At 40.5% G+C, this 115,343-nt stretch carries 113 protein-coding genes, 17 tRNA genes and 3 rRNA genes (2 of these 133 only partly in view); 43 read left to right on the top strand and 90 right to left on the bottom strand.

Annotated features, from left to right (window positions below; genetic code table 11):
* From MKX52_RS04850 to MKX52_RS04840, 3 genes are all read left to right on the top strand, one after another.
* On the top strand, positions 1 to 277 hold the 3' portion of the coding sequence (locus MKX52_RS04850; RefSeq protein ID WP_342491581.1) for an HIT family protein. It extends 152 nt beyond the left edge of the window; only the last 277 of its 429 coding nucleotides appear in the window; its start codon lies off the left edge, out of view; its stop codon occupies positions 275 to 277.
* Between the two features lie 159 nt (positions 278 to 436).
* Entirely contained in the window at positions 437 to 1,516 is a 1,080-nt protein-coding gene (serC, locus tag MKX52_RS04845; RefSeq protein WP_251184160.1) for a 3-phosphoserine/phosphohydroxythreonine transaminase, read from the top strand.
* Between the two features lie 125 nt (positions 1,517 to 1,641).
* A complete protein-coding gene (locus MKX52_RS04840; RefSeq protein ID WP_342491580.1) occupies positions 1,642 to 2,160 on the top strand; it encodes a tryptophan transporter in 519 nt (172 codons plus the stop codon).
* Positions 2,161 to 2,209: 49 nt separating this feature from the next.
* On the opposite strand, the gene MKX52_RS04835 is transcribed toward MKX52_RS04840, so the two are convergent.
* Complete coding sequence (locus MKX52_RS04835) at positions 2,210 to 2,401, bottom strand: hypothetical protein (protein WP_003211362.1); 192 nt, start codon at positions 2,399 to 2,401, stop codon at positions 2,210 to 2,212.
* 128 nt (positions 2,402 to 2,529) lie between these two features.
* Between MKX52_RS04835 and MKX52_RS04830 the strand changes: the two genes are divergently transcribed.
* Positions 2,530 to 2,886: a YtxH domain-containing protein gene (locus MKX52_RS04830; RefSeq protein ID WP_007497160.1), complete on the top strand. Its 357-nt coding sequence runs from the start codon at positions 2,530 to 2,532 to the stop codon at positions 2,884 to 2,886.
* A gap of 187 nt (positions 2,887 to 3,073) precedes the next feature.
* Complete coding sequence (locus tag MKX52_RS04825) at positions 3,074 to 3,694, top strand: HTH-type transcriptional regulator Hpr (protein ID WP_012009452.1); 621 nt, start codon at positions 3,074 to 3,076, stop codon at positions 3,692 to 3,694.
* Here the strand turns inward: MKX52_RS04825 and MKX52_RS04820 are convergent.
* Positions 3,672 to 4,016 (bottom strand): YhaI family protein, encoded by a 345-nt coding sequence (locus tag MKX52_RS04820; protein ID WP_012009451.1) that lies wholly within the window; start codon positions 4,014 to 4,016, stop codon positions 3,672 to 3,674. The two genes, MKX52_RS04825 and MKX52_RS04820, sit on opposite strands and share 23 nt — an antisense overlap.
* A gap of 233 nt (positions 4,017 to 4,249) precedes the next feature.
* Between MKX52_RS04820 and MKX52_RS04815 the strand changes: the two genes are divergently transcribed.
* Positions 4,250 to 4,768 (top strand): DUF3267 domain-containing protein, encoded by a 519-nt coding sequence (locus MKX52_RS04815; RefSeq protein ID WP_003210901.1) that lies wholly within the window; start codon positions 4,250 to 4,252, stop codon positions 4,766 to 4,768.
* Positions 4,769 to 4,850: 82 nt separating this feature from the next.
* Entirely contained in the window at positions 4,851 to 5,036 is a 186-nt protein-coding gene (locus MKX52_RS04810) for a hypothetical protein (protein WP_072368131.1), read from the top strand.
* A 52-nt stretch (positions 5,037 to 5,088) separates the two neighbouring features.
* Here the strand turns inward: MKX52_RS04810 and MKX52_RS04805 are convergent, their stop codons facing one another.
* Positions 5,089 to 5,178, bottom strand: a complete 90-nt coding sequence (locus tag MKX52_RS04805; RefSeq protein ID WP_017360317.1) for a YjcZ family sporulation protein — start codon at positions 5,176 to 5,178, stop codon at positions 5,089 to 5,091.
* A 145-nt stretch (positions 5,179 to 5,323) separates the two neighbouring features.
* Positions 5,324 to 5,410 carry a YjcZ family sporulation protein gene (locus MKX52_RS04800; RefSeq protein WP_008361129.1) on the bottom strand — a complete coding sequence of 29 codons (87 nt, stop codon included), beginning with the start codon at positions 5,408 to 5,410 and terminating at the stop codon, positions 5,324 to 5,326.
* 161 nt (positions 5,411 to 5,571) lie between these two features.
* Here MKX52_RS04800 and MKX52_RS04795 point away from each other — a divergent pair, with 161 nt between their 5' ends.
* Positions 5,572 to 6,453 (top strand): peptidylprolyl isomerase, encoded by an 882-nt coding sequence (locus MKX52_RS04795; RefSeq protein ID WP_342491579.1) that lies wholly within the window; start codon positions 5,572 to 5,574, stop codon positions 6,451 to 6,453.
* Between the two features lie 53 nt (positions 6,454 to 6,506).
* Here MKX52_RS04795 and MKX52_RS04790 read toward each other — a convergent pair whose 3' ends face one another.
* The 4 genes from MKX52_RS04790 to MKX52_RS04775 form a co-directional block, all read right to left on the bottom strand.
* Entirely contained in the window at positions 6,507 to 6,737 is a 231-nt protein-coding gene (locus MKX52_RS04790) for a sporulation YhaL family protein (RefSeq protein WP_012009448.1), read from the bottom strand.
* Positions 6,738 to 6,853: 116 nt separating this feature from the next.
* On the bottom strand, positions 6,854 to 7,798 hold the full coding sequence (gene yhaM / locus MKX52_RS04785; protein WP_003211952.1) for a 3'-5' exoribonuclease YhaM: 945 nt from the start codon (positions 7,796 to 7,798) through the stop codon (positions 6,854 to 6,856).
* Between the two features lie 62 nt (positions 7,799 to 7,860).
* Entirely contained in the window at positions 7,861 to 10,650 is a 2,790-nt protein-coding gene (locus MKX52_RS04780) for an AAA family ATPase (protein WP_342491578.1), read from the bottom strand.
* A 16-nt stretch (positions 10,651 to 10,666) separates the two neighbouring features.
* Positions 10,667 to 11,881, bottom strand: coding sequence for a DNA repair exonuclease (locus tag MKX52_RS04775; RefSeq protein WP_342491577.1), 1,215 nt, complete (start codon positions 11,879 to 11,881; stop codon positions 10,667 to 10,669).
* 172 nt (positions 11,882 to 12,053) lie between these two features.
* Between MKX52_RS04775 and MKX52_RS04770 the strand changes: the two genes are divergently transcribed.
* The gene (locus MKX52_RS04770; protein ID WP_012009445.1) at positions 12,054 to 12,242 is read left to right on the top strand and encodes a YhzD family protein; all 189 of its coding nucleotides are present in this window, start codon (positions 12,054 to 12,056) and stop codon (positions 12,240 to 12,242) included.
* A gap of 226 nt (positions 12,243 to 12,468) precedes the next feature.
* Here the strand turns inward: MKX52_RS04770 and MKX52_RS04765 are convergent, their stop codons facing one another.
* The 6 genes from MKX52_RS04765 to MKX52_RS04740 all read right to left on the bottom strand — a co-directional run bounded on the left by MKX52_RS04765 (position 12,469) and on the right by MKX52_RS04740 (position 19,294).
* The gene (locus MKX52_RS04765; RefSeq protein ID WP_342491576.1) at positions 12,469 to 13,242 is read right to left on the bottom strand and encodes an enoyl-CoA hydratase; all 774 of its coding nucleotides are present in this window, start codon (positions 13,240 to 13,242) and stop codon (positions 12,469 to 12,471) included.
* A gap of 162 nt (positions 13,243 to 13,404) precedes the next feature.
* Positions 13,405 to 14,679 carry a SidA/IucD/PvdA family monooxygenase gene (locus tag MKX52_RS04760; protein ID WP_342491575.1) on the bottom strand — a complete coding sequence of 425 codons (1,275 nt, stop codon included), beginning with the start codon at positions 14,677 to 14,679 and terminating at the stop codon, positions 13,405 to 13,407.
* A gap of 75 nt (positions 14,680 to 14,754) precedes the next feature.
* The gene (locus MKX52_RS04755; protein WP_342491574.1) at positions 14,755 to 16,254 is read right to left on the bottom strand and encodes a coproporphyrinogen III oxidase; all 1,500 of its coding nucleotides are present in this window, start codon (positions 16,252 to 16,254) and stop codon (positions 14,755 to 14,757) included.
* A gap of 113 nt (positions 16,255 to 16,367) precedes the next feature.
* Complete coding sequence (locus MKX52_RS04750) at positions 16,368 to 17,234, bottom strand: Cof-type HAD-IIB family hydrolase (RefSeq protein WP_012009441.1); 867 nt, start codon at positions 17,232 to 17,234, stop codon at positions 16,368 to 16,370.
* Positions 17,235 to 17,682: 448 nt separating this feature from the next.
* Entirely contained in the window at positions 17,683 to 18,039 is a 357-nt protein-coding gene (locus tag MKX52_RS04745) for a YlbF family regulator (RefSeq protein WP_012009440.1), read from the bottom strand.
* Positions 18,040 to 18,160: 121 nt separating this feature from the next.
* On the bottom strand, positions 18,161 to 19,294 hold the full coding sequence (locus MKX52_RS04740; RefSeq protein WP_342491573.1) for a DUF445 family protein: 1,134 nt from the start codon (positions 19,292 to 19,294) through the stop codon (positions 18,161 to 18,163).
* 214 nt (positions 19,295 to 19,508) lie between these two features.
* Between MKX52_RS04740 and MKX52_RS04735 the strand changes: the two genes are divergently transcribed.
* The 7 genes from MKX52_RS04735 (at position 19,509) to MKX52_RS04705 (ending at position 25,773) form a co-directional block, all read left to right on the top strand.
* Positions 19,509 to 20,612, top strand: coding sequence for a YheC/YheD family protein (locus MKX52_RS04735; RefSeq protein ID WP_342491572.1), 1,104 nt, complete (start codon positions 19,509 to 19,511; stop codon positions 20,610 to 20,612).
* The gene (locus tag MKX52_RS04730; RefSeq protein ID WP_088004008.1) at positions 20,569 to 21,927 is read left to right on the top strand and encodes a YheC/YheD family protein; all 1,359 of its coding nucleotides are present in this window, start codon (positions 20,569 to 20,571) and stop codon (positions 21,925 to 21,927) included. Before MKX52_RS04735 ends, MKX52_RS04730 begins: the two co-directional genes overlap by 44 nt.
* Before the next feature lie 153 nt (positions 21,928 to 22,080).
* Positions 22,081 to 22,290, top strand: a complete 210-nt coding sequence (locus tag MKX52_RS04725; RefSeq protein WP_003211787.1) for a YheE family protein — start codon at positions 22,081 to 22,083, stop codon at positions 22,288 to 22,290.
* A 20-nt stretch (positions 22,291 to 22,310) separates the two neighbouring features.
* Positions 22,311 to 23,186 (top strand): helix-turn-helix domain-containing protein, encoded by an 876-nt coding sequence (locus tag MKX52_RS04720; protein ID WP_012009436.1) that lies wholly within the window; start codon positions 22,311 to 22,313, stop codon positions 23,184 to 23,186.
* A 139-nt stretch (positions 23,187 to 23,325) separates the two neighbouring features.
* Entirely contained in the window at positions 23,326 to 24,432 is a 1,107-nt protein-coding gene (gene ugpC / locus MKX52_RS04715; RefSeq protein WP_088004005.1) for a sn-glycerol-3-phosphate ABC transporter ATP-binding protein UgpC, read from the top strand.
* A gap of 233 nt (positions 24,433 to 24,665) precedes the next feature.
* Entirely contained in the window at positions 24,666 to 24,869 is a 204-nt protein-coding gene (locus MKX52_RS04710) for an alpha/beta-type small acid-soluble spore protein (RefSeq protein WP_088004003.1), read from the top strand.
* Positions 24,870 to 25,155: 286 nt separating this feature from the next.
* A complete protein-coding gene (locus MKX52_RS04705; protein WP_144472292.1) occupies positions 25,156 to 25,773 on the top strand; it encodes an NAD(P)H-binding protein in 618 nt (205 codons plus the stop codon).
* Positions 25,774 to 25,878: 105 nt separating this feature from the next.
* On the opposite strand, the gene MKX52_RS04700 is transcribed toward MKX52_RS04705, so the two are convergent.
* Entirely contained in the window at positions 25,879 to 27,891 is a 2,013-nt protein-coding gene (locus MKX52_RS04700) for an ABC transporter ATP-binding protein (protein WP_012009433.1), read from the bottom strand.
* Entirely contained in the window at positions 27,888 to 29,645 is a 1,758-nt protein-coding gene (locus tag MKX52_RS04695; RefSeq protein WP_342491571.1) for an ABC transporter transmembrane domain-containing protein, read from the bottom strand. The genes MKX52_RS04700 and MKX52_RS04695 overlap by 4 nt, the downstream gene beginning before the upstream one ends.
* 560 nt (positions 29,646 to 30,205) lie before the next feature.
* Here MKX52_RS04695 and MKX52_RS04690 point away from each other — a divergent pair.
* On the top strand, positions 30,206 to 30,712 hold the full coding sequence (locus MKX52_RS04690; RefSeq protein ID WP_008348950.1) for a universal stress protein: 507 nt from the start codon (positions 30,206 to 30,208) through the stop codon (positions 30,710 to 30,712).
* Positions 30,713 to 30,758: 46 nt separating this feature from the next.
* Here MKX52_RS04690 and dat read toward each other — a convergent pair whose 3' ends face one another.
* The gene (gene dat / locus MKX52_RS04685) at positions 30,759 to 31,616 is read right to left on the bottom strand and encodes a D-amino-acid transaminase (RefSeq protein WP_144503589.1); all 858 of its coding nucleotides are present in this window, start codon (positions 31,614 to 31,616) and stop codon (positions 30,759 to 30,761) included.
* Between the two features lie 296 nt (positions 31,617 to 31,912).
* On the opposite strand from dat, the gene MKX52_RS04680 reads away from it, so the two are divergent.
* Positions 31,913 to 32,767, top strand: a complete 855-nt coding sequence (locus MKX52_RS04680) for a polysaccharide deacetylase family protein (RefSeq protein WP_144503590.1) — start codon at positions 31,913 to 31,915, stop codon at positions 32,765 to 32,767.
* Between the two features lie 40 nt (positions 32,768 to 32,807).
* On the opposite strand, the gene MKX52_RS04675 is transcribed toward MKX52_RS04680, so the two are convergent.
* The 3 genes from MKX52_RS04675 to MKX52_RS04665 all read right to left on the bottom strand — a co-directional run bounded on the left by MKX52_RS04675 (position 32,808) and on the right by MKX52_RS04665 (position 34,923).
* Positions 32,808 to 33,554, bottom strand: coding sequence for an NAD-dependent protein deacylase (locus tag MKX52_RS04675; RefSeq protein WP_308807814.1), 747 nt, complete (start codon positions 33,552 to 33,554; stop codon positions 32,808 to 32,810).
* A gap of 14 nt (positions 33,555 to 33,568) precedes the next feature.
* The gene (locus MKX52_RS04670; RefSeq protein ID WP_012009427.1) at positions 33,569 to 34,657 is read right to left on the bottom strand and encodes a mechanosensitive ion channel family protein; all 1,089 of its coding nucleotides are present in this window, start codon (positions 34,655 to 34,657) and stop codon (positions 33,569 to 33,571) included.
* A gap of 164 nt (positions 34,658 to 34,821) precedes the next feature.
* Positions 34,822 to 34,923: a YhdX family protein gene (locus MKX52_RS04665; RefSeq protein WP_008359843.1), complete on the bottom strand. Its 102-nt coding sequence runs from the start codon at positions 34,921 to 34,923 to the stop codon at positions 34,822 to 34,824.
* Positions 34,924 to 34,973: 50 nt separating this feature from the next.
* Here MKX52_RS04665 and MKX52_RS04660 point away from each other — a divergent pair, with 50 nt between their 5' ends.
* From MKX52_RS04660 to crcB (MKX52_RS04645), 4 genes are read left to right on the top strand one after another with little or no spacing between them, the layout of a single operon-like run.
* Positions 34,974 to 35,171, top strand: coding sequence for a hypothetical protein (locus tag MKX52_RS04660; protein WP_342491570.1), 198 nt, complete (start codon positions 34,974 to 34,976; stop codon positions 35,169 to 35,171).
* 33 nt (positions 35,172 to 35,204) lie between these two features.
* A complete protein-coding gene (locus tag MKX52_RS04655; RefSeq protein ID WP_342491569.1) occupies positions 35,205 to 35,921 on the top strand; it encodes a glycerophosphodiester phosphodiesterase family protein in 717 nt (238 codons plus the stop codon).
* A gap of 5 nt (positions 35,922 to 35,926) precedes the next feature.
* Positions 35,927 to 36,322 carry a fluoride efflux transporter CrcB gene (gene crcB / locus MKX52_RS04650; protein ID WP_088003985.1) on the top strand — a complete coding sequence of 132 codons (396 nt, stop codon included), beginning with the start codon at positions 35,927 to 35,929 and terminating at the stop codon, positions 36,320 to 36,322.
* Positions 36,323 to 36,688 (top strand): fluoride efflux transporter CrcB, encoded by a 366-nt coding sequence (crcB, locus tag MKX52_RS04645; RefSeq protein WP_216888495.1) that lies wholly within the window; start codon positions 36,323 to 36,325, stop codon positions 36,686 to 36,688. It begins immediately after the preceding gene.
* Here the strand turns inward: crcB (MKX52_RS04645) and MKX52_RS04640 are convergent.
* Positions 36,685 to 37,077: a hypothetical protein gene (locus tag MKX52_RS04640; protein WP_012009422.1), complete on the bottom strand. Its 393-nt coding sequence runs from the start codon at positions 37,075 to 37,077 to the stop codon at positions 36,685 to 36,687. The two genes, crcB (MKX52_RS04645) and MKX52_RS04640, sit on opposite strands and share 4 nt — an antisense overlap.
* An 89-nt stretch (positions 37,078 to 37,166) precedes the next feature.
* A complete protein-coding gene (locus tag MKX52_RS04635; protein WP_342491568.1) occupies positions 37,167 to 38,549 on the bottom strand; it encodes a hemolysin family protein in 1,383 nt (460 codons plus the stop codon).
* 334 nt (positions 38,550 to 38,883) lie between these two features.
* Here MKX52_RS04635 and MKX52_RS04630 point away from each other — a divergent pair, with 334 nt between their 5' ends.
* A complete protein-coding gene (locus MKX52_RS04630) occupies positions 38,884 to 39,324 on the top strand; it encodes a MerR family transcriptional regulator (RefSeq protein ID WP_012009420.1) in 441 nt (146 codons plus the stop codon).
* Positions 39,325 to 39,382: 58 nt separating this feature from the next.
* Positions 39,383 to 40,714, top strand: coding sequence for a hemolysin family protein (locus MKX52_RS04625; protein ID WP_012009419.1), 1,332 nt, complete (start codon positions 39,383 to 39,385; stop codon positions 40,712 to 40,714).
* A gap of 39 nt (positions 40,715 to 40,753) precedes the next feature.
* Here MKX52_RS04625 and MKX52_RS04620 read toward each other — a convergent pair whose 3' ends face one another.
* Complete coding sequence (locus MKX52_RS04620) at positions 40,754 to 41,356, bottom strand: 1-acyl-sn-glycerol-3-phosphate acyltransferase (RefSeq protein ID WP_012009418.1); 603 nt, start codon at positions 41,354 to 41,356, stop codon at positions 40,754 to 40,756.
* 372 nt (positions 41,357 to 41,728) lie between these two features.
* Between MKX52_RS04620 and MKX52_RS04615 the strand changes: the two genes are divergently transcribed.
* Genes MKX52_RS04615 through MKX52_RS04605 form a run of 3 tightly spaced genes read left to right on the top strand, consistent with a single transcriptional unit; the run spans position 41,729 to position 43,549 of the window.
* A complete protein-coding gene (locus MKX52_RS04615) occupies positions 41,729 to 42,220 on the top strand; it encodes a sigma-70 family RNA polymerase sigma factor (protein WP_003211938.1) in 492 nt (163 codons plus the stop codon).
* A complete protein-coding gene (locus MKX52_RS04610; RefSeq protein ID WP_216888499.1) occupies positions 42,213 to 43,271 on the top strand; it encodes an anti-sigma factor in 1,059 nt (352 codons plus the stop codon). Before MKX52_RS04615 ends, MKX52_RS04610 begins: the two co-directional genes overlap by 8 nt.
* Positions 43,259 to 43,549 (top strand): hypothetical protein, encoded by a 291-nt coding sequence (locus MKX52_RS04605; protein WP_003212420.1) that lies wholly within the window; start codon positions 43,259 to 43,261, stop codon positions 43,547 to 43,549. The genes MKX52_RS04610 and MKX52_RS04605 overlap by 13 nt, the downstream gene beginning before the upstream one ends.
* 134 nt (positions 43,550 to 43,683) lie before the next feature.
* Here the strand turns inward: MKX52_RS04605 and MKX52_RS04600 are convergent, their stop codons facing one another.
* Positions 43,684 to 44,508 carry a LysM peptidoglycan-binding domain-containing protein gene (locus tag MKX52_RS04600; RefSeq protein ID WP_342491567.1) on the bottom strand — a complete coding sequence of 275 codons (825 nt, stop codon included), beginning with the start codon at positions 44,506 to 44,508 and terminating at the stop codon, positions 43,684 to 43,686.
* A gap of 353 nt (positions 44,509 to 44,861) precedes the next feature.
* Between MKX52_RS04600 and MKX52_RS04595 the strand changes: the two genes are divergently transcribed.
* Positions 44,862 to 46,226, top strand: coding sequence for an alkaline phosphatase (locus tag MKX52_RS04595; protein WP_342491566.1), 1,365 nt, complete (start codon positions 44,862 to 44,864; stop codon positions 46,224 to 46,226).
* Between the two features lie 42 nt (positions 46,227 to 46,268).
* Here the strand turns inward: MKX52_RS04595 and MKX52_RS04590 are convergent, their stop codons facing one another.
* Both MKX52_RS04590 and MKX52_RS04585 read right to left on the bottom strand, forming a co-directional pair.
* Entirely contained in the window at positions 46,269 to 47,684 is a 1,416-nt protein-coding gene (locus tag MKX52_RS04590) for a SpoVR family protein (RefSeq protein ID WP_041815326.1), read from the bottom strand.
* 75 nt (positions 47,685 to 47,759) lie between these two features.
* Entirely contained in the window at positions 47,760 to 48,959 is a 1,200-nt protein-coding gene (locus MKX52_RS04585) for a globin domain-containing protein (RefSeq protein WP_342491565.1), read from the bottom strand.
* A 183-nt stretch (positions 48,960 to 49,142) separates the two neighbouring features.
* Here MKX52_RS04585 and MKX52_RS04580 point away from each other — a divergent pair, with 183 nt between their 5' ends.
* Together MKX52_RS04580 and MKX52_RS04575 are read left to right on the top strand one after the other, a co-directional pair.
* Positions 49,143 to 49,574: an Rrf2 family transcriptional regulator gene (locus MKX52_RS04580; protein WP_012009410.1), complete on the top strand. Its 432-nt coding sequence runs from the start codon at positions 49,143 to 49,145 to the stop codon at positions 49,572 to 49,574.
* Between the two features lie 160 nt (positions 49,575 to 49,734).
* Entirely contained in the window at positions 49,735 to 51,210 is a 1,476-nt protein-coding gene (locus tag MKX52_RS04575; RefSeq protein ID WP_342491564.1) for a catalase, read from the top strand.
* A gap of 143 nt (positions 51,211 to 51,353) precedes the next feature.
* Here MKX52_RS04575 and MKX52_RS04570 read toward each other — a convergent pair whose 3' ends face one another.
* Positions 51,354 to 51,638, bottom strand: a complete 285-nt coding sequence (locus MKX52_RS04570) for a YqzG/YhdC family protein (protein WP_254112732.1) — start codon at positions 51,636 to 51,638, stop codon at positions 51,354 to 51,356.
* Positions 51,639 to 51,865: 227 nt separating this feature from the next.
* Here MKX52_RS04570 and MKX52_RS04565 point away from each other — a divergent pair, with 227 nt between their 5' ends.
* The gene (locus MKX52_RS04565; protein ID WP_024426598.1) at positions 51,866 to 52,114 is read left to right on the top strand and encodes a YhdB family protein; all 249 of its coding nucleotides are present in this window, start codon (positions 51,866 to 51,868) and stop codon (positions 52,112 to 52,114) included.
* A gap of 35 nt (positions 52,115 to 52,149) precedes the next feature.
* Here MKX52_RS04565 and MKX52_RS04560 read toward each other — a convergent pair whose 3' ends face one another.
* The 15 genes from MKX52_RS04560 to MKX52_RS04490 form a co-directional block, all read right to left on the bottom strand.
* A complete protein-coding gene (locus MKX52_RS04560) occupies positions 52,150 to 53,034 on the bottom strand; it encodes a GNAT family N-acetyltransferase (RefSeq protein WP_342491563.1) in 885 nt (294 codons plus the stop codon).
* A gap of 251 nt (positions 53,035 to 53,285) precedes the next feature.
* Positions 53,286 to 53,936 carry a response regulator transcription factor gene (locus tag MKX52_RS04555; protein WP_003212112.1) on the bottom strand — a complete coding sequence of 217 codons (651 nt, stop codon included), beginning with the start codon at positions 53,934 to 53,936 and terminating at the stop codon, positions 53,286 to 53,288.
* Positions 53,933 to 55,078, bottom strand: a complete 1,146-nt coding sequence (locus tag MKX52_RS04550; RefSeq protein WP_119124628.1) for a GAF domain-containing sensor histidine kinase — start codon at positions 55,076 to 55,078, stop codon at positions 53,933 to 53,935. Before MKX52_RS04550 ends, MKX52_RS04555 begins: the two co-directional genes overlap by 4 nt.
* Positions 55,079 to 55,229: 151 nt before the next feature.
* Entirely contained in the window at positions 55,230 to 56,975 is a 1,746-nt protein-coding gene (locus MKX52_RS04545) for a phospho-sugar mutase (RefSeq protein ID WP_119124627.1), read from the bottom strand.
* A 333-nt stretch (positions 56,976 to 57,308) separates the two neighbouring features.
* Entirely contained in the window at positions 57,309 to 58,970 is a 1,662-nt protein-coding gene (gene glpD, locus MKX52_RS04540; protein ID WP_342491562.1) for a glycerol-3-phosphate dehydrogenase, read from the bottom strand.
* A gap of 139 nt (positions 58,971 to 59,109) precedes the next feature.
* Positions 59,110 to 60,606, bottom strand: a complete 1,497-nt coding sequence (gene glpK, locus MKX52_RS04535; RefSeq protein WP_012009401.1) for a glycerol kinase GlpK — start codon at positions 60,604 to 60,606, stop codon at positions 59,110 to 59,112.
* Positions 60,607 to 60,621: 15 nt separating this feature from the next.
* A complete protein-coding gene (locus tag MKX52_RS04530) occupies positions 60,622 to 61,437 on the bottom strand; it encodes an MIP/aquaporin family protein (RefSeq protein ID WP_012009400.1) in 816 nt (271 codons plus the stop codon).
* Positions 61,438 to 61,650: 213 nt separating this feature from the next.
* The gene (locus tag MKX52_RS04525) at positions 61,651 to 62,208 is read right to left on the bottom strand and encodes a glycerol-3-phosphate responsive antiterminator (RefSeq protein WP_034663739.1); all 558 of its coding nucleotides are present in this window, start codon (positions 62,206 to 62,208) and stop codon (positions 61,651 to 61,653) included.
* Between the two features lie 171 nt (positions 62,209 to 62,379).
* On the bottom strand, positions 62,380 to 63,720 hold the full coding sequence (locus tag MKX52_RS04520; protein ID WP_342491561.1) for an aspartate aminotransferase family protein: 1,341 nt from the start codon (positions 63,718 to 63,720) through the stop codon (positions 62,380 to 62,382).
* 244 nt (positions 63,721 to 63,964) lie between these two features.
* Positions 63,965 to 65,557 (bottom strand): PucR family transcriptional regulator, encoded by a 1,593-nt coding sequence (locus tag MKX52_RS04515; RefSeq protein WP_088004477.1) that lies wholly within the window; start codon positions 65,555 to 65,557, stop codon positions 63,965 to 63,967.
* Between the two features lie 32 nt (positions 65,558 to 65,589).
* The gene (locus MKX52_RS04510) at positions 65,590 to 66,507 is read right to left on the bottom strand and encodes an AEC family transporter (protein WP_012009396.1); all 918 of its coding nucleotides are present in this window, start codon (positions 66,505 to 66,507) and stop codon (positions 65,590 to 65,592) included.
* Between the two features lie 87 nt (positions 66,508 to 66,594).
* Positions 66,595 to 67,011 carry a VOC family protein gene (locus tag MKX52_RS04505; RefSeq protein ID WP_151020760.1) on the bottom strand — a complete coding sequence of 139 codons (417 nt, stop codon included), beginning with the start codon at positions 67,009 to 67,011 and terminating at the stop codon, positions 66,595 to 66,597.
* Between the two features lie 128 nt (positions 67,012 to 67,139).
* Positions 67,140 to 68,678: a bifunctional GNAT family N-acetyltransferase/carbon-nitrogen hydrolase family protein gene (locus MKX52_RS04500; RefSeq protein WP_012009394.1), complete on the bottom strand. Its 1,539-nt coding sequence runs from the start codon at positions 68,676 to 68,678 to the stop codon at positions 67,140 to 67,142.
* A gap of 15 nt (positions 68,679 to 68,693) precedes the next feature.
* Positions 68,694 to 69,359, bottom strand: coding sequence for an HAD family hydrolase (locus MKX52_RS04495; RefSeq protein WP_012009393.1), 666 nt, complete (start codon positions 69,357 to 69,359; stop codon positions 68,694 to 68,696).
* A gap of 309 nt (positions 69,360 to 69,668) precedes the next feature.
* Positions 69,669 to 70,019, bottom strand: a complete 351-nt coding sequence (locus MKX52_RS04490; protein WP_012009391.1) for a DUF5365 family protein — start codon at positions 70,017 to 70,019, stop codon at positions 69,669 to 69,671.
* A 109-nt stretch (positions 70,020 to 70,128) separates the two neighbouring features.
* On the opposite strand from MKX52_RS04490, the gene MKX52_RS04485 reads away from it, so the two are divergent.
* Positions 70,129 to 71,037, top strand: a complete 909-nt coding sequence (locus tag MKX52_RS04485) for an RluA family pseudouridine synthase (protein ID WP_342491560.1) — start codon at positions 70,129 to 70,131, stop codon at positions 71,035 to 71,037.
* Positions 71,038 to 71,073: 36 nt separating this feature from the next.
* On the opposite strand, the gene MKX52_RS04480 is transcribed toward MKX52_RS04485, so the two are convergent.
* The 3 genes from MKX52_RS04480 to MKX52_RS04470 form a co-directional block, all read right to left on the bottom strand.
* Positions 71,074 to 71,640: a class D sortase gene (locus MKX52_RS04480; protein ID WP_012009389.1), complete on the bottom strand. Its 567-nt coding sequence runs from the start codon at positions 71,638 to 71,640 to the stop codon at positions 71,074 to 71,076.
* Positions 71,641 to 71,686: 46 nt separating this feature from the next.
* On the bottom strand, positions 71,687 to 74,578 hold the full coding sequence (locus MKX52_RS04475; protein WP_342491559.1) for a 5'-nucleotidase C-terminal domain-containing protein: 2,892 nt from the start codon (positions 74,576 to 74,578) through the stop codon (positions 71,687 to 71,689).
* 86 nt (positions 74,579 to 74,664) lie between these two features.
* Entirely contained in the window at positions 74,665 to 78,045 is a 3,381-nt protein-coding gene (locus tag MKX52_RS04470) for a CheR family methyltransferase (protein WP_342491558.1), read from the bottom strand.
* A 165-nt stretch (positions 78,046 to 78,210) separates the two neighbouring features.
* Between MKX52_RS04470 and MKX52_RS04465 the strand changes: the two genes are divergently transcribed.
* Complete coding sequence (locus MKX52_RS04465; protein WP_041816195.1) at positions 78,211 to 78,834, top strand: spore coat protein; 624 nt, start codon at positions 78,211 to 78,213, stop codon at positions 78,832 to 78,834.
* A 26-nt stretch (positions 78,835 to 78,860) separates the two neighbouring features.
* Here MKX52_RS04465 and MKX52_RS04460 read toward each other — a convergent pair whose 3' ends face one another.
* Both MKX52_RS04460 and MKX52_RS04455 read right to left on the bottom strand, forming a co-directional pair.
* Positions 78,861 to 79,736, bottom strand: coding sequence for a hypothetical protein (locus tag MKX52_RS04460; protein WP_342491868.1), 876 nt, complete (start codon positions 79,734 to 79,736; stop codon positions 78,861 to 78,863).
* Positions 79,737 to 79,892: 156 nt separating this feature from the next.
* The gene (locus tag MKX52_RS04455) at positions 79,893 to 80,402 is read right to left on the bottom strand and encodes a YhcN/YlaJ family sporulation lipoprotein (protein ID WP_012009384.1); all 510 of its coding nucleotides are present in this window, start codon (positions 80,400 to 80,402) and stop codon (positions 79,893 to 79,895) included.
* A gap of 148 nt (positions 80,403 to 80,550) precedes the next feature.
* Between MKX52_RS04455 and MKX52_RS04450 the strand changes: the two genes are divergently transcribed.
* Entirely contained in the window at positions 80,551 to 80,949 is a 399-nt protein-coding gene (locus MKX52_RS04450; protein WP_342491557.1) for a spore coat protein, read from the top strand.
* Positions 80,950 to 80,983: 34 nt separating this feature from the next.
* Here MKX52_RS04450 and MKX52_RS04445 read toward each other — a convergent pair whose 3' ends face one another.
* On the bottom strand, positions 80,984 to 81,364 hold the full coding sequence (locus MKX52_RS04445) for a hypothetical protein (protein WP_342491556.1): 381 nt from the start codon (positions 81,362 to 81,364) through the stop codon (positions 80,984 to 80,986).
* A gap of 98 nt (positions 81,365 to 81,462) precedes the next feature.
* Between MKX52_RS04445 and MKX52_RS04440 the strand changes: the two genes are divergently transcribed.
* Complete coding sequence (locus MKX52_RS04440; protein ID WP_012009381.1) at positions 81,463 to 82,548, top strand: diguanylate cyclase; 1,086 nt, start codon at positions 81,463 to 81,465, stop codon at positions 82,546 to 82,548.
* A 217-nt stretch (positions 82,549 to 82,765) separates the two neighbouring features.
* Positions 82,766 to 82,966, top strand: coding sequence for a cold shock-like protein CspB (gene cspB, locus MKX52_RS04435; RefSeq protein ID WP_003212277.1), 201 nt, complete (start codon positions 82,766 to 82,768; stop codon positions 82,964 to 82,966).
* Between the two features lie 113 nt (positions 82,967 to 83,079).
* Here the strand turns inward: cspB and MKX52_RS04430 are convergent, their stop codons facing one another.
* From MKX52_RS04430 to queG, 10 genes are all read right to left on the bottom strand, one after another.
* Positions 83,080 to 83,439, bottom strand: coding sequence for a hypothetical protein (locus tag MKX52_RS04430; RefSeq protein WP_342491555.1), 360 nt, complete (start codon positions 83,437 to 83,439; stop codon positions 83,080 to 83,082).
* 13 nt (positions 83,440 to 83,452) lie between these two features.
* Entirely contained in the window at positions 83,453 to 83,977 is a 525-nt protein-coding gene (locus MKX52_RS04425) for a flavodoxin family protein (protein ID WP_012009378.1), read from the bottom strand.
* Between the two features lie 17 nt (positions 83,978 to 83,994).
* A complete protein-coding gene (locus MKX52_RS04420; protein ID WP_012009377.1) occupies positions 83,995 to 85,614 on the bottom strand; it encodes a DHA2 family efflux MFS transporter permease subunit in 1,620 nt (539 codons plus the stop codon).
* 39 nt (positions 85,615 to 85,653) lie between these two features.
* Positions 85,654 to 86,286 carry an HlyD family efflux transporter periplasmic adaptor subunit gene (locus MKX52_RS04415; protein ID WP_012009376.1) on the bottom strand — a complete coding sequence of 211 codons (633 nt, stop codon included), beginning with the start codon at positions 86,284 to 86,286 and terminating at the stop codon, positions 85,654 to 85,656.
* 363 nt (positions 86,287 to 86,649) lie between these two features.
* On the bottom strand, positions 86,650 to 87,813 hold the full coding sequence (gene yhbH / locus MKX52_RS04410) for a sporulation protein YhbH (RefSeq protein ID WP_003211440.1): 1,164 nt from the start codon (positions 87,811 to 87,813) through the stop codon (positions 86,650 to 86,652).
* A 140-nt stretch (positions 87,814 to 87,953) separates the two neighbouring features.
* A complete protein-coding gene (locus MKX52_RS04405) occupies positions 87,954 to 89,849 on the bottom strand; it encodes a PrkA family serine protein kinase (RefSeq protein ID WP_012009374.1) in 1,896 nt (631 codons plus the stop codon).
* 374 nt (positions 89,850 to 90,223) lie between these two features.
* Positions 90,224 to 90,931, bottom strand: a complete 708-nt coding sequence (locus MKX52_RS04400) for a YrpD family protein (RefSeq protein ID WP_041815308.1) — start codon at positions 90,929 to 90,931, stop codon at positions 90,224 to 90,226.
* A gap of 169 nt (positions 90,932 to 91,100) precedes the next feature.
* Entirely contained in the window at positions 91,101 to 91,574 is a 474-nt protein-coding gene (gene trmL / locus MKX52_RS04395; protein WP_003211950.1) for a tRNA (uridine(34)/cytosine(34)/5-carboxymethylaminomethyluridine(34)-2'-O)-methyltransferase TrmL, read from the bottom strand.
* A 43-nt stretch (positions 91,575 to 91,617) separates the two neighbouring features.
* Positions 91,618 to 92,520 carry an amidase domain-containing protein gene (locus tag MKX52_RS04390; RefSeq protein WP_119125680.1) on the bottom strand — a complete coding sequence of 301 codons (903 nt, stop codon included), beginning with the start codon at positions 92,518 to 92,520 and terminating at the stop codon, positions 91,618 to 91,620.
* 61 nt (positions 92,521 to 92,581) lie between these two features.
* The gene (gene queG, locus MKX52_RS04385) at positions 92,582 to 93,730 is read right to left on the bottom strand and encodes a tRNA epoxyqueuosine(34) reductase QueG (protein ID WP_041816180.1); all 1,149 of its coding nucleotides are present in this window, start codon (positions 93,728 to 93,730) and stop codon (positions 92,582 to 92,584) included.
* 83 nt (positions 93,731 to 93,813) lie between these two features.
* On the opposite strand from queG, the gene MKX52_RS04380 reads away from it, so the two are divergent.
* Positions 93,814 to 94,410, top strand: a complete 597-nt coding sequence (locus tag MKX52_RS04380; RefSeq protein WP_260859181.1) for a hypothetical protein — start codon at positions 93,814 to 93,816, stop codon at positions 94,408 to 94,410.
* Positions 94,411 to 94,508: 98 nt separating this feature from the next.
* Here the strand turns inward: MKX52_RS04380 and MKX52_RS04375 are convergent.
* The 7 genes from MKX52_RS04375 to MKX52_RS04345 all read right to left on the bottom strand — a co-directional run bounded on the left by MKX52_RS04375 (position 94,509) and on the right by MKX52_RS04345 (position 99,157).
* Positions 94,509 to 94,582 (bottom strand) — tRNA-Gly (locus tag MKX52_RS04375).
* A gap of 127 nt (positions 94,583 to 94,709) precedes the next feature.
* Positions 94,710 to 95,390, bottom strand: coding sequence for a hypothetical protein (locus tag MKX52_RS04370; RefSeq protein WP_144468264.1), 681 nt, complete (start codon positions 95,388 to 95,390; stop codon positions 94,710 to 94,712).
* An 81-nt stretch (positions 95,391 to 95,471) separates the two neighbouring features.
* A complete protein-coding gene (locus tag MKX52_RS04365) occupies positions 95,472 to 95,753 on the bottom strand; it encodes a hypothetical protein (protein WP_012009367.1) in 282 nt (93 codons plus the stop codon).
* Complete coding sequence (locus MKX52_RS04360; protein ID WP_119124616.1) at positions 95,750 to 96,655, bottom strand: PqqD family protein; 906 nt, start codon at positions 96,653 to 96,655, stop codon at positions 95,750 to 95,752. The genes MKX52_RS04365 and MKX52_RS04360 overlap by 4 nt, the downstream gene beginning before the upstream one ends.
* Complete coding sequence (locus MKX52_RS04355; protein ID WP_144458730.1) at positions 96,639 to 98,105, bottom strand: hypothetical protein; 1,467 nt, start codon at positions 98,103 to 98,105, stop codon at positions 96,639 to 96,641. Before MKX52_RS04355 ends, MKX52_RS04360 begins: the two co-directional genes overlap by 17 nt.
* Positions 98,083 to 98,829, bottom strand: coding sequence for an ABC transporter ATP-binding protein (locus MKX52_RS04350; protein ID WP_041815311.1), 747 nt, complete (start codon positions 98,827 to 98,829; stop codon positions 98,083 to 98,085). Before MKX52_RS04350 ends, MKX52_RS04355 begins: the two co-directional genes overlap by 23 nt.
* A gap of 115 nt (positions 98,830 to 98,944) precedes the next feature.
* Positions 98,945 to 99,157, bottom strand: coding sequence for a hypothetical protein (locus MKX52_RS04345; protein ID WP_012009371.1), 213 nt, complete (start codon positions 99,155 to 99,157; stop codon positions 98,945 to 98,947).
* A 764-nt stretch (positions 99,158 to 99,921) separates the two neighbouring features.
* Between MKX52_RS04345 and MKX52_RS04340 the strand changes: the two genes are divergently transcribed.
* A complete protein-coding gene (locus MKX52_RS04340; protein WP_217017003.1) occupies positions 99,922 to 101,217 on the top strand; it encodes a homocysteine synthase in 1,296 nt (431 codons plus the stop codon).
* Between the two features lie 40 nt (positions 101,218 to 101,257).
* Here the strand turns inward: MKX52_RS04340 and lepB are convergent, their stop codons facing one another.
* Positions 101,258 to 101,824, bottom strand: coding sequence for a signal peptidase I (gene lepB / locus MKX52_RS04335; RefSeq protein WP_342491554.1), 567 nt, complete (start codon positions 101,822 to 101,824; stop codon positions 101,258 to 101,260).
* Between the two features lie 162 nt (positions 101,825 to 101,986).
* Positions 101,987 to 103,927, bottom strand: a complete 1,941-nt coding sequence (locus tag MKX52_RS04330) for an LTA synthase family protein (RefSeq protein WP_012009359.1) — start codon at positions 103,925 to 103,927, stop codon at positions 101,987 to 101,989.
* Between the two features lie 534 nt (positions 103,928 to 104,461).
* On the opposite strand from MKX52_RS04330, the gene MKX52_RS04325 reads away from it, so the two are divergent.
* The 5 genes from MKX52_RS04325 to MKX52_RS04305 all read left to right on the top strand — a co-directional run bounded on the left by MKX52_RS04325 (position 104,462) and on the right by MKX52_RS04305 (position 107,235).
* The gene (locus tag MKX52_RS04325; protein ID WP_144504885.1) at positions 104,462 to 105,265 is read left to right on the top strand and encodes a DUF2262 domain-containing protein; all 804 of its coding nucleotides are present in this window, start codon (positions 104,462 to 104,464) and stop codon (positions 105,263 to 105,265) included.
* Positions 105,266 to 105,283: 18 nt separating this feature from the next.
* Entirely contained in the window at positions 105,284 to 105,973 is a 690-nt protein-coding gene (locus tag MKX52_RS04320; protein WP_088003878.1) for a DUF1963 domain-containing protein, read from the top strand.
* A gap of 65 nt (positions 105,974 to 106,038) precedes the next feature.
* Positions 106,039 to 106,308 carry a hypothetical protein gene (locus tag MKX52_RS04315; RefSeq protein WP_041815304.1) on the top strand — a complete coding sequence of 90 codons (270 nt, stop codon included), beginning with the start codon at positions 106,039 to 106,041 and terminating at the stop codon, positions 106,306 to 106,308.
* Positions 106,309 to 106,430: 122 nt separating this feature from the next.
* The gene (locus tag MKX52_RS04310; protein WP_217015563.1) at positions 106,431 to 106,622 is read left to right on the top strand and encodes a hypothetical protein; all 192 of its coding nucleotides are present in this window, start codon (positions 106,431 to 106,433) and stop codon (positions 106,620 to 106,622) included.
* A 55-nt stretch (positions 106,623 to 106,677) separates the two neighbouring features.
* On the top strand, positions 106,678 to 107,235 hold the full coding sequence (locus MKX52_RS04305; protein ID WP_342491553.1) for a histidine phosphatase family protein: 558 nt from the start codon (positions 106,678 to 106,680) through the stop codon (positions 107,233 to 107,235).
* 18 nt (positions 107,236 to 107,253) lie between these two features.
* Here MKX52_RS04305 and MKX52_RS04300 read toward each other — a convergent pair whose 3' ends face one another.
* The 23 genes from MKX52_RS04300 to MKX52_RS04190 all read right to left on the bottom strand — a co-directional run.
* Positions 107,254 to 107,958: a hypothetical protein gene (locus MKX52_RS04300; RefSeq protein WP_342491552.1), complete on the bottom strand. Its 705-nt coding sequence runs from the start codon at positions 107,956 to 107,958 to the stop codon at positions 107,254 to 107,256.
* Positions 107,959 to 108,022: 64 nt separating this feature from the next.
* A complete protein-coding gene (locus MKX52_RS04295) occupies positions 108,023 to 108,454 on the bottom strand; it encodes a hypothetical protein (protein ID WP_144458841.1) in 432 nt (143 codons plus the stop codon).
* A gap of 146 nt (positions 108,455 to 108,600) precedes the next feature.
* The gene (locus MKX52_RS04290) at positions 108,601 to 109,395 is read right to left on the bottom strand and encodes a phosphotransferase (protein ID WP_342491551.1); all 795 of its coding nucleotides are present in this window, start codon (positions 109,393 to 109,395) and stop codon (positions 108,601 to 108,603) included.
* A gap of 422 nt (positions 109,396 to 109,817) precedes the next feature.
* Positions 109,818 to 110,243, bottom strand: coding sequence for a hypothetical protein (locus tag MKX52_RS04285; RefSeq protein WP_342491550.1), 426 nt, complete (start codon positions 110,241 to 110,243; stop codon positions 109,818 to 109,820).
* A 255-nt stretch (positions 110,244 to 110,498) separates the two neighbouring features.
* Positions 110,499 to 110,580 (bottom strand) — tRNA-Leu (locus MKX52_RS04280).
* 36 nt (positions 110,581 to 110,616) lie between these two features.
* A tRNA-Leu gene (locus MKX52_RS04275) sits at positions 110,617 to 110,705 on the bottom strand.
* 13 nt (positions 110,706 to 110,718) lie between these two features.
* A tRNA-Cys gene (locus MKX52_RS04270) sits at positions 110,719 to 110,789 on the bottom strand.
* 5 nt (positions 110,790 to 110,794) lie between these two features.
* Positions 110,795 to 110,869 (bottom strand) — tRNA-Gly (locus MKX52_RS04265).
* A gap of 7 nt (positions 110,870 to 110,876) precedes the next feature.
* Positions 110,877 to 110,948, bottom strand: a tRNA-Gln gene (locus MKX52_RS04260).
* A 9-nt stretch (positions 110,949 to 110,957) separates the two neighbouring features.
* A tRNA-His gene (locus MKX52_RS04255) sits at positions 110,958 to 111,033 on the bottom strand.
* 30 nt (positions 111,034 to 111,063) lie between these two features.
* Positions 111,064 to 111,137: transfer RNA gene (locus MKX52_RS04250), tRNA-Trp, on the bottom strand.
* A gap of 9 nt (positions 111,138 to 111,146) precedes the next feature.
* Positions 111,147 to 111,231 (bottom strand) — tRNA-Tyr (locus MKX52_RS04245).
* 15 nt (positions 111,232 to 111,246) lie between these two features.
* Positions 111,247 to 111,319 (bottom strand) — tRNA-Thr (locus tag MKX52_RS04240).
* A 6-nt stretch (positions 111,320 to 111,325) separates the two neighbouring features.
* Positions 111,326 to 111,401 (bottom strand) — tRNA-Phe (locus MKX52_RS04235).
* Between the two features lie 18 nt (positions 111,402 to 111,419).
* A tRNA-Asp gene (locus MKX52_RS04230) sits at positions 111,420 to 111,496 on the bottom strand.
* 22 nt (positions 111,497 to 111,518) lie between these two features.
* Positions 111,519 to 111,595, bottom strand: a tRNA-Met gene (locus MKX52_RS04225).
* Positions 111,596 to 111,610: 15 nt separating this feature from the next.
* Positions 111,611 to 111,686: transfer RNA gene (locus MKX52_RS04220), tRNA-Val, on the bottom strand.
* Between the two features lie 31 nt (positions 111,687 to 111,717).
* Positions 111,718 to 111,792 (bottom strand) — tRNA-Glu (locus MKX52_RS04215).
* 17 nt (positions 111,793 to 111,809) lie between these two features.
* Positions 111,810 to 111,900 (bottom strand) — tRNA-Ser (locus MKX52_RS04210).
* 4 nt (positions 111,901 to 111,904) lie between these two features.
* A tRNA-Asn gene (locus tag MKX52_RS04205) sits at positions 111,905 to 111,979 on the bottom strand.
* Positions 111,980 to 111,988: 9 nt separating this feature from the next.
* Positions 111,989 to 112,104: ribosomal RNA gene (gene rrf, locus MKX52_RS04200) — 5S ribosomal RNA — on the bottom strand.
* A gap of 109 nt (positions 112,105 to 112,213) precedes the next feature.
* Positions 112,214 to 115,144, bottom strand: a 23S ribosomal RNA gene (locus tag MKX52_RS04195).
* A 182-nt stretch (positions 115,145 to 115,326) separates the two neighbouring features.
* Positions 115,327 to 115,343 (bottom strand): 16S ribosomal RNA (locus MKX52_RS04190); it runs 1,532 nt beyond the window's last position.
* The 16S, 23S and 5S rRNA genes sit together here with 16 tRNA genes alongside, the layout of an rRNA operon.

Here is a 115,343-nt window from a genome sequence, read left to right as displayed (position 1 = left end):
TGACATGACATCAGAAGTGTCTAATCACTACTTCCAAGCGATTCCGAAAATTGCAAGGGCGATCAAACAGGAATTTGAACCCATTGGATTAAACCTTTTAAACAACAATGGCGAAAAAGCTGGACAATCTGTGTTCCATTACCACATGCATATCATTCCGCGTTACGGCAAAGGCGATGGCTTTGGTGCCGTATGGAAGTCACATCAAGATCAATATACGTCAGAGGATTTAAAAGACATTTCTTCTGCCATTCATACGCGCCTTACCTCATCTTAATAGATGAGGTTTTTCTCATTTCTGCCCCTTTTTCTCCCCTTTGTTTCTTAATAGTAAGATATTTAGAACGATTCAAATTTTTTGTCCAATTGCTTCAAATTTGTGATAGGATGGTTTTATCTTTTGATCCATTAACGCGAGAAATAGGGAGAGATTGTGATGAAGCGAACGACGAATTTTAATGCTGGTCCGGCGGCACTGCCGCTAGAAGTGCTTAAAAAGGCACAGGAAGAACTTGTTGATTTTAAACAAACTGGAATGTCTGTAATGGAGCTGTCGCATCGCAGTGGTGAATATGAAGAAGTCCACAATAAGGCAAAATCATTGTTGGTTGAACTGATGGACATTCCTGAAGATTACGAAGTCCTCTTTTTACAGGGCGGAGCTAGCCTTCAATTTGCGATGATTCCTATGAACTTCTTACATGAAGGCGAAACGGCTCATTTCATTCAAACAGGCGCTTGGTCAGAAAAAGCATTATCAGAAGCAAAAGGGTTTGGTGAAACATCTGTGTTTGCTTCAAGTGAAGACGACAACTACTCGTATATTCCAGAAGTAGATGCCTCCGCTTTAACAGATGGCGCTTATTTACACATCACATCAAACAATACGATCTTCGGCACTCAGTGGAAAACGTTTCCTGGTACATCATTACCGCTCATTGCGGATATGTCCAGTGATATTCTCAGCAAAAAAATCGATGTTTCTCAATTCGATCTCATTTATGCTGGGGCACAAAAAAACTTAGGGCCTTCTGGTATCACGATTGTGATCGCGCGCAAACGTTTATTAGAAAAAGAGAAAAAGAGCACACCGAAAATATTAAAATATACAACACACGCAAAAGCTGGCTCTCTTTATCACACACCACCAACTTTTGCGATTTATATGCTGTCTCTTGTGCTTGAGCATGTCAAACAGGCTGGCGGCGTAGAAGCAGCGGAAAAAAGAAATGAACAAAAAGCAGGCATTCTCTATGACACAATTGATCAAAGCGGCGGTTTTTACAAAGGACACGCACGCACTGACAGCCGGTCGCATATGAATGTCACATTTACCCTTCGTGATGATGCACTCACTGCATCCTTTGTAGAGAAAGCAAAGCAGGAACAAATGGTTGGACTTGCCGGCCACCGTTCTGTCGGTGGATGCAGAGCATCTATTTACAATGCGGTATCGATTGAAGACTGCCAAAAGCTTGCGGACTTTATGAAAAAGTTCCAGCAAGAAAATGAGTGAAAAAGCTTTTCTATAGAGAAATAAATTTGTTATAATAACGAGAAATATAAAGTGATGACTCTTGCAATAAATGATGAGCCATATTATTGGAGAGTTCTAAGAGCTTAGCAGAGGAGAGCATAGAAATGAAAACAAAAGAATTAGTCATTATGTCATTGCTTGCAGCAATGGGAGCTGTTTTGCATACGATTTTCCCGCCCATCTTTTTCGGAATGAAACCTGATATGATGCTGGTCATGATGTTTTTAAGCATCATCCTTTTTCCAAAGGTACAGCATGTCGTGGTGATTGCCCTCGTAACAGGCGCCATCTCTGCATTAACAACAGGTTTTCCAGGCGGACAAATTCCAAATATGATTGATAAACCAGCGACAGCCTTTATCTTCTTAGCCCTTTTCTTATCTTGCATGAAGATAAAGAACAAAGTAGTGCTGACCGCTGTGTTAACTGCGATTGGAACCATCGTATCCGGCGTGATTTTCCTATCTGCCGCATTACTGATCACTGGACTGCCAGCTGCATTACCTGCACTTCTTGTAGGCGTCGTCCTGCCAGCAGCCGTGATTAATACCATTGCTATGGTATTTGTCTTCCCAATTGCTCAGTCCATTCTCAGACGTGCAAGAATGATAGAAGTTGCTTAACAAATAATCGAACCTCTTCATAATAGATGAAGAGGTTTTTTTCATGCTTTTATAAAAGAAAAAGGGTCAAAAGCAAAATGAGGAGCGAAATTCCTGCACCTGCCGCACACACAAGTGCTTTTTGCTTTAATACATGTTTGGGCGGATAAGACCCCGCATACCCCAGCTGTCTTGCATAATGAATAGAGCCACCTGTAAAAACGACACCGATACACGTAAAAACGAACAGAAAGACAGACAACCTTCTCCCCTCCCTTTTCTTCAAAAGTATGCTAAAATAAAGCAAGCTATGTATGGAAGTTCAATGAAGCTGATCGTCAGCTCAGAGAGAACATGCGAATGTGTAAAATTTGACTAGAGGTGATTTGAATGGCTAGTGGACGTTCTTTATTAACAGGATTATTTGTAGGCGGTCTCCTCGGAGGTGCGGCAGTGCTCCTGACGACTCCCTCTTCTGGCAGAGATGTGCGCGGAAAGATGAAAGACGGCTATGACAAATTCGAAGATACGCTGACAAGATTAAAAAGAGATGGACAAGCTTTAAAAGAGCAAATTGTTGAAACAGCAAAAGAAAGCGCAGAGGTTATTAAAGAAGTCGGAACTGAATTACAAACATCGATTCAGCAATGGCGTGAAGAAATCAAGCCTCATCAGCAGGATTTGCAAAAGGAAATTCAGGAAATTGAGGAAAAGCTCAAGCAACTGGAGAAAACCTTACAAAACTAATATACTCAAGAAAAAATATTCGTTTACAAAAGTGTGCGGGGTGCGTATCCCGCACTTTTTTTGTTGAAAAAAGGTTATTTTGACAATGTTTTTCATGAGTTTTAAAAATTCTTGAATTTTCAGCTTTATTAATCTTTATTTTATTGGCATAATAGAATTACAAGAAAAAGAGAAGTAGGTGAAATGGATGAATCATTCGGAACAGCCTTTCGATGTAAAAGAAGCACTTTTATTCAGTCAAAGAATGGCCCAATTGAGCAAAGCTCTTTGGAAATCCATTGAAAAGGACTGGCAGCAGTGGATCAAACCGTATAACCTAAATATCAATGAACATCATATTTTGTGGATTGCGTATCAATTAAAAGGAGCTTCAATATCAGAAATTGCAAAGTTTGGCGTCATGCACGTATCAACAGCGTTTAACTTCTCCAAGAAACTGGAGGAACGAGGATTTTTAAAATTTTCTAAAAAGTTAAACGATAAACGCAATACGTATATTGAGCTAACGCCAAAAGGCGAAGAGACATTCCATAAACTACTCGAAGATTATGACCCGGCAAGAACTGGTATTGTCAAAGGCGCACAGCCGCTTCATGACATTTACGGAAAATTCCCTGAGATTTTAGAAATGATGTGTATTATCCGAAACATCTATGGTGAGGACTTCATGGAGATTTTTGAGAAATCGTTTTCAAACATTGAGAAGGACTTTTTGAACGAGCGAGGAAGAGTCACGAAAAAGTCTGAGGAACTTGAAGACTCAGCTGATGCAGCAGAAAAAGCGGCTAAAGCAAATCAAATTGTTTAATGATCTTTATAAATTCATTCATTAACGGCTGAAACAGCCCTTGATCATGCAATGCAAATATCGTCTCATGCACATCCAGCTTTTCAATTAACTGTCCTGCAAAAAGCGCAAGCATATCGTCAAACATGACGTAGCCTTGTGCTTTTTGCTTGTCCATTTCCTCTGAAAGCTCAGCACAAATACGCTCAATTTCCTGCGCTTCTTCTTTCGATACCTGCTGCCTCATCAATAATGCATAATATGGATAACGGCTCATATCGGTCGCCGTCAGCAAAAGTTCCATATAATATTCGAGCTGGCTCATTCGTTCCTCAATACTCATGTACGTTCCCTCTTTCTCTTAGTCTTTCTATTCTAGCCGAAATTACTCATTGACGAAAGAGACGAACCTCCCTCTTCTGTCTTTTTTTCTTGAAAAATCCAAAGTTTCCTCTCTTTATTCCATATGAACACAACATTTTATTTTTTTTCATAAAAACCATTGATTTTTATCCTCAGGAAGAGTAAATTATCTTGAGATATTCAATTAGTTTTTTAAGATTGGAAGGATGAAAAATGAATTGTTGGAAGACCATTAATCTTGAAAAGGATTATGGTTATACAAGACTGCTGATTTCAGCCATAAGTCTTGCTATACTTTTTTTCATTACGGCTTTTTTATGTTTTCAACTGACTCATCCTGAAACGAGACTAAGCAGTCACAACGCACCGCTTTTTGCTATGCTTTTACTTGTGACGTTGCTTGTCCACCGTGTGGTTCACTTGATCCCAGTGATGAAAAACAAGAAAAAAATGACGTTATTTAAACGAAATTGCTGGCAGCGTGTGCCAAAAAACATCATGCTTTATTCACTTCTTAGTCCATTTTGTGTGATTTCACCGGTTTACTTTGTGTTAGGAGTGGCGTTTCCTATGTATGCACACTATTTTATCATCATCGCAAGTATTCATGCAGGCTATTGTTTGCCGGACTTTTTATTTGCATGGAAACTGCTCAAAGCACCTAAATCCTGCATCATCGATCAAGCCCAAGACGAGTTTGATATTTTAGTTGACCAAACATCCTCATCATGAGGTTTTTAAAGCCAACTTCTATCTTTTTCATAAAAAATTTGGTAATGTAGTATGGGAATAGCATAGAGAGGGGGGATCTCCGATAGTTTTATTTTACTTCATCGTCTTTGCCGCGTTTATTGTGTATTCAATAAACAGGCTTACTAATACATTATGCCTTGTCAGAGAGATTCCTGAAGAACGGCAAGATAAGGTGTTTCGCTTTATCAATGTATCGATACTGATCTTACTGATCTCATCATTTGTTGAAATTACCATATCTATTTAAGATCAAAGCAAAAGCTGCCAGTTTGAGGGCAGCTTTTTGTGTATATTCATTATTAGCAAATCCAAGATGCACCGATAATGATCAATAAGATGAATAACACGACGACTAGTGCAAAACCGCCAGCGAAGACTTCTCCTCCCATGTAAAAACACCTCCTGCCAGTTCTTCCTCTGTTCTAAGCTCAGTGTATGCAATAAAATCGAAAACGTTTAGGCACCTGTCATCGTTTGAAAAAAGAACCGCCCGCACGCATGGCAGGACGGCTCCTTTCTGTCACAGCGATTTAATTAGTAAAGATATGCTGCACCAACGATGATCAGCAAAATGAATAGCACGACCAATAAAGCAAATCCATTAGAATATCCTGCTCCCATATAATTCAGCCTCCTTTTTGTGATCACTATATGTGTATGTCGCGCGCAAATTTTTGACTAGACGAATGCCCTTCCATTTGCATTTCTTTTTACTGCGTGTCACAATATGTTATGATACAAGCAATGATAAATAAATTGGAAAGATTAGGAGTGTTTTTTGAATGAAAAAAATGGCTTTAGCAGCTGTAACAGCAGTTAGTGTTTTAACTCTTGGCGCATGCAGTAGCGGTGATAAAGATGTCATCGCAACAACAAAATCAGGAGATGTCACAAAAGAAGAGCTTTATACAACTCTTAAGAAACAAGCAGGTGGAGATGCTTTAAATCTACTTGTTCAACAAAAGGTTCTTGCTGACAAATACAAAGTATCTGATAAAGAAATTGATAAGAAAATGGAAGAATATAAAAAGACACTTGGTGAAGATCGTTTAAAACAACTTCAAGATGAATTCGGAAAAGATTACATCAAAGATCAAGTGAAATATGAGCTGCTGACTCAAAAGGCTGCCAAAGCTAACATCAAAATCACTGATAAAGAAGTAAAAGCGTATTACGATGACCTAAAAGGGAAAATCCGCGCAAGCCATATTCTAGTAGCTGATAAGAAAACAGCTGACGAAGTGGAAAAGAAATTAGATAAAGGTGAAAAATGGGATGCTGCAGTGTCTGAATATTCAACTGATACTGCTTCAGCTGCACAAGGCGGAGATGTAGGCTGGTTCGCAAAAGAAGGTCAAATGGACGAGAACTTCAGTAAAGCTGCATTCAAACTAAAAGTGAATGAAATCAGCAAACCAGTGAAATCACAATTCGGCTACCATATCATTAAAAAGACCGAAGAACGCGGTAAATATGATGACATGAAAGCAGACTTGAAAAAAGAACTACTTGATCAAAAACAAGCAGACACAAATGAAATCCAAACCATCTTAAACAAATTGGTGAAAGATGCAGATGTGAAAGTAAAAGATAAAGAGCTTGAAAACACGTTTAAAGAAAAATCTCAACAACCTGCACAACAACAACAACAACAAAACCAATAATCACCAAAAACCCCTCTGCCGTGATCAGGCAGAGGGGTTTTTATAACATCTGATTAAGCAATCGAGTGATCTTCATGTGCCGCCGAATCTTGGGATCTTTTCATTTGCTGTCCCTGACGTCTGCGCTCTCTTTCTTGCTCCATTCGCTCGATAAAAATCTCTCCTTCCTTCTCAATAAAGGATTGATCAATCTCTTGCTCCTCTTTGGCCGTTGTCATTAATTTATACGCACAGAAAATAATGCCAATGATACATGCATACACCCACCATGGAAAAAACAACATTTTTTCATCGCCTCCTTTTTTTCAGAACAGCTCTCTTTTCCTTTGTGTTACATGCTTATGCAAAAAGAAGACAAGTTATGAAAAAAACGCCCGCATAAGTGGACGTTCTGACATAATTACTCGTGAAAAGTTGGTTTATAAAATGAACGATTCTCTAACGCAAAAATACGTTCTGTATATTCTCCTGGCTTCACATGCTCAAGCGCACGATCCATCATATTCATCTTCGCATCTAAATTATCAATATAGTGGAGAATTTCGGCTTCCTTCACCATTGGTGGTTTCGGGCTTCCCCACTCACCTTTTCCGTGATGACTTAGTACTAAGTGCTGTAGAATTAAAATTTCTTCTGAATCAATCCCAAGCTCTTCAGCAGCTTTCGCAATTTCTGTCACCATAATTGATATATGACCAATTAAATTCCCTTCCACCGTATAGGTGGTTGAGACTGGGCCTGAAAGCTCTTTGACTTTTCCTAAATCATGAAGAATGATGCCTGAATATAAAAGATCTCGATCTAATGATGGATATAGATCCACAATTGATTTAGCCAAATGCAGCATGGACACTACGTGATAAGCAAGACCAGAAACAAATTCGTGATGGTTTTTTGTCGCTGCTGGATAGTCAGCGAATTCCTGTCCATATTTTTTCAGCAAATGTCTTGTGACACGCTGTATATTAGGGTTTTTCATATCAAAAATATATTGCATAATTGTATCCATCATATCATGCTTTGGAATAGGAGCTGTTTCGAGAAAATCATCAATTCGAATTTGCTCATTTTCAGCAACAGGGCGTATATTCCTAAGTTTCAGCTGATTCCTCCCGCGATAATGATGAATATCGCCAACTACCTTCACAATGGTTTGTGCGGCATAGGTTTGTTCATCATTCTGCTTCGCATCCCATAATTTCGCCTCAATATCTCCACTTTGATCTTGAAGAATTAACGTTAAAAATGGTTTGCCATTACTCGCAATCCCTTTAGTAGATGATTTAATTAATAAATGCAGGTCAACTTGTTCGCCGACATCATAGGTCATGATCCCTTTAGCCATTCAATAAAAGCTCCTTCCATGTTTCTGCTCATATAAGTATAACATAAGTCATTATTTGTCAATCATTCAACTGCTAAACTCGTAACCTGTCCATCTTCTGCTGCTTGCTTCATATGCTCATGACAGGTGAAATAAAACAGCTGTGTTTCAAAACGTGTGAGTTCGTTCATCATCTCCAGCACTCTGCCTAGACGAACGTGATCAAAATGAACAAAGCTGTCATCCATCATAAACGGAAGCTGGCAATCTTGCTGATGAGACAAAGCAAGCGCAAAACGAATCGCCAGATAGATCTGTTCACACGTTGCCTGTGAAAGCTCCTCTGGGCGGAATATTCGTCCATCCATTCTTTTCACCATGAGCAAATCATCTTCAGGTGAAAATAAAATCGCTTCATAACGATCATTTGTTAACGGTTGGATAAAACTAGAGGCTGTGTGAAGCAATGCAGGCAACCTTGTTTCTTTATGCTCATTCAATTTTTCTCGTATGACGGTGCGGACAAGCTGAATGGCAGCCCACTTTTTCGCGAGGTGCTTCGCATGCTCCTGCTCTGCGGTAAGCTGATGAGTCAAATCAGACACTGTTCCAGAAGCTTCTATTTGCCGTATTTCCACCGCTAGTTCTGCTAAACGTTTTTCCGTATTCTCCGCATTCAATTGAACGTCATGAAGGTGCTGCTTTGCTTTGGCACACTCCTCCTCAAGAAGAGGTAGTCCTTTGCGAACAATCCATTCCTCCTCATCAAAACAACCGCTTCTATGAAGCTCTTGATTCAGCTGCTGCAGCTCAGAAAGTCGTTCTCGGTATTCTTTCGATAGATGAGAAAGCACTTGGTAATCTTCTTTGGACTCTGCTTCTACTTGACGAAAAAGCTCATCCGTTTGTTTTTCGTAATATTGAATTTCACCTTCTAGTGTCGTGAGCTGCTGCATCGCATGTTGAATGGATACATGTAATGTCTGGCGTTCTTTTTCTCTTTTCGTCTCATCTTTCAATATCTCTTGAAAGACTGAAATATTCTCCTGAATAGTTCCTTCCTTTTTTTGAAGGATACTGCTTAACGCTGAAACTTTGCGCTCATAAATCGATTGCTGATCGGAGAGCTTTTCTATTTCACGCTGAAACTCGTCATATGCCGCTGTATTCATTTTTAATTGTTTTAGAATATGGAAGGCCTCTACTAGGAAAGAAAGCTCAGACGACAAGCCAAGCTGTCTCTTCTTTTCCTCTACTTGCTGCTGGACAGGCTCGAGCTCTAGCTCCCAGTCTTCATATTGCCGGATGATTCTTTCGTAGAGCAGCTCCTTCTGCCTCATAAGTGTTTCAGCAGAAGCTGCCTGCACTTGAAAGGAATCTAAGGCGTCTTCTCCGTTTCTTTGTTTATTAGAGTTTCTTTGACTGAATGAGTAAATGACAAAGAAGAGAAAAACAGAAAATCCCGCAAATAATAGTGTGATCCACCACTCTGTTAAAAAGAATAGAACAAACAGAAACACCACATCAAATGCGATCAAGCCTTGGAATAGCGACGCCTGTGAATCAATCGGTTTCTTTTTCGATCTTGTATTATTCGCATCATCTTCTGCTCCGTGCAGTTTTACTTGCTGTTCCTTTAACCCTTTTAGAACAGCTTCTGCTTCGTCCAGCTCATGTCTCGCGTGATCAAAACGTTCATCTAACTGCGCCTTTCTGTCCATGAGACGGATGTATTGAGTGACAGTCTCCTTTAATTCCCACTCAAATTCAAGCGAATCGTCGATTTGTTCGAGCTTTATCGGGCGCTCCCACTTTAGCTTTACTTCCGCTTCGTCTATTTTTTGTTTCAATGAATCACGGTTTGCTCGACACTCTGCTATGCGTTTTTTCACAAGCTCAGCATTCGATGCTTCATCTACGACTCTATTCATCTCCATTAAGGTATCCTTGTCATAAAGCGGTTGAACTTGTACGAGTGAGGTTTGCAAATGATCTAACTTCTGTTTCAGTGCAGTTAATTGAGCGTTTTTCGGGTGAAGGTGTGATTCTAGTTTATCAAGCTCATGCTTGGTTTCTGCTCTAAAACGTTTGACTCGGTCTGGAAAGCGGGCTAATTCCTTTTTCAACTCCACTTTTTTCTCAATCATGGGATAGACTTGAATGGATTCAGTCAGTTTCTGAAGGTGTTCTTCCGCTTGTTTCATTTCATTTTGAAGCTTTTCGATCGTCTCCGTTAATTCAGATTGCTCCCGTTTCTTTTCGGTATAGCTACCTTCTACCAATCTCGCTTGTTTCAACTGACCTGTCAGCTCTTTTAAACGATCAAGCTGCTGGTTTAATTCAGGCTTGCGGCCATTTGGTTTAAACAGCTGTTCCTGTTGCTTTAGCAGCCTGCTATCCATCTTGGTGGCTGCATCTGAGCCAAATAAACTTGAGAAAAGTAGAAATTCGCCTATCTGATCCTGGTTTAAGGCTTGGACATTTTGCAGTCCAAACACATCAAACGAATAGATTGATTGATATAATCTGCGATCCGTTCCCTTTAAAAGCGCCTGTAGAAAAGCTTCGTTTTTCACTTCACCATTCGGTAAAAACACCTGTGCATGCCCACCGCGGTCGGATGTTCTCTCAATGTGAATAACGCCAATCTCGTCATCATGACAAGTGAGGGAACCACCATAAAAAGAACCCTGTTTCGACTTGTACATCTTGTTTTTTGGAAATCCAAATAACATCGATTCAATAAACGTTTTCAATGTCGTTTTCCCCGATTCATTTAGGCCGTAAACTAGCTGAAAACCGTCATCAGAAAAGTGAAAGGTGCGATTTGAAAATTTACCGAAATGGGCGATATGGAGTGAACGTATTTTCATTGTGCCTCTCCTTTTCTCATAATTGCTTTAGCTGTTCTGTCAGCAGCCTTTGCGCTTCTTCTTTTATATCCATTTCATCCTCTTTTGTGAGCGCTTTTCCTGACTTTCTATAGATTGGATGACGCTTGATTGGTGATAGAAGCTCTTCATAAGCCTCAAACTGTGACATTTCAGCAGTGAGTTCCTTCAAAAAAGAATCTTCTGGATAGGCGACATTCTTATTTGTTTGGCAGTCAATCGATATGACCCAAACGAATACATCTTCATCTTCTTCCTGTTCATGAAGAACGGTCATCAGCTCCTCAAGCAACTCAAGCTGAGTATGCTCAAAATAAGGAGGAGCCTCACCCGTCAATTCAATTTTCACAAAATGAGGGACACCTTCCTCTTTCAGTTCACTCATTTTGTTATCCACAAGTGTCACAAGATCCGTCATATGAACCGTCTCTGTGATGTCTATTGTAAGTGTCTCAAACATCACATCCGCACAGCTAATAAATTCCGCTGTTTCAGAGTCCTCGGAGAGTTGAACAACGTAACAGCCTTTCTCTCCTGTTTCTTTTATATGTCTGCCCTGCATGTTACCAGGATAAATAATCAATGGGTCTTCATGCAGAAGGGCTCTCTTATGTATATGTCCAAGCGCCCAATAATCGAAATCCCGGGAAAGGAGCTGTTCAAGCTGAAAAGGTGCATACGCATCATGACCTTCTTGTCCAGCTAATGTACCGTGAAGCATCGCAATGTGATAGGTAGCATCTGTCGCTTTGATATATTGAGAGGTCATATTTTCATAGACAGCACGCTCTTTGTAGCTAAATCCATAAATACTTGCGACAAGCTGATTTCCTCTATAATAGGATTGCTCACTTGGGGTACTGGTTGAAAAAACATGCACATTCTCAGGCCACTCGATTGGTGTCCATTCACCACCTAAATGATCATGATTACCATAAATAATAAAGACTTCTATCCCTTGAGTTTGCAGTCTTAGAAACTGATTTCTTAAAAACAGCTGTGCTTTCAGGCTACGGTTTGATTCGTCAAATAAATCTCCGCTAAGCAGCACAAAGTCTACTGCTCGAGCAATGGCGAGATCAAACATATTCTTCGCACTTTGAAATGTACTTTCTTTGAGCCGCTTAAAGGGTAAGCTAGGAATATTCGACATTCCTGCAAATGGACTGTCTAAATGTAAATCTGCGGCATGAATAAAAGTGAGCTTAGTCAAACGTCTATCTCCTTGTCCGATACTGTCATTGTCCATATTTTATCATGCCATTTTTGCGAATGCACGTTCTATCACTCTTATTCTAAAAAACAGATTTTTAAGGGATAAAAAGGAGGTTTTGTCTTATTCTTTGTTTAATTACATAGAAAAGCAGAGGAAAGGAAGTTGAGGAATGGAGAAGACATACTTTTTAACTGTATTTGACCCATCCGGTGAAACTTTATTAAATGAAAAAATCACAACAGATAGTGATGAAAAGGCAAAGGAATTAGGTCGCCATCGCTTATTAGAACAGCAATACACGAAGCATTCTCATCGTCTCGTTGATGATGCAGGCAAGCTGCTTTTATTTGAACGTTAAAAAAGCCGGCATTCGCCCGCCTCACATTATTGGCAAAGGGCTAAAATGATCTTTATTTTAGCCCTTTGTCTTCTTTTCAGCGTAATAGAAAACCTTTGAAGTCTAGGAAGGACGAGCATCGGAGCGGAGCGAATTGAACATTCGTGAGCACCGAAGCAGAGACCTGACACCGAATGCGAGGGTTTGTCTACACGCTGAAGCCGGCATTCTCCGGACTTACATTCGTTTATACATTCTGGAAGACAGGTCGTCTTTTTTCTAAAAATGCCTGAATGCCTTCCTTATGATCATGGCTTTGCCTCAGTCTTGCCTGTGCTGCCCTCTCCTTTTGAAGAACGGCTAGCAGCTGTGACTCTGACTGCTGGAAATAAATTCGTTTTGTCTCGATAAATGCTTGAAGCGGCATGTTCATAAATGGCTTCACGCATTCTTTTTGATACGCATCGACTTCCTCTTGAAACACGCCGTCTGCAAGGCGCAGCTTTAGCGCTTCTTCAGCAGGAAGCTTTTGTCCACTCCAAATCAATTGTTTCGCGGTTTGTTCACTGACTCTTTTTGTGAGGAAAAAGTGCCCTCCGCCATCTGGAATTAAGCCTACTCCATTAAAATTCATGGCGAGCTTTGCATCTTGATGCATAAACAAGTAGTCACAGCTTAAAGCAAAGCTAAAAGCAAGCCCTGCCGCTGACCCGTGGACAAGAGCAATCGTTACTTTTTTCATACCTGCTAGAGAAAGCGTAATCCCCTCGATCAAATCCATCACACGATGGAAATCCTCTTCACTTTCCTGCTTAAGCATCATGCCAATATCTCCGCCTGCTGAAAACCCTTTTCCCGCGCCCTTGATTACAACGACTTTTGCACTACTTTTCTCCGCTGCATCACATGCCTCTTTGAATTCAGCAAACATGTCCACATGAAATGAATTATAAGCATCCGGCCTATTGAAAACGATTTCAAAAATATCCCCATCTAGCTGACAATTGATATATGTCATCATCCATCCCCCTTTTTTTAAACACATGACTTACTTCCATTTCAACCCGAATAATTCCTTTTCCTCAGTTTAAAAAATTTCAGGATTAGTTGATACCAAAACAAGCATAATTGTTGAAATAACAATCTAATGAAAAAGGGCCCTATGCTTGGCCCTTTTTATCTCTTATTCAAATTGCTGAAAGGCTGTTTCCTTCTTGAATGGCGCTTCTTTCGCCCCGCGAATGGTTTGAATCACTTTCTGGTTGCGGTAGATGGATAGTTTTAAATTGGTCGCCGCTGTTCCATGAGAGTGATCTAGGTTCGTAAATGTAAAGAAATGATGCGGACGCTTGTCTTTGAACACAAGCCTGAAGTCTTCTGTCACTTTAAAATGCTCTTCACTTTCCCATTCAATTAAAGGTTCATACGCACTAAACCACGCCGGGATATTCGGTGTGTATCCTGTAGCCAATACAGCACGATCTACTATTATGCTCTTTTCTTTCTTTAGCTGCCATTGCTTTAGGTTCAGTTTGAGGGACTGATTCTCCTCCACCTGAATGGCTTCAAGCTCGGTCATGGGTTGAATGATCACAGATGGCTCCTCACCTGAAACAGACCGATGATACAATTCCTGGTAAATACGTGAGAGCGTCGATGCATCTATCCCATTTCTTAATCCAGTCAGCCTAGGCAATGTGTTCATTCGTTCTTCATAAGGAAGTGAATGGAAATACTCGACGTACTTTGGTGTGAACAGCTCCTGACCAAGCTCAGCCGTCTCTAGCTCTCTAAATTCACTAGATCGTGTAAACCAAGAAAGCTGCTGCCCTTTCTTCTGATGCTGGAGCAGGTCTAAGAAGATTTCGGCTGCACTCTGCCCAGAACCAATTACCGTCACCGCCTCAGCTTCTTGAAGTTCTTTCTGCTGGTCTAAATACCGGCTGCTATGGGTCACATAAGGCAGTGCAGCATCAGGTACATCGACCGGAATCATCGGTTTGCTCCCTGTTCCGAGCACGACATGCTTTGCCCGATACTCAGAAAGCGATCCATCCTTTAAGCACCTGACTTTCACAAGATAACCACCTTGGCAGTCCGTCACTTCTTCTACCTTCATCCCAAAATGACAGCTATCTAATTCATGTGCGACCCATGATAAATATTCATTGAATTCTCTTCGTGGAATGTCAAACTGTTCAAATGTATAGAAACGGTGAAGTCTATTTGATTCATGTAAATAATTTAAAAATGTATATCTGCTCCTTGGATTCGCCATCGTCACAAGATCAGCTAAAAAGGAGACTTGTAAATCCGTTCCTTTGATCAGCATGCCAGGATGCCAGGCAAATTCCGTCTCCTGTTCAAAAAAACAGCATGAAACATCTTCATACTCCTCTAACAAAGCCGCCAACCCTAAATTGGCAGGCCCAACCCCAATTCCAATCACATCAATCATATGTACACCTGCTTTAACTTTTTATCACTTATATACCCTTTTACAGATGAAAAAAACACTGCGTCACCGCAGTGTTTAAACGTGAGGAACAAATAATGACTCAAGAAATTGAATTTTCTCCTCAGTATAGTGTTCATAACGGTCATTATACGATTTTGGATCTTTTGGATTGGCATACTGCGTAATTTTTCCTGAACGCGGATCAATGAACTTACTAGCAGCACCGCATCCAATCCCAATGATTGTCTGCACTTCTTCCATAATAATAATATTATATAAACTTTCCTGTCCATCTAATGAGTATCCGACATTTTCAAGGTTCCCTAAGATGTTTTTTTGTCTATATAAATAATAAGGGTGATAGTCATGTGCTTTCGTCCAAGCAACTGCTTCATCCATCATACGTGTGATTTCTTCTCGGTCTGCTACTTGATATTTGTCTTTATTACGCGTCATCTCAGACGCCCTTTTAAAGGAGAGCGTATGCACAGTTAACGATTCAGGCTTAAGTTCTTCAGTCTTATTCAAGGAATGCTGGAATTCCTTGAGCCCTTCTCCTGGCAAACCAATAATTAAGTCCATATTAATGTTATTCATACCATACTCTCTTGATAAGTGATACTTTTCAATCGTTTCTTCTACACTATGATGCCGGCCAATGGCTTTCAGTGTTTCATTCTCATACGATTGTGGATTGATACTAATTCGATCAATATGATATCGGTTTAACACCTCTAGCTTATCAGGCGAAATCGTATCAGGACGCCCGGCTTCGACAGTCACTTCCCGTATATGTTTCACATCAGGGAACGAGCGATACATTTCTTCATACAGCAAATCCATTTCTTCCGCCGTGATACTCGTCGGCGTACCACCGCCAAAGTAAACGGTTGTCACTTTGATCCGATGTTCTTTTAGCCAGTCACCAATTTTTTGCATTTCATAATGCAGACCAAACAAAAACGTCCCCACTCTTCCGGCTTGTCCTTTAATTGCATAAGCAGGAAACGTGCAATAAGCGCATTTTGTTGGGCAAAAAGGAATACCAATATAAATACTTACTTCCTGCTGAAGATCATACAGATCCGGAATCGCTTGAAGCTGACGGTCCACAATCTCCTGCATCAAATCGATTTTTTCATCATGAATCAAATAATCACGCTTTAATGCGGCATGCGCATCTTCCTTTGTCATACCTTCTCTCAGCATTTTATGAAGTAATTTTGTAGGACGTATCCCTGTGAGAATACCCCACTTTTGCGTCATTCCTGTGTACTCCTGAAGCAGATGTAAATAAACAGACAGCACTGTGTTTTTGATTTGCTTCCAGCGCTCCTTGTCGTTCAAACCCTCTGGGACGTCTCGTGAAAAACGACTAGTGATGTCTGATCCAGCGATATAACCAGATGCTTTCACCGTTCCATTTTCTTCTTCCCAGCTAAACACCATGGTTAAGCCATCTTCCAATTCACCTGAATCAAACAGCACTTCACTATCTTCTTCAAATAAATTGGCTATATTGACAAGCGGGCGATGAAATCGATCATCTGACAGCCCTTTAATTAAAATTCGCATCGTATCACCTTTATCTTCAAACTTGTTTCATTTTACAAAATCTATGTAGGAAAAGCAATGACTGGAACAGTTGAAGGCCCTGCCATTTCTTGATTGACAGAGCCTTCGTCTAATTATCGTTTAATATCGAATTGATGTAAAAACCCTTCTCTTTGCTGCATTCTAAAGTATTCTTTGATCATATAAGCGACTCCCTGTTCATCGTGCGAGCGTGTCACCCAATCGGCTTTACGCTTAACAGTATGAGTTGCATTTCCCATCGCAACGCCTAAGCCAGCCAATTCGAGCATTGGGATATCATCTGTTCCATGCCCAATGACCACCGTATCTTCTAAAGTTAAACCTAAAGCTGAGGTCAAAAGAGAAAGCCCTGCTTCTTTCGATACACCTTTGCATACAATATTCATTTTCTCATCACTGATCTGAATAAGATCGACAGATGGAAAAGCTTGTTGAATGGTTTGGTGAATTTCAGGCTGAAGCTCACTGGTTGAATATACTTCAATCACTGGTGTACTAACCGGTTCATCCATCAGCATATCACTTAACGATTCAACAAATTGCACGGGATAGAAAATCGGATCAGACGGATGAATCAACGTCTTTCCCATCAGCTGTGACTGCGTTTTTTTCCGGTTGCCAATTGAGAATTTCTCATGTAGCAAGCGAACATTACAATCAAAGCTTTCAAGAATTTGTACAAGATTAAATGTTTTTTCTTCCGTTAGTTTCTTCACATGAAGTGGCTCATCGAGTTTATTCGCTATAAATGCACCACTATGCGTCACAAGGGTTGACGTTGGAATCTTCAACGCCTTGGCAATTTTTTGTGCGGAACGAAAATGCCGGTTGGTGACAAGCGTCACGTAAACTCCTTTTTTCTTCACGTATTCCACAGCTTCTTTTGTAGCGGAATGGATTTTTCCATTGGAACGAAGTAACGTTCCATCTATATTGAGTGCAAGTAGTTTTTTTGACACTGAGGCATCCCCCTTCTTGATGACTGTACTTACGATGAGGATATGCCCTAGCTTGGTGCTTTAGAACATGCAGTTGAAAGAGCTCTGTCTGTTATGAATCTTTTGCAAATAAAAAAAGCCTACCCCTAGGCTTTTTTTTATGTATGGTTTGGATGCGTCACAATGAGGTGATGAAGCTCCCCATGATCCCCTTATCTTTCACACACCAAAGCATTGCTTATATCAGATCCCCTTATGCTTTGCGTTTCTCCCAGAAGCGCTTCTCTCGTTTGGCTAATCGCCTTAAATCCCAAGTGAAACGCACCCAATTGCCCCATGAGAGCGCTTGTTGAAAGCACTTTCAATATAAGTATTATCGCAGAATTTATGAGCTTCGACAACCTTTTTTTGAAAAGTTAGACAGGGAACTTGTTAAATAAAAAAAGGGCGAATATCATCGCCCTTTTCATTAATTTTCTTCTGGATTCCCATAAAGCTCTTCAAGAGGCTTCATGATCACTTTATTTAATTCTCCGATGAGAACACTCACACGTTGTTCTGCTTCCATCAACTGAGAGATTTTATCGTGCTGTTGAACAAGTGCCACTGTTTTTTGTGCTTGCTCCACTTCTTCTTGTGTGATCTCTTGACCAGTCATTTGCTTTTGTTGAAGGTTTACTTGAATGTCACGGAAGTTCTCGAACATTCTTTTAGAGGACTCATCCGCGTTAACCTCATCATAAAGATTTTTTAGAGTTGAGTATTCTTCGCTATGACGCAGTGCTTTTTCAAGGTCATATGCAACATCATAAACATTTACAGACATGTTATGTCTCCTTTCTATCCGTTATCACCGATATGATCGGCGGACACCACTCCACTATAACAAACTATGGCTTTCGTTTCACATATATACAACGAATTCATGAAATTTTCTCTAGTCTGTTTTAAAAGAGCGTGACAAAGATTGCTTGGATTGCGCCGATTAATCCTCCTAAAAAACCGCCTAAAAACGTGATCATCTTAAGTTCATTGTTGGAAATGCTAATGACAAGCTCCTCCATTTTTTTAAGCGGAAAAAGTTCAATCTGCTCACGAATGATATCTTCAAACTTGAGCTTTGCGAGCAGTCCCTCTAATGCATTTGATGCTGCTTTAATTCCCTTATCGACAAGCACTGGTGCCAAGTGTATTTTGAGATCAACAGCTACTTCACTGACATAAGATCCAACTGGCTTGTCCAATATCACCTTTGTAGAGAAGTGTGAAAGCAATTGCTTTTTCACACTATAAGCAAGCTCCTTTACATTCCATTTATCATCCAGTTCCTGAAGTGAAAATTGTTTCACCTTTTCCCATTCCTGAACTAGTAAATCTGTTAAGAACTTCTTTGTTTCTGCATTTCTTAAAAACTTAATGATTTCAGGATGTACTCGGTCAATTAAGCTTGAATTTCCTAAAAACATTTGAACCATACCGCCAAGCATGCCTCGTTCCTTTAAGAAATCATCAATCATATTGCCAAGCCTCGCTTTACCTTCTTCACTTTCAAAGTAATGAATGCCTCTCTTTAAAATATAATCTGCTGCATCTGGAATTTTTGACGAAATTTTGTTTTCCACTTCTAATGGGAGTAACTCAGATAACGTTTGCTTGTTATATTTTTTTAGCAGTGAAGCGAGCTTCCGATCAGACCAATGATGAAGCCATTCATCTGCTTTGACGTCAGCATGTGATACACCGAATCTTTCTAACAAAGAGAGCACTGTAATCTCCATGTCAGCGCCTTTGTCAATCAATCGATGGACTGTATGCAAGATCTCCTGCTTTGCCTCAGATGATTCAAATCTCTTTTGAATACCTTCTGGTGTGAGCAAATGCTCCATAACCAAGACTCCAACTTGCTTCGCTACTTCATCTCTTCTTTTAGGAATGAGCCCCGGTGTAAAAGGAAGATGTTTCCCGAATAAGTAATACGGCTTATAAGGGCGAAAAAGCATTTTAATCGCAAGATGGTTTGTCGCTGCTCCTATAACGGCTCCTATAACAATCATAAAGAGAAACGTTGTGAATATATTCAAAGTCGTCATCTACCTTTCAAACAACACCCGATGTTTATTGGTTTAATCTATTCGTATTATAGTTCTTGTCATGTCCTCAAGCAAATGAAGCATGCTGCTAGACATATGATCAATTGATCTATCGTAATGATAAAGGAACGCAATCTTTATGTAAAATCGTGAAAAAGTGTTTTTCTGCTGTTAAAAAAAGAAGTTGAAAAGAAGGTGTTTTTTAATGACATCAACATTAGGTATTGTGACTCTTTCTCCGAAGTATGAAGAGGCATTCACTCGTGGGCTAGCCAAAGCTGCCCCTGCTTATGGTTTAAAGGTTGTTCGTTTTACACCATTTGATTTAAAGCCAGCTTCAAATGTGATACAAGGTCAAACTTTTACGGATGGTCAAGGATTCGCAGCAGCAGAATTTGAGATTCCTGACTTGATTTACGATCGATGCCTTTACAAGCATGACGCACAATCTAAAAAAGCAAAACCAATCATGGAATGGCTGAAAAAGTATCCGAAAACAGATTTTCTAAATACAGGTATTTCAAATAAAATGATGCTATTCGAGCAGCTCCGCCTTCTCCCTGCTTTACAGCCATATTTACCTGTCTGCTCATTATTAAAAGAGCCATCAGACCTTCTCAGCATGTTAAGGAAAGACGGTTATTGTAAAATGCAGCCGCTCTCTCAACAACATGCAGCATCTACTTACTTCATTTTCTTAAAAGACAACACTTTCACTGTTCAGCTAAGTCCCGAACAAGTCATCACATTTTCGCGTCCATCATATATAGAGCGCTGGTGCAGAAAGTATGTAGGCCGATATTTCCTTCAATTTTTTCAGACGAGTGATCAAAAAGACTTTTTATTCAATGAAATAAGGATTTTCCTGATGAAAGATTCACAAAATCAATGGAATCGCATAGGGATTCACACAAAATCATCTGCAGAAAATAGTCATTTAAGCATTACACAAAAAACAGCCTCCATGATAGGCTTTGATCACTATATCAATACCTTGCAACCGCACATTAGAGAGCTTCTTGTAGATGATATAGCATCTATTCAAGCATTTCTGCCAGCATATATTGATAAAACCTTTTCTCCTTGCATTGAATTCGCTGTAGACTTACTCCATACAAGGGAAGGCAGACTTTTTATATCAAATATAAGATCAAAACCAGGGCGATCCGCTTTTTTAAAAGCTTATCCTGACAAGGAAAATGAATTGATTCGTACCATTCTTGCACATGCTCAATCGATGAAGTCAAAACGGAAGGAGGTTTCTCGTGAACAAAAATCGTTGCATCATCGCCACTCATCCCGCAAGTGAAAAAACAATTCATCTTCCCGTCCATTTTAAACAGCAGGAGGTGATCTATTCTCTTGCTTTAGGTTCTCGTCTAGTAGATGACTTCACCGTTTCCTATCATCAACATCCAAATAAAATTTTATTATCAGAAGATCTATATAAAGATTTACTCATTCCTTATCAATCAAGAGCTGATGTGATCGCCATCGATCATACCTTGTTTATAGGGCCGCTGCTTGGTATTTTCACCGCAGGTTTTGAGAAAAGCACGCAGCCACTAGGAACGAGATCAGATTTTTTTATTAACCTGCTGCACTCTTTCAAACAGCATGCCGGTTTTGCCTATCTTTTTGGTACTCATTCGATTGACTGGGATAAAGGAATAGTTGAAGGATTGTTGTATCAACAGAAAACATGGATTAAAAAAAAGATGCCCTTGCCCTCAGTCATTTACGATCGTCTTCCAAATAGAAAGGCAGCTCAGTCAGCATTCGTTCAAGAAACAAAACGCAAACTCACGCAAGACTATGACATTCCTTGGTTCAACCCTTCTTTTTTTAATAAATGGGATATTCATGAACAATTGTTAACAGATGAAAAAACATGTCCTTTTCTTCCCCATTCCATACAATTGGATCCGGTAGACGCTCTTAATAAAATAGAAACACTCCTCCATCTACATGAGGTCATTTACTTAAAACCGTCAAATGGAAGTCATGGCGACGGTATTTATCAATTAAACAAAACGACTTATGGAATCACTGTAAGCTCAAATCAAGGAAGGGCTGTTCCATTTGACTCAGTAGAGCACTTCGTGACCAATCTTCGGAAGGACCATGCAATTCAAGACTTTATGGCTCAACAAGGCATAGCACTACTAAAAATAGACAATCAACCAATGGATTTCAGAGTTCATACCAATAAAAATAAGTACGGTCATTGGACAGTCACGGCAGCAGTAGCAAAAATATCTGGCCATCACACCGTCACGACTCATCATTCATATGGCGGTACGGTGAAAACTCTATATGATGTTTTTCCAGAAAAGAAGAAGCGTTTAAAAATGTTAGAGCAGCTTTCTTATACTGCCATTACACTTAGCCAAGTCATTGATGAAAAAGTGTCCGGTCATATTGGTGAAATCGGTTTTGATTTAGGCATTGACCAGACAGGAGCTATCTGGATGTTTGAAGCCAATTCTCGACCTGGCCGCGATGTTTTCCAGCATGTCTCATTGCGAAACTCAGAAAGACTGATCGGAAAAAATTTGATGGATTACGCAGCTTACCTTTCACAAACAGACTTAACAACTTCAGATTACACTAACGTCTACTGACTGTTTTTGTTTTAAATGATGATGTTATGAAATCTATGCTTTTCCTATGCTCTTTTCATCAGATGAGATACAATAAAATCAAGTTCAAGGTTGTTTCCGTATCGTCGTGTTTATTTATTGGTTCATCAATAAAAGCAAGGAGGCAATAATGATATGATTTCTCATTTTCAATGGAAACCTCTCTTTAAAAAAGCACAATTGCCAGGGTGGAAAATATCCTTTTTTCACAATGGTGCACACTACGAAGGTATCTACCACAAAACAGGTGATATTGAATGGGGCTCTCAGCTTCCGCCCCATGAAGTCGAACCAACCTTAAAAGAAGAAATCCACGAATTAATGCTGTTCCATGTCTATGATTAAACTGTTTAAGGAGCTTCGCCATGTTAGAAAAATTAAAGCATGTTTACGGAGAGCATATCATCAGCTCCCCTACAAATGATCATCAAATTCTTTGGTATCAAACAGACGAAGGCGAATTATTTGGAGTAGACAAATCAAAGCTTACAGCAAGAGAAATAATTCTTCTCAATACTTTCCTTACACCAATTGATCTATCTCATACAAAGCAAACTGAGGATGAACAAAAATGGTACAGCTATCTATTCGATAACACATCACTAACTGTACAGCACCCCGTCCGTGTGTATTATTTTAAAATGTCCCATCAAGCTGAACAAAGGCAGCAAATAAAAGAGGCTGTGGTCCACAGCCTCGAACATACTCATTTCATTTGGACAGGCGCTGATACAGCGATGCTGATTCAAACAAACGCTACATCAGAAAACAGTCAGTTAGAACTGCTATATGATTTGTCTCTAGCCATTACAAGTGACTTTTTAACAGACTCAGTCTTTTTACAAGGACAGCTCCATTTGCCAAATGAACATTTACAGAAGAAATTGTTAAATGAACAGCAGCTTGTGTTGGACCATATGCAGCGAGGCAAGGTTAGGTCAGGGATTAGCACATTTTATCAATGTCTGCCCTCACTGTTGCGTTACGATGAACCCATCCTCTCTCATGCCATTTCAGATGCTTTTAAAGAGGCGATTCTTGATCGGGATGTTTACCGTACCCTCATGACTTATATGCAATGTAACTTAAATGCATCTAAGGCAGCAAAAGCTTTATATGTTCACAGAAACAGCCTTCAATATCGAATCGATAAATTTATTGAGCGCACAGCAATTGATATACGACATTTTCCAGAAGCATCTGCTGTTTATTTTATGATGAATCTTCTCGACGTTTCATAACAATCAGTGACATGAGCACCCTGCCCAAAAATGAAAATGAGATGTTGTGCACGTTGTCCATTTACAGACACTTCCCCATTTTATACACTTTATATACAAGTGAAGCGCTTTCAATAAATGAATGGGGAGGTTATCATCTATGGCTGAAATGATGCTTAATCAAATTTATAAAGTGTACGATAACAAGGTAACAGCAGTAGACAACTTTAATCTACATATAGAAGATAAAGAATTTATTGTGTTTGTTGGTCCATCTGGTTGCGGAAAATCAACAACCCTTCGCATGATTGCAGGGCTTGAAGAGATTTCACAAGGGGATTTTCTTTTAGATGGAAAACGGATGAATGATGTAGCACCAAAAGACCGGGATATCGCAATGGTTTTCCAAAATTACGCATTATATCCTCACATGAATGTATACGATAATATGGCTTTTGGATTAAAGTTGCGAAAATTCCCGAAATCAGAAATTGATGAGCGGGTTCGAAATGCCGCTAAAATATTAGGGCTTGAGCAATATTTAGACAGGAAACCAAAAGCGCTGTCCGGCGGTCAAAGACAACGTGTTGCACTCGGTAGAGCAATTGTGCGTGATGCAAAGGTCTTTCTTTTGGATGAGCCGCTTTCTAATTTAGATGCAAAACTTCGCGTTCAAATGCGTGCTGAAATATCTAAGCTTCATCAACGTCTGCAAACGACATTTATCTATGTCACACATGATCAGACTGAAGCAATGACAATGGCTACTCGTCTTGTCGTAATGAAAGATGGCTTTATTCAGCAGGTTGGAGCGCCGAAGGATGTATATGAAAATCCAGAGAATGTATTTGTAGGTGGATTCATTGGCTCTCCTGCGATGAATTTTTTCACAGGAAAGCTCTCTGACGGTGCCATTGCAGTTGGAAAAACGCATATACGTGTACCAGAAGGTAAGATGAAGGTATTACGCAGCCAAGGTTATATCGGAAAAGATATCATCCTTGGAATCAGACCAGAAGATTTTCATGATGAACCCGTGTTTATAGAAGCATCTGAGGGCACAAAGATCGATGCGAGCGTAGAAGTTGCTGAATTAATGGGAGCAGAAACGATGCTTTACTCTTCTCTCGATGGTCAATCTTTTATTGCACGTGTTGATTCTCGTACCGATGTTCAGGCTGGACAATCTATACCTCTTGCCATCGATATGAACAAAGCCCACTTCTTTGACTCGGATACGGAGCTCCGCATTCGTTCCGCTGAATAAAGAAATATATGCAGTGCCATCACTCATGATTGAGTGATGGCTTTTTTGCATGTTGAACAACATTTACCATGTTCTTTTCTCGTATGTTTTTTTCGAAAATCACCATAATACTTAGTACAAAGAAGTTACTGCATTGGGTTTCGCCAAGTGGCAAATGACTTGATCATTTCGCTGGTGCGATTCCAGCAAACCCAACCATAAAAAAAATCATATACAAAAAGGAGATTCACATCATGGCTAATTCTAATAGTTCAAATCAATTACTAGTTCCTGGAGCAGAGCAAGCAATCGATCAAATGAAATACGAAATCGCTTCTGAATTTGGCGTTAACCTTGGAGCAGAAACTACAGCTCGCGCTAACGGTTCAGTTGGTGGAGAAATCACAAAACGTCTTGTGTCTTACGCTCAACAACACATGGGTGGAACAAGAGCTTAATTTCATATTTGGATCATAGAAGGCACCTCTTAAGGTGTCTTCTTTTTTTGTTATTATCCCTCACCAACCTCCTTTCCATCTCATATCATGTAGTAGAAAGGAGCGGATCTTCATGGACATTATTTCCGGTATGAACTTTGAACTTCTACAATTCGTAGGTATCTCTCTATTATGTGAATATGCTCATAGCATTCGGTCCTTTCACCTTTATAAAAAAAGCATCACATAAAAGTTGTACCATTTTCGGTTCTTTTCACTTATAGTATGTAGTGGAGGGATCGAACAGATGAAAATAGCTCTTTTCGGTGCTCATGGACGTGTAGGACAAGCATTTCTTCGTTTCGTTCAAGTAGATGATCGTTACATAGTTCGTTCATTGATTCGGACAAACCGAGAAGAAATGCTTGCGGGTATGTTTCAAGTCACCGGCAATTCAAGAAATCGAGATGATGTGCTTGAGACAATCAAAGGAGCAGATATTGTTGTGAGCTGTCTATCGACAGATGGTGATGATACATTATCTGTTTCAATGGAGCATATCGTACAAGCCATGAAGCAATCAAATACATCACGAATTATTACAATAGGTACGGCAGGCATTTTAAAAGCAAGGCAGCAGCCGGAGCTTTACCGTTTTGAAACAAATGAATCAAAGCGGACCACTTCCCGAGCAGCTAAGGAGCATGCCAAAGCGTTTGAACTCCTTCAATCGACTGATTTAGATTGGACCATTATTTGTCCAACCTATTTACCAGATGGAGAAGTGACACGGTCATATCGCTATGAGAAAGATTTTCTCCCTATAGATGGAAAGAAAATTTCAGTTGAAGACACCGCACACTTTTTATATCAGCAGTTAAATTCGAAGGAATTTGTACATCAACGCGTCGGTATTGCCTACTAATGATGCATAACGAGTAAAGACCGAGGTCAAAAACGAATCCTCGCCTTTTTTATGCAAATCAAAAGAGCCTCATTCAATGTGAGGCTCTTTTTTGTGATTCATCATCTAGTTTGCCACAGCACCTTTTTGCAGTTCGTACATTTGCGCATATAGCCCTTCTTGCTGCATGAGTTGATCATGACTACCCCGCTCGACAATTTCACCTTTTTCTAAAACCAAAATCATATCGGCTTTCTTAATGGTAGATAATCGGTGAGCAATAACAAACGTTGTTCGTCCTTCTTTAACGACATCCAGCGCTCGCTGAATGATCGCTTCTGTTTCTGTATCAATGTTTGCAGTGGCTTCATCTAAAATTAAGATCGCTGGATCGTACGCTAGTGCACGAGCAAATGAAATTAACTGACGTTCCCCTGAGGAAAGAGTGCTTCCCTTTTCAACGACCGGTTCATCAAATCCTTCTGGTAGGTGCTTCAATAACTCTACTGCGCCTACTTGTTTTAATGATGATTCAATCGTTTCTCGTTTAATGTCTTCATTTCCTAAGCTAACATTGGATGCAATCGTTCCAGAAAATAAATACGGGTCTTGAAGTACGATGCCCATTTGTTTCCGCAACGTTTGCCGGGACTGGCGATAAATGCTTTCCCCATCAATGAGAATGTCTCCTTGCTGAATGTCATAAAAACGAAGCAGCAAGTTCATGATCGAGCTTTTCCCAGATCCAGTATGCCCCACAAGTGCAACTGTCTGGCCTTTTTTGGCCTCGAATGTAATGTTCTTTAATACATTCTTCCCTTCATTATAAGCAAAGGTGACATCTTGGAACTGAACGTGTCCTTCCATTTCCTTATGGACAGGTTCTTCCACTGTTGTTCCTGGTTCATCCAATAATCTGAAAACCCTTTCTGATGAAACCCGTGCTAATTCTAATCTCGAGAATTGGTTCACAATGCCTGTAATCGGCTGAAATAATCGATTTAAATAATCGACAAACGCATAAAGCACACCAATCGACACTATCCCCGTCGCACTTAAAGACGCACCGCCAAAATACCAAATAAGTGCCACGTAGGCTAAATTTCGAAGCAGGTTAACCAAGTTATGTGATAGAAGTGAATTTAAATGAAGCATCTTTCGCTGATATCGAAAGTGATTGTTGTTCAGCTCATCGAATTCCTCTTTTGTCACTTTTTCATGACGAAACGCTTGAATAATGGTCATTCCTTGAATGGCTTCATTTAGCTTGGCATTGATATCACTAATGATTGAACGAATGCGGTGGTTGTACACCGATGCAAACTTTCTGTAGGTCATTGACCATAGGAAAATAATCGGTACCGCCACCAAACAAATAAGTGCCAGCTTTACATTTAATAAAAACATGGCAATATAAATCCCAATCATGTAAATCGCACTCGTCACAAAATTGGCGAGAACTGTCACATATAAATCACGAATGGTTTCAGTGTCATTGGTAATCCTAGCTACGACCTTTCCAGCCGGTAAATTATCAAAATACCGAATAGGTAGTGTTTGAATATGCTCAAATACATCAACCCTCATTTTTTGAATAATTCGGTTGGCTATTCGCTGTAGCAAGTAATGCTGCGCATATTGAAAGAAAATCGCAATAACGAGAAGCCCTAGATAAAATAGAACAAGCTGCACCAAACCACTAATTTCAGGCTCATAAAAAGAGAAAATTTCCTCTTTTGATAAACGCTGTACTTGATAGGTCTCGCGCTCTTTTCCATTTTCAATGGTAAGCTGATCCCCCGATATCTTTCGGTTTCCATCAAAGCGAATCGGCTCATTCACAAAATAGTAACCGAATCCGACCTGCACCACATTGATTTGTTTTCCGGATTCCATATCACTGTCTAATCGATCGGTTCGTATATAGTTATTTCCCTGGTAATAAACGGTTTTGTCTGTTTTTTCATTGACCTCGACATATGGCTTTTCTACACCTAAAATATGATCATCAATCATTTTCTTCCCAATAAATGGTCCTGTCAGTTCAGCACCTACTGCAATGATGAGAAAGATCAAGGCAACAGACAGTACTTTCTTATAAAGGAGTGCGTAGGTAAGGAGTCTTCTTCCTGTTGTCATGCCTCATCCCCTCCTTCCAGCTGGTTTGTCAGCTGCTGACGCAGAAATTGTTCTTTATACCATCCATCTTGCTGAATGAGCTCTTTGTGAGTTCCCTTTTGGACGATGCGTCCTTCTTCCATAACAAGTATGAGATCCGCATGCTCAACAGCTGATAGACGATGAGTCGTAATAAACGTCGTTTTTCCATGACGATTTTGTCTTAGATTTTCTAAAATAGCAGTTTCTGTTTTTGCATCTACCGCAGAAAGGGAATCATCCAGTATTAAAATGTCGGGATCTATTAATAAAGCGCGCGCAATGGAAATTCGCTGCTTTTGTCCACCTGATAGCGCCACACCTTTTTCTCCGACCATCGTTTCGAGTCCCTCTGGCAAAAGGCGTAAATCTTTTTCAAAATAAGCATCTTTGATCGCTTGTGCTAATTCATTTTGTTTTGCGTCTCGATGACCGAAACGCATATTTTCTTCTACACTTTTAGAAAAAAGAATATGATCCTGCGGTACGTATCCGATCCATTGAAATAGCTGATCCAATTCGATCTCTTGGATTGGGACTCCTGATAGCAGGATTTGACCATCACCTGTTGGATACTGGCGCAGAAGCTGTTTTACAATAGTTGTTTTACCGCTTCCTGTTTTGCCTGTAATTCCGATTGTCTGTCCCTTTCGAACCGTAAAGGACACATCAATTAAATTATTTTTAGGGGAAGTTGGATACCTAAATGTCATATGGTCAAACTGAATATCCCCAGGCTCTTGTAACGTTTTTGGCTGAGAAGCGTTTGTAACATCCGGCTTATAGCTGAGTGTATGATTCAACCGGTCTAACGACGCATTTCCTCTTTGCATAATATTAATCAACTCGCCGATCGCAAACATTGGCCAGATCATCATCCCAAGATACACGTTAAAAGCGACAAGCTCACCAATGGTTAAATCGCTTTGGAATACAAGGTAGGCTCCGTATCCAATTCCTATTAAGTAGCTGACACCGACAAGTAATTTCACTGTCGGCTCAAATAATGAATCAATGACCGCCACTCTCATATTTTTTTGAAATACATCATCTGTCATTTCACGAAAGCGTTCGACATCTTGTTTCTCCTGTACAAAAGACCGGATGACCCGGACGCCTGCGACCGATTCAAGCACGCGATCGTTCATATCACCAAATGCATCTTGAGCAACTGTAAAGCGATCATGAATCTTACTGCCATAATACGCAATCAAAAGCGCCATCAGCGGCATAGGGATGATCGCCATTAACGTTAATTTCCAGCTGATCGTCAGTCCCATCGTAAAAAAGATCATTAGCATATAAGCAGTGGAATCCACCAATGTCAGAACGCCAAAACCTGTCGTTAAAGCTACAGCATTCAAATCGTTTGTACCTAATGCCATTAAGTTACCGGTTTTTTTCTTTTCATAAAAGGTGGGTGTCATCTTAAGTAAGTGGCGCATGAGTTTCCCACGCATCACACGCTCCATGACATTTGCGCCGCCAAATAACTGATACATCCAAAAATAGGTCAGCGTATAGACGACAACACCTAGCAAGCAAAAAATGGCTACATAAAAACTCATACTCGAAGTTGTAAATTGACCAGAACGAATGTCATCAACTGCCTGCCCAAGGTATCTTGGGGGTAGCATTTCAAGCACATTCACAATGAGCAGGAGCGTAATGGCGATCGTATAACGTCTCCACTCTTGTTTGAAGAACCAGCCTAATTTTGTAAATACCGAAAACATATTTGTCTCTCCTTTTAAAGCTAGCCGCTTTCTAAATTTTCTTGGCTGTCACCTTGAATTGTTTTTTTGGTTTTTGTCATTTGTCTTGTTTTTGGCATGTTCACATGCTTTCACTCCTCTTCATTTACTTGTTGATCTCCATCCCTTTATTTCGAAATACGAAATGAATACAACAAAAAAGAGGCAACCAGCTATCTGGTACGCCTCTTTTCTTCATGTAAAAAGGCGCATGTTGACAAATACGCAACATACGCCTTGATTCATCCGATCAATTGGAACATACGAGTCCCTTTTCAATGACCAATGAAGGTGTAATTGTCACGTGAATCAACCCATTCATGCAGTTTGATTTCATTCTTCCAATGATGTTGCACATGACATTTCCTCCTTTTGGCTCTTGAATCTTTTTTTATCTTATAGTGGCTGTCACCATTTTGTCAATAAATATTTTTCAATAAATGAAATTTTCTAACAAAAAGATACATATCCTTGATGTGTATCTTTTTCAGATAACGGGTATACCATGAGTGTAAAGACTCCTTTTGAAAGGAATGAGGACATTGTTTCAAGCTGATCGGATGGTCGTTGCGTTTGATGGACATGAAGACAGTAAGAAAGCATTAAAAAAGGCAATCGCTTTAGCCAAAACCCTGCATGCCAAACTGACCATTGCCTATGCACATGATGGCAAATCAAGCAGACAGGTGTTTGATGCACCTCGCCCAATGACTGGCGGAGCTTATATCGGTGGCGGTATGGCAGACCTTCAAACACCCCCTGTGTATGTACCTCATGATGAACAGCAAAGTCCCTTAATTTTTGAAGATCATACAGAAGAGGTCGTTGCAGAAGCAAGAATGCTTTTAAATGAGGAGCAGTTTGAAGCTGCCATTGAAATTGTTGAGGGGGAACCAGCAGAAGCAATTATCGAATATGCTGAAGAGATTTCAGCAGACCTCATCGTCATGGGAGCCCGTGACCAAAGCAGATTGAAAAAAATGCTCTTTGGTAGTGTAAGTGAAAAATTATCATCAAAATCAGATATACCTGTGCTCATTGTAAAATAAAAGAATCACAAAAGGCTGTAAACATTCGTTTACAGCCTCTTTTTATTTACGAAGAAATTGATGCTTCACTTTCCTGTTTAATTTTTTGCTGAAAGCCTTCTTGTATACGTTTTGTTAACTCTCCTGGAACGCCTTCACCTACTGGCTGACCATCAATTTCAACAATCGGAATGACTTCAGCGGTCGTCGAGCTGATGAAGATTTCCTGCGCTCCCAGCAGCTCTTCTTTACTGATACGCGTTTCTTTAACACTGCTTCCCTCTTCTTCACATACTTCAAGAAGCTTTCTACGGGTAATACCATTTAGAATTAAATTGTTTGCGGGATGTGTGCGAATCACGCCATCAATGACGGCATATACATTCGAGGAGGTACCCTCTGTCACAAAACCATCCCTAATGAGAATGGCTTCAAATGCACCAGCTTCAGATGCTTTCTGTTTTTCCATGACGTTATATAAGAGATTTAAGCTTTTAATATCACATCTTAACCAGCGAAGGTCCTCAGATATGATGGCCTTTGCACCAGCTGTCTGCTCATGAACAGGCTTTTTCACTTGGAACGTATATGCTGTGATTTGAGGAGTGAGAGAATTTCCATATTGATGTTTACGAGGTGCGACGCCACGAGTCACTTGAATATACACTCCACCATCTGTTAATTGGTTATGGGCGACGAGCTGTTTTAATTTTTCTTCCATATCTGATACTGCACCTTGAAGATGAATACCGATTTCTTTTGCACTCTTGAACAGACGCTCTGTATGCTCTTTTAATGTAAACAAAGTCCCATTGTATACACGGATGACCTCATAGACACCGTCACCAAATTGATAGCCTCTGTCTTCAATATCAACATGAGCATCCTCTTTTTCAATGAAATCGTCATTATACAATACTTTCATACGGAATCTCCCCTTCGCTTCGCATTAATGGTTGAATCTGATGCTATCTTAGCGGATAAATGGGTATGTTTCAATGATTATTCAGAATTATTTCACATCATGATAAATGGTCAACTTTCCATTGTAACAAACATAGACTCATAACCAAAAAGATTCCAATTTTTTAGCATCTTCTATATTCATAGGCTCTTTTTTCCTGTATACTTACTCCATATGAACACGACAAAAAACATCGAAAAAAGACAGAATCTACTACATGATTCGACACAAATTTTTGATTTATTGGAGCGATTGTAATGCAACGGGTTACGAAAAAACAGACACCTTCAAACACGATGCTGCTCTCAAAGGCGATTGGTTTAGTGATTCTGTCACTGATCCTCTTTTTTATTTGGGATATATCTAAAACCAATATGCAGGCAGCAGATCAGCCAGCTCAAATGGCTGCGAGCAGTGAATTTCGAGACACAAGCACAAGTCTGAAAGCAAAAGATGATTCTACAAAAACATTAGATGCACATTTTAAGATCAACTCAAACAAACATGTAACGGATCAAACGATCTTTTTAACCTTTGATGATGGTCCGTCAGCGACATCAAACCAGCTTTTGGATGTGCTCAAAGCTCATCAAGTAAAGGCCACATTCTTCATGCTCGGGCCGCAGATTAAGGAACATCCGGCAGCTGTGAAAAGACTTCATCAAGAAGGTCATCAGTTAGGGCTTCATGGGATCACACATGATGTGAAACGTTTTTATCAAAAAAGTGATTCTCCGGTCAATGAGATGAAAGAAGATCAGCGCATTTTGGCTTCTGTCACAGGAGAGTATACGCACCTTGTGAGGACACCTTATGGCAGCGCCCCCAATTTAACCGATCAGCAAAAAGCACGTTTAAAACAAAAAGGCTTTATCTACTGGGATTGGACAATTGACAGTCTTGACTGGAAATATAAAAGCTCAAAATATGTACCAGAAGTTTTGAATCAGCTGCAAGTGCTAGAGACAAAACACCCAAAAGAACCAAAAATCATCTTAATGCACGATCAGCCAGCGACAGCAAAATACTTAAACAGTTTGCTCACACAGCTAAAAGCCAAGGGCTATACATTTGAAGTTCTTGATGAAACAATGAAGCCGCTGCAGCAATAAAGAAACACCCGCACCTATCGGATGCGGGTGTTTTAATGTTTTATAAACCTTTCACGAGATCGCCAATTCGTTCATGAAAGACAAGTTCAAACAATGGATCGTATTCTGTTTCACTCAAATTCATCATTACCTTGAAGATGGAAGGATTTTGAGCAGCATCTTCTGGAATATATCTTGCTGGCGCTACTTCTAGGGAGGTTCCCATGACGAGCAGAAGGTCCGCTTGCTGAAGTGATTTCTCTACTTGATCAAAATGTTTGACCCTATCCCCAAAAAGGACAACATCTGTTTTCAACACTTGCCCACATGTCCGTCCGTCTGCGGAAACCTTGAGACATACAGGCACTTCTTCTTGTAATAAATAAGGCAGTTCATATGTCGCATGGCACGATGGGCAAGTAGCGGTTTGAATGGAACCGTGGAGTTCATATACATGCTGGCTTCCTGCTTTTTTATGCAATCCGTCAATATTTTGGGTGAAAATATCCACATGCTTTCCTTGTTTCTCAAGGTTGGCTAAAAAGGTATGCCCGCTATTCGGCTCGTACGCCCCGCTCATTTTCATCTGAAACAATTCCTTGAATTTCGGCCAGAATTGATGAGGATTTGATAAAAAGTAGGACCTGCTCATCGCCTCCATGCGACTGGTGTCTTCAGTCCATAAACCGCCCGTTGACCTAAAATCAGGAATACCTGATTCCGTGCTCATACCCGCACCTGAAAGTACCATAATATGTGAAGCCTGCGTTAATTTTTCTTTTAGCACTGCCACCTTTGTTTGATCCACTCATCCATCCTCCTTTATTCACTCAGCTGTTTTTCACCTTTTTGTTTCATGTAAATGGTCTGTCCAGGGAAGGCAAATTCTACACCTTCTTCATGGAAGATATCCATGATACGGTAGTTAATGTCCTGTTTGATATTCAGGTTTTCAGCCCAGACCGTCGTGTTTGTGTAAAAGTTGAAAAATAAATTCAAATAACTGTCTGCCAGTACATCGAGATTCACCATGATTGTCTCCTTGTGTACCCCATCATGCTCATCAAGCATTTGTTTAAGTCGCTTGATACAATGGTCCAAATTTTCCTTTGGTGTATTGTAGGATACACGTACGGAAAACGTTATTTGGCGTTTATTCATTCTCGTCCAGTTCGTGATTGGTTCCTTTGAAAGCGTAGAATTCGGAACTGTCACGACAGCTTCAGCAGGTGTTCTAAACTTTGTACTTCGAAATGTAATGTCCTCGACAGTCCCAAGAACACTTGGTGTCTCCACAAAGTCGCCCATCGTAAAAGGCTTCTCTGTAATAATGACAATCCCTCCAAAAAAGTTTGCCACCGTATCCTGTGCAGCAAGTGCAAAAGCTAGACCACCCAGACCGAGACCTGCCACAAGTCCATTTACATCATAATTAAATTCCTGTGCAATGACACTAATACTGAGTGCAATGATAATGAAGCGAAACACCTTCGATAAAAACGGTGCTAAAATATCATCCATTTCTAATTCAAATTTCGAATTTACTTTTTGAAATAAGAAAGAAGAAGCTGCAGTTAAATTACAAAGCCCCCACGTCAGCATCAATATAATGGAGGATCTATATAATTTGATGATGACATCCATATGATGCTCAAAGTATGGTGCCTGTCTTAACGCAAAATATAACCCAAGTGCGACAAAAAACAGTCTGGCTGGCTTTTCGAATGCCACAACAATTTGATTAATGACCTCCGTTTTAGACCGATTGGTCAGCCTAAAGAGAAGATGAAATAAGTACTTCGTAAATACTTTCCGAAGCAATAAAAAAAGCAATAAAATACAAAGACTAATACCGATTTGGATCGCAACATCTACTGTAAAATATGTATCCATCCATTTTTGTGTAAACATGTTTGTCTCTCTCCTTTAAAACAATCCTCTCTAGTTTATAATATAACCTTCGTTTATGTCCTCTCATAAATGTCTGACCTCTAAATAAAAAGCCTCGGGACGAATCCCGAGGCATGATGTTCAATTATGAAATTTTGGCTAGAGACATATCGACGGGCAGCAAACTACTTTTTCTTCTGAGCCTGATCAAGGAGAGTCGCTTTAAACATTTCAGCATCCGTTTCGACCTTAATACGTTCTTCCACTCTAATTCTCCCTTTACCCAATCATCTCGCCTCCTTTTCATCATTATAAAACATCAGAATTTTCAGTCAACATGACGAAAGCACTAATATTTTGGCGAACGCTGACGATTTGGACAAAATTGATCGAAGAAAAAATTGATGTACTTCAGATTTACTCAATCATGGCTTGGGATATTCCAGCAACTTTTCACATTGTGATTCACCATTACTTACAGCTCTTCTTTCCTCCATATAGTAAAGAAGGAAAAATGGTAAAGCATTTGATATGATAAAACAAGAACTTAAGTCAGGAGCTGGAGCATGTGTATATTATTGCGCATAGAGGGTCATCAAGCACTGCCCCAGAAAATACAATTGCCGCATTTGATTTAGCTGTTCAGCAAGGTGCAGATTATATTGAATTAGATGTACAGCTCACATTGGACCAGCATGTCGTCGTAATCCATGACGATACTGTAGACCGAACGACGAACGGGAACGGCTTCGTCAAAAGCTATACACTTGATCAGCTAAAAAAACTGGACGCAGGAAGCTGGTTTGACCAACAGTACACGAATGAACGAATCCCAACATTACAAGAAATTCTTGAAAGATACAGCCAGAGGATCGGAATATTGATTGAGATCAAACACCCAAAACGGCAGATAGGAATTGAAAAGGCAGTTGCTCGCATCATCAACCGGTTTGCCCATTCTCGCCATATGATGATTCAATCTTTTGATGATCATGCACTTCAAAGAATCAAAGCTTTCGCCCCTTCTCTTCGAACAGCTTTGATTATAAAGCCTAATACATTTAAACTGACGAAAAGAAAGTTAATGGCATACAGCACGTTTGCCAACTGCCTTAATATGAAGAAGACAATGATCAACAGATGGTGGATAGACCGCATCCACGCATTCGGAATGGATGTGTTTATATGGACTGTGAAAGATCAAAAAACAGCTGATCGGATCAAAAAATATTCCGTTGATGGTGTCGTGACGGATCACCCGCCATTTTTTCTAAAGGAGAAATGATGTAAATGAAAGCTTATCTTGCCGTATTTATTGGCGGACTGATTGGGACACTTTGCAGATATGAACTTAGCCAATCTGTTGTCAGCCAAACATTTCCTTATGCAACACTAATCGAAAATGTGGCAGGCAGTCTGCTTCTTGGTTTTTCAACAGGATATTTTATGTTCCAAAAGAGAAAAAAATATCTTGCCGCTTTGATCGGAACAGGATTTTGCGGAGGCTTTACGACAATGTCCACTTTTTCTAAAGAAACAATTCTTTTATTACAGACTGGGCAATTCACTTTAAGTGTGACCTACATCCTGCTCTCAGTCATTGCCGGAATAGCGGCTGCCTTATGTGGACTAATGCTCGCTCAGCGGCTCTTTCAACGAAATAAGCAGGAGAGAGGAGGCAGATAAATGATCGTTTTATATACAGCTATTGCCGGCGGGATTGGCAGCGCCCTTCGTTTTTTCATTAGCCAATTGATGCAGAAAACTAAGTCTCATGCTCGTTTCCCGTACAGTATTATTCTCATTAATTTATTAGGTGCTGCCGGTTTAGGTATACTGACAGGTGCCGTGACTGCCAATCATCCGCTACTAATGATCATTGGAACAGGTTTTTTCGGAGGCTTTACAACATTCTCTACGTTTAGTGTAGAGTCTGCGACCATGCTACAGCAGCGGCAAATTGGAAAACTAGCTGTCTACTTATTGATCACAATCATCGGGTCTTTCTGTCTCTTTGCCACGTTCTATCAAATAGGACGTCACCTTGTTTAAACATTGGTTATCGCAGCTAAGCTAATGAGCAGTTGATCCATAAGCTGGCGTTTCATTAAAAAAAGAGTTTTTTCACTATAGCCGATTTCCATCGCACACTTGGCCATCCGCCAATCTCGAAAGTATTTGTAATCGATGAGCTGCTTCTCTATCTCATCCAACTCTTTTAGTGCTGTTTCAATACAAGCAACGATGAGTTCATACTGATTTTTTTGCTCTTCTAACTTCTTCCGTGTCATGTGTTCCAAATGATGCGAACTTCTTTTTTCAAGCTGTCTTTCGATATTTAAAATCGCCGCCTGGTAATTTTTGAAATTCTTCAAATGAAACTCAATTCGTTTCATTGAGGTTTTTTTCTCCGTGATACTCGCTGTTTCATACCAAAGCATGTCCATCCCCCTCTATAGAACGTTTGTTCTTATTATAACCCGAACAAACATTCGTAAAAAGAGACTAAATACCTAAAAAAACCTTGAGCTTATTTTTCGCTCAAGGTCATTTCATTTACTAACAGCGGCTCTTTTATATCAAGCCCTGTGCGTGTATTTCCTTTATCTGTTGACGTGACGCCTTTCTTCAAATCGATCTTTTTCACATAGCGTCCATCCATCTCCAAGACCTTCATCCGAATATCGTCAAGATAAATGGATTGTCCTTCTCGGATATCAATGTTCTCATTTAAGATGAGCCCGCCTATTGTATCAATTTCTTCATCATGATATGACATTTCGATCAAATCTTGTACTTCCTCTAATCTGACTTTGCCATCTAAAACATAATGATGATCGGATCTTTTTTGAATAACCGGCTGCTCATCTTCATCGAATTCATCTCGAATATCTCCAACAATCTCTTCTAAAATATCTTCTGTTGTGACAAGTCCAGACGTTCCGCCATATTCGTCGGTTAAAATCGCCATGTGCATTCGATCGCGTTGCATCTTGACGAGAAGCTCCTGAATAGGAATCGTATCAATGACTTCAATCACTGGATATATATAATCTTGGATCTTCAATTGATCCTTTTCTCCTTGATACACAAGATCTGCAAAGAGCTGCTTTTTGTTCAGCATGCCGATGACATGATCTTTATCGCCTGAAAACACGGGAAAGCGTGTATACTTCTCCTGCGTCATGATGGAGAGGATTTCATCTAGCGGCATATCTTCTGGAATGGCACAAATTTCTCTCCGCGGGACCATGATCTCTCTGGCAATTCGATTATCAAAGTCGAAAATTTTATTCATATAATTATATTCTGACGGGTTGATTTCCCCATTTTTTAAGCTCTCAGATAATAAAATCTTTAATTCTTCTTCAGAATGGGAATGTTCTTTTTCAGACCCCATATCGATGCCCATCATTTTGGTTAAAACACGGGCTGACCCGTTTAACACATAAATGAAAGGGAACATTAGGATATAAAATGCATGTAGCGGACCTGACAGCCAAAGCGTCATTTTTTCCGCCTTTTGAATCGCTAGTGTTTTTGGTGCAAGCTCACCGACGACTACATGCAAAAAGGTAATAATAGAGAACGCAAGTGTTGCTGAGATCAGGCTGATTGCTGAATCAGGAATGTTTGTCAAACCAAAACCTCGAACCAAAAGTTCTTTTACAGCTGGCTTACCAATCCACCCTAAACCAAGGGATGTCACTGTAATACCAAGCTGACAGGCTGACAAATATTCATCCAGCCTTGATGTCACCTTTTTCGCCACGATGGCCTTTTTGGACCCTTCGGCAACAAGCTGATCAATTCTTGAGCTTCTCACCTTTACGATGGCAAATTCAGATGCAACAAAGAAAGCTGTTAAAGCAATCAAAACACCGACTATACTCAGATTAACAATATCGTCCATTTAACCTTGCTCTTTCTTAGAAGAACAAGGAGTCACCTCCTGATTGATGATGTTATGTTTTGTAAAACGGTTAACTGATTAAATAAGACTATATTGAGGGCCCCACTTAACCACCTCCGGTTCACGTATAAATCCGTTTCTCTACATATATATGAAACGGTATTCATTTTATCTTACCATAAATAATCTGAAAATTCCTGTATCACTATGTGAAATTTGACAGGACCATTTAGACTGAGAAATCCCTCTCTCCTCTTCATATCGGCAGGAAATCTGAACAATTAACTTGTATTTCAGGCTAGAATTATATTAAACTATTTTCATAAACTATAACGTGACGGTTAGGAGGAGATGTTCAGATGGGGCTGAGAAAAAGTATCGTATTGGTGAACTAGCACAGATTGCACAGGTGACGAAACGTACTGTAGATTATTATACAAATCTAGGGTTGCTTGCGCCTGTTAGATCTTGCTCAAATTATCGTTATTACGATGAACATGCTTTAAAACGATTACAATTAATCGTTCTTTGCAAACAGCAGAGATTGGCTCTTTCTGACATCAAATCCAGATTAGATGAACAATTCCCTTCTCAAAAGGAAGCTTCTGATGAACTTGTCCATTTAACCTCTGATATCGATCGGATGAACGAGCATATGGACCGCATTTTGGTACGTTGTAAGCAGCTTGAACCAGAACAACGTGAAAAATTAAAAGAACAGCTTACACCCGAGAAGATGACGGCTGTCCAATCATTTTTACTGCTGTTGAGTTAAAATTTTTACTAAACAGGAGGTGTTACCTTCGTTCTCAAAGTCAGAACGAAGGCCTTAATTGGACATAGTTAATTTACTTATAGTTGCTTTGCTTATAGCTTTAACCGCATTTTTCGTTGCATCAGAGTTTGCGATCATTCGCTTAAGAAGCTCAAGAATTGATCAGTTAATCGCAGAAGGTAATAAAACAGCAGTTGCTGTCAAGCATGTCACCACTCACCTTGATGAGTATCTGTCGGCCTGTCAGCTCGGTATTACCATTACCGCCCTTGGTATTGGTTGGTTAGGGGAAGAAACCATTGCGCACATGCTTGCTCCACTTTTTGTAGAGCTATCAATCCCTCAATCAGCTAGTTCTATTGTCACTTTTATTATTGCGTTTAGTATTATGACGTTTTTACACGTTGTGGTTGGAGAACTTGCACCAAAAACACTCGCCATTCAAAAGGCAGAGCAAGTATCTCTTCTTTTTGCTAGACCGCTCATGATTTTTTACAAAGTGATGTTCCCGTTTATCTGGGTATTAAATGGATCTGCTCGTTTGTTAACAAAAGCGTTCGGTCTTCAGCAAGTTTCTGAGCATGACATGGCGCACTCTGAAGAAGAATTGCGGATTATTTTATCAGAGAGCTATAAAAGCGGCGAAATTAACCAGTCTGAATTCAAATATGTAAATAAAATTTTTGAATTTGATGACCGTCTGGCGAAAGAAATTATGATTCCTCGTACCGAAGTTGTCAGTTTCCCTCATGATATTACCATTGAGGAAATGCTGAAAGTGACCAAGGTTGAGAAATATACACGTTATCCAATTGAAGATGGCGATAAAGATAATATGATTGGTGTTCTGAACATCAAAGAGGTTCTCACAGCTTGTATTAGCGGTGAGTGTTCTACAAGTGATACGATTGAAAAGTTTGTCAATCCAATTATTCATGTGATCGAAACCGTTCCCGTACATGATTTATTGCTCAAAATGCAGCGCGAACGTGTACACATGGCGATTTTATCAGATGAATATGGCGGTACAGCTGGTCTTGTGACTGTAGAAGACATCCTTGAAGAAATCGTCGGTGAAATTCGTGATGAATTCGATATTGATGAAATCAACGAAGTGCGTAAACTTGGAGAAGACCATTACATCTTTGATGGAAAGGTTCTAGTTGACCAAGTCAACCTGCTCTTAGGTACGCAGCTTGATAATGAAGAAGTCGATACGATTGGCGGCTGGTTCCTTACTCAGAAATATGAAGTTGAGAAAAATGACACCATTCGTGAACAAGGCTATGAATTTATTATTAATGAAGTCGATGGACACCATGTGGTATATATCGAAGTTAAAAAGTTAAATGAACAGTTAGCAGAAGCCGCTGAAGAAGGCGCTTCTTAATAAAAAAACGACCCTTGCCAAAGCAAGCGGTCGTTTTTCTTATGCTTTTTCCATTAATTGAGCTTCAAGTTCCTTGATTCTTGTGTTTAAAACTTCTGTCATGGCACCTAATCGTTCTTTTGGCGGTAGATGCTCAAATTCTGACTGCTCAATCGGTTTACCGATAATTAAGCGCATTTTTCCCTTTTTAAAAAGACTTTTTGCATTGGACGGTCCTTTGTACGCTGCTGGGACGATTGGCGCTTTACCAAGCTGCGCAATGGTAACCGCACCTCTTTTTAAAGGTACATCTTCTGTTGTACGTGTTCCGCTTGGAAAAATCCCAACGATTTTTCCCTCTTTTAATAATTTAATGGGCGTTTTAATACTGCTTGGCCCAGGATTCTCTCGATCAACTGGAAAGGCATGAATCTTCTTTAAAAATCCACCGATCCATTTATTTGCAAACAATTCTTTTTTCGCCATGTAGTGGATCTCAAATGGAAGAATTCCTGCGCCTAATGCAAGAACATCCACAAAACCCTCATGTGTACATGCAATGACAAATCCCCGATCCGTTGGCAGATTCTCTCTTTGATATACTTTGATTCCGCCTCGAAGAGTAAATAATACTTTAATGGTATAACCTGAAAATTTATACATAGTGCACTTCCTTTGTTTGAAGAATGAAGGATTTGTTTCTATTATAACAAATTTTTTATTACCTGGTACTAAAAATTTCTTGAAACAACTAAACCATCACATCATTTTTCGTTCAGAATGATTGTTCTTTCTGTATTCAGGTCCATGGTTTTAGGAGAGAATAGAAGAGGAATTGTGTCCAATTTTGTCGTTTTTTAAGGTTTTTTCCTGCTTTGTTCTATTGAAAATGCTTTATAAATGGTGGAAATTTCGCTATGATAAGGAGAAATGATTTTGATTCGGCGAAAGAGATGAGTATTGTACGGTATCGAGAAGTTTCGTGCAACTTTATGCCTTTCTTATGCGTGTATAACATAGAGGGGAGAAAAATCAGTGACGATCGATGAAATTTATCAAATGTATATGAACGATGTTTACAGGTTTCTGCTCTCCATGACAAAAGACAAACATTTGGCAGAAGACTTATTGCAGGAAACCTTTATGCGTGCTTATATACATATTCATTCCTACGACCATAGCAAAGTGAAACCTTGGTTATTTCAGGTGGCACGAAATGCTTTTATTGATTATGTCAGGAAACATAAAAAAGAAGTGACCATATCGGATGATCTTATTGGCGGCCTTTTACAAACATCTGTACAAAGCCCTGCTGAACAGGTTGAAATAAAAGAAGTCCTCAACATGTATTTGGAACAGCTTCCAGATAACTATAAGGAAGCGTTGACATTGTATTATTTAAAAGAACTGAATTACAAGGAAGCATCCAAGGTCATGAATATTACTGAAGCAAATTTTAAAAGTGTTTTATTTCGTGCAAGGCAGCGCCTAAAAGCACTTTACAACAGAGGTGTTAATGATGAATGAAGAGTTTAACAAGCGATGGGAACAATATAATAATGGTGAGATGAACGAGGAAGAAATGATGGCTTTTGAAGAAGAGCTAGAAGAAAACGAAAAACGCTTAAGTCAGGAACTGAACGACTCGGATTGGACCGATTTTTCTATCAGTCCTGAAAAGCAAAAAGCCATCTTACAATACGGAAAAAGAAAGTCTTATTTACGTATTTCTGTACTTGCTGTCATCTCTACACTTATTATTTTACCGCTTTGTACATTAGGAAGTTATCTATACTACGGTGTTGGCGGAGCAGAGAGTAAAGGAAATCACTTCATGGAAACAGCTGCTGTAACAGTCGCTTTGACGAAACCAAACGTTGCGATTGATATGAAGGATTTAAAAGGCCAAGTCAAGCTTTTTGGAATGAACACCGAATTGAAGCTGCAAAAACAAATTGGCAATAAAACAGAAGCCATTGGCAGTGAACAAATCGAGATGTTTTTCGATAAATTAAAGCAGCCTACGATTTCATATTATGGTGACAGCTCACGTGATACGGAGGATTTCTTTACCCATCCTTCTACTCAGGCAGATGCATCTAAAAAACAAACACTGACTACTTTAGACAAGCTTCCTGAAGGAACAGTCAGTGAAGTGTATGTTTCCTATAACAAAGCATATACACCCAAGGACGTTTATTCCTTTGCTAAAAAATATGATATGAAAGTGCTCTGGAATGCGATTAAAACTGAGGATTCTTTAAGCGGGAATCAGCGGCCAATTGGCTTTCCTGGGAGAGACTCTGAATTCTTAAAAGAGCTTCAGCACACATCAAAAACAGAGGTCGATCAATTTAAAGATGCCCTTACTTACGTCAATCAACACCCAACATGGGCAAAAACGATCTCTGGCAGACCTGAGCTGGATCTGTCAAACCGAATACGCTATATCAACCAAAATGGTGTTACGATTTATGGCTCTGTGATCACAGGTCCTTCAAAAGAAATCGAGAAATTTGTGAAGACAAAACGCATTAAAACGGCAAAAGTGAGCGAGGTGGAATTATGGAATTGGTAAGAATTTTTAAAGAGCATAATGTATTTGGCTGGATTTCTGTCGGTACTGCGATATTATCCCTGCTCATGCTGAACCTCGCCATTATCAGTAATGTGACATTTTATTCTTTTCAGATGCTTCCTTTTGCAATGGCCGCAGTTCCATTCGGTATTATTGAACTGTTCATTAAAAAAGGCCGTACGGGCCCTGGATTCCTCGGTGTCGTACTGAATATCTTTGTCATTTTATGTGTCTATGCCATCGTATCAATCGATGTTGATCTTCAATTAGGTTTTTAAGCCATTCTCAACATGAAAAGCCCGTGTTACTTGACTATGCCAAGTAGCACGGGCTTTTTTGAATATCAATTTATGTTCTTATGTCTATAGCGCAAATAAAAAAGACTGCTTCATCAGCAGTCTTTTAAAATAAATTACTTCACAAATGTTTTTGCTCCAAGGTAAATCGGCTTCCAATAGCTTGAATTCATATCACTGATCGTCACACCATCAGAAGCAGCATGGATAAACTTGTTGTTCCCAATGTAGACACCCATGTGAGATGGACCCGATTTATATGTTGTAAAGAACACAAAATCGCCAACCTTTGGAGAAGATACGCTTTTCATTGATCCCCAGAAACCTTCAGTTGTTTGTCTTGAAATCTTTTTTTGTTTGTTAATGATATACCACATAAACCCGCTGCAATCAAAGCCCTTTGGTGTCGTTCCACCCCATCTATATGGTGTGCCATTGTGCGCTTTAGCATCCGCTACAAGTTTAGACGTGTTCAAAGAAGAAACAGAAACTGTTTTTTCTTTCACAGGTGTTGTCTTCACTTTTTTAGACGTCTTTTTGACCTTTAGCTTTTGCCCAATTTTGATCAGGTTTGTTTTGAGTTTATTTAACGATTTCAGCTCTTTTACGGTCATGCCGTATTTTTTGCCGATTTTAGATAACGTATCACCTTTTACAACTTTATGAGTCGCTGCCGTTGACGCCGCTTTTACTTTAGTCGTTGTTTTCGTTGTTTTTTTTGCGGCAGTACCATTTACTTTTAACGTTTGTCCAACATATATCGTATTAGATTTCAGTTTATTGTCTGATTTAATCTTGCTTACGCTTGTCTTATATTTTTTCGCTAGAACAGAAAGAGAGTCACCTTTTTGAACTTTTACTGATTGTGCTGAGGCAGCTCCGGCAAATAATGTCGTCCCAAGTAGAACTGCACTTGCAGCTGTGATCAATTGTTTTTTCATTTGTTCCTCCTGTATGTATCTATCGTGATCCGAATTTTTATCTACTTACTATTATAAGGATCAAATACCAGAAGAAATAGTCTTGACTTCCTACGACATTATGCTTATTAATTCGGCAAAATTTATTTTTTTTTAGGGTTCTTTATATTTCATTTTCATTACACAATCATGACAAAATAAATGCATCTTGTCATGGATAAATGATACATTCATTTCTCTTTTTAGTCCATTCTATGTAAAGTGGTCCTTTACAATTTTAAAGGGATTTTTACGATCCTGTAAATGGGAATCCACAATTCTGCTCTACCATTGTAAACGTAAGAGCGATACATAACAATGAGGAGGCAAAATGAATGAGTGTGTTGAAAAGCTCGAAAACGAAAATCGCTGCAGTGGCGGCAGCATCTGTGCTATCGATTGGCATTTTTTCAGGAATTGAATTTGGACAGGCTGACAAAGCAGAGGCTATAAAGAAGCCAAAAAATGACGTACAAAATGTGATTGTGCTGATCGGGGATGGCATGGGAACACCGTATCTTTCAACTTACCGTTCATTTAAGCACAACGGAGACCTTTCAAAGCAAACAGCGTTTGATCCTTACCTCACAGGCATGCATAAAACATACCCCAACGACTCAAAAAGCAATATCACGGATTCAGCAGCGGCTGGTACAGCTATGGCAACTGGTAAAAAGACTTACAACAATGCAATCAGTGTAAATAAAAACGGCAAAAAATTAAAAACAGTTCTAGAAGAAGCAAAACGGAAGGGAAAATCTACGGGGCTTGTCGTGACCTCTGAATTAACGAATGCTACCCCTGCTGCGTATGCGACTCATGATGTATCGAGAAAAAACACAGCAGCCATCGCTGATGATTTCTTCGATGAAAAAATCGGAAAACAGCATACAGTCGATGTCATGCTTGGCGGAGGACTCATCGATTTTGTCCGGAAGGATCGTGATTTAACGAAGGAATTTAAGCGAGCAGGATATGATTATGTCACCAATAAAGATGACTTACAAAAAAACAAAAATCAAAAGGTGTTAGGCATTTTTGCAGATGGCGGCCTTGATAAAGCGATTGATCGTGATAAAAAGACCCCTTCCCTGCAAGACATGACGTCCTCAGCCATTAAACAGCTGTCTAAAAACAAAAATGGGTTTTTCCTTATGGTTGAAGGCAGCCAAATTGACTGGGCTGGCCATGATCATGATATTGTGAGTGCCATGAGTGAAATGAAGGATTTTGAAAAAGCATTTGAAGAAGCGATTCGTTTTGCAAAAAAGGATAAAAATACGTTAGTTATCACCACTGCCGATCATTCAACTGGCGGACTCTCCTTTGGGGCAGACGGCTCGGGTAGCTGGGATTACAAACCAGTAAAAGCAGCGAAAAAGACCCCTGATTTTATCGCAAACAAAATCGTCAGTGGCATGACTGTTGAATCAGCACTGAAACAATATATCGATCTTGATTTCACAAAAGAAGAAATGGCCTCCATTCAAAAAGCTGCTGAAACAAAGGATGCGGTTAAAATTGATGATGCAATTGAAGAAGTAATCAACGTGAGATCACATACAGGCTGGACCACATCTGGTCATACGGGTGATGAAGTGCCATTCTTTGCGTATGGTCCAACAAGCCAAAAGCTAAAAGGTCTGATGGAAAACACCGATCAAGCAAAACACATTTTCAAACTGCTGAAAAACCAATAAAATCGGCAAAAAAGATGTCTGCTCAGAGACATCTTTTTGTTTTTATGCGAGATATTTTCTATGAACTCCTTTTCCATCATACGAAAACATGACTTCTTTTCCTTCAAGAATGGATTCGATATGCACACTTCTTCCCCATAGTTGATGCAAATAAGGAAGTACTTTTTCTAAGTATTTCAGATCTAGTTCAATCCCCTCATACCAATGTTTAATATAAAGTTCATTATTTTTTAAATAGTCGCCATCCATCACTGTCAAATAAGGAAAGCCGCCATTGACCCTCATGCTGACTAGCTGATCACGAACAGCCTTCCATTCTTTATCGATGACTTTGTAATCTCTCCCTTGTTTTTGAAACAAGTACAAATCTTCTCTCATCACAAGGTCTTTTGTTAAGTAATTTCGTATGAAGGAAATATCTGATTCAATCTCCCTGACTTCAAACATTTTGCTGCGGCCTGATCCTTTTGTCACCCCTGCTTTTGTTAATTCTTCACATGGATTATCGTAGCGCTCTTCGATATCTTCAAAAATCTTCAGACCTAAATAGTAAGGATTGATGCCTGTTTTTGACGGCTGCACAACGCCAGCATTTAATTTGGCAAACTCAATCGATTCACTTGAATCCAAATCAAGCTCTCGCATAATCCGCTGATGCCAATACGATGCCCAACCTTCATTCATAATCTTTGTTTCTAGCTGTGGCCAAAAATAGAGCATTTCCTCCCTCAGCATCGTGAGAACATCACGCTGCCATGGCTCTAACTCCCGGGAGTGCGCCTCAATAAAGAGTAAAATATCTTTTTCCGGCTTTGGTGGAAATGGCTTGACGATTTTCTTTTTCTCACGTATTTTGGGCTCATCCATCCCCCACAAATCATCATACGGCGTCTGGCGCTTTGGCTGGTCATCTTCATATTCTTCTTCATCGCCGATATTCCAGCTTAGTTTTGAGCGAACAAGAGACGGATCAATATGCTCCTGGAGAGCCAATACGGCGTCTAAAAAAGATTCAACTTCTTTTGTTCCATGAAGATGCTCATATTCTTTGATTCGCTCTGCCGCTGCTGACATGCTTTCTACCATGTCTCGTTTTGTGTTTTGGAAACGGCAATTATTTTTAAAGAAATCACAGTGTGCCAATACATGAGCCACAATTAATTTATTTTGAACAAGCGTGTTGTTATCAAGTAGAAAGGCATAGCAAGGATTTGAATTGATGACCAGCTCATAAATTTTGCTTAATCCTAAATCATAATGAAGCTTCATTTTATGAAATTGTTTCCCGAAGCTCCAGTGGCTGAATCGTGTTGGCATTCCGTATGCACCGAACGTATAAATAATTTCAGCGGGACAGATTTCATATCTCATCGGATAAAAATCTAGACCAAATCCTTCTGCAATTTCTGTAATTTCATCAATGGCTTTTTGTAAAAGACGTTTTTCAGATACGCTCAAGGAAACCATCCCTCCTCATCGGACTTATCCCTACTATATGAGCGCATCTAAAAAAACATGATGTTCAGCATTCGTTTAGACGACTTCCATTTCTTTTGTGGATTGCCCGCCGAATGATTCGAAATGAATATTCTGTTCTGGAATTCCCAGCTCTTTTAGTATATGAATCATCTCTTCGGTAAACACAGGGGAACCGCATAGATAAAATTGACCTTTCCCTTCTCCAACCACTGATTGAAGGAATGAACGGTCAATGCGGGAAGCTTCTTTTTCAACAAGTTCTCCCTTACCAGACTGCGCAAATTGTTCATTACATAAGAGGATGCGGCCATGCGGAGCTGATGATAGAACGCTTTCAAATTCATGTTCAAAGGCGGTCACATCCTCTAATCGATCTGCATGAATCATTGTAAATGGATGACTGTTTTGCGCTGCTGTTTTCAATAAACCGATCATTGGCGTGACGCCAGAACCAGCACTAATGAAATAAACAGGCTCTTTTGTGTCTTCTTGCAAGCAGAACATTCCCTGCGGCATACTCACTTGAAGAACGTCTCCTTCTTCCATTTCATCATGCAAAAATGTAGACACATGACCATCGCGCTTCACTGTGATGCGGTAATAAGATGGATGATGCTGATCTGATAAGCTGTATTGTCTACTGCACATATAAGCCTCACCTGGCATATCTGCCTGAACCGTAATATATTGACCGGCTTCAAACATCGGCAGCTCTGATTCATCTTCTGGTACTAAATAAAAGGAGATCAGCGCTGGAGATTCCTGTACCTTTTTCTTAATCACAAACGGTTTCACATCTGACCATCCGCCTATTTGTTTTACATTCTCCTCCATCATTTCTGCTTCAATCGTAATAAAGATATTCGCAATGATGTCATATGCCGCCTTCCAAGCTAAAAGCGTGTCATCTTTTTCCGTTAAACCAAACACTTCTTTCATTCCTTCAATTAGGTGATATCCGACAATTGGATATTGCTCTTTTTTGACCATCACACTGACATGCTTATGGGCGATCTGTTTAACCGCAGGGAGTAATTCTTCTAATCGATCGATGTGCAGTGCAGCTTGGTATAGTGTTGCAGCAAGCGCCTCTGGCTGACTTCCATTCATGAGGTTTGTTTTATTAAATTGATTGAGTAGCTCTGGATGCTGACGAATCATATTTTGATAAAAAACAGTCACAAGTTTGGTTCCCTCGGCTTTTAATAGAGGGGCTGATTGTTTAATAGCATTCATTTGATCTTTAGATAACATCGTCATTCCTTCTTTCAAAAGGTGTATTTTAAATACATCTTTATCGTAACGGATGACAACTTATAAAAGCAATATTTATAATACATGTTTTAAATGTTGTCACATTTAACACTTTCTCGAACAGTTTTTGTCTAAAATGTGTTACGATGATACAAAACTCTATCAGGTTTAGAGGTCGTCAAAATGAAACTAACGAATTATACCGATTTCTCATTAAGAGTACTCATTTATTTAGCATCAAGAGAGAACAATGAACTGTCAAATATTCAGCAGATCGCCGATGTTTATGACATTTCTAAAAATCATCTGACAAAGGTGATTTATCATCTTGGAAAACGCGGGTATGTAGAAACGATCCGTGGAAGAAATGGCGGGATTAGGCTTGGGAAAAGCCCAGAAAGCATTAACATTGGAGAGGTTGTCCGTTATACAGAGGATGATTTAGTCATGGTTGAATGCTTTGATCCTAGGAAAAACAGCTGTATCATCTCTCCGATTTGTTCATTAAAGCATGTACTTCATGAAGCACTCTCTGCTTACTTGCGCGTTCTTGACCAATACACATTAAAAGATTTAACTCAAAACAAAGATGCTCTTAGAGAGCTCCTCCTTTAGGCGAAAGAATTCTATTCTTTCGTCTTTTTCTTTACCTTCTTGTAATAATAATTAATTTAAAATTATTATAAATAGATATTGACTATCATGTTTGATTCAATATAATTAGGGTATATAGATTGCTAGATACTATTTTTTTGTTTACAGGAGGAGAAAAAGAATGACAAATTCAAATCATAAAAATTTGACAACGAACCAAGGCGTACCTGTTGGCGATAATCAAAACTCAAGAACAGCTGGTCACCGCGGTCCTACATTTCTTGATGATTACCATTTGATTGAAAAACTTGCACACTTCGATCGTGAACGCATTCCAGAGCGTGTTGTTCATGCAAGAGGAGCCGGCGCTTATGGTGTGTTTGAAGTTGAAAATAGCATGGAGAAACATACAAAAGCTGCCTTCTTAAGTGAAGAAGGAAAACAGACAGATGTTTTTGTTCGCTTTTCTACCGTTATTCATCCTAAAGGTTCACCTGAAACATTGCGTGATCCGCGCGGCTTTGCTGTCAAATTTTATACAGAAGAAGGCAACTATGATCTAGTTGGTAATAACTTGCCGATCTTCTTTATACGTGATGCATTGAAATTCCCTGATATGGTTCACTCTCTCAAACCAGATCCTGTAACGAATATCCAAGATCCTGACCGTTATTGGGATTTTATGACCTTAACACCTGAATCCACTCATATGCTCACATGGCTCTTCTCTGATGAAGGAATTCCTGCGAACTACGCTGAAATGCGCGGTTCTGGTGTGCATACATTTAGATGGGTCAACAAATATGGAGAAACAAAATATGTGAAATATCACTGGAGACCTTCAGAAGGTATTCGTAATTTATCAATGGAAGAAGCAGCAGAAATCCAAGCGAATGATTTCCAGCATGCAACAAGAGACTTATATGACCGCATTGAAAATGGCAATTTCCCAGCATGGGACTTATATGTCCAGTTGATGCCGCTTAGCGATTATGATGATCTTGATTATGATCCATGTGATCCAACAAAGACATGGAGTGAAGAAGATTACCCGCTTCAAAAAGTAGGACGCATGACACTGAATCGCAATCCTGAGAACTTTTTTGCTGAAACAGAACAATCTGCTTTCACACCAAGTGCACTTGTTCCAGGAATTGAAGCATCTGAAGATAAACTGCTTCAAGGTCGTCTGTTCTCATATCCAGATACGCAGCGTCATCGTCTTGGTGCCAACTATATGCGCATTCCGGTGAACTGTCCTTATGCACCTGTACACAATAATCAGCAGGATGGCTTTATGACAACGACTCGTCCAAGCGGTCATATTAACTATGAACCAAACCGTTACGATGATCAGCCAAAAGAAAACCCTCACTACAAGGAAAGTGAACAAGTCCTTCACGGTGATCGTATGGTGAGACAAAAAATTGAAAAACCAAACGATTTCAAACAAGCTGGGGAAAAATATCGAAGCTACTCAGAAGAAGAGAAACAAGCATTGATCAAAAACCTAACAGCTGATCTGAAAGACGTAAATGATAAAACAAAATTACTTGCGATCTGCAACTTCTATCGTGCAGATGAAGATTACGGACAACGATTAGCCGATTCACTTGGCGTAGATATCCGCTCATACCTTCAAGGAAACATGAAATAATGGCTTAAGAATATTGACAAAAGGCTAAAATAATCTTGATTTTAGCCTTTTGTCTACTTTTCAGCATGATAGACATTCTTTGAGCACAAGCATGCAAGGGTTTGTCTACACGCTGGAGCACCTCTAATAAAGAGGTGCTTTTTTTATAGCCGGAAAACGTTAATACTAATCAAATGACCGGTGATCGGGTGAAAATAGATTTCTGCATGCGCAGCAAAAAGTGCTGAGCCTTCCTTCACGGTGACGCGAAAGACATCCTTTGTCTGATCTTCATTTACTTGTGTACGCCCGATATATTGATAATCGTTTAAAGAGGCGCCTTCATATTCCTCTTGCAACGCTGTGTACGCAAGTCTTTCCCAATTTTCAGCAGGCTGCGTCGCTGCATTTGTTGCAGGATGGATCATGAAACTGCCAAACAAAACCATTGCCGCTGCAAAAGGCACCCACCATTTCGGCTGCATAATATCATTGATCTCACTTTCATGTATATTTTGTTTATGTTTTGCTGATCGATCCATTTTCATACATGAAGCATTTATTCAGCCTATAATTCCCGGTACACGATTGATGCGGACACCAACTTTTCCCCTGAAAATGTCGATATGTTCCGAGCAAACTAATGAGGACTTCTCAAGGGAAAGGAGAAGGTTTAATGAATGTGGCGGATTATGATAAAGCACTTTATTATACGCATCGCTCGCAGTGGGATAATTTACTTATTCTTATGGTACGTACGCAAGATGACTTGCTCTCGAAACGTATTGAGCATTTCTTACACGCGTATCAATTTAACCGGAACGATGCTGATGTTGAAAAATGTTTATATGGGCTCTTGCAGTACATTGACCATGCTTCAGAGGCTGCTGCTTCTGAAGTTTATTCACAACCGATGTACACATAAAGAAAAAGGCTGATCATCAGCCTTTTTACATACATTTAGCAGTGCGCAGTGATTGGAAGTATAAAGTGGCCTTTGACCCAATCTTTTTTTGTATAAACAAACAGCGCATCCTCGTCATTTGGCGCCATCACCGCATGTAAGCCATCAATTGACGTATCAGGTGTAAAATAGAACATCACTTTTTTCGTCGTTTCACCCACAATATGTGCAACAACTTCCTCTATATTTTGTGGCTCTGAAGAAATGATATCAAAGACATGTATGGTTTCATTTTCTTCATTCATCAGAACAATCGTATCCAACGCTTCAATATAGAAAATGGCATCCGGCCAAACTAATGTAAAGTAGAACATCAATAAGCTGCCATGATCCTTAGCATCTAATTTCATTGAATCGGTTTGGCGTTTTTCTGCGAACTGTTCAAGTAATGGCAGGTCATGATCCAATGTCAGCTGCTTGAGACGCACGTTCTTTTTTATTCGAATGGCACTTTTGCCGATATCGAGACTAAATTCACTTTCGTGGTAACGGGTAAAGCCAAATTTCGGATAAAAATCCAGTACAGTTTCATTGGCAAAAAGAAAAATCAAATCACAATCATGTTCGTACGTATCCATAATGTGCTGCATTAACTTTGATGCTAATCCCTTGTTGCGGTGAGCTTGATCCGTCATCACCGTGCCAATTTGAACAGCTCGATACGTTTTTCCATCAATGATCAGTGACATGAGATAAACGGAAGCGTTTGAGATCACTTTCCCGTGATGGACAAAGGAATAAGGAATATATTTCTCATCCCAGTATCCTCTTTTGTACCAGTCACTAAAATCCACATCAAATGTATCGATCGCTAACTGATTAAAGCTTTCTTTCAATTTGTCATTATGGCGATAATCACTCACTAATTCATATGTCTCCATGCTCATTTCCTCCTTTTATCATTTCACCTTTAGTCAGCCGATTTATCACCTCCTTCAAAATAAAAAAAGACTTGATGAGCATATACTCATCAAGTCTTTTAACGTTTATCTCATAGAAATTAGACTGAATATGCTTCTCTTTTCACGCAAAAGGGCACGTTAAATAAACCAGCTACCGTGCTCTTTTTATTCAATTCATTGAACTGAATGTGCGCTTAAAAGTTTTAGCATAACGACTAAATTCCCTTCTGTTATAGCAGCTCTTTAGGCTGACTTTTTTGATAATCCACTGCATAAAGAGCCGCTTGGGTACGATCTGCCAGCTCTAGCTTTGATAATACATGAGATACGTGCGTTTTGACAGTCTTTTCAGAAATGAACAAGGATGAGGCAATTTCTTTATTGCTTTTCCCTTTTGCAATTTCGAATAAGACATCTCGCTCTCTATTGGTCAGCTCTTTCATTAACTCCCATTTTTGCTCTTTTGGCTCAGTCAAATGCTGCACAAGGAAATTGGTGATATGACCATCTAATTGATAGGTGCCTTTTTGTACGTCAATCATGGTCGTAAGGAGTTTTTCTGGTGCTACATCCTTGAGCTGATAGGCTTTTGCCCCTGCTTGAATGGCGGGAATAACATAATCTTTATCCGCATAGCTTGTCAGGATCACAATGCGGGTATCAGGCATTTCCAGCGTCATTTGTTTCGTTGCCTCAATGCCATTCATTACAGGCATTGATAGGTCCATGAGAACGATGTCAGGCCGCGTTTGTCTAACAATTTCTAATGCTTCTTCTCCATTAGAAGCCTCACCAACGATTTCAACGTCAGGCTGTGTCTGGAGGAAAAACACAAGCCCTTTTCTCACAATATGATGATCATCTGCAATGACAACTCTCATGACGACCCCTTCCTTTCTTGAGAAAATGGCACCTTCACTTGAATCGTGGTTCCTTTACCGAGCTCAGACTCGATACAAAATGTTCCACCCGCTCTTTTGATGCGGTCAGACATCCCTTTCAGACCAAGTGAAGGCAGGTTCATTTGCTCGTCATACTGAAATCCTTTTCCGTGGTCGATAATTTTCATCTCAAACGTGTCTTTTGATTGTTCAAGCTGAACTTTGACTTCCTCTACTTCCGCATGTTTTTGACAATTATTCAGCGCTTCCTGGCATACTCGAAACAACGTTTCATGCTGTGAATGATCCATCTCTATGCAGCCTGATAACGATAATGTACAGCGTAATCCTAAAAGTTTTGCGTACTCTTGGATTCCTGTTGTGAATCCTTTTTCAAGTCCTCTTGGTCTTAGCTGCCAAATGAGTGAGCGCATTTCAACCAAGGCATCTTGTGACAAATGCTGAATAAAATCAATCATTTCCCCTAGATTCTGATCATTAGTCATTTGACGAGCAGCTTTAGCAGTCAGACTAACAGAAAATAGCATTTGGTTGACGGAATCATGTAAGTCCTGTGCAAGCCGGTTTCTTTCTTCCAAAAGAGCATGTTGATGTTCGTTTTGCACAAGCTTCATTCGTTGAATGGCCGTACCAATTTGAAGCGCAATGCTTTCAAGCAAGTTCAATTCTTCTTGCGTAAATGTGACTTTTCCCTTTGCTGCCACATTCAATAATCCGAATGTACGCTTACATGCTTTGAGTGGAACTGTCGCATGATGCGTAATACCTTCAGTATCCCCAAGTTGCTTTTTCATCGCCGTTTCGATGCGTTTACAATTCATAATGTTTGTGGCTGATTGGAGTGAACCTTTTGTGTATCGATTGATGCAATAGCAATCGTTTTGGCACATGAGCTCTTTTTGATGCGTTGCCAGCGCTTCCGGTAAGGAAACCTCTGCCATCAGTTCGTATGAGCCATCTTTTTCTATAAAATAAATCCATGCGGAGTGAAAGCCTGTGACATCCATCAGCATATGGAGCACTTCATGAAGCGTATCTTTCATTTCAGTGCCTTCATTCAGCTTTTCAGCAATTTCTTTTAACGTTTTTAATGTTTCAACCTTCTCTTGATATTCTCCCATTCTGTTTACCCCCGGCATTTTCTGCCTTCTCTTTTCATTACGCTCATTATATCATGAGCATTCTGCCGGTTCTTTCTCTAAAAGGATGATTTTTTCTCATCCTTTTGATGGAGAAAAAGCCATCATGCATTCACACGATGGCCTTGTTTGTTTATTTAGCTGTTTCTTCCACGATCTCATAAACGACTTTCATCACTTCTTCTGACAAATGCTTCAGCTTTTCTTCGCTATCTGTTAAAGATGTACCTTTGACAGCAATATAAAATTTCACTTTAGGCTCAGTGCCGGAAGGCCTTAAGCAGAACCACGAGCCGTCCTCAAGGAAATATTTCAGCACATTTGATGCTGGCAGGTGAATGGTTTCTTCTTTTTTTTCAGCTACGAGATGTCTTTGACTTGATTGATAATCCTCGATGACAGTGATGCGCTGACCCGCGATAGCAGCTGGCGGATTTGTTCTAAAGGTATGAAGGATCGCTGAAATTTGCTCTGCTCCCTCTTTTCCTTTTAAGGTTAACGACTTTAACCCTTCTCGGTAAAATCCAAACTCCTTGAAAATATCAACAAGCGCATCGTACAAGGACTTGCCTTGTTTTTTATAGAAAGCAGCGACTTCGACAGCTAACAGCGCTGCTTGCACCGCATCTTTATCTCGGGCAAAGTCACCGATCAAATAGCCATAGCTTTCTTCGTAACCGAACTGAAACGTGTATTCTCCGCTCTCTTCAAATTGCTTGATTTTTTCTCCAATAAATTTAAAGCCGGTCAGTGTGTCAATCGTATGGGCACCAAATGCGGAAGCAACTGCACGCCCAAGCTCACTTGTAACAATCGTTTTCATCACAACAGGACGAGGCGGCAGCTGACCAAGTTTTTGTTTTTCAGACAATAAATAATGGAGCAATAAGGCTCCTGTTTGGTTGCCTGTTAAGACGGTAAACTCGCCATCATGATCTCTGACCGCAATACCTAATCTATCCGCATCTGGATCTGTTGCGATAAGAATATCAGCGTTTTGCTTTTCGCCAAGCTTGATAGCATATTCAAATGCGGCATGCTCTTCTGGATTTGGCGATGTCACTGTTGAAAATTGTGGGTCTGGCCTTTCCTGTTCAGGCACAACGGTCACATGTTGATAGCCTAAAGCTTGAAGCCCTTTTCGGACAGGCTGATTGGCCGTACCATGAAGTGGGGTGAAAACGACTTTAACATCGACTTCATCTGCCAGCTCAGGGTGAACACTGATGGTTTTTAATTTTTCAATATAAGCAAGATCGATTTCTGCTCCGATCATGTTGATCAGCCCTTGTTGTTTTAACGTTTCTTCTGAATCAACTGAAATCGACAGTTCATTTTCTATTGCATCTACTTCCTGAATGACTTGATCTGCTTGAAATGGCGGCAGCTGTCCGCCGTCTTCTCCATATACTTTATAGCCATTATATTCTGGTGGATTATGACTTGCTGTTACGACAATCCCAGCAAATGCATTCAGCTCACGAACAGCAAAGGAAAGCTCTGGTGTTGGACGCAGTTCGTCAAATACGTATGTTTTAATGCCCTGCGTGGCAAGAGTCTTAGCTGCTTCCATCGCAAATTCAGGCGATTTATGGCGTGAATCGTATGCAATGGCGACGCCTCTTCTTTTTGCATCCTCTCCATGTTTCGCAATATACGCAGCAAGACCTGCTGATGCTTTACGAACCGTGTACACATTCATTCGATTCGTGCCAGCACCAATCTCTCCACGCATTCCTCCAGTGCCGAACTCAAGGTTTTTGTAGAAACAGTCTTCAAGTGCTTGTTGATCATCTTGATGTGCCTCCAGCCATTCCCTTAGCTCAGTATTCAGGTGCTTCTCATTGATCCATCGCTCATAATTCGTCTTCCAATTCATGGTCTTCCTCCTATATATCTCCATCAAATATAAATAATATCTATTTTTATTTTATATCTAATCACCCTTAATGTCATGCTATATCTAAAAATATGATGAACAAATAAAAAAAGCCGATATATGATCGGCTTCAGGTTGTTGACAAAGAGCTAAAATGATCTTTATTTTAGCTCTTTGTCTTCTTTTCAGCGTGATAGAAAACCTTTGCAATCTAGGAAGGACGAGTACTGGCGCGGAGCGAATTTGACATTCGTGAGCACCAGCACGCAGGACTGACAACGAATGCGAGGGTTTGTCTACACGCTGAAGCCGATATATGATCGGCTTTTTCTTTTATTCAGCATCAAGCGGTACAACTGCTTCATGGAATAGTTGATCTAATTCTGTTTGAAGCTTCTGTTTGACTGCTTCATCCCAGCCAAAACGCTCTGCCATATAATCAACGACAGGCTGTGCATATTTTTTTGCCCAGTTGATATTAAATAGTAGGCTTCCTGTTCTTCTTAAGAAGAAATCGACAGGAGTAACAGCTAATTCTTCTTCAATTGCATAGACAAGCTCTGCCAGTACATACGCTGGAATCTTTCGTTTGTCTGCTTCACCTTGAAGCTGATCTACACGCTTGAAGAGACTGCTAACGTTTGAGCCATATTTTTCGGCCAGTTTTTGAGCAATTGGTTCTGTTAGACCAACAGCTGCTCCTTCTGCTGTTTTCGCTTGGACAAAGGCAGCCATATTTTTAGATCCACCTACGTGACCGCCTGAAATTGGCATATGCTTTGTTTTACATGGTCCAAAGTCTTTGCCTGTTTCTTCTTTCAGTCCATCACGTACAAGATTTACAATGTGCTCAGCCATTTTGCGGTAGCCTGTTAATTTACCACCAGCAATGGTGATTAAGCCTGAAGATGATGTCCACACTTCATCTTTACGAGAAATTTCTGAAGGGTCTTTGCCCTCTTCATGAATGAGTGGACGAAGACCAGCCCAGTTAGATTCAACATCGTTTTCTGTAATATTGAGATCAGGAAACATGTATTGAATCGCTTTGATCACATAGTCACGATCTGCTTTTGTCATACGCGGATGTTCCAGCTGTTTTTTGTACACTGTATCGGTTGTACCAACGTACGTTTTACCTTCTCTTGGAATCGCAAAGACCATCCGTTTATCCGGTGTGTCAAAGTAGATCGCTTGTTTTAACGGGAAGACTGATTGGTCGAATACTAAGTGAATCCCTTTTGTATGCTGTAAGTGCTTCCCTTCTTTTGAGTGATCCTTGTCTCTTAGCTGATCGACCCATGGACCTGTCGCATTGACAATTTTCTTCGCATATACATCATAGGTTTTCTGCGTCATGACATCTTCGATGACAACACCGACCACTTTGCCTTTATCATAAATAAATTCTTTTACTTTCGCATAGTTGACCGCTTCTGCTCCGAATTTCACAGCCTCTTTCATCACTTCGATTGTGAGGCGTGCATCGTCCGTACGGTATTCAACATAATAGCCGCCGCCTTTTAAGCCGTCTTTTTTCACAAGCGGTTCTTTTGCAAGTGTTTCCTTTGCACTTAGCATGCTTCTGCGTTCATTATGCTTAACACCAGCTAAAAAGTCATACACTCTCAGCCCGATGGATGTTGAAAATTTACCGAATGTGCCGCCTTTATGCATCGGAAGAAGCATCCATTCTGGTGTGGTCACATGAGGACCGTTTTCATATACAATGGCACGCTCTTTACCGACCTCTGCGACCATTTTTACTTCAAATTGTTTTAAATAACGAAGTCCACCGTGCACTAGTTTCGTTGAGCGGCTAGATGTACCTGCTGCGAAATCCTGCATTTCTGCAAGACCGACGCGCATTCCTCGTGAAGCCGCATCAAGTGCTGTACCCGCGCCTGTAATACCCCCACCAATGATAAACACATCATATGGTTTTTTTGTCATTTCCTGCAGCATTTGTTCTCTTTCTAAGCTAGAAAAAGTCATCTCTTGTTCCTCCCATGTTGTACGGTAAAGAAAAAGAGACCGCAAACACCCAAAGCGTATTTCTACACTTCAGTGCCTGCGGTCTCTCCAGTTCTCCAACCGTTCTATTAACTTACTTAAAGTATATCATACTTTTGGTTTATTTGAAAGCTTGAGCTGCTTTTACAGCCTTTTTCCACCCGCTGTATAACGAGTCACGGCTGCCTTCTTCCATCTTAGGATCAAAGCGCTTGTCAAGGTTCCATTGTTTTGCAATGTCTGAACGGTCGTTCCAGAAGCCAACTGCTATTCCCGCAAGATAGGCCGCACCGAGTGCCGTAGTTTCATTAATTTCTGGACGCTCTACAGGCACATCCAGTAAATCACTTTGGAAGCCCATTAAGAAATCATTCTTTACAGCTCCGCCATCAACACGCAATGTTTTTAATGAAATGTTTGAATCCTTTTCCATCGCATCTAACACATCTTTCGTTTGATAAGCAAGTGATTCTAACGTTGCACGGACAAAGTGCTCTTTAGAAGTACCGCGTGTTAACCCGAATACAGCGCCTCTGACATCACTATCCCAATATGGTGTGCCTAGACCAACGAATGCCGGAACGACGTATACGCCATCTGTTGACTCAACTCGCTCTGCATAAGCTTCGCTGTCTTTCGAGTCTTTAAACATTCTGAGTCCATCACGCAGCCATTGAATCGCTGAGCCAGCAACGAAAATACTTCCTTCTAAAGCATATTCAACTTTGCCGTCAATGCCCCATGCAATCGTCGTTAATAAACCATGATCCGACTTAATGGCTTTTTCCCCTGTATTCATCAACATGAAACATCCTGTACCATATGTGTTCTTCGCCATTCCTTCTTCAAAGCAAGCCTGACCGAATAAAGCAGCCTGCTGATCTCCCGCGGCTCCTGCAATCGGAATATTTCTGCCAAAGAAGTGATAGTCTGTTGTTTCACCATAAATGTGTGAAGATGGTTTCACCTCTGGAAGCATTGAAGCCGGTACGCCAAGGATATCAAGTAATTCTTCATCCCATTTCAGATCGTAAATGTTGAACATTAATGTTCTTGACGCATTAGAGTAATCTGTGACGTGTGATTTACCGCCTGTCATCTTCCAAATCAGCCAAGTATCAATTGTACCAAACAGTAAGTCGCCATTTTCTGCTTTCTCACGGGCACCATCAACATTGTCTAAGATCCATTTTACCTTTGTACCTGAGAAATAAGCATCAATGAGAAGCCCTGTTTTATTTCTAAACGTTTCATTGTGTCCTTGTTCTTTTAACTCTTCACAAATGCCAGACGTTTGTCTTGACTGCCAAACAATGGCATTGTAAATTGGTGCGCCTGTATGTTTATCCCAAACAACCGCTGTCTCACGCTGGTTCGTAATTCCGATACCAGCGATTTGATCTGCTTCAATTCCTGATTCAATTAAAGCAGTTGAAATGACTGATAGAACAGAGCTCCAAATTTCATTTGCATTGTGTTCTACCCAGCCTGGGTTCGGAAAGTATTGATTAAATTCCTTCTGAGCTGTATGTGCAATTTTGCCTTCTTGATCAAATAAGATCGCTCTTGTGCTTGTTGTCCCTTGATCTAATGCAAGAATATATTTTTCTTTTGTCATGATGTTTTCCTCCCCTTACATACTTTCATTTACAGCATTTGTTTGGTTTTTCGTAGAGACATAGAGTCCTAACAATACCACAATCAAAATAACGCTTACAATCCAAAAGGCTGGAGTGACGTTCGCTTTAAAGGCTGCATTGTAGAAAACACCGCCAAATGCGCCGCCTAAAATTGGACCAACGACTGGTACCCAAGCATACTTCCAGTTCGATGGGCCTTTCCCTGGAATCGGCAAGATCGCATGCGCGATTCTCGGACCTAAATCACGAGCAGGGTTAATTGCATAACCAGTTGTTCCACCTAAAGAAAGTCCAATTGCAACAATTAAGAAACCAACAATCAGCGGATTGACTCCGTCTGCAAATTTATTTGCACCAATCGCTAAGATTCCTAGAACCAATACAAATGTACCGATGACTTCACTAAGTACGTTTGCGAAAGTATGCGGAATCGCAGGACCAGTTGAGAATACACCTAGTTTTGCACCTGGATCATCTGTTGCTTTCCAGTGCGGTAAGTAATGTAAAAAGACAATAGTAGCTCCTATTAATGCGCCAAGCATTTGACCAACAATATACATTGGAACATCAGCCCAAGGAAAACTTCCTTCTAGCGCAAGCCCAATGGTGAGTGCGGGGTTTAAATGCGCTCCGCTAATTCCACCAGTTGCATATGCTGCAATGGCTACTGCAAATCCCCATCCGAAAGCGATTACAATCCAACCGGATTGATATGCGAGTGATTTCTTTAAATTAACTGCCGCACACACGCCGCCTCCAAAAATAATGAGCAGCATTGTACCTACGACTTCTCCCCAAAATGGTGTCATGAAAAATTCCTCCTCTGGTTCAGTTGCCATCCCCTATGAATGTGTAGAAAAGATAAAGAAAAAGATCCACAACAAACATACTTTACATCAGGGTCATTTGTCACCTAGTAAAGCGTTGTTGTGGATCTCCGTTTCTCCATCACATGATATTAACTTAGTGCTATAGTATCAGAGGATGAAAACGTTGTCAATAAATATTCACATTTTATCTTGTCACTTTTGGAACGCTTTCCAGAGGGTGGTATTTGAGGTCGTCACAGCTGTAGCGCCTGCTTCAAGCGCTCTTTCTACATCTTCTTTTGTACGGATAAATCCGCCTGCAAAAATCGGGATCCCAGCTCGCTCACGCACTTCTGTAATTAAATCTGGCACGACGCCCGGTAATACTTCAATAAAATCCGGACGATGTTTCCCAACGAACTCCATGCTTTTTTCCATGGCGCTCGTATCAAGTAAAAACATTCGCTGAATGGCATATACCTTTTTTTGCTTGGCTTTTACTATGACAGAAGACCTAGTAGAAATAATTCCTGCTGGCTTCATTTCCTGACAAATAAATTCGGTCCCATACTCATCATGTTTAATCCCGTGAATGAGATCGACATGGACAAACATTTTTTTGTGATGAGCATTTGCCTCATTCATGATGCCCTTCAGCCGGCCTAAGTGAACATCAAGTAAAACACCATATGTAAATGGACTTTTTAAAAATTCCTCAAATTGCTTCATATTGCGAACAGCAGGTAAAATGGGTTGATCATGAAAACTCATAAGCCGTCTCCTTCAAAAGTGTCTTCTCCTAACAGTAATAGAAACTCTTCTATTTTTCAATACACGTAGTGTGCCCAATACCGCTTTCATCTCGCATCTTCTTCCTATAACTAACTCAAAATGATGAAAATCAAACTTTTATTCCATAAAAAAAGCAGAGAAGTCTCTCTGCTATAGCTGTGCCATACTTTCTTTTAATGTATTGATGATAAATGAGGCGTCATCATCTGTTATATTCAGCGGCGGTGCAAGCTGGGCAACGTTATTAAAGCCGGCCACTGTATCCCCATTTTTCCCGATAATCAGCCCCCGTTTTTTACATTCAGCAATCAATTGACCAACGACATGAGGTTCAGCTGGTTTCTTGGTTTGTTGATCTTGAACAAGCTCAATGCCAAACAGCAAACCTTTTCCTCTGACATCTCCGACAAATGGGTGTTCTTTTAACTCTTGCAAACGTTCAAGCATATCTCGGCCGAGCGTCTCGGACCGTTCCACTAATTGCTCGTTTTCCATTATCTCTAGGTTGGCAAGTGCCACCGCACAGGAAGCAGGATGACCGCCAAATGTATTCACATGGCGCAGTCTGTCATACGTATCTTCTCCTGCATAGGCTTCATAGATTTCTCGTTTCACACACGTTGCAGAAAGCGGTAAATAGCCGCTTGTGATCCCTTTTGCCATAGTGATAATATCCGGCTTTACTTCCTCATGCATAAAACCAAACCGCTTCCCTGTCCGGCCAAATCCGCAGATGACTTCATCTACAATGAGAAGCGCTCCATGGGATTCACAGATGTCTTTGACCTTCTTCAAATACCCTTTTGGCGGCATTAGGATACCTCCGCCTGTAATGATCGGCTCCATAATGACCCCAGCTATCGTCTCACTTAGTTCCCACGTCATGGCTTGATCTATTGCTGCTGCACTTGCCAGATTCTCTTGATCCTCAGGGTGACGATACATATCAGGCGGTGCGACATGAATAAAACCCTGACCTAATGGTTCATATTTATATTTACGCTGCGCTTGACCGGTTGCGGCAAGAGCTGCTGCTGTATTGCCGTGATACGACCGATACCGAGAGATGAATTTTGTCCTTGTACTCTCTCCTTTTTGTGCATGATATTGTTTGGCCATTTTAAATGCGGCTTCATTGGCTTCAGAACCGCTGTTAGAAAAGAAGATGACATAATCACCGCCAAGCCACTCATTTAGTTTTTCAGCCAGCTGAATCGCCGGTACGTGGCTTTGTGTGAGCGGATAGTAAGGCATTGTCTTTAATTGCTTATACGCCGCTTCCGCAAGCTCTTTCCTGCCATATCCGACATTTACACACCAAAGACCTGACATTCCGTCTAAATAGCGATTCCCATGAATATCTGTCACCCATGCGCCTTCTGCCTCGTGAATGACCATACTTTCATTGTCCTTGTTTGTCCCTTTCATATGATGCCAGATCAACTGATCATCTTTTGCCTGAAGATTTTGAGCCTGCTCATGTATTTTCATCTTCCCGCCCCCATGTATCCGTTTTCATCAATAAAGAAGCTTAGACCAGTTCAGCACCACATTGCCTCTCCATTCATTATATGGATGAAACGTGAGGCTTATGAAACTGGCACTAGTACGCCTGTAAAAGAGAACCAATCGTTACTCTCATTATAAAAAAGGGGTCAGGCTGAATACATTAGACAGATCGTCAACTGATTGAACACCATCATAAGACACTTTTCTTGATACCTTGGCAAACCCGCTAACGTCGATTTCCTTGCAGGAATTCATAAGCAAGGATCGCAAATTCAAGCGCCTGTCGTTTCGGCGCCTGCATCATATCCTCACCAAGCAAGGCATGCAATTTATCCAGTCTATGATAAAGGGTTTGTCTGACAATATAAAGCTGGCTTGCGGTTTCTTTTTTAGAACCATTTGTCTGTAAAAAGATATTCAGCGTTTGATAGAGTCTTCCGCTGTTTTGATTATCGTATACAATCACGGGCTCTAAATACTCTTTCACCATACATTCAAGCAGACCGCTTTCCTTCATCATCGGCATGAGACGGAGCATATGTAGATCTTGATAAAATGGACTTTCCACCCGCTGAGGCATCACTTTTTTTAAATGCAGCACTTCTTTGGCTGCTTGAAAGCTTTTTCTCATGTGCTGAAACTTTTCACAATATTGACCGATACCAAAATTGATCTCGGTTCCCCGGGGCTGCTCCCGGTTATACAATTGTTTGATGTCGTTTGCAGCCTTTTCTGAACGCGCTTTCCAGTCCTCTTTCTTTCTCGTGTTTAATAAAATAAACAAGGTTTGCCCTTGATGGTCATATGCAATCAGATGGAAACCAGCACGCTGAAAAATGGAGCGGCAAGAGACAAGAAAGTAAAGGTTCCCTGCGATTTCTTCCATTTCATGATGCTTTTGAAAGAGCAAGACTACACAGCCAGTTGGCTTTTTCACACCTTCTGTTTCTTCAAGGTGCTCTATGATCTCTTGTTCTGTATGCTCTTCTTGGAACCATTTTTGCAGCCATTCATTTTCCTTTGTCTTCTTTACCTCTTCTGTATAAAGTTCTCTTAATGTTTGCTGGGCTAGAGCATTCGCTCCTTTATCCATGACTAGCAGTTCGAATTCTGAGAGCGTGTCTGCTTGATGAATGAGCACAAGATCTGCAAATGTTTGCTTGAGCGCAAGCACTTGTTTTTGTGTCACTTCGTATCCTTTTGGCACGGAAGCAAACTGCAAATAATTCATGACCAGTTCTTCGGTTTGTTTGGAAGAATCACATAAAATAATCGGCTCGCCTTGAACAGGGAGGAGTAAAAGAATCCCCCTTACGTGCTGATACACTTGATCCAATATATCCATTTGCGGATGCGGGGTCAGTAAAAGCTCATTCAGCTTTGATGATAGTGCTTCTAAATCAGCCATCATTTGATACTGACGCTCGATCATCATCGTATGAAGGTGCTGTGTGATGTTGACGAACTTCACTTCTTTTGTAAACAGAATAAGCGGAAAATCCCTTTCTTCTGCATAAGTCAGTAATTCTTTCGGCACTTCAAATCTTAGCGGAACAAATTCAATACACAAGCCGGCCGCCCCTGAATCAATCAATTGACGTAAAAACGCTTGAAACACATCCAGTTGATCATGGAAGCCTGCGGCTGTCGTTAATATCAGCTCGCCTCCATTTAACAAATCCTCTACATCAGGCACTTCTAACACATGTATCCATTTGACCTGCCGAAACAACCCTTTTTCCCCTGCTAGCACTTTTGCATGCGCAAAATGCTTCGTTTTCAACACGTCACTCACTTGGAAATGAACATCTACATTCATTCATATGTCCCCCTTTGTTTGCCGCCTATCCCCTATCCCAGAGGGTGCATGGATAAAATCCATAATAAAACTGGTAATGTCACGATACTTAAGATGGTACTGAGAAATGTCGTGCTTGAGACAAACTCAGGCTTCGTTCGAAATTGTACAGCCATCAGCGTTGTATTTGCTGCTGTCGGCATGGCTGCCACTAAGATCATAATTTGTTTCACCATATCGTCTACCGGTAAAATAAGCGTAAAGCCAAATGCGATGAGTGGGGAGATAAACAGCTTCAGCAAAACAGCATAAGAAATATGGCGATAATCCACTTGTTTAAAAGAGATCACTGCAAGCTGCATGCCTAAAATAAGCATAATCGTTGGTATGGCAGCATTTCCAACAAGCTGAATACCCGTCATCAGCTCTTTAGGTAATGAAAGGTCAATCAGCTGAAATAATAGACCGATGAGCGCCCCGTAAGCAACTGGCATACGAAGCACTTTTTTCAAGACGACCTTGCCATCTCCTGCATCCTCTCCGCCCTTTGCTGCATAATACATGCCGATTGTACTCATGACAAGCTGCTGCAGCACCATCAATACGATGGCAATATCCAAACCTGCTGCTCCAAAGACAAGCAGCACAACAGGCGTACCATAATTTCCATTGTTCATAAAAGCTGACGACAGAATCATGGCGCAATACGTTTCATTCGAATACCCATAAATACGAGATAAAATAAAGACACATAAAATAAGTGCAAGACAAAGCCCGACAACAAAAATGGATAGATATACATAGTCCATCGACACTTTGTTTTGATAAAAGGTTTCAAACGCAAGAAATGGTGACATTAAGTATAAAGACATTGTTGAGAGCGTATGTATATCAAAACCAATCGCCTTCTGCCCGATATACCCGATCAGGAATATGCCGAACACTGGCAGTAAGACAAGTAAAAACTCCATGCTGCACCTACTTTTCTCTAGTTGTATTCCAGATTCCTTCTGCTCCTCATTATCATACCACTGATAAACAATAAAAAAGAAGCACCCTTATGAAAGGCCGCTTCTTTCCTCATCCATATAAAATACTTCCCACAAATGACCATCTAGATCCTGAAAGCTCCATCCATACATAAACTCATGATCCTGCTTTTCCTTAAAAGGTGAACCGCCTGCCGCTATTGCCTGTTCAACAAGATCATCGACCTCTTCTCGTGAATGCACGCGCATAGAGATAATCACCTCTGATGCCTTTTTTGCATCCACTAATTGTTTCTCTGAAATGGATTGAAAATGCCTAAGAGACAACAGCATGACAGTGATCGCATCATCAATGACCATACAGGCCGCCTGATCATTCGTAAACTGCTCCTCAAATTCAAAGCCTAGCTGCTCAAAAAAAGCGATTGATTCCTTCACATGATTTACCGGCAAATTGATATACAGATGTTTAGATTGTCGCCCCATGTTCCTCCCCTTCTTGAACACATAATCTCCTTTCAGTATATTCAGCTTTTTCTCCAGCATCCCTTTGGCCATTGAAAAAAATCTGATGTTATCAAAAAGAAGCGCCTCAACGATAGGCGCTTCCTTCATTATTTCTTATATTCAATATGGTACACGTCTCTTCTTCGGTCTTTCAGCTGACGTACAGTCCCATCTTGTCTTTGTCTTCTTAAAATTTCTAAATCGACATCACCTACGACGACCATCTCAATGTTTGGGTTACACTCTCCTACAATCCCATCTCTTGCAAATTCAAAGTCTGATGGGGCGAAAATAGCCGATTGTGCATATTGAACATCCATATTTTCGGTTTGCGGAAGGTTGCCAACTGTTCCAGAGATGACGGTATAAATCTGGTTTTCAACCGCTCTCGCTTGTGCACAGTAACGTACCCTTAAATAGCCTTGGCGGTCTTCTGTACAAAACGGAGTAAAAATAATTTTCGCTCCTTTATCAGCTGCGATCCGTGCAAGCTCAGGAAATTCAATATCGTAGCAAATTTGGATCGCAATTTTGCCGCAATCCGTATCAAATACCCTGACTTGATCACCAGCTGAAATCCCCCACCATTTTCTTTCGTTCGGCGTGATATGAAGCTTATATTGCTTTTCAATCGTTCCATCACGTCTAAATAAATAGGCAATATTATAGATTTTCCCTTCTTCTTCCACGAAGTGAGAACCGCCGATGATATTAATGTTATATTTCACAGAAAGGTCTGTGAACAAATTAATGTAGTCTTCTGTATATTCCGTAATTCGCTGCACAGCAAGACTTGGTGACCGCTCTTCTAAATAAGACATGAGCTGCGTCGTGAAAATTTCTGGGAATACGGCAAAGTCAGCTGATGCATCTGATGCGACATCTACATAATACTCGACCTGATTCATAAATTCTTCAAAGGAATGAATTTGTTTCATTGCATATTGAATCACACAAATTCGAACAGGGAATGCCGATTTATAGTACCTTTTCGATTGCGGGCGATAATCGACATTGTTCCATTCCATTAACGTTGCATATGTGCTCGATGCTTTATCATCTGGCAAGTAATTCGGATTGATCCGCATAAGACTAAATTCATTTAATAGCTGAAAAGATAAAACAGGATCATAGATTTGATGAAGCATGACCTGCTCCACATACTGGCGAGGCGTCATTTCCTCTTGGTATTTATGATAGTTCGGAATGCGTCCGCCAATGATGATGCTTTTTAAATTTAATCTTCTTGCTAAATCTTTTCTCGCTTCATACAAACGATGTCCAATTTTCATTCGTCGGTACTCAGGACTCACCATGACTTCGATTCCGTACATATTCATTCCATCCGGATTATGGTTTGTAATGTACCCATCATCTGTAATGTCCTGCCACGTGTGGCGATCATCGTATTCGTCAAAGTTAATTAATAAACTTGAACAAGAGCCAATGATTTCTCCCTCGAATTCAGCACAAAACTGCCCTTCTGGGAAATGCTCAAGATGGCTTTCAAGATGTTCTCGTTTCCAAGGGTCCATACCTGGAAAGCATACCTCTTGCAACGCAATGATTCGGTCAATATCCTCTTCCCGAATATTACGGATCACCATTCTTTTTTCAAAACGCGTTAAGTCTAGTTTTTCTGCCATGATGTATTTGCCCCCTTACTGATCCTCTTTTTCAAGCTGATGGAATAGCTGGAGCAATTCGATTTCAGCCATGGATTCTAATCTGACATCATATTCTTCAAATTGAAGCGTGCTCGTGACTTTGTTTGGAACGATCACACATTTCATACCTGCTCGTTTGGCAGCTACTGATCCATTCACAGAATCCTCAAATGCCACGCAATCTTTTGGCTCGACCCCTAAGCATCGTGCGGTTTGCAAATAAAGCTCTGGATTTGGTTTCACTTCTTCCACATCATCTGACGTGCGGATACATTCAAAGTAGTCGAAAAGACCAATCTGCTTTAGGTGATCAGACACCCATTTATAGTCTGAGCTGGAAGCAAGTCCAATCTTGATCCCGAGCTCCTTTGCTGCTTCTAAATAAGCTTCTACACCAGGTCTTGCTGATTCGTCCTTCATTCTTTGTTGAAAACGAGAACGCCGATCTGCTGTGAGTGTCTCATGATCCAGCGTCTTCCCTAGCTGCTTTTCCAAATATTCAAATGGCTTAAAGCCTGCCTGCGTGCCAATGACCTTGCCCCATACAGAAAGAGGCAGATCTGATTCATGCTCCGCAAACATTTCTTGTAAAACCTCATATTCATGTGTTTCTGTATCTAAAATTAATCCGTCGAAATCAAATATAATCGCCTTTACCAACGAGGCCACTCCTTTTTTTTACAAAAGTCTTAAACATATACCCAATGCTATCATATCGTGAATAAAATTGACTTTCAAAGATGAATGTCTGCTAAAATGATTATGTATAAAAGGAGCCTGCATCGTTTGTCAGGCTCCTATCCGTGTTCGGTTCATTCTGCAAGAGATCCAAGCGCTCCGATTCGTGGAGAAATAGGCGATGTTGAAAAAGAGCGGGTTTGGTATTACAGATCTTAAAGGTTTCTCCGTTCCCTTAAAAATAGTATGTGCGAGCGCCTTGTAAGTTAACAAGGAAGTTCACACCATCTTTTACGCATTTTGAAGGTGACGGCTAGCAAAATCGTCTAGATCAAAAGGAAAAGAAAAGCCGCAGGCGTTGACCTGCTCACGGTTTCGCTCGAATAGCTCACGATCTCGTTTGGTGAGATGACGTTTCGGTTTTACAATAATGGTATGTAATAGCTGAAGTCCCGATAAAATACGAAAAGCATCATCCATCGTTCCGTTATATACGCCATCAATAAAGGTAAGCGAGCGATCTTTCTGGCGCGTATCCCGCTCCTGTCCATTGACAGCATGAGAAAGAAGATCTTCAACATCCTTTGATATTTCTTCAATTGCCTGCTCTTGCAGGTCTGTAGCAGCTTTCATTAATCTCACGTGACATCTACCTCTCTGTCGTTATTTCTCCATTCAGAATAGCACAGAAAAAAAGGCATTCGCCAAGGTAAGTGTTTCCTATATATACCCAAAGAGAGGAACGAATATCATGATTATAAAAGGACACACGCTCTCACTAAAAGTAGACGAGCAGTATCATCACACTTCACTCAGTCATTTTTTAAAGACAGCCGTATCTGCATCAAAACCGATTATTCATTTTTGGATGGAGCATCAAAAGGTTCGTTTAAATCAAAAGCCTGCCCATCACGCGGCTAAAGTCAGTCAAGGCGATCAGATCATCATTGATTTATTTGAAACAGAAGAAAGTGATGTGACACCGGAATACGGTGAATTAGAAGTACTCTTCGAAGACGAGCATTTATTAATTGTACAAAAACCTGCCGGACGACCAACTCATCCGAATGAACAAGGACAAACTGGCACACTGGCAAATCTTGTGGCATTTCATTTCCAAGCAAATGGAGAAGAAAAGCGGGTAAGACATATCCACAGGCTAGATCAAGACACAAGCGGAACCGTCATTTTTGCAAAGCATAGATTAGCTCATGCGGCTCTTGATCAAATGCTTTCTAAAAAAACAATTAAACGCACATATATCGCCATAGCAGAGGGACTTTTCAAAAAGAAGAAAGGCACCATCGATGCAGCGATCGGTCGTGACAAACACCACGCAGTGAGACGAAGAATTTCTTCTACAGGGCAAAAAGCTTTGACTCATTTTCAGGTCATGGACATGAATAAACGTCTGCAACTAACAACGGTTAAACTTCAACTAGAGACGGGTAGAACGCATCAAATTCGTGTCCACCTTAGCAGTCTCGGGCACCCACTAGCTGGAGATACGTTATATGACGGAGTTCGTGAATATATCAACAGGTGTGCTCTTCACGCCAAGCAAGTTGACATGAAACATCCTTTTACAGGTGAGCATCTGATCATAGAAGCTCCTCTACCACCTGATATGGACCAACTCATGAGTCAAATCATCCATTAACAAAAGAGCCTGCGTACGAAAGCAGGCTCTTTTTCTTTATTCAGACACTCTTTTTGCATATATAATATACCGCTCTGGCGCATTGCCGACGAAATGAAAAGGATAGCATGTCGTTAATATCAGCTCTTCCTTTTCATTTTGCAACGTAATGATGGATGTATCATGCTGATCAACAATTTTCGTATGTGTGATTTCATATATAAATTCACCATACGGAACAGTGATTTTCAGCTGATCTCCAATATCAAGTTCGCCTGTCCGGCGAAACACCGTGTCACGGTGACCAGAAAGGACAATCTGTCCATTTTGATCTGGATAATAACTGTCTTTGTAGTGTCCTACTCCCTTTGCAAGGTCATCCGCATCTGTCCCTTCGACAATCGGAAGGTCTGCTTTTAATTTTGGAATCGTCAGGATGCCAGAGGCTTTCCCTATTTCAGGAGCAAACTGCTTCTTGGACATCCCTTGATCGGTCGCCACGACCTTCTTCGCTTCGTCTAATGATTGGGCTGTTTGAAGATGAGTTGATGCGATTTGCCATATCCCCCAGCCGAGCAGCACAATCCCGGCTGTCATCACAGTCAGTGCAAGCCACTTTTTCATGCTTAAACTCCTTTGCCTGTTACATTTCTCTTAGATGATACGCTTTTTAGCTTGCTGCTTTTTCTTCTTGTTTTGCTTTTTGAATTCGTCCCTCTTTTTGATACACAATGGAAGCTCCCTCAAAGCTTTTCACAAAATCGACAGTGGCTTCTAAGTCTTCTGGGCCAGTTTCAGGGTTTTGTCCAAGCCTGCCGATTGGTGCATATTTACTACCAGTTGCTGTTGCCATGAAGTTATTCACAGTGAGTGTATACGTTTGATCGAGAGCTACGGCTGAACCATCTGGCAGCTTCAAGTCGACTACTTTATATGTTACAGGATCATAGGAATATGAAAAGCCTGAAATGCTATAATCTGGTCCAAATTGTGGAGAAATTTGTGCTTCTATGATCTCTACTAAGTCTTTTCCCTTGATCTCTAGTTTGACTAGAACGTTGCCAAATGGCTGAATATTAAAGAGATCTCCCCATTTAATCGGCCCTTTTTCAAGGTTTTGCCTAATACCGCCTCCATTCATCATGGCAAAGTCACTTTTCATTGAATATCTCATACCATCCGCAATCAAATTACCAAGCGGCGTGTCTCCATCATTTGAATAGCCGCCTTCCATTTTGACCCCGGCTTCTCCAACAACCTCACTAATAATCGGCTCCACTTCTTTCCCGTAATGAGCCAAGATGTCTGCTGCTTCCTTGTCCTTTTCTATACCGGCCTGATCTACATACTGGATATTTGCACTCTTTTTGACGATATCCTTCGTTTTACGGTCAAGTGTCACATTGACTTCGCCAATCGCCTTCCCGTATTCAAAGGCTTGCACAATTAATTTTCCATTGACCTCTCCATTGACCACTTCGTGATTATGACCTGCAAAAATGACATCAATTTCTTCATCACCTTCTTTGGCAAGCTTTGCACTCTCTCCAGTGATGGTATCGCCATTTTGAGAGGCTGTCATATGAGCTAAAACCGCTATAGCTTTAATTCCTTTTTGTTTTAATTCCTTCGTGGCTTCATTCACGGCTTTGACTTCATCTGTAAACTGAATGTCTTTAATCCCTTCTGGCATGACCATTCCTGCCGCAGACTTGGTCACAACGCCGATAAATGCGATAGGGATTCCTTCAACATCAATGATTTCGTAAGCCGGTAAAAGCGGTTTACCTGTATCCTTGTACTCACAGTTCGCACAAACGAGCGGAAAGTTCTGTCCGTCATATCCCTTTGTCCCTTTTGGATGATCTCCACCATTTAAGATACGCAATAGCTGGTCTACCCCTTCATCGAATTCATGGTTACCAACCGTGCCGACATCAAATCCTATGTTCTCCATGAGTTCAACGGTTGGTTCATCTTGCAGAAGAGAAGATATTGGAGAGCTCCCGCCAATCATATCTCCAGCATGGACCGTAATCGTATTTTTGTGCGCTGCTTGTTTTTGTTTCATATAGGCCGCGACATAATCCATCCGCCCGTACATGGCTTTATTGCCGTCACCTTTTAAATCCAGTTCGTATACTTGATCAATTTTACCGTGTAAATCATTCATACTTAAAATCGTTAATGGTACTTCGCCCGCATCCTTTACCGGCTCGTAACCAGCCTGCTCTGCTTCTTCTTTAGAAGCAAAAAAGATCCGTTTATCCACATCGATTTCTTTCCATTTGTCAGGGGACACGTAGGTTTTGACAGATGAGTCGCCAACATAGCGTGTCAGTCCTTTTTTCTGTTCACGTGCTCTAAATTCAAACGGCTGTTCGAGCAGAGGGGCCGCTTCGTTCCAAATGCCCAGTCCTTTTTCCTTTGCTTCTTTTACTGCTTTTTGATACGTATGATAGTCCTTTTCATCTCCAATTGGCCAGATGAAATAAGTAGGGGCATATCCTTTTTTCACAAGCTCTAGATTTGTATTTAACCCTTTTTTGGTTTTCACCTGAGCTAAAAGACGTCCATAGTGATCCTTAGCTTCAGGACCAATTTTTAATGTGACTTGGTCACCGCTCGAAAGTAGTGTTTTTAAATAGTCAGTCGCTTGCTGTCCAAAACGCAATTGGTTTTTGTCTAATTCACTTTTTGGCTGATGATACGTTTCTGGCGTGTCCATATTCACAAAACGCACCTTTGTTGTACCTAGAACGGGCTTCTTTAAATGAATCGTATCTCCATCCACCACACGGTCAACCGTTGCTTTGTATTCTTTCTTCATCTTTAGCGGCTTTGGCTGGCGTTTGAGAAGATTGATATCATCCTGATGTCTTGGAAGCACCTGCAGCGTTTCATACCTGCTTAACACCCCTGTAAACTCGTACCATTTCCCTGTCTTTACTTTATCAATCACATTCGTATCGACCATCACTCTCAGTGTGGTGCTGTGATATTTTTTATCAATGATCACCACATTGTATCCACCGCCAGCCGGCTGAGCTGGTTTTGTCTCTACATAGCCTTTGACCTTCACTAGTCTTCCTTCATGTTTACCTGCTTGTTCCATTTCTAGCTGCTTCACAGACACTCGCTTCGCCTTTGGCAAGGGTTGGTTCACAGTATCTACCTTCAGACTACCTTGATCTGGCACAATTTCAATCAGTCCTTTATAAGACATGATCTTACCAGTCACTGTCACCTTCATCCCTGCTTTTAGTTCCGGGAAGTGATTCAGCTGGGCTGAATAAACATTGATTCCGGCTGATTTGTCTTGAATGTATGTGGATAGTTTTCCATTGCCTATAGCTGATTGATCTGCTGTTACAATGCCACTTACCGTCACAGTCTTTCCTATGAGCTGACGGGCTTTTTTGATCTGCACAATCTTTTTTATTTCTTTCTTTTCAGATGCACTGACCTCGCTCACTGCGGACATGCCAGGCAATAAGGACTGCAAACTAAAGATCACCAAAACCAAACAACAAATCATTCGAATAGATAACATTCGTTTCATTAGACCTCTCCCCTTTGCGCTTCATCTCTCATAGTGTACAAAGTAAATATTGATGTTGAATGAATTTCATGTAAAACTTGTCTTTTTTAACTCATCGGAAAGGTAATTATCACTCGTGTTCCCTCAAAGTTTTTACTTTCAAAACGAATGGTGCCACCATGGCTTTCAATGATTTTAATGGTCATCATTAAACCAAGGCCTGTTCCCTTTTCTTTTGTTGTATAAAATGGTTCACCGAGTTTCCCTATTTCGTCCTCTGGTATTCCCTTACCTTGGTCTTCAAAGATCAACATCATCTGATGATCTTTCATGAGAGAGGTCACCTTGATGACACCTGTCACACCATCCATCGCTTCTATTCCGTTTTTAAGGATGTTTAGGAAAACTTGTTTCAGTTCATTCGGAATGCCTTGAATGTTAGGGAGCGATGGAGACAGCTTTTTCTGAATAGATACGCCTTTTAAGACCGCCTGAGATTCAACGACCATGATCACTTCTTCGAGCAGAAGATTGACATGTACCGGTTCAAATTTCACCGATTTGCTTCTCGAAAGAACGAGAAATTCATTAATAATCGACTCGAGCCGATTAAACTCTGACATCATGACATCTGCATAATCTTTCTGATACTTTTTACTTTGAATCATCAGCTGTAAAAACCCTTTTAATGAGGTCAGCGGGTTTCGTATCTCATGAGCGATACCTGCTGCAAGCTGCCCTACTGCTGACAGCATTTCTGATTTCATCAGCATCTTCTCTGACTGCTTTTGATTGGTGATGTCCTCTGAAATCCGCATGACGGTTGACTGCATTTTGTCAGGATCATCAATTCGATGTAAAGAGACTCTTTCCCATCGTTCACGTCCACATAAATCTTGAAAGTACAACTCACCTGTCCAGCTGCCCTCTCTTAAACAAACCTTCCATTGTTTCTCTAAATCATCACATTGACATAGTGAATGATAGACGGAAAAAATATCTTTGCCGATCAGGTCATATTCGTGCTGCTGGACGAATTGACAGAAACGCTGGTTCACACATTGGATGACCCCTTCCTCAGTTGCCACAACAATATGAATATGGCTGTTATCAAGTGCCGTCACCGCTAGATGAAGCGACTGCTTAATTTTCGTTACTTCAGTCATTTTCACCCAAGTCATCACCGCTCCTTCATGTTCTTCATCGAAGATGGGTGTGATGTGAACGGTGAATTGCTCGCCTTCGTTCGTTTCAATTTCACGTTCGATCGCGCGCCTATCCGATATGACGGATTGGATATCATGACAGAGCGTTTCCTGCGTGAGTTTTTTAGCCATCGACTGAAAGGATTGCTGATGTCTAATTTTCGCTGAAGTAAATAAAGAGGCAGCTGTAGGAGTGTAATAGCGAATATTCATGTCCTTGTCTACAAACAGCGTTGCAAGCTCCGGCTTGATAGAGGGTTTGTACAGTTCTTCTCTTGTCACCCTTAAATTGTTTATGATATTTATATAATGCTCGTGTTTCTTCTCAATCTCCTCTAACTGCGTGTGTTTCTCTTTTAATTGAGCCCTTGCCTCCTGCTCCTTTTGTTTGACTTCATTGAGTTCATTTTCCAAATCGACTATACGCTGTTGATAGACTGAATTCAGATCTGACATCCCTATTTCCCTGCCGTTCTTTTGATTTTTCCCTCTCTCATTCCTTCGTATGAGAATGACGTATACTCCCTTAAAACGGCGGTCAAAACTTTTCACGGTAAAATCTGCATACTGCTTGCTGCCTTTTTCTGAAATGAGAACATGTTGAAACACAACCTCTGTCTCGTCTGTCCACACCTTTTGAAAGGTTTGACTGAGCATCTCTTTCATATAATCAGGTGTCACATATTCACATGATTGATCTGACACTTCTGTATGATCTAAAAAAGAATATGCACCCTTTGATACTGCCAGGATTTTGTCACTATCATTGATGACCATACATGCATCATAATCCTCGCTTACTTCTTTCATATATTGTGCGGCTCGCGCTTTCAACTCGATATCACGAGCGTCTGATGTCCAAGGGACATGTGGTTTTGAAATGTTTGAATGGGTGTAAATGTTCCATTTTTCATTAAATAAATGAAATAAACGAGGGATATTGGGTACAGTTTCATTTGGCCCTAATATCAATATCCCTTCATCTTTTAAAGCATATTGGAATCGGGACAATACTCGTTTTTGTACTTCAGGCTGGAAGTACATCAGAACATTTCGGCAACTGATAAAATCGAGGTGGATAAAAGGTGAATCGATCAATAAATTGTGAGGTGCAAAGACAATATGTTTTCTAAGCGACTGCTTCACAATAAAAGCGTCACCTTTCCTTTCGAAATATCGCGCCCGCCATTTTTCCGGCATCCTTGCCATAGACTCTACTGTGTAGAGACCTTTACTAGCTGTTTGAATGGCTTTCCGGTTAATATCTGTTGCAAATACTTGAAGTTCAATGGTCACTTGTCTTCGCTTCATTTCTTCTATAAATAAGATCGTAAAAGAATACGCTTCCTCTCCTGTCGAACATCCAGCTATCCAAATACGGCATCGAGATTTCCCGTTTTTCACCGCATTTTCAATGATCGATGGAATGATTTGATGTTCACATACATGAAAAGCTTCCATGTCTCTAAAAAAAGATGTCATGCCGCTTAGAAGCTGTACGTGCAGAAGGTCGAGTTCATCGGGTTCTCTTTCTAATAAGTAGTCGTACTCTGCTAACAGTGAAATCCGTTTTTTGGCAACTTTCATTCGTTTTTGAATGACAGATAGTAGCCTTTTCCTTTCATAGGTTGAAAAGGCGATGCCTTTATACATTTCAAGTCGTTCAATAATTCTCAATAAAACAGGATCTGCCTCATCAATGTGCGGAACATTCATGATGTTGGAGATGTATGCTGCAAGGGTGGAAGGGTCCTTGAATGATTGTTGATACAAAGTATCAAAACCACTTTCTTCTTCACTGCACGATAAAGCTGTACCGCCCTGCTCAACCAACTGAAGCAAGCCACTTCCCACGCAATGACCTTTTTGAAAGAAAATCGCATAAGCCTCCTCCTTTTGAACGTTGGCAAGAGACTGAAAAAGCAAGTCCACAGAACAACCCATGCACGCCGGCAGCTGTTCTGATAGGTGCAGCCGCTGATCTTCTGTTAACGTCACTACCGCATGCTGTGGACAAAAATAAATCGTCTTCTTCATGACTTTCTCACCATGTTTAATCGTTTTTGCCCGGTAGCCAATCGGTAAAACAAGTGCTTCCAAATCAGTTATACAATCGCCTGTCACATAATTTTGCACAACAATAAAAGAGGCATTTAATTCATGTGGAAATGATTGAAAGAAAGCCTCAAGATGATGCTGTTCAAACGGCGAAACACCGATGCCAATCACTGGTGTCTGCACATGTTCGTCTTCTATCAAACGATTAATGATTTTGTCCTGCATCTGGTACCCCCATGTTCATTCGTCTGATACTTTTTTTCGACAAAAAGGAAGAAAACCCTCTAATTGTAAATAATGTTTTTGCATGAAAGAAGGAAAACATCCTCACATTAAAACAGATTGTATAAATAGAAGGAGGAATCTCAAGTGCAAAACGATCAACAACCAATGTTTCAAGGAAGCGCTCCCCAGCCTGAACTCAATCATGGCGGACATGAATTATTCGACTTACATGAAATTTTAGCCGGCACAATTAATATTTTGGATCAGTATATGATCCTACGGCAGTTTATTCAAGATCCTGCATTATCCGACATCTTGGATCGACAATACCAATTCGTTTTATCTCAGTACAATGTCACTGTAGATTGTTTTTCTACTGGACAAAAGCCTAGTGAAGAAACCGCTACTTATATGATGAAAGAACACACACAAGTGACATACGGAATCAAGCCTTCTCAGCCGAAGAAGCCGAATCAATCGTTACAGGATGTCAAAGACTTGGGCATCACAGGGCATATGCTCAGCCTCGTCAAATCACATGCTGGATTACTTTCCATGTCAGCATTAGAAGTAACAAATCCAGTTGTCAGACGTGTACTTGCTGCGCAAATCCCGAACTTTATCGAAATGGCGTATGAAATATTCTTGTATCAAAACAAGCATGGCTACTATCAAGTCCCTCAGCTTTCCAGACAAGACATGACGGCCATGACATCAGCTTTTGCACCGCTTCAAGGGCAGGTTCAAATGCCGCCAAGCAAAGCGAATCAGCAAAAGCCCCTTCATTAAAAAAAACGGCTGGCCATTTTCACTGGTCAGCCGTTTTTTCTTTGATATATCTTGTGAAAATAATCTTCAAAATCTGCGATTTGCTGCCCTGTCGCCTGTTCAAAGCCTTTAGCAAATAGACCTGTTTTCGCCGTTTCCTCCATGATCTCGTGTATGATATCTCGTCCGTAAAGCTGCACCAGCTCATAAATCATATAGTAGCTTTGCACATAAACATCTGTCTCATACGTCATCCGAGAGTCCTGCCAATCTTGATCAGAATGAAGAGACTGGAAGGGAATGACGTCGAACCGTTCAGACGTGGCATTTAACACGTCATAGGCCGTCCATTCTGCTGTTCCCTCATGGAACCAAAGTGGGAAGATCACCGGAGACACTTCGTAAGAATGAACTTTTTCATAGAAAACAAAGTGAGCATATTCATGAATCAATAACGTGTTGAAAAAGTATAAAGGCAGTGTCTCTTTCTTCAATAATGCTTCCCGTTTATCTGGATATAACCCTATCATTTGATCATGATCAGAATAAAAACCCGTAATATGCTTGATCCCAGCAAATTGCTCAATTGTTTCTTTATCATCAAAATAAATAATGTCTAAAGGTTTGTCAGTATCAAATTGAAACACTGACGCTGTCCTCTTCTTTGCCTGTTCTATGGCCTCGATTGTCAAATCAACAAAAGCGTCCTCTTTCTCTGTATAGTATATACTAATATGTTCATAGACTTGCTTATTGAGTCTCTCCGTTAAAATCGTTTTAGGAGAAGACTGCTGCTCTAAATATTGTCCTGTCAGCTGAAACGCAACATAAATCAAGTACGCGGTGAAAGCATAAAAAATGAGACCTGCTGCTATCATTCCGCCTACAAGCTTTTTATGAATCATTGACGGCTTGGCTTTCATTTGCTCCCCACCTGAATTCATCCTGCAGCCTCTTTCTCTTTCTATGAAGAAACAAAGATCAACAAGAGGTGATATATTTTTTACTTTATGCAGTCAGGTGCGCAAGGTGCGGTTCCAAACAAAAAAGCCGCATATGACATACGGCTTTTGTCGTAGCTATTTTGATTCAGGGAAGACACGTCTGACTGTTTCAGTAAATTCATCGAAAAATCCTGAGATGGGCTCTCCGCTTCTAATTCGTTTTCCATATCCTTCCATTCGATCAACGAAGTCTGGATTGGCAGAGACATACACATTGTCGATTTGTTGATCTGTTGATTTGACTTTATCAGAAATTTTCTTTTTCAAATCATCTGTCACATTACCGCTTTTATCGCCTTCAAGCATTACGGCAACAAATGCATTCTTTCCTGTAACCAGTACGTTCGCTGTTTTTACTTCAGGCATGTTGGCTACAAGCTCTGACGCTTTGTCTGCCACTTTGACCTTCTGAGGTGTTTGAACATCTGGCTCATCCTGCCTCATGTTGTCATTCTTATATGTGACATTTTCATACTGTCGTTTCATTGTTCCTCTTCGCTCATCGCCCTGGTTGTTCATACCACATCCAGTGGTGATCAATGCTGGAACGAGTAGTAAAGATAGCATCCATTTCTTATTCATCATTTATTCCCTCCTTTTGCTCTTAGGTTTTTCATCCAGCCGACTTTTTATGCATACATCCTCTGTTTCCGCAAAATGAATTCATAATTCAGCTGTGTTTGGTCATCCTAAACTTGATGAAAGATCATCACGATCAAATGGAGGGATTCGTTTGTTTAAAAAAAGAAAAGGCATGAGCACTGGCGCAATGATCGCAGTATCAACAGCCATCATTGCATTATTTTCCCCGGCTTTACGAAGAAGGCTGAAAAGCATGACGCAAATGAATATGTCTTCAATGATGAAGGGAAAAGATCAACAGCACCATGACTCGCCTCGACACGAGTCACACACACAGAAAGAATCAAAGGGAACTGCTGAAATCGGCCAAATGATGAAGCAGGCATTCACAGCTGTACAGCCAAATCATTCGAATCAGCACGAATCAACATCAAGAAACCATCAGCCAAGAGAGTCCTATGCACAGTCTCTCCACATTGATGAAAGTGTCATGAATGTGATGGATGATGAATCAATCCAGCAAGTAATCAATGACATCGAGCACAAATAAGAAAACAGGAGCCTTCAAATATTGAGGCTCCTGTTTATTCTTCTGAAAAATGCTCTTTCACCATCACAGAGAAGAAAGGTAAAAAAGTGATTTCAACTGTTGTCATAAAATCACCATAAGCTTCTACTATGATCAAAAGCTCTTTTTCATCTTGATTGTCCTTTTTTATCTCTACATGTTGCACGGTTTTAAAATCATAGATGCCTAAAATAGATCCATCTTTTTTTCGAACAGCCTTTAACTTAAATTCTTGACTTCCAAGGTACATCGTGACAACGATGCGCTCGTCTTGATTCTCAAATCGAAATGTCAGGTTTTGATATTCAATCGGCATCCCTTTCTCGAACCTTTCATCAGGCTCCGTTTCAAAAAAAGAAAGCAAGTCCGGTTCATCCGGGAAGCGTTTTCCATGCATGTGTTTTGATCCCCTCATAAGTGAAATTTTTATTAATTATCCTTTTTCCCCTTTTCTTTTGCAACAAATTTTAGTAATTTTAAAAAGGTGATTTAATTTTGCTAAGAGACCTCTTTATTAATTTAACAATTCTTGTCACTTTCCATTATTTATTTATGCTTGTGTTTAAAGAGAATTTTTTAAAAAAAGAAGATACCCTGCTCAGACAACTATGCAAAGGCATTCTTTCTGGGTTACTCGGTGTCCTCTTAATGTTCTTCTCTATCAAAGCTGGACCAGCTATCATCGATTTAAGACATATCCCCCTTATTTTAACGGCCTTTTACGGAGGCATTGCCCAAACCATTATTGCAGCCGTTGTTGTGATCATTGGTCGATTATTAATCGAAGCCAACATCGCTTCTTTCATCAATATTTTTTCCATGATGATCATTGCTACAGCTTCTTTTTTAATTGCTGAACGACATATGAATCATGTTGTGAAAATGCTTTTGTCCATTACGATCGGTAATGTAATTGCCACAAGCCTGTTTATCATGATCGTGCATGAGACATCATTTGAACTGCATTTTACTTATTGGATGTTCTCATATATTGCAGTTTTGTTTAACTTTTACGTCATTGAACATCAAACAAAAGCATATCAGCTGTTGAATTTGTATAAATTCCAAGCTCATTATGACTTTTTAACAGGTGTTTTAAATAAACGGAAGTTCGATGAGGTCTTAAATGATGCTTTTTCAATGAAATTTAAGCACCCTACCCATCAAATGTCCCTTATTTACTTAGACATCGATTACTTCAAATCCATCAATGACCAATATGGACATCATGAGGGAGATATGGTTTTAAAAGAAATCGGAAAAAGGCTGATCAAAAACACAAGAAGCTCTGATTATATTGGCAGGATCGGCGGCGAGGAATTTGCTGTCTTTCTACCAAATTGTACAGTTGAAAAAACATGGCAGATTGCAGAACGCTTACGGAGAAAAATAGCAGATCAGCCGGTTTATTTACAAAATGGCATGTCCATTCATATTACTGTATCACTTGGTTGTGCATATTACTCTGGGACAAGTCCAGACATCAAACAATTACCGATTATAGCTGATCAGGAGCTCTATAAAGCGAAGCAGTCTGGCCGAAATCAAGTGAGCTTCTCAGGGAGAAAAAGAGGCCAATGAATTTAGGCTTTTTCCTCAATTTGTTAGCGATCATTATTTTTAAAAAAGTTTTCGGATAACAGTTGTTTTTTCCCGCAAACACTGGTAAAGTAAAGGTAATTATTTTTGTTCGTATCATCTTTAAGAAGAAAGTTTTGAAAGAGTTTTCGTCTTTGAAGTTTGTGTAAGAGCAAGAATAGTGAATTTAAGCGTTAAGATCGCTTTAGGAGGAAATTTCATGTTAGAAGGTAAAGTAAAATGGTTCAACTCTGAAAAAGGTTTCGGATTCATCGAAGTAGAAGGTCAAGACGATGTATTCGTTCACTTCTCTGCTATCCAAGGCGAAGGCTTCAAAACTTTAGAAGAAGGTCAAGCAGTTTCTTTCGAAATCGTTGAAGGTAACCGTGGACCACAAGCTGCTAACGTTAACAAAGCGTAATTTAAGAGCATCTGCTCTTTAGCACTTTATAGAGTGAAGGAAAACCGCTCGGCTTCTGCCGGCGGTTTTTTTGTCCCATAAAAAAAGGAGAACCTGACGAGAGGTTCTCCTTTTTATTTGTCCTTCTGCTTTAGCTTCTGCAAGGCAGAACGATACATATCATCATTCATTTTTGTCTCTGGCTCTTCTTCTTTGACAGGTGGTTCTGGTTGCTTAAACTTTTGAAGCGCCTGTCTATAGAAATCATCGCCAGACACTCGTTCATCCGTTTGAGGAGGCGTTGACGCTTCCTCTTCTACTTCAGGCTCTACAGGTCTCGCCACAGCTTCTGACTCGCTACGGGGCACGTCAGGCTGATGAGGCACATCTTCATTGATCTCTTTCTTCTCGACCGAAGCGTGTCTGACATTGAATGCTACTAATCCGATAATGACTAGAACAGCAGCTACTAACGCTACAATAATCGTCGCCAAAAGAACCCTCTCCTTATCGCTTAAATGACGCAGTGACTGATGCTACACGTCTTCCTAATGCTTTTCCGAGTTCAATACCTTCTGTCGAAATCACTTCATCAGAATCAATCGGACATGTCACACCTGCTCCATAGTAAGAGCCATATAACGCATTCTCTGGCACATTTCCAGGAAGACCAACGACAAGCATCCCTTGGTGGAACATTGGGGTAATCAAATTATGCATTGTCATTTCTAAACCGCCGTGCGTTGTAGCAGTTGTACAGAAAACGGCACCGACTTTATCGATTAATTTTCCTTCTGCCCATAGGTAGCCAAGACGGTCAATCCATGTCTTTAATCCAGCACTAATGGTTCCAAAGTGACCAGGACAGCCCCAAATAATTGCATCCATTTGATCAAGCTTGCGAATATCCGCATCTTTCACGTGATCAACGAATACTTCAGCCTGCTCCGTTTCACCTGCACCCGCTGCAATTGCTTCTGCCAGTGCTTTTGTATGGTCACCTTCACTATCGTATACGACATAAATTTTCATGTACGGTCCCTCCACACTTATCTTGCATCTTGGTTTGCTTCCTTAGGTGCTGGAAGCAGTGTCATTTCTTGTTTTTTATGCTGCTGATCTTTTCGCTTTTTATCCTTACGTACATCACGCAGGAACAAGCTGAGAATGACACCAGCGGCACAGAATAACGTCACCCACATGTAAGCATCATTGATTCCCATTACGTTTGAATCAACCTGTGCTTTCGTAAAGAGCTGGGTAGATACATATTTTTGAGCAGCTTCAGCTGTCATACCCATATGATGCATCACATTCGACACAGCTGCCTGGAACGAATTCATAAAGAACGGGTCCGCTGTATTTGTTTGATCCGCCATATTGGAATAATGGAATGTTGTCCGATTCGTATAAATCGTTGTGATCAAACTCGTACCGATCGAACCACTGATTTGTCTTAATGTATTAGACATCGCTGTACCATGGCTGTTTAAGTGCTGTGGTAATTGGTTCATCCCAGCTGTCATCACAGGCATCATAAGGAGTGACATACCAAATGCACGCACTGCATACATGAGCACGATGTGACTATATGATGTATCAATCGTCAGCCTTGTAAACTCGAATGTAGTGACAACGGTAATGAGCATCCCCACAATCGCAAGCGGACGAGGTCCAAATTTATCAAACAAAATCCCGGAAATCGGGGACATAATCAGCATCGCAAGTGCCCCTGGAAGCATTAATAGCCCGGATTGCAATGCCGTAAACCCAACAAGGTTCTGCAGATAAATTGGTAGTAAGAACATCCCAGTGTATAAGGCAACTGTAATAATAATATTAATGACACTTGATAATGAGAAAATACTGTATTTAAACACCCGGAAATCAAGCATCGGATTATCAGCTTTCAGCTGTTGGAAAATAAAGAGAATGATCGCAATCGCACCAACAATAATCGTCGATAAGACGATCGGATCTGTCCAGCCATCACTTCCGGCTTCACTCACTCCGTATAGAAGCGAAGCAAAACCAACGATGGAAAGAATCGCACCAAGGCTGTCCAGCTTGATCTTTTTAGGCTCTACAATATTTCTAAACATAAAGAAAGCAGCGATAATGACAATTGCTCCGATTGGAACAAGTCCATAAAACATAATACGCCAAGAATAATGTTCAATAATGTAACCAGATAATGTTGGTCCTACCGCAGGAGCAAACATCATCGCAAGACCGAAAATCCCCATTCCTTTCCCTCTGTTTTCTGGAGGGAAAATAAAAAGGATTGTTGTCATCACGAGTGGCTGCAAGATACCGCCGCCGACCGCCTGAATCAACCGGCCGATGAGCATGGTCGAAAAGTTCGGGGCAATCCCGCAAATAAAGGTCCCTAGTGTAAACGAGATCATGGCAACTAGGAATAAGCTGCGCTGTCCAAAGCGTGTGATTAAAAACGCAGATAACGGAATGAGAACACCGTTGACAAGCATATAACCTGTTGTAAGCCACTGAATTGTCGTTGCACTCACATTAAATTCAGTCATTAAATGGGGCATGGCTACGTTCAGAAGCGTTTGGTTCAAGATCGCGACGAACAAGCCGGCCATTAAAATGATCAGTAAAGACAAGGAGCCTGCTCCCTGTTTTGTTGCTGCAGGTTGATTTGCCATCTCAGACAACCTCCTTTCATTTTTTGATATCAATCATCATTAAGATGAAATTTTGACAGAAGCATTCATACCAGGAAGTACTTTGTCTGATGGATTTTTAATTGAAATTTTCACTGCTACTTTTTGTGTCACTTTTGTATAGTTACCACTTGAGTTTGTTGCTGGTAGCATGTTGAATGTTGAGTTTGTCGCATAACCAATTTGTTCAACTGTTCCTTCAAATGTTGTACTAGGATCACCATCTACCACGATGTCGACTTTGTCGCCTTTTTCAATGTTTTTAATATCTGTTTCTTTGATATTCGCTGTGATGTATAGCTTGCTTAAATCAATGGTTTCACCAAGAACTGTACCAGGCTGCACTTGTTGATTGTTTTGTACTTCTTTTTTGACTAATGTGCCATCAGCCACTGATTTAATGTTTGTTTTTGTTTCTCCTTCAACTTTTGCAACTGTGCTGTCTTTTTGCACTTCGTCACCTTCATTGATATCCCAGCCTTTGATTTGTCCAGCTGCTGGAGCTGTGATTTGATACATATCACCTGTTACTTTTGCCTCGTCAGTTTTGACAAAATTTGTGCTTTCGTAATAGTAATAAGCACCTCCGGCAATAATGGCAAGAATCACAATAAGGCCAATAATGTTCGTTAGCAATAAACGCCCTCTGTTCATGTTTTGTTTCTCCTTTCATGTATAAAAATATAGTGTCATCTGCTTTAGCAAACTTAGAATGCCCATCATCTGACAGAATATGAAGTAAGCTCATAAAACTGTTATTTCTCCTTCATCTTCCCCGCATGAATAATGGTGTGCAGCCCATTTATACTTATTGTTCACTCATGAGCAAAGAGTAGAAAAAGAAGAAAAGACGATCGGCATCTTTTTTGAAAAACTTATATTTAACAAGATTAAATATTAATAAATGAAAATTGAAATGTCAAAGAGAAAGTTTTACTTTTTTTCTGGTGATCCCTTCCTTCTCCATACAAAAAACCCTTCAGCCCTTATGCTGAAAGGTTTTTTCAAATGTGCTATTTACGAAAGAACTTCTTCTTGCTGAAAAAATTTTTTTAAGGCGAGAAAAACATCTGATTTTTGTTTCAAAATATAATGCTTAAATTTCTCATCCTGTATATGCTTATATGCTGACATTAATGTAGAATGCCTGTTGTATTGATTCACTTCACCATAACAGAATAAATTAGCTTTTTTCATAATTTCAGACACAAGCTTCACGCAACGTGCATTATCTGATGTCAAATTGTCTCCATCAGAAAAATGAAAAGGATAAATATTATATCGCGATGGCGGATAACGTTCGTCTATGAGCTCTAGTGCTTTTCGATAGACAGAGGAGCAAATCGTTCCCCCGCTCTCGCCGCGCGAGAAGAAATGTTCTTCATCGACAACCTTCGCCTCTGTATGATGGGCAATAAATTCAATATCGACCGTCTCATACTTTGTCCGTAAGAAACGTGTCATCCAAAAGAAAAAACTTCTCGCCATATATTTTTCCCAAAGCCCCATACTTCCGCTCGTATCCATCATTGCTAAAACGACGGCTTTCGACTCTGGTTTGGTCACTTCATTCCACGTCTTATATTTGATATCCTCTGGATAGATTGGATAAAAGGAAGGGCTACCTGTCATTGCATTTCGTTTAAATGCTGAGAGCATCGTTCGTTTTTTATGAATATTCCCTGTTAATCCGGTTTTGCGAATATCATTAAACTCAATTTGCTCAACAATGATGTCGTCAAGCTCTTTTTGTTTAAGGTTTGGCAGCTCTAATTCCCTAAACAGCGCTTCCTCAAGATCCATTAATGAGACCTCTGCTTCGTAATAATCCTCTCCAGCCTGATCCCCTGCACTCTGCCCCTTTCCTTGCCCTTGCTTACTATCTGATCCATCACGTGCGACAATATCGCCTACCTCGCTATCTCCATCACCCTGACCCACATGCTTATTTTTATCGTAGTTGTAACGAATTTTATATTCATCTAACGAACGAATCGGAATCTTAACAACATCTTTTCCATTAGACATGATAATGCTTTCCTCTGTGACAAGATCCGGCAAATTGTTTTTAATCGCTTCTTTGACTTTTTTCTGATGACGCTGCTGGTCGTCATAGCCTTTTCGATGGAGGGACCAGTCTTCCTGAGATACAATAAACTGACTTTTTTCTTGCCGGGACATCCATCCCCCTCCTCACCTGTTTTGCACAATTCTTCTAACCACCGATTCCTTTATCTTATGCTGCTCGTCACCCAAGTTGACGGTCATTTCTAAAAAAGACATTACCGGTGCAGTTGCGCCAATAATGCCTCCTTCATTGATTAACGATTGAGAAGACTACCTACGTATTTTAAAAGTTCATTTGCACTTGTAGAATTATAGCCATGTTCATCAATTAATCTAGCTACTACTTCATTCACTTTCTTCAGTTGCTGTTCATCCGGCGTCTTCGTTGACGTCGTAATTTTCACCACATCTTTTAAATCAGCAAACAGCTTCTTCTGAATCGCCTCACGCAATCTTTCATGAGAATTATAATCAAAACGTTTGCCCTTTCTTGCATAAGCCGAAATACGAATCAGAATTTCTTCTCTAAAAGCTTTTTTGGCGTTTTCAGAAATCCCGATCTGCTCCTCAATTGAACGCATAAGCTTTTCATCAGGATTCATTTCTTCACCGGTTAATGGATCACGCAGCTTGTTTTTGTTGCAATATGCCTCGACATTATCTAAATAATTATCCATGAGCGTTTTCGCAGACTCCTCATAGGAATACACAAATGCCTTTTGTACTTCCTTCTTCGCAATATCGTCGTACTCTTTTCGTGCAACAGAAATAAAATTCAAATAGCGCTCCCGGTCCTCACTGGAGATAGACGGATGCTGATCGAGTCCTTCTTTTAACGAACGTAGGACATCTAGGGCATTAATCGATTCCATGTTCTTCCTGATAATAGTGGAGGAAATGCGGTTAATGACATATCGCGGATCAATTCCGCTCATCCCTTCATCATGAAATTCCTTTTTCATCTCATCAATATCAGCAGATTGAAAGCCTTCGACACTCTCTCCGTCATACAGACGCATTTTTTTCACCAAATCAATATCAGAACGCTTCGGCTCTTTGAGTCTTGTCAGAATGGAGAACATCGCTGCCACCTTTAGCGTATGCGGTGCAATATGCACATCTGCGACATCACTTTCTGAAATCATTTTATGATAAATGCGTTCCTCCTCTGTCACCTTCAAGTTATAAGGGATCGGCATCACAATAATTCTTGAATGCAAAGCCTCGTTCTTTTTATTTGAAATAAACGACCGGTACTCGGTTTCATTCGTATGAGCAACGATCAATTCATCTGCACTTATCAAGGCAAAACGGCCTGCTTTAAAATTTCCTTCTTGCGTTAATGACAGAAGATGCCATAGAAATTTCTCATCACACTTTAACATCTCCTGAAACTCCATCATTCCCCGGTTTGCTTTATTGAGTTCTCCATCAAAGCGGTAGGCCCTTGGATCTGACTCTGATCCAAATTCAGCAATAGTGGAAAAGTCAATGCTTCCTGTTAAATCAGCAATGTCTTGAGATTTCGGATCAGACGGACTAAAGGTACCAATCCCGGTCCGTTTATCCTCTGAGAAAAAGATCCGTTCAACCCTTACGTCCTCAATTCGCCCGCCGAATTCCTCTTCCAGCCTCATCATATTCAAAGGGGACAAATTCCCCTGTACACGAATGCCATACTCTCTATAGAAATCCTCACGCAGATTTTGCGGAATAAGATGAAGCGGATCTTCATGCATCGGGCAGCCTTTGATCGCATAGACTGCGCCATTATCTGTCAGTGAATATTCTTCTAGTCCTCTTTTCAGCCTAGTAACAAGTGTAGATTTCCCACCGCTCACTGGTCCCATTAACAACAAAATACGCTTCCTCACATCAAGCCGTTTGGCAGCAGGGTGAAAATATTCTTCCACTAATCTTTCCAACGATTCTTCTAATCCAAAAAGCTCCTGATCAAAAAATTTGTACGTTCTGACCCCATTCTCCTCTTCAATCCCGCTGTCTTTAATCATATGATAAACGCGAGAATGAGCAGATTGAGCGACAAGTGGATTTTCCTTTATAATGTCTAAATACTCGCCAAATGTTCCTTCCCATTTAAGACGCTGCTCTTCTTCTCTGTGCTGTTCGATTTTCTTTAAAATATCCATATGAACCTCCTCTTTCAAGATTGAAGCAAGTAATCAGATACTGTTTTACAATCTATGCGGAGGCGTCCTATTACATGCTTTCGTTCTTCAAAATGACGAATTGGCAAACTGAATTGACAACCATCCGCAAGACCCTTCATAATAAAGGAAAAACAGGAGAAAAATGATCTTCTTCTCCTGCTTTTCAAGGCGAACTTCACATCATATGAAACAGGCAGCGATCGAAACAAAGGGATAAGGGGGAGCTTATATGAGAACGGTCATTATGATGGGCGTCATCATTACGTTTTTAGTATCCATTTTCACAGCTGGCTACGAAGGCAAGCCTGGTAAATGAAAAAAAGGATGTTCCATGAGGGAACATCCTTTTTTATTTAATTCGTTGTTTTTAGCACCTGCATATTTACTGTATTCCCTGATACTTGAATGGACGTAAAGTCTTGCGTATCAATCACAGGTGTGACGGCACGACTGTCTAATGTGATGTCAGTAAAACGAGTAGAGAAGTTCGCACGAATATCTTTCCGATAGATATCGTCAGTCACTGCTACTGTCGACAGTAATTTCCACTTCGTCACAGAACCAATGTTAGAGTTTTGGATTTCCGTGATAATACGCCCAGTATAACCAACATTATTTGTCCCCCAGAACGTTGCTCTTGTATGTCCATTCAAGTTTTTATAAATGGTCATTTGCACAATACTTCCAGGCTTAAACCCTTTTGTATACGTAAAATCATTTTTTCCTTCGATATAGGTTTCTTGATTATTTGCTCCTACTTTCATCGTAGGTTTCCACACATTATATGTTGAACTGTATTGAAGACCAATATCCGCTTCCTTTGACCCTGTGAATCCAGAATAAATATAAGCTGTCCCATTTGATACACTCATTGCGGAAGGGAGTTGAATCTTTGTGACCAATATGGACCCATTGCTATTGATATAAGTACGTCCGCCGATACCTTTCGATAATTGCGCTGCTTCTATTTCCTGCGTCTGAGAGAGACCTGGGACACTGACTGGAATCGCCCCCAATAAAATAGCTGAGCTAATGGCACTAGTGATCAGTAGCTTTTTCATCTCATTTTTCCTCCTAATGTATTCATTTTTTGAAAACGTTATCACACTCTATCATACTACCTATTTTTTTACATGTCAAAAAAAGTATAAAAGTGTCGTATTTTCCTTCTTTTTGTTTCTTATCTCATATAAAAAAGCCGAGATCAGTATCCCGGCTTTCATTATGACCTCAAATCAGGTCACGGTATTGCTGCTGGCGAAGTGCTTCATACACAAGAATTGCTGCCGTATTCGATAGATTCAGAGAACGAACATGTTCTGTCATCGGTAAACGAAGACAGCGGTCCATATTCCGCTCGATCAAATCTTTCGGTAATCCACTTGTCTCTCTGCCAAATACGAAGAAATAGTCTTCATCTAGCTGAGAGTAATCAAATGTCGTATGCGGCTTTTGGCCAAATTTTGTGATATAGAAGAATTGCCCCTTCGGATGAGCCTCAAACAATTCATCAAGCGAGTCATGATAGACTACATTGGCATATTTCCAATAATCGAGTCCTGCACGCTTCAGCATTTTATCATCTGTCGAAAAACCAAGCGGACGAATCAGATGAAGGGTTGTATTTGTTGCTGCACATGTACGCGCAATATTTCCAGTATTAGCTGGAATCTCTGGTTGATATAAAACGACATGAAGTCCCAAAAAAGTTCACCTCTAATTTTCTTTTCCGCTCAACATTATACCATTAACTATCCTTCGCGGCATCGTCCAAAATGTGAAAAAACGTATATCGAATAGCTGGTGTATAGGCGGTTGAATCCTCATACGACCAATAACGCATTCGACTGTCATATGTCTGAGCATTCACAAGAGGCATTCCACCTTTATCGTGATCGACAACAATGGTTGTATGATTATACCTGCCATCTCCCTCAAAATCGTAGCAGATGACATCACCAATTTGAAGTTCCTGTGCATCTTTGAGTTTCTGTGCTCTTAAACCCGCTTTCGAATTTGCTAAATAATTTTTCATCGAATGAGCTACTGTCCAGCTATAGCTCCACGTATGCGGCCGTACCCACCAGCCAGATCCGCGGTTTGGATACCCTCTCGTTGGCGCATTTCCAGCCTTCAAGCATTGTGAAATAAAATTTGTGCAGTTATCTTCAAAATTTTTATAGGCAGGATTTCGTTTATTCCAGTACGTCTCCGCATATTGCACAGCTGCCCGTCGGTCATAGTGAAAGGCTCTCCCAAACTGTTCTTCGGTTTGAAAACGCTCATCCACTTGCTCTTCCATTTGGCGCTTTTCTATCATCAACCGGTCTTTCACAAGCATGTCGTTGTAAAGGAACGCTTCTCTTTTTTCTACCTGCTCCTCTAAATAAAAAGATTCGTCTACATCCTTGCATACATAAGTAAGATGAGCGAGATACTGCACATGCTGAGCCCCGTCATCCTGAATCGAAGAATCGAGGAGTGTTGCTTTGGCTTTCGCTTTGACAATCTCCACCTGTCTTCTAGCAAAAAGTTCTTTTTTCCGTTCGACTGCTTCCACATCAGACATGAGCTGTGGCTGTTTGATTGCACGGTCATTGATTAAATACGCCAGCCTATCTTCTAAAGTTTTCTCTAATAATTGTTTCACACAGACACCACCAAACATTTTTTAAAATCTCTGTTTGGTTCATTCTATGTTCACAGGGATGTTATTTAGTATTTAAAGGTGTCTGTAAAAGCTCAATCCCTTTCACAATCTCCTCTTTTGCTTCTTCATCACTTTCCCGTTCAAGGGCTTTTTCCAGCTCTGGAAGCTGCTGATCGTCGCCAATTTTGCCAATTGCCCAAGCAGCCGTTCCCCGAATGACCGGTCTTGGGTCCTTGTGCATCAACTCAATTAACACTGGTAAGGCAGAGGTATCTTTAAAATGAGCGAGTGCCAAAATTGCATTTCGCTGAATCGGCTTTTTCCCCCGCCATGAACCTGAAACATGACCGTATTTTTCTTTAAACTCACGATTACTGATCGTAAGAAGCGGCTTTAAGAGCGGCTTCGCAATTTCTGGGTCCGGCTCCATTTCAGGATGCAGGTGAAAGTCCTTTCCTTTATTGATCGGGCAGACAATTTGGCACGTATCACACCCATACAATCGATTTCCTATTTTCGAACGAAATTCGTCAGGCAAAAACCCTTTTGTTTGCGTTAAAAAGGAAATACATCGTTGTGAATTCAGTTGCCCTGGATTCACAAGTGCACCAGTTGGACACGAATCGACACATTTATTACACGTCCCGCACTGGTCTTCAATTTTCTCATCCGGTTCAAAGGGGACATTTGTGATCATTTCGGCCAAATACACATAAGACCCAAACTCTGGCGTGATAATCATACAGTTCTTCGCACTAAAACCGATGCCAGCGCGTTCCGCTACTGCACGATCAGACAGTTCACCTGTGTCCACCATTGATTTTGTTCGGATGTCGACATGTTTGCTACGCAAGAATTCTTCAAGCATGTCGAGCTTTTTTTTCAGCACAACATGATAGTCTGTTCCCCAAGAGGCACGGCAGAAGATCCCTCTTCTTGCATCCTTTGTACTTCGAGGAGCATCTTTCATTTTAGAAGGATATGCGAGCGCTATCGCAACAATTGATTTGGCCTTCGGAAGCAGCAAAGAAGGGTTTGTTCGTTTTTCGATATCAGGCTCTTCAAAGCCTGACAAATACCCTAACGATTCATGTAAGATGAGGCGGTCTTTTAATGAATCAAATGTATCAGCACTTGCAAATCGGATTTTATCAACACCAATTTCTTTCGCATATTGAATCAATTCTTCTTTTAATTCTCCAACATGAATCACCTTGCAAACCTCCTTTCTTTGTTTCTTCTGTTGTTTTCAGTATAATACGAGTGTATCACGACCGATTGGAGTGAGTCACTGTGAAGATACATATGGAAATTTCTCATCCTGAAAACCCGTCTATCCATGTTGGACAGATTGAATATTCTCATATTGAAGTTGGCACATCCCCTCAAATGTTAAAAGGCCGGTTACGCCTGTTTCAAGAATCTTTATTCTTTGAATACGAAGATAAAGTCTTAGAGGAAGTACCAGCAATCAAAGAATGGACGGATCTTTTAAAAGACGTTCCTTTCCTGCCAATTCTTGCGGATATCCAAAAGGAACAATTTATTGACTCGACCAATTCCGTACAGGATTTGTCGATCTTTTTCTCTTTAAAATATTTCTTGCCTATATTGACCTTCGATGCTGATCGCGTAGAAGAGCCACTTTCACTAGCAAAACATGAGACTGGTCACATTGAATGGCAAGACAAAGCAGGACTTAAAGGATTATTTTCTCAACCAAGTAAAGCTCACATTTCTCAAGGCACAAAAAACATTCTGCAAATCATCCTGTTTCCGCCCTCTATTTCTCGGGAAAAGTGTGAAGCTCTCATTCAATCCTTGACGAAGATGTTTGTACAAATACATGGTGGAGAAAGTAAATATGAACTTATTGAAAAAGCACTGTAGATTGACAGTGCTTTTTCACATTATACTGACATAATAAAAAACGCAACACTTCGTTTATCTATGAAACGAAATACTGCGTTATAAACAAAATTATGTATTGGAGCGGGTGATGAGAATCGAACTCACGACATCAGCTTGGAAGGCTGAGGTTTTACCACTAAACTACACCCGCATCAATTTTTAAAAAGCAACGTCATCGCGTTGACTTTTATTATGTTACAACTTTCTTAACAATTCGTCAAGAGAATATGAAGATTTTTCGTCAAAAAACTTCATATTCTCTGTATATATTACGATAGTTATTTATCGAGCTGCAAATACACCAAATAAGCCTGCTTCACATTTTTTAATTCTTCTTTTAGAATCTTTTCAGAATTTGTTAAACCAGAAAACTCATAGTTCATTCCAGTCGTGATGGTAATAGAAATTAATTTTTTCTCTCCAGGAGACATGTGAAAAATATCTGTTTCTGATATCGTTGTGTTTCCTCCCACGTCCTGTTTAAAATCAACGCTAGTGGCGAGCTTCGTTTGTTCCCTCTGCTCTTTATCTTTCCACAAGCTATACGTTACTTTTAGCAGATCATCTTTTTTCTCTTCTAGCTGATAGATAAATTTGACACTGTTATCGACACCATTTTGATGAAGTTTCAGGGTGATTTTTTTTGTATCTTCTTTCAATAATTGTCCATCCTTGTAATGCAAACCGATCAAGGAAACACTTTTGACACTTTCTTTTAATCCCTTCACTGTCATCGCTTCAAATGATTTATCTGATAATGATTCCAGAAGATTTTTTTCATTTTTTGTTAGTTTCATAGGTTCGATAGTTATTTCATCTTGAGTTGCTGTTTTTTTATTTTTTTCTGTTGCAGGTTTTTCTGATACCGTCTTCTCAGTTTGCGTGGTTTCTTCGGCTTTCTCGCCGCATCCTGCTAATAGAACAAAAGTGAATATAAGAACACTCCATTTTTTTAACATTGAGATCCCCTTTGATGTTTTTTATTTTCTATTATACTAATATTTGGTTTAATATACAAAAAAAAGATTAGGAGAATTCTCCTAACCTTTCGCTTTTTTCTGCTTCATGGCTGATAAGATGGCCACAATGAGAAAACTCGCGGCAAAAATCACCATCATATAAATAAAAAAGTTCGGCTTGATCTGAAAAGTAAATGCGGATGAACCTTCCATCTCAAAAGCGAGACTGTTAAATAATAAAGCATCATTCGTTTTTGATTGAAATAAATGATAGAACAATACACCGATTGTCAGCATCGGAAAGCCTAAAAACCCAAGAAAACCACCAACAATTGCACCTTGTTTCATCGCCTGTACGTTCATGATCGTTGTCCTCCCATTCCCCCAAGCAGTAGCTGCTTCATAATAGATTTACCATCCCCCATAAAAGGAAGAAGATAGAGTAATTGAATAAAATACGTGATAGAAAAAATAAAGAAACCTGTTGAAATTGGATTTTCTTTTAGACATAATACGGTCAAAATGATCCCTGCTGCTCCGATCACACCTGGGACAAGCGGCCCAAGCAAGGTAATCCATACCTGCTTTTTCTGAAACGGGTCTAATACAGGTCTCACAAATTTCACAGACATCATATCACTCGCAAAAAAACCTTGTGGACCATCCCGTCCCGCAAATTTACGATGCGCATAGCCGTGTGCTGCCTCATGTAAGGCGGTCCCGGTAATTAATCCAAAATAAATAATTGTAAAATAAATCGCAATGGCTGCAATTGATCGATCAGGAATGAATAAAAAAGCGATTCCTGCCATGACCATAAAAAGCATCCAGAAAAAGATGATTTTACGTGTCACCATGAGTAATGCTGTCCCAAAAATATGAAGGAACGAGTGACCAGTACAATCAAATCGTTCCTTCATTTTCAATTGATACTGTTTGAAAAATTGACAGCAAGCTGTCACAATCCGATACGGTGATTGATAATGAATAGACAGTAAATGATGCTGGTTCAGCCCCATCATCAGTTGATAAAAGTCTCGAGAAATCACAGACTCATCGACTTGAAACAAATCGGCGAGCTCTGCTGTAATACTCGCTTCTGTCCTTTTTCCATCTACTTTCGTTAACATATGATAGGCACTTTCATTAATCGGGAGTGTGCTTCCATATTGCGTATCCGTGAGATGTCTCTTTTGTAAAGTCACATACGGCGCGAGTGCCGGTACCCGCTCAATCTTTAGCTTATTGTTAAGAAGTTGAATCATGTGAATACCTCCATGAAAAACCTTTATATATGGCAAAGATGAGCAGACCTTCAAATGCAGCTACTAGCAGCCACTGAAGCGTTTGACTCGACTCCCCTATGACATAGTTTCCAATAAAAACAATTGGAATCATGAGTAAAATAAGTGCTCCAAATGAAAAAATGCCTGTGTAGGGATTGTTCCGATCAAGCGGAAGTAAAATACCTACCACATAAAAGAGCGCAGTGGCATTGCATAGCACAGCGACCCCAATCAATACGTTCCAAACTTGATCAGGAAGGGTCAGCGTTGTCAGCATGAAGATGGCAATTTGCATTACACCAACAAGCAAAAGCCCGATAAACTTATACAGAGCCACTTCCCACGATCTTAGGCCAAATGTTTTGTACATCCCCAGCATTCGTTTATCATTGCCAAATGAATTGAAGGCGGTTAATCCAGCGAGAGCACAGAGAACAAAAAATGCTTCTTCTTCAAAGCGGAACCCAAACTGATAACGGACGAATAAGATCACAATGAGGAGAATGAGAAAATTTAAAATGTTTTCTTCATTTCGCACCTGTGATTTCATTTCCTTTACAATCAGTGACCATTTTTTTGAAGAAGAGAACGGCAATTTGTTTAAAAAGGTTAACGCTTTTTTCTCTGCCATAATCGGCATCATCGCAAGAGAAAGAAAAGCGCCACCCGCCGATAAAAGGATAAACAGAATCAACATTGCATAGTTTACCCCTTCAGGAGACATTCCTTGAGCCACTAAGAAAAACGGTGCTGTGAAATACATCAAATGATAATCAAACTGTATATATGATTGCTGAATTTGACTGATATCAAAATGCGTCATTCCATACGCTACGACCAGTGCTAATAAAACAAAGATCGCTGCAAATTTTTGCAACGGTAATTTTAATTTTAGAACGACCAAATACGTCATGTTGTAAATGAGTTGCAAAAGCATTAAGACAAAAAGCGATTGCAAAATCACCATCAAAAAGAACGTAACAATAAAATAAACACCTATTCCCTGGGCAATAAAATTAGGTAAAAGCAAAATACCGATAAAAAATAAAACAAGCCCTGCCACCACTGTCACCATCGGAATAAAGTATCCAAGGCTTTTCTGAAAGGTAGAAAGCGGGAACCAGCTAAGCTGCATAGAAAAACGGTCTTGCTCAGGCGTTCTGACCTTGATCAAAATGAATAACAGACTTGTAAAGATGGATGCATTGATCGCCATTGACACAACGAGTAATCCAAGTGAACGTTCATCGCCATTTAAGAAGGCCTTCATAAAGACACCCGTAAAACTGTATCCGATGATGGCGCCCATTGTGACGGCAAATAAAAAGAATAAGATCACAATGATCCGCTTGGTCTGAGTATCAAAGAGCTTATACATCTCCTGCTGCCACATTTTAAGCATCATTCTAGAAATGATTAATGATTTCATCAAAATGTGCACCCCTATCACTTAACATTGAAGCTTTCAGAAACACCTGTTCCAATGTGCTTGATTGATACTTCTCCTTTAAAGCTGAGACCGTTCCTTCATCCATTTTATTTCCCTTAGAAATAATGGCGATTTTATGGCACAGCTCTTCCGCTGAAAGCATATCATGCGTTGAAAGCAAGATCGCACCATGGTGCTCGGCATAACGTTTCATCAGTTTCTTTGTGTTTATAACCGCTTCAATATCAAGTCCTCTAAAGGGCTCATCCATGATCACCAATTGACTATCAAGCATAAAGGCGGCAATCAGCTGTGTCTTTTTTTTCATACCATGTGAATAGGTTTCAATCGGTCTTGATAAAGCTGAGTCCATATCAAACAGTTCAATTAGTTGATTTCTTCTATGAATTGTTTTACATTCATACATAGAAGAAACAAAATCTAAATATTCAGCACCAGTCAATGCTTCAGGGAGCAGCAGATCATCTGGAACATAGGCTACTTGTTTTTTAAAGGATGGTTCGTCATTGGTGACGTCCTGCAAAAAAATCGTTCCTTCTGTATGCTTGATGATGCCGAGTATACAGTTAATCATCGTTGTTTTACCAGAACCATTCGGTCCAGCGACAGCAACGATTTGATGAGGGTCGATCTTTAAATGAAAATCTTTGACAGCAGTCACGTTATTTTTATACGTCTTGGTTAATTTCTCGATCGTAAACATATAACCTCCAAGTGTCTGCATATTCTTTAAAAACAGATCAGGCTAAACCGCCCGCCACAGACGGTTTAGCCCTGGTGTCATTTCATAGAAGTAAAAAGATGAATCCTAAGTATAGCTACTTACATTCAATTTGGACTTTTAAGCCACTTTCCCACTGAACGGCTCCTGTAAAGCTACCCTTGCCGTTAGCTATACACCAAACTGCTGCTCCTAGAACAACTGTTGCTCCCAATCCAAGAAGGACAGCAACAAATACTAAGAACCAAGCTTGGTCCATAATAGCAGGTTCCATAGTGGAATAGTCAACTTGCGGCGCTGCATAAGTCATACTTTTCACCTCCCAGCTTATGATGATCGTATCATAGGCTCTACTCTCCAAACATCAACAGAAGATCCCATTTTTGACCGAACGTACTTTCGGATAAAATGTGACTTTTTATTCAATTCTTCACTTTTAAGTGTAGAAACCCTAACTTATTATCTAGATTTTCCCACCCCTTAAGAACCACCAAACCCATATAATGGCAATAAAACCTTCATTTTTTGAAATAGTCCTTATTTATCAATCCCTTTATATATTCTTTCTTTTTTGTGAAATAGAAAGAATTCCCCCGATATATCAGATAAAAAAGTCCTGATTATATGTCGTTAACACACTATTTATGAAATATTTACTGATAATTCCGACAAAAGAGTGAGTCTATTTTCCTTCTTCTCTTGTCACTTAAAATATGTATATACAAGAAAGTCCGTTGGGAAAAAAGCCCTTCCTTTTCTTAAGTCACATTCAACATATGATTCGCTTCTTACTATGAAAAAGCAATACAACATAAACATTCCATGATTTCACTAGCTGGCAATGATTAATTACTTTCAAAAAACGGATCCGTATTCTCTAATGAAACCATCCCTCTTTTTCATCCAGCATGTCCCCACCTTTCCTTATTAAATAAAACAGCCTATCAACTTTATTTATTATTTTTTCAGATTTATCTAAAAAATGATTGACCAAGCATGAAACAAGATTTATAGTCTTATTAAATATTTCTTATCAAAGTAGTTGGTTTTATCTAACAAAAGGAGGATACACACATGTCAGAAGAACGTCCATTCCGTTTAGAAACAAAAGCCATTCACGCAGGTCAGGAGCTTGATTCAGCTACCTATTCAAGAGCCGTGCCTATTTATCAAACAAGCTCTTTCGGTTTTAGAGATAGTGAGCATGCGGCGAATTTATTCGGACTGCAGGAACCCGGAAATATTTATTCTCGCATTATGAACCCTACAAATGACGTCTTTGAAAAACGGATCGCCGAGCTTGAGGGCGGCATTGGTGCACTTGCTGTCTCTTCTGGACAAGCAGCGACCACTTATTCTATTTTAAACATTGCAGGAGCTGGCGACGAAATTGTCTCATCCAGCAGCCTTTATGGAGGCACGTACAATTTATTTGCTCATACACTCAAAAAACTCGGCATTACAGTGAAATTTGTTGATTCATCCAATTTAGAAGAACTCGAAGCAGCCATTACAGACAAAACGAAGGCAGTGTATGCAGAAAGCATTGGGAATCCTAAAGGCGATATTCTACATATTGAAGCCATCTCAACCATTGCACACAAGCACCATATCCCGCTTATTGTGGATAATACACTTGCAAGTCCTTATTTATTAAGACCGATTGAGTTTGGTGCAGACATTGTTGTCCATTCCGCTACGAAATTCATTGGCGGTCATGGTACATCAATTGGCGGTGTCATTGTCGATAGCGGCAAGTTTCCTTGGGCTGACAGTGATAAGTTCAAGGGGCTGACTGAACCAGATCCAAGTTATCACGGTCTGACGTATACCGAAGCAATTGGAGAAGCGGCTTATATCACAAAAGCACGTGTGCAGCTCTTACGGGATTTAGGAGCAGCCTTATCACCTTTTAACTCATTTTTACTTTTGCAAGGCCTAGAAACTCTGCATCTGCGCCTGGAGAGACATAGTGAAAATGCGTTAAAAACAGCGCAATTCTTACAAGATCATCCTCTTGTAGATTGGGTATGCTATCCAGGTCTTGAAAGCCATGAATCTTATGAGCTTGCTCAAACCTATTTGCCAAAAGGACAAGGCGCTATTCTCACATTTGGTATTAAAGGTGGACGAGAAGCAGGTAAAAAACTCATTGATTCCGTTAAGTTATTTTCACACCTTGCAAATGTGGGCGATTCTAAATCACTCATTATTCATCCTGCCAGCACAACGCATCAGCAATTAAGTGAAGCAGAACAAATAGCGACAGGCGTCACACCAGAGCTTATTCGTTTATCTGTTGGAACAGAAGCGATTGAAGACATTATCGCAGACCTTGAACAAGCAATCACAAAAAGTCAGGCTGAATAAAATAGAAAAAGCACACTGTGGTGTGCTTTTTTACGTGTTATTAATCGTTAATTAGTCGAACGTCTTGGAAAGGATAAAACACAAATGATGTCGTTCCTTGAATATCACTCTTTGTAAAAAGACCTAAGCCATTGCGACTGTCCATTGAGTTTTGACGATTGTCACCCATGACAAAATATTTGCCTTTTGGTACGGTAAGAGGACCAAAATCAGGTGTCAACAAGATGCCATCTGCTGCTGCTTTCTTTTTGTTTGACGCTAAGTAAGGCTCAGCTACTTTTTGACCATTGACATACAGTTGGTCATTTTTCATTTCAATTTTATCACCAGGTAAACCGATTAATCGTTTAACATAATGAGTGCTGCGGTCTTCCCCATCAAGAACAATGATCTGTCCCCGCTTATAATCACCGAAGTAATCAACTGTTTTATTCACAAAAACCCGTTCTGTATTATGCAATGTTGGTTGCATAGAAGTCCCTTTTACAATGTACGGTGCGAATAAAAAGTTACGAATGATAAAAACAGCGATGAATGCGATTAAAATCGCTTTAAGCCAGCCCCATACTTCTGACTTCTTTTTTTGTGTTTTTGTATTTGTTGTCATAAGCTCCTCCTGAAATCCCCTAGGACGAAATGAGTTTCTGCCAGCTTTACGCCAGCATTTACTCTTGTATTGTATCACCATAAATATAAACATATTTTGCCAACAAATCAAGCGATGAGAGAGAAAAAGGCAAGCACCCTTCTGTGCTTGCCCAAAACTCAGTTACTTAGCAGAAGAATCCTCTTCTTTATCTTTTGATTTACCATAGAAATAATCAGATGGATTCACTGGCTTAAAGTCAGATAGCTTATGGAATCGAAGAAGATCCCTATAAAGCACTTTATCTGAAAGGCTTAACTGATTATCGACACGGGCTTTAATCGCCTCTGTCTTTTTATTTTGTTTCACAACTTTACCTGTTTTTGTATCGTAGACAGTGTTATCTACAAGTGTATATTTTGGTGTCACATAGTTTCCGTTACGGAATGCAACAGTTTGATCATGCTTCTTAGAGAATAGATCTGTTCCAAAATTCACATACTCATTTGAATCAATACCTTGTAAGTGAAGAAGCGTAGGCATCACATCTACTTCACCACCATACGTATGGTTCACGCCGCCCTGTTTGCCAGGAATACGAATCATGAGTGGTACACGCTGGTTTTGTGCATTTTGATAAGGTGTAATTTCTTTCCCTTGAATCTCGCTCATTGCACGGTTATGGTTTTCAGAAATACCATTATGGTCACCATATAATAAAATGACAGAGTCTTTATACATACCTGACTTTTTCAAGTCTTTAAAGAATTGCTCTAATGATTCATCTAGATATCTTGCTGTTTGGAAGTAGTTATCTACTGTTTTGTCACCAGTTGTTGCCTTAGCAATCGTCGCATCTTTTTCATCTAAATTAAATGGATAGTGATTAGTTAATGTCATTAAATGTGCATAAAATGGTTTTTTCATTGATTCTAGCATCGGAATTGATTCTTTGAAGAATGGTTTATCCTTCAGACCCATATTCACAAGATTTTCTTCATCCATGTTGTAATAGGAAGCATCAAAGAATTGATCATATCCCATATGCTTATAAATCGTGTCACGGTTCCAGAAAGATTTATAGTCGCCGTGAAGCACTGCGCTCGTATAGCCTGCTTTTTGATCTAGGATGGCAGGGAGTGATTGGTAAGTATTTTCACCTTTTGTCACAAACGCTGCTCCCTCTGGCAAGCCGAACATACTATTATCCATCATCAGCTCAGCATCAGCTGTCTTTCCTTGACCTGTCTGATGGAAGAAGTTATCGAAATACGTAAAGTCCTCTTTCCCATGAGCCAGCTTGTTTAAAAACGGTGTCACTTCTTCTCCATTTAGTTTGTAGTCAATTAAGAAAGACTGGAAGCTTTCTAAATGGATTTTAATAATGTTCTTCCCTTTAGCTTTACCGAAGTACTCTGCGTTTGGTTTCGCATAGTGAGAAGCTGTATAGTTGACAACATCCGTTAAATCTTCACTGCTCGCATTTGCTACCTGTGTTGCATTTTGTGCAGATTGTACTCCGTCATAAATCGTATAATTATAAACACCTAAATATTTGACAACATACTTATGATCAAATGTTCTTGTTAATAATTCTGGACGATCCTTTTCAGCTAAATGAAGGTTTACAAAGAATAGTCCTACACCTGCAGCCACAATTAACAGTGCAAATGTCTTTTTCATTTGGAATTTCTTCACTTCTGGTCTCCAGATCACAATCGCAATCAAGATAATAATATCAAGGAAGTACAAAAGGTCATGTGGCTTAATACTAGATAACACACCGCCAGTCATGCCTCCTCCAAGATTGCCTGCTTGCTTCATTGTGGAGAAAGTCAAAAAGTCATCAAAGAAACGGTAGTACGCTACATTCGCATATAAAAGTGCGGTCATAATAAAGTCAATCACAATTAAAACAATGGCAGATTTACGACCCTTCAAAAAGAGAGCCAGTCCCAAAAACACAATGGCTGAACTAAATGGATTTAATAAAAGAAGACCCTCTTGAAAAGAACCTTTCACTCCTAAATTAAAGTCCATTTTGTAGGCTGCATACGATTTCGCCCAAAATAAAAGGACAGCCAATACAAAAAAGCTATATTTGTTCGCAAATATTTTTTTCATAAAACCTCTTCTTTCTTATTATCGTTCTAATATAAATGAAATCATAAAAAATTTACATTGATATTGCAAATGTAAATCTTCTTCACCAAGCATTCCGATGCTCTGTTTCCGCCGGATATGTGTGCTCCTTTAATATAACGTATGAGAAGCATCATAGGTTTCAAAAAAAATACGAGTAAATAAAAGGAAAAATATCCATTTACATTTGATTTACATACACTCTGCAATTCAATGAATGAAGAAGGATTTGTAAATCACTCAGTACTACTTTACTTTTTTCATCCATTCGTGTCAAAGTAATTATAAAGAAAAGGAAGAATCACCTAGGTCTTTCGACTCTTTATCCTAATTTTATACAAAATTCGATACATATCTTATTCGTGTTTATTGTGACTCAACCTCAAGGCCATCCATGTATTTTCTCTTCTCTGACAATCTAAAAAAGTTTTAAGCAGAAAAAGCTTGATTTCTCCTCCTCATATGCGGTGTGATAAAGATATAGATTTTCAACAAATCAGGCTGGAGGACATTTACATGAAACATAACAAACAAATAAATGCATTTGAAGAACGATTTTCAGAAGAAATAGACCACATCATTGCTGTCACAGGACCTTCAGGAGTAGGTGCAGGAAAAGCCGGACAGGAAGCCCTTTGGACCGCTTCTATTCCACTAATTGCATGGAAAGATAAAAACCTCATCACAACCGAAAACATAAGGCTATGTTGGTTAACAGATGAAGAGGGGTTAAGGGAAAAGCAGGCACAATTACATAAAGAATCAATTGTGACACTTCAGGTCCGAAAAGGTGAAGGTGAGTTCATGCTAGTATCACTTATCGATACAAATACACAGGATAAAGAGCTACAAGAGATTCTAGAAGAAGCCCAAAAACCTGTCTTTTATCATGATGACCTGCTAGGCACCTTTGAATTAGTGAAAGGACTAGACTTGTTTGAAACAACAATCCAATGGAGCAATGAAGAGTGCCTTCTCTATTTCAACCTCGAAGAAGACGAAAAAATAAACGACTCTCTTCGAACCGCTAGACAGCTCATGGAAGAGCAGAGCACATGGGATGCTTCTATTAAATCATTTGCAGCAAATCAACTGATTGAACTAGCTAAAGACTGGCAGTCACAAGATGACTCCGCCGAAACACAAGAAGAGCTTACGCTGGATCACTTTATAAGCCGCATCTCACTCGAAAGCTTGCATGCCTACCCAGATGGAGAGTTTGAGGTCTACTGTCACGACGGTGATTTATTTTGGGGACATGTCATCATTGTCTCAGGTAATATCAATGGCACCTTTCATGACGCTCACATTGCAGGCTAAAGATTGGAGGGGTAAGTAATGGAGATCAAAGCTTTTCATGAATTAAAACAAATAGGAAAAACACCCGTCATGGCTAAGATTGGTGGCTTTCGTCCTGATCCAACAGCACACAGCTGGTTTGCCGGTCATTTCTTCATCCACCCTGCTCAAGGCTGGCCCATAGATGAAGATGGTGCCATGATTCCGATCTTACAAATTCATTTACCTGAAGTGCCAGGAGGATTAAACGGATTCAATGAATGTAAATTGATTCAAATCTTTCTCAATCAGAAAGCACTTCCGATAGATATCACCAAAAACGGCGAAGGCTGGAAACTCATTGAATATTCAACTATGGATGGATTAGAAGTAGTTGAGACTCCCGAAGAAGTGAGAGGATTAAAACCCTTTCAAATTCAATGGAAGAAAAGTGAGCAAGAAGACCACCCTTGCTGGGAAGAAGCGTGGTCATACGTCGATTTATCAGAAGTAAATGAAAGTGATGCAGCGACAGAACACTTCTTTGATCAATACACCAATTATTCATTCACAAAAATTGGTGGGTATGGCGCATATATTCAATCCCCACCCCATCATCAACCAGGCGAATTCATGCTACAAATCGCCTCAGAAGAAAAACCTCGGTTTATGATTGGTGATAACGGCACGATGTATTTCTATTACGACAAAGACACAAAAGAATGGTTTATGCATTGGGATTGTTTTTAAAGTTTGATTGAATGAAACCTTCCCTCCTTCTAAGCGTAGGAAATAATATGGAAGGAGGAACTAACATGGGATTCATTTTTGATATCTTCTCACTAGCTGTGTATATTCCTTTTCTACAGGTAGATGAAGAGGATATTTCTCGAAACGCAAGCGAGCTCAAAAGGTATAGCTGGTTTCATGCATTATTAAATAATCCAGCTTACAGACAACTTATCATTTATCATCAAGATGTCAGACACGTCATTGGCAGATGTAACACGAATAAACTCCATCGCAAGCGATACAACTTAAAATGCGAACGCAAATTGCTAAAAGCATTACATCGTGCTATGTAAGAGCCGCACTATCCTGTGTGGCTCTTTTCATATATTCTTTTGAAGAAAACATTTGACGCCTGGACAACTCTCCCCGTATATTATGTATAAATCCATCTTTTTCATATAAAAGGGGGCTTCACATGCGCTTGTTTAAGTACTGGAAAAAAAAGCAACAAACACAGCAGATCACCTCTGAGAAACAGGAAGACAGCATCCCAATTAACTTCTCCGCACTTCCCTTTGGCACAGACACCGTAGATGATTTTTTGTTCAACTTAGACCTCACCTCAAAGCTCACAGATCCCTATAAAGAAATAGACCCGAACAAATGAACCTATCCTCATCCAATCCTGGATGATTTTTTTATACTCATGAAAGGTGTGACCTATGAAAACATATTATATCGTTAGACACTGCCAAGCCAATGGACAATCCGAGGATGCGTCTTTAACACTACAAGGCATCGCACAATCTCACGCACTAGCACAGTTCTTTTCCAGCATCCATCTCAATCAGATCATCTCAAGTCCCTATAAGCGAGCGATCCAAACATCTGAGCCTCTTGCTCATGCAAAACAACTCGAAGTGAAAATTGATCAACGCCTAGCTGAACGTGTGCTAAGCAGCAAACCAATGGACGATTGGTATGAGAAATTAAAGCGCAGTTTTACGGATTTACATTTGACTTATGAGGGCGGAGAATCAAGCCTTGAAGCCATGAATCGCATTGTAGAAGTACTCTACGAACAAATAAATTCAGAAAAAGATCATACGCTATTTGTCACACATGGCAATATCATGAGCTTGCTTCTTAAACACGCCGATCCCACGATTGGATTCAAAGAGTGGGAGAAACTAAGCAATCCAGATGTCTATGTCCTGACATATTTCAAACCAGATCATGTAGAAATAGAGCGAATATGGCATAAAGAAACGGCAGAATGAACTCTGCCGTTTCCTCATCTATTGTTGATAATAAAAAGCTTCTACCCACTCATACGGCTTCTGACGCTCCGCACACCATTTCATGAAGCCACTTGTCTCCGTTTGCTGAAATTCCATCCAGTCCGATAAAAGCTGACCATAATAGGCTACTTGTTTTTCAACATTAGTGCGAATTATCTTATCTTCAATCAGCATCATGACATCTTCAATACCTTGAATTCGCTCTTGGTCATTCTCATAGGTGCTTAAATAAAGATCTTCATGTATATGATGATACGAATACCATAAAGCAGATAAATAGGTTTCGCAAATTTGAAAAATGACACGCTGCTCCTTGCTGCCTCCAAGCTCTAGTGCTTTCAATAAATAGGGTAGCCCTTCTCCCTGATGCACAAACAAGCCTTGCCAGCGATACGGTCTCGCATCAAACGGATCAACCTTCTCCCACTCTTGCAGAACAGGCTGAATCACCCCCATTATCAATGGATACACAAGCACATGATGGCCATCGTCACACCGTTCAATTTTCTCAAATAGCCAAGCAACAAATGAACGCCGTGCTGCAAATTCATTCTCATTCATCTCTTCAACAAATAACTGGAGAACCTTTAACGCATCTTTACGCAGACCCTGTTCTTTCTTCACACAGTACTGTCTAAAAAGCGGATAATCATGTGATCTCTCGTCTTCAATGAGGGTCTGTAAAATCGTCTTCATTTGCAAGTTAACAACTCCGCCTTTTTAACATTCTATTACTCATTTATAATTGAATCATAAATCTGATGTCTTAACGCTGATTCATCCAATCTAAATAACGTTTTTGAATCACTTTTTTGATTTTTTCGTAGTTCTCCCAACTATCTTTAACATCATATACATCTTCGGCTTCTGGAAATGTCTCCTCGTAGTCATCTAAATACAACCCATTTTCAAAATCGAAATAATCTTGGGCAAATTCATTTCCTTCATCATTCAGCATATCATTTGAAAACACTCCATCACAGTCCATATAAATTTGAGTCCCTGTCACTTCTCGTGATTTGAATTTTTGAATCTCAACCTCAATGTCTTCTTCAAATTCTTCACTGAACAAATCATTATCAATAATCCAACCCAAAAACATGCCTGTATGTACGAAGGCTTGATCAATAGATAAGTCCTTTGGAAAATCCCCATCATAATGATATTTTGCTTTATCATAAACGATCACTTCAAACAACATTTCCAGCCCCCTTCAAATCTCTCTATTTCAAAAATAACTTTAGGTCTAGATAAAGTCAATTTCTTTTAGTCTCTAATTTAAGCGTGATAAGAATGGTATAAACACCTAATTGTTCCTTCTCTTTTTGAAGGCCCTTGGCATTCTCAAACCCATTCTTTTCTGTGTTCATGAATGAATTTTATGTCTTTTTGATAATGTTCAAGGTGCCCCTCATCAATCATTTTTTGAAAAGCAATATCCCCGTCACTCGCTTTTCGTTTCATGTACTGACATAACCCTTTTAAACGCAGCAGCACCATCTCCACATAATCTTCTGCTATTTCCTCACCATAAGCTTCAAAAAACAGTTTGACTCTATACTTTATATGGCCTGCATGTTCTAATGCGTGATAATGAACGATCTCCCCCGCTTCAGTGCGAAAAAATCTACTGAGAGGCACACATGTATAAAGGGTATAAGCGATATCCCAAAGTCTTGGACCCGGAGCAGCTACATCAAAATCAATGATCCCCACTGGCTTTTTATCTTTGAAAATAATGTTGTACATCGCAAAATCATTATGGCACACAACCTCTATGTTGTTAGGCGTATTGTCCATTCGTTTCCAATCGTCTGAAATGGGAAAATCACAAATAGCATCATGATACCGTCTAAGCATTCTTGCTATTTCTTTTAAAGCGTTGTGAGAGCACATGTATTCTTCTAAGGGATCATGACCGGCTACACCTTCAATGAAGGACAAGATCTCTCGGCCTTTTTCATCAACCCCTAAAAACTTTGGAGCATAGGAGAAATTCTTTTTTTCTAAATGTTTCAGCAGCTTTCGTATATTAATATTGTCTGACTTTACTTCTCGACGAACCGTCTCTCCCGAACGATAAACGTTCGAGACATTTCCACCTGTCAATAACTCCTCATGATCATTTTGTTTTTTCATAAATTCTCCCCTCAAACTGGGTCACAATGATGATGTCAGCTAAAGATGTGTATGTACCCACAAATATTCATTTAGTTATTCAAAGAAAGTGCACTGTTTGATGTAAATGTGCTACACCGTTTTGTTTCCTTCCATGGTTAAATGTATCTTATCAAATGTTGCAAATCATCTAAAGATTAATCTGCTAAAGAAGTACATACTCATTATTTTCTAATAGGTTTCTATTTTTTATTTAAATAACTCTTTTAAACCACAAAAAAACGCTTCACCACGAGGGTGGAACGTTAGGTTGACGGTAAAAACCGATTATGAAACTTTTAATAGATACTGGTGGCTGGGGTCAAACCGGCACTCCGCGATCAATTATTCCAAAAGGCACGGTATCCCCTTTTAAAGTAAAGCACCTCTTAATAAAATAAGAATTAAAGTTCTTCTTGATATATGTCTAATTTTATCGGCTTTAAACTCAAAGGTATTGTAAATTCATGAATACTTTCAATATGATTAAAAAAATGATCTATATCGTCATAATCCATTGACCATTCTTCTACCACCTTTAACTTTTTTAACTTGCTTGTTGGTTTAAATAAAAATTCACAGTGCAGTTGTTCCATGTGTGAATAATCATCTTCTTCATAAACTGTAAACTGACGTACCAAGTCAAAATGAAATAGTTCCTCTCCTGTAAAATCATAGACACCACACTGAAATAAAATTTCTTTATCTTCTTCGCCCTCAACAGTCTCCTTTGAAAAAGCTTTAAATGTTTCCCAAACCTTTTTTATATCATCGATATCTTCACCAATGCTATCTTTAAGATAACTTTCAGAATTTTTAACCGTAATCATTACAACACCACCTATGTATAATTTATACAATCCTTCTTCTATTATCCTGCCTCTTTAGTTTAATCATAAGGTAACCATCATTAAAGTAAAAGTTAATTTCCTTTGAACACGATTTGAAGAAATTTTTTCGTGTGAAAAATCAGCTAAAAAACAAATAAAAAAACGCCCTCCTACAATTTGTAGAAAGACGTTTGAAACGTAGATATTCCTTTATTCTTCTGTACTTGACCATCATAAAGAATATCTAAAAGTAGATACCGGTGGCCGGGGTCGAACCGGCACTCCGTGAGGAACACGATTTTGAGTCGTGCGCGTCTGCCAATTCCGCCACACCGGCATGATCATTAAAGAGCGCAACTTATAATTAAAAACATGGTGCCGAGGGCCGGACTTGAACCGGCACGGTAGTCACCTACCGCAGGATTTTAAGTCCTGTGTGTCTGCCAATTCCACCACCCCGGCAGTCTTTTCAAAAAGGCGACACCCGGATTTGAACCGGGGATAAAGGTTTTGCAGACCTCTGCCTTACCACTTGGCTATGCCGCCATTATTGGAGCGGAAGACGGGATTCGAACCCGCGACCCCCACCTTGGCAAGGTGGTGTTCTACCACTGAACTACTTCCGCAAATTAACTGGGCTAGCTGGATTCGAACCAACGCATGACGGAGTCAAAGTCCGTTGCCTTACCGCTTGGCTATAGCCCAATAATAAAATGGGGCGATTGATGGGAATCGAACCCACGAGTGCCAGAGCCACAATCTGGTGCGTTAACCACTTCGCCACAACCGCCATAGATGTTATGAATCATATTAAGAAAATTGGCAGGGGCAGTAGGAATCGAACCCACACCGGAGGTTTTGGAGACCTCTGTTCTACCTTTAAACTATGCCCCTATGAAAAAATGGTGGAGGGGGGCGGATTCGAACCGCCGAACCCGGAGGGAGCGGATTTACAGTCCGCCGCGTTTAGCCACTTCGCTACCCCTCCACATTTGAAAAACAGTGCCGGCAAGAGGACTTGAACCCCCAACCTACTGATTACAAGTCAGTTGCTCTACCAATTGAGCTACACCGGCAAATAGTGGTGGCTCGGGACGGAATCGAACCGCCGACACACGGATTTTCAGTCCGTTGCTCTACCAACTGAGCTACCGAGCCATGTATTCTTTTTAAAAATGGCGGTCCGGACGGGACTCGAACCCGCGACCTCCTGCGTGACAGGCAGGCATTCTAACCAACTGAACTACCGGACCATTTTGGTTGTATAAAATAATTTGGTTGCGGGGGCAGGATTTGAACCTGCGACCTTCGGGTTATGAGCCCGACGAGCTACCGAACTGCTCCACCCCGCGATGATATAAAAGATATGGTGGAGGATGACGGGCTCGAACCGCCGACCCTCTGCTTGTAAGGCAGATGCTCTCCCAGCTGAGCTAATCCTCCAAATAAAAACACTGGTGTATATTCTGTAAAATGGTGACCCGTACGGGATTCGAACCCGTGTTACCGCCGTGAAAGGGCGGTGTCTTAACCGCTTGACCAACGGGCCCTCTATTATGTAAATTGTGGCGGAGAGCAAGGGATTCGAACCCTTGAGACGGGGTTACCGCCTACACGATTTCCAATCGTGCTCCTTCGGCCACTCGGACAGCTCTCCAAATTGGCTCCGCAGGTAGGATTCGAACCTACGACCGATCGGTTAACAGCCGATAGCTCTACCACTGAGCTACTGCGGAATGAAGAAAGCCTGGCGATGTCCTACTCTCACAGGGGGAGACCCCCAACTACCATCGGCGCTGAAGAGCTTAACTTCCGTGTTCGGTATGGGAACGGGTGTGACCTCTTCGCCATCATCACCAGACAATTTAGTGACAAAAGATATTATACTATGTATTGAAAATAAATCAAGAGATATTTAAAAAATGTTCTCTCAAAACTAGATAACAATGTTCAAACTTCACAATAGAATATAGGTTAAGTCCTCGATCTATTAGTATCTGTCAGCTCCACGTGTCACCACGCTTCCACCTCAGACCTATCAACCTGATCATCTTTCAGGGATCTTACTTCCTTGCGGAATGGGAAATCTCATCTTGAGGGGGGCTTCATGCTTAGATGCTTTCAGCACTTATCCCGTCCGCACATAGCTACCCAGCGATGCCCTTGGCAGAACAACTGGTACACCAGCGGTGCGTCCATCCCGGTCCTCTCGTACTAAGGACAGCTCCTCTCAAATTTCCTGCGCCCGCGACGGATAGGGACCGAACTGTCTCACGACGTTCTGAACCCAGCTCGCGTACCGCTTTAATGGGCGAACAGCCCAACCCTTGGGACCGACTACAGCCCCAGGATGCGATGAGCCGACATCGAGGTGCCAAACCTCCCCGTCGATGTGGACTCTTGGGGGAGATAAGCCTGTTATCCCCGGGGTAGCTTTTATCCGTTGAGCGATGGCCCTTCCATGCGGAACCACCGGATCACTAAGCCCGACTTTCGTCCCTGCTCGACTTGTAGGTCTCGCAGTCAAGCTCCCTTGTGCCTTTACACTCTGCGAATGATTTCCAACCATTCTGAGGGAACCTTTGGGCGCCTCCGTTACATTTTAGGAGGCGACCGCCCCAGTCAAACTGCCCACCTGACACTGTCTCCCTGCCCGATAAGGGCAGCGGGTTAGAAGGTCAATACAGCCAGGGTAGTATCCCACCGATGCCTCCACCGAAGCTAGCGCTCCGGTTTCCAAGGCTCCTACCTATCCTGTACAAGCTGTACCAACATTCAATATCAGGCTGCAGTAAAGCTCCACGGGGTCTTTCCGTCCTGTCGCGGGTAACCTGCATCTTCACAGGTACTATAATTTCACCGAGTCTCTCGTTGAGACAGTGCCCAGATCGTTGCGCCTTTCGTGCGGGTCGGAACTTACCCGACAAGGAATTTCGCTACCTTAGGACCGTTATAGTTACGGCCGCCGTTTACTGGGGCTTCAATTCGCACCTTCGCTTACGCTAAGCGCTCCTCTTAACCTTCCAGCACCGGGCAGGCGTCAGCCCCTATACTTCGCCTTACGGCTTCGCAGAGACCTGTGTTTTTGCTAAACAGTCGCCTGGGCCTATTCACTGCGGCTTCTCGGGGCTTTAACACCCTAAGAAGCACCCCTTCTCCCGAAGTTACGGGGTCATTTTGCCGAGTTCCTTAACGAGAGTTCTCTCGATCACCTTAGGATTCTCTCCTCGCCTACCTGTGTCGGTTTGCGGTACGGGCACCTCTCACCTCGCTAGAGGCTTTTCTTGGCAGTGTGGAATCAGGAACTTCGCTACTAAATTTCGCTCGCCATCACAGCTCAGCCTTCACGGGAAACGGATTTGCCTATTTCCCAGCCTAACTGCTTGGACGCGGATATCCAATACCGCGCTTACCCTATCCTCCTGCGTCCCCCCATTGCTCAAATGGTGAGGAGGTGGTACAGGAATATCAACCTGTTGTCCATCGCCTACGCCTTTCGGCCTCGGCTTAGGTCCCGACTAACCCTGAGCGGACGAGCCTTCCTCAGGAAACCTTAGGCATTCGGTGGACGGGATTCTCACCCGTCTTTCGCTACTCATACCGGCATTCTCACTTCTAAGCGCTCCACCAGTCCTTCCGGTCTGACTTCACAGCACTTAGAACGCTCTCCTACCACTGTTCGTTAGAACAGTCCGCAGCTTCGGTGATACGTTTAGCCCCGGTACATTTTCGGCGCAGAGTCACTCGACCAGTGAGCTATTACGCACTCTTTAAATGGTGGCTGCTTCTAAGCCAACATCCTGGTTGTCTAAGCAACTCCACATCCTTTTCCACTTAACGTATACTTTGGGACCTTAGCTGGCGGTCTGGGCTGTTTCCCTTTCGACTACGGATCTTATCACTCGCAGTCTGACTCCCAAGGATAAGTCATCGGCATTCGGAGTTTGACTGAATTCGGTAACCCGGTAGGGGCCCCTAGTCCAATCAGTGCTCTACCTCCGAGACTCTTACCTTGAGGCTAGCCCTAAAGCTATTTCGGAGAGAACCAGCTATCTCCAGGTTCGATTGGCATTTCACCCCTACCCACACCTCATCCCCGCACTTTTCAACGTGCGTGGGTTCGGGCCTCCATTCAGTGTTACCTGAACTTCACCCTGGACATGGGTAGATCACCTGGTTTCGGGTCTACGACCACGTACTCATGCGCCCTATTCAGACTCGCTTTCGCTGCGGCTCCGCATCTTCTGCTTAACCTTGCACGGGATCGTAACTCGCCGGTTCATTCTACAAAAGGCACGCCATCACCCTTTAACGGGCTCTGACTACTTGTAGGCACACGGTTTCAGGATCTATTTCACTCCCCTTCCGGGGTGCTTTTCACCTTTCCCTCACGGTACTGGTTCACTATCGGTCACTAGGGAGTATTTAGCCTTGGGAGATGGTCCTCCCGGATTCCGACGGAATTTCACGTGTTCCGCCGTACTCAGGATCCACTCTGGAGAGAACAACATTTCAGTTACAGGGCTGTTACCTTCTTTGGCGGGCCTTTCCAGACCTCTTCGCTTATATCGTTCCTTTGTAACTCCGTATAGAGTGTCCTACAACCCCAAGAGGCAAGCCTCTTGGTTTGGGCTGTTCCCGTTTCGCTCGCCGCTACTCAGGGAATCGCATTTGCTTTCTCTTCCTCCGGGTACTTAGATGTTTCAGTTCCCCGGGTATGCCTTCTCATACTCTATGTATTCAAGTATGGATACTACTCCATTACGAGCAGTGGGTTTCCCCATTCGGAAATCTCCGGATCAAAGCTTGCTTACAGCTCCCCGAAGCATATCGGTGTTCGTCCCGTCCTTCATCGGCTCCTAGTGCCAAGGCATCCACCGTGCGCCCTTTCTAACTTAACCATTTCTTACTTTAGAAAGAATCACTATGTGTGATGAACTTTGCATTGCATTCAATGTGAATGTATTACTTATTGTTATCTAGTTTTCAAAGAACAATCCTGTCTCGCTAGAGACATGTTTTGAAGGAATGATCCTTCAAAACTAAACAAGACGAAAACGCACGCTGCTCCATATATCCTTAGAAAGGAGGTGATCCAGC

The organism is Bacillus sp. FSL R5-0422, from assembly GCF_038610765.1.
Lineage (GTDB): Bacteria > Bacillota > Bacilli > Bacillales > Bacillaceae > Bacillus > Bacillus pumilus_O.
Note: the sequence above shows the minus strand (reverse complement) of the source record. Positions and strands in the feature narration are given on the sequence as shown.

What these genes read in the sequence shown, in the direction of transcription:
- serC (WP_251184160.1), top strand. Translation starts at nt 437, where the DNA reads ATGAAGCGAACGACGAATTTTAATGCTGGTCCGGCGGCACTGCCGCTA.
- MKX52_RS04840 (WP_342491580.1), top strand. Translation starts at nt 1,642, where the DNA reads ATGAAAACAAAAGAATTAGTCATTATGTCATTGCTTGCAGCAATGGGA.
- MKX52_RS04830 (WP_007497160.1), top strand. Translation starts at nt 2,530, where the DNA reads ATGGCTAGTGGACGTTCTTTATTAACAGGATTATTTGTAGGCGGTCTC.
- MKX52_RS04825 (WP_012009452.1), top strand. Translation starts at nt 3,074, where the DNA reads ATGAATCATTCGGAACAGCCTTTCGATGTAAAAGAAGCACTTTTATTC.
- MKX52_RS04820 (WP_012009451.1), bottom strand. Translation starts at nt 4,016, where the DNA reads ATGAGTATTGAGGAACGAATGAGCCAGCTCGAATATTATATGGAACTT.
- MKX52_RS04815 (WP_003210901.1), top strand. Translation starts at nt 4,250, where the DNA reads ATGAATTGTTGGAAGACCATTAATCTTGAAAAGGATTATGGTTATACA.
- MKX52_RS04805 (WP_017360317.1), bottom strand. Translation starts at nt 5,178, where the DNA reads ATGGGAGGAGAAGTCTTCGCTGGCGGTTTTGCACTAGTCGTCGTGTTA.
- MKX52_RS04800 (WP_008361129.1), bottom strand. Translation starts at nt 5,410, where the DNA reads ATGGGAGCAGGATATTCTAATGGATTTGCTTTATTGGTCGTGCTATTC.
- MKX52_RS04795 (WP_342491579.1), top strand. Translation starts at nt 5,572, where the DNA reads ATGAAAAAAATGGCTTTAGCAGCTGTAACAGCAGTTAGTGTTTTAACT.
- MKX52_RS04790 (WP_012009448.1), bottom strand. Translation starts at nt 6,737, where the DNA reads ATGTTGTTTTTTCCATGGTGGGTGTATGCATGTATCATTGGCATTATT.
- yhaM (WP_003211952.1), bottom strand. Translation starts at nt 7,798, where the DNA reads ATGGCTAAAGGGATCATGACCTATGATGTCGGCGAACAAGTTGACCTG.
- MKX52_RS04780 (WP_342491578.1), bottom strand. Translation starts at nt 10,650, where the DNA reads ATGAAAATACGTTCACTCCATATCGCCCATTTCGGTAAATTTTCAAAT.
- MKX52_RS04770 (WP_012009445.1), top strand. Translation starts at nt 12,054, where the DNA reads ATGGAGAAGACATACTTTTTAACTGTATTTGACCCATCCGGTGAAACT.
- MKX52_RS04765 (WP_342491576.1), bottom strand. Translation starts at nt 13,242, where the DNA reads ATGATGACATATATCAATTGTCAGCTAGATGGGGATATTTTTGAAATC.
- MKX52_RS04760 (WP_342491575.1), bottom strand. Translation starts at nt 14,679, where the DNA reads ATGATTGATGTGATTGGAATTGGGGTTGGGCCTGCCAATTTAGGGTTG.
- MKX52_RS04755 (WP_342491574.1), bottom strand. Translation starts at nt 16,254, where the DNA reads ATGCGAATTTTAATTAAAGGGCTGTCAGATGATCGATTTCATCGCCCG.
- MKX52_RS04745 (WP_012009440.1), bottom strand. Translation starts at nt 18,039, where the DNA reads ATGTCTGTAAATGTTTATGATGTTGCATATGACCTTGAAAAAGCACTG.
- MKX52_RS04735 (WP_342491572.1), top strand. Translation starts at nt 19,509, where the DNA reads ATGACATCAACATTAGGTATTGTGACTCTTTCTCCGAAGTATGAAGAG.
- MKX52_RS04725 (WP_003211787.1), top strand. Translation starts at nt 22,081, where the DNA reads ATGATTTCTCATTTTCAATGGAAACCTCTCTTTAAAAAAGCACAATTG.
- MKX52_RS04720 (WP_012009436.1), top strand. Translation starts at nt 22,311, where the DNA reads ATGTTAGAAAAATTAAAGCATGTTTACGGAGAGCATATCATCAGCTCC.
- ugpC (WP_088004005.1), top strand. Translation starts at nt 23,326, where the DNA reads ATGGCTGAAATGATGCTTAATCAAATTTATAAAGTGTACGATAACAAG.
- MKX52_RS04710 (WP_088004003.1), top strand. Translation starts at nt 24,666, where the DNA reads ATGGCTAATTCTAATAGTTCAAATCAATTACTAGTTCCTGGAGCAGAG.
- MKX52_RS04705 (WP_144472292.1), top strand. Translation starts at nt 25,156, where the DNA reads ATGAAAATAGCTCTTTTCGGTGCTCATGGACGTGTAGGACAAGCATTT.
- MKX52_RS04700 (WP_012009433.1), bottom strand. Translation starts at nt 27,891, where the DNA reads ATGACAACAGGAAGAAGACTCCTTACCTACGCACTCCTTTATAAGAAA.
- MKX52_RS04695 (WP_342491571.1), bottom strand. Translation starts at nt 29,645, where the DNA reads ATGTTTTCGGTATTTACAAAATTAGGCTGGTTCTTCAAACAAGAGTGG.
- dat (WP_144503589.1), bottom strand. Translation starts at nt 31,616, where the DNA reads ATGAAAGTATTGTATAATGACGATTTCATTGAAAAAGAGGATGCTCAT.
- MKX52_RS04680 (WP_144503590.1), top strand. Translation starts at nt 31,913, where the DNA reads ATGCAACGGGTTACGAAAAAACAGACACCTTCAAACACGATGCTGCTC.
- MKX52_RS04670 (WP_012009427.1), bottom strand. Translation starts at nt 34,657, where the DNA reads ATGTTTACACAAAAATGGATGGATACATATTTTACAGTAGATGTTGCG.
- MKX52_RS04660 (WP_342491570.1), top strand. Translation starts at nt 34,974, where the DNA reads ATGACGAAAGCACTAATATTTTGGCGAACGCTGACGATTTGGACAAAA.
- crcB (WP_088003985.1), top strand. Translation starts at nt 35,927, where the DNA reads ATGAAAGCTTATCTTGCCGTATTTATTGGCGGACTGATTGGGACACTT.
- crcB (WP_216888495.1), top strand. Translation starts at nt 36,323, where the DNA reads ATGATCGTTTTATATACAGCTATTGCCGGCGGGATTGGCAGCGCCCTT.
- MKX52_RS04640 (WP_012009422.1), bottom strand. Translation starts at nt 37,077, where the DNA reads ATGCTTTGGTATGAAACAGCGAGTATCACGGAGAAAAAAACCTCAATG.
- MKX52_RS04635 (WP_342491568.1), bottom strand. Translation starts at nt 38,549, where the DNA reads ATGGACGATATTGTTAATCTGAGTATAGTCGGTGTTTTGATTGCTTTA.
- MKX52_RS04620 (WP_012009418.1), bottom strand. Translation starts at nt 41,356, where the DNA reads ATGTATAAATTTTCAGGTTATACCATTAAAGTATTATTTACTCTTCGA.
- MKX52_RS04610 (WP_216888499.1), top strand. Translation starts at nt 42,213, where the DNA reads ATGAATGAAGAGTTTAACAAGCGATGGGAACAATATAATAATGGTGAG.
- MKX52_RS04605 (WP_003212420.1), top strand. Translation starts at nt 43,259, where the DNA reads ATGGAATTGGTAAGAATTTTTAAAGAGCATAATGTATTTGGCTGGATT.
- MKX52_RS04600 (WP_342491567.1), bottom strand. Translation starts at nt 44,508, where the DNA reads ATGAAAAAACAATTGATCACAGCTGCAAGTGCAGTTCTACTTGGGACG.
- MKX52_RS04595 (WP_342491566.1), top strand. Translation starts at nt 44,862, where the DNA reads ATGAGTGTGTTGAAAAGCTCGAAAACGAAAATCGCTGCAGTGGCGGCA.
- MKX52_RS04585 (WP_342491565.1), bottom strand. Translation starts at nt 48,959, where the DNA reads ATGTTATCTAAAGATCAAATGAATGCTATTAAACAATCAGCCCCTCTA.
- MKX52_RS04580 (WP_012009410.1), top strand. Translation starts at nt 49,143, where the DNA reads ATGAAACTAACGAATTATACCGATTTCTCATTAAGAGTACTCATTTAT.
- MKX52_RS04575 (WP_342491564.1), top strand. Translation starts at nt 49,735, where the DNA reads ATGACAAATTCAAATCATAAAAATTTGACAACGAACCAAGGCGTACCT.
- MKX52_RS04570 (WP_254112732.1), bottom strand. Translation starts at nt 51,638, where the DNA reads ATGGTTTTGTTTGGCAGTTTCATGATCCATCCTGCAACAAATGCAGCG.
- MKX52_RS04565 (WP_024426598.1), top strand. Translation starts at nt 51,866, where the DNA reads ATGAATGTGGCGGATTATGATAAAGCACTTTATTATACGCATCGCTCG.
- MKX52_RS04560 (WP_342491563.1), bottom strand. Translation starts at nt 53,034, where the DNA reads ATGGAGACATATGAATTAGTGAGTGATTATCGCCATAATGACAAATTG.
- MKX52_RS04555 (WP_003212112.1), bottom strand. Translation starts at nt 53,936, where the DNA reads ATGAGAGTTGTCATTGCAGATGATCATCATATTGTGAGAAAAGGGCTT.
- MKX52_RS04550 (WP_119124628.1), bottom strand. Translation starts at nt 55,078, where the DNA reads ATGGGAGAATATCAAGAGAAGGTTGAAACATTAAAAACGTTAAAAGAA.
- MKX52_RS04545 (WP_119124627.1), bottom strand. Translation starts at nt 56,975, where the DNA reads ATGAATTGGAAGACGAATTATGAGCGATGGATCAATGAGAAGCACCTG.
- glpD (WP_342491562.1), bottom strand. Translation starts at nt 58,970, where the DNA reads ATGACTTTTTCTAGCTTAGAAAGAGAACAAATGCTGCAGGAAATGACA.
- glpK (WP_012009401.1), bottom strand. Translation starts at nt 60,606, where the DNA reads ATGACAAAAGAAAAATATATTCTTGCATTAGATCAAGGGACAACAAGC.
- MKX52_RS04530 (WP_012009400.1), bottom strand. Translation starts at nt 61,437, where the DNA reads ATGACACCATTTTGGGGAGAAGTCGTAGGTACAATGCTGCTCATTATT.
- MKX52_RS04525 (WP_034663739.1), bottom strand. Translation starts at nt 62,208, where the DNA reads ATGAGTTTTCATGATCAACCCATTTTACCTGCTGTTCGCAATATGAAG.
- MKX52_RS04520 (WP_342491561.1), bottom strand. Translation starts at nt 63,720, where the DNA reads ATGAAAATACATGAGCAGGCTCAAAATCTTCAGGCAAAAGATGATCAG.
- MKX52_RS04515 (WP_088004477.1), bottom strand. Translation starts at nt 65,557, where the DNA reads ATGAATGTAGATGTTCATTTCCAAGTGAGTGACGTGTTGAAAACGAAG.
- MKX52_RS04510 (WP_012009396.1), bottom strand. Translation starts at nt 66,507, where the DNA reads ATGGAGTTTTTACTTGTCTTACTGCCAGTGTTCGGCATATTCCTGATC.
- MKX52_RS04505 (WP_151020760.1), bottom strand. Translation starts at nt 67,011, where the DNA reads ATGGGGCGACAATCTAAACATCTGTATATCAATTTGCCGGTAAATCAT.
- MKX52_RS04500 (WP_012009394.1), bottom strand. Translation starts at nt 68,678, where the DNA reads ATGGCAGAAAAACTAGACTTAACGCGTTTTGAAAAAAGAATGGTGATC.
- MKX52_RS04485 (WP_342491560.1), top strand. Translation starts at nt 70,129, where the DNA reads ATGATTATAAAAGGACACACGCTCTCACTAAAAGTAGACGAGCAGTAT.
- MKX52_RS04480 (WP_012009389.1), bottom strand. Translation starts at nt 71,640, where the DNA reads ATGAAAAAGTGGCTTGCACTGACTGTGATGACAGCCGGGATTGTGCTG.
- MKX52_RS04475 (WP_342491559.1), bottom strand. Translation starts at nt 74,578, where the DNA reads ATGAAACGAATGTTATCTATTCGAATGATTTGTTGTTTGGTTTTGGTG.
- MKX52_RS04470 (WP_342491558.1), bottom strand. Translation starts at nt 78,045, where the DNA reads ATGCAGGACAAAATCATTAATCGTTTGATAGAAGACGAACATGTGCAG.
- MKX52_RS04465 (WP_041816195.1), top strand. Translation starts at nt 78,211, where the DNA reads ATGTTTCAAGGAAGCGCTCCCCAGCCTGAACTCAATCATGGCGGACAT.
- MKX52_RS04460 (WP_342491868.1), bottom strand. Translation starts at nt 79,736, where the DNA reads ATGAAAGCCAAGCCGTCAATGATTCATAAAAAGCTTGTAGGCGGAATG.
- MKX52_RS04455 (WP_012009384.1), bottom strand. Translation starts at nt 80,402, where the DNA reads ATGATGAATAAGAAATGGATGCTATCTTTACTACTCGTTCCAGCATTG.
- MKX52_RS04445 (WP_342491556.1), bottom strand. Translation starts at nt 81,364, where the DNA reads ATGCATGGAAAACGCTTCCCGGATGAACCGGACTTGCTTTCTTTTTTT.
- cspB (WP_003212277.1), top strand. Translation starts at nt 82,766, where the DNA reads ATGTTAGAAGGTAAAGTAAAATGGTTCAACTCTGAAAAAGGTTTCGGA.
- MKX52_RS04425 (WP_012009378.1), bottom strand. Translation starts at nt 83,977, where the DNA reads ATGAAAATTTATGTCGTATACGATAGTGAAGGTGACCATACAAAAGCA.
- MKX52_RS04420 (WP_012009377.1), bottom strand. Translation starts at nt 85,614, where the DNA reads ATGGCAAATCAACCTGCAGCAACAAAACAGGGAGCAGGCTCCTTGTCT.
- MKX52_RS04415 (WP_012009376.1), bottom strand. Translation starts at nt 86,286, where the DNA reads ATGAACAGAGGGCGTTTATTGCTAACGAACATTATTGGCCTTATTGTG.
- yhbH (WP_003211440.1), bottom strand. Translation starts at nt 87,813, where the DNA reads ATGTCCCGGCAAGAAAAAAGTCAGTTTATTGTATCTCAGGAAGACTGG.
- MKX52_RS04405 (WP_012009374.1), bottom strand. Translation starts at nt 89,849, where the DNA reads ATGGATATTTTAAAGAAAATCGAACAGCACAGAGAAGAAGAGCAGCGT.
- MKX52_RS04400 (WP_041815308.1), bottom strand. Translation starts at nt 90,931, where the DNA reads ATGAAAAAGCTACTGATCACTAGTGCCATTAGCTCAGCTATTTTATTG.
- MKX52_RS04370 (WP_144468264.1), bottom strand. Translation starts at nt 95,390, where the DNA reads ATGTTAAAAAAATGGAGTGTTCTTATATTCACTTTTGTTCTATTAGCA.
- MKX52_RS04365 (WP_012009367.1), bottom strand. Translation starts at nt 95,753, where the DNA reads ATGAACGTACAGGCGATGAAACAAGGTGCAATTGTTGGTGGTTTTCTT.
- MKX52_RS04360 (WP_119124616.1), bottom strand. Translation starts at nt 96,655, where the DNA reads ATGATTCAACTTCTTAACAATAAGCTAAAGATTGAGCGGGTACCGGCA.
- MKX52_RS04355 (WP_144458730.1), bottom strand. Translation starts at nt 98,105, where the DNA reads ATGAAATCATTAATCATTTCTAGAATGATGCTTAAAATGTGGCAGCAG.
- MKX52_RS04350 (WP_041815311.1), bottom strand. Translation starts at nt 98,829, where the DNA reads ATGTTTACGATCGAGAAATTAACCAAGACGTATAAAAATAACGTGACT.
- MKX52_RS04345 (WP_012009371.1), bottom strand. Translation starts at nt 99,157, where the DNA reads ATGACTTATGCAGCGCCGCAAGTTGACTATTCCACTATGGAACCTGCT.
- MKX52_RS04340 (WP_217017003.1), top strand. Translation starts at nt 99,922, where the DNA reads ATGTCAGAAGAACGTCCATTCCGTTTAGAAACAAAAGCCATTCACGCA.
- lepB (WP_342491554.1), bottom strand. Translation starts at nt 101,824, where the DNA reads ATGACAACAAATACAAAAACACAAAAAAAGAAGTCAGAAGTATGGGGC.
- MKX52_RS04330 (WP_012009359.1), bottom strand. Translation starts at nt 103,927, where the DNA reads ATGAAAAAAATATTTGCGAACAAATATAGCTTTTTTGTATTGGCTGTC.
- MKX52_RS04325 (WP_144504885.1), top strand. Translation starts at nt 104,462, where the DNA reads ATGAAACATAACAAACAAATAAATGCATTTGAAGAACGATTTTCAGAA.
- MKX52_RS04320 (WP_088003878.1), top strand. Translation starts at nt 105,284, where the DNA reads ATGGAGATCAAAGCTTTTCATGAATTAAAACAAATAGGAAAAACACCC.
- MKX52_RS04315 (WP_041815304.1), top strand. Translation starts at nt 106,039, where the DNA reads ATGGGATTCATTTTTGATATCTTCTCACTAGCTGTGTATATTCCTTTT.
- MKX52_RS04310 (WP_217015563.1), top strand. Translation starts at nt 106,431, where the DNA reads ATGCGCTTGTTTAAGTACTGGAAAAAAAAGCAACAAACACAGCAGATC.
- MKX52_RS04305 (WP_342491553.1), top strand. Translation starts at nt 106,678, where the DNA reads ATGAAAACATATTATATCGTTAGACACTGCCAAGCCAATGGACAATCC.
- MKX52_RS04290 (WP_342491551.1), bottom strand. Translation starts at nt 109,395, where the DNA reads ATGAAAAAACAAAATGATCATGAGGAGTTATTGACAGGTGGAAATGTC.
- MKX52_RS04285 (WP_342491550.1), bottom strand. Translation starts at nt 110,243, where the DNA reads ATGATTACGGTTAAAAATTCTGAAAGTTATCTTAAAGATAGCATTGGT.